The sequence below is a fragment of the Paenibacillus sp. JT31N7 genome (assembly GCF_059692095.1).
This window is the reverse complement of record NZ_JCAUAT010000004.1, coordinates 1-115343: the sequence shown is the minus strand read 5'-3', so window position 1 is coordinate 115343 and position 115343 is coordinate 1. Positions and strand designations below refer to the sequence as shown.

Below are 115343 nucleotides of genomic sequence, written 5' to 3'. Positions count from 1 at the left end.
CAGAACGGCATAACGAACAATGACGGGTTAATAAATCCGGCACTTAAGATAATGACCAGCCAGAATGTACGTATCGCAAAAACGATCCAATCGTACCAGAACCACTTTTTTATGATGGACAACACCGATTATATGCACCTGCTTTTATTTATTGTGGGAATCCATTCCAAGAATAATTCAAGTTTATCATGCCTCATGATTTCCCGCTTCGTCAAGAAAAGGACAGTTTGAACGGCCGGACGAGCACGTCACATCGTACAGCTGACAGTTTGTCATAGGAAACATGTGACACGCTAAGTACGATGTCATCAAAAATCGAGCGGTTTTGCTGCTATCCGATTTTACAACACTCCGGGTAAGGTGAAAACGTGAACCGACACAATATCCAAATAACAGGAGCGATGCGAGATGAAATCATTTACTATTCAAAAGGGAATTGCCTTAACTTTGTCAGCGATAGTGGCAGGGACGTTAATCTTCCCTAGTTATGGAAGTGCCCGCACGGCGAGTCAGACGCCCGTCCAGCAAGCTATCGATAAAGCCGCCAATACGAAGGACATTCCCGGCGTTATTGTTACCGTAAAGAAGGGTGACGCAAGCTGGTCGTATGCCGCCGGCGAAGCCAATATCGAGAAGAATCACAAAGTGGATGCCGATTCCGCTTTCCGGATCGGAAGCACAACGAAGACGTTTGTCGCCACGGTTGCCTTGCAGCTTGCCGGCGAGAAGAAAATCAGCCTCGATGATACGGTCGAGAAATGGCTCCCGGGTGTCGTGAAGGGCAATGGGCATGACGGCAATAAAGTGACGATTCGCCAATTGCTTAATCATACGAGCGGAATTCCGGACTATTTGGATGGATCGCTCAAGGATAGTTTACTTGCGAACCCGAATCAAAATTTCACAGCCGAACAATTAATAGCCCGCTCTTTAGCGATGGATCCGGTAACCGGCTTCCAATATTCGAACACGAACACAGCCCTTGTGGGGCTCATTATCAAGAAGGTCACCGGAGATACGTATGCCGAGCAGATCAAGAAACGAATTCTTGAGCCGCTTAAGCTTAACGAAACATTTTTGCCTGGCAGCTCCGCAGATATCCCGAAAAAAAATGCCCGGGGCTACCTGAACACCGGAGACAAATTAGTCGATATTACTTGGCTTAATCCGTCTTTCACCAATGCCGCCGGGGAAATGATCTCGACCGGAGAAGATTTAACGACATTTTTCCGTGCCTTATTGAGTGGAAAGCTGCTGACACCGGAGATGCAGAAAGAAATGCTGACCACCGTCGACAGCCCGCTTGGGAATTACGGACTTGGCGTACATGAAACTAAGCTGTCCAATGGCGTCAGCGTATGGGGACATGGCGGCGGCATTCCCGGATTTACCAATTTTGCAGGCGGAACAGCGGACGGTCAACATGTCATCTCGATCAATTTCAATGTGCTTGGCGGTGCGGAAACACATATAAACGATATTTTGACACCTGAATTCGCGGTAGAAACCAAGCAAGACCTGACGGAGAAAGAGAAGAAAAAAAAGCATCGGGATGAAGTTAAACTTGTCATGGATCAAGTGGTAACCAACAAGAACATTCCGAGTGTAGCGGCAGGCGGAATTAAGGATGGAGAACGCTGGTCCCACGCCAAAGGTACAGCCAGCTTGGAGATACCGCGCCCCGTCCGGCCCGACTTTTCATTCCGCATCGGAAGTATCACGAAGACGTTCACCGCTGCGGTCGTCCTGCAGTTGGCCGAAGAGCAGCAATTAAACTTAGATGACTCGGTCGAAAAATGGCTGCCGGGTGTCGTACAAGGCAACGGGTATGACGGCAATAAAATTGCGATTCGTCAGTTGTTGAATCATACGAGCGGGCTTGCGAACTACACCGATTTGGATATGCGGGACATTGTCCTGCCTCAAAATCCATTCCGCTACTACAGCGTCGATGAACTCATAAGCAAGTCACTTGCAAAGCCGCCTGTATTTGCGCCAGGAGAGGGCTGGAGCTATTCCAATATTAATAGCGTGCTGGCCGGTCAAATTATCAAGAAGGTAACCGGGGATACGTATGCGGAGCAGATCAGAAAACGGTTCATCGAACCGCTTGGACTGAAGGGGACATTCGTTACCGAAGCCAATCCCAATATTCCTGGCGATCATGCCAGGGGATATAACATGGACAGGTCGGGCCATTTGTATGATATGACAGATGTGAATCAATCTTGGGCAAATGCGGCCGGAGATATGGTTTCGACAATCGACGATCTGACCACCTTTTTCAGTGCCCTTTTAGGCGGAAAACTCCTTAATCAAGAGATGATGGACCAGATGCTCACAACAGTAGACAGCCCTATCGGTAAAGTCGGACTGGGCGTATATGAAGAGAAAACACCGGACGGGCAATCTTATTGGGGACATGCCGGAGGCACTTTCGGGTTTGAGTCGAGAGCCGGCGGCCCTCTAGGCGGGGAACACATTTTGGTAACGGTTATCAACGCGGTAGGTCCGGAAGTTATCACGGGTAGAGACAAAATATTCAACAAGGAATTTGGCCGTTAATTTACAATCCGGCATCGTACCCTTTGTTCGTGGGCGATGCCGGCTTTTTGCGTCTGAGCTTACAGCTTATCAAATTCCACTCCATATTTATCGAAGATGGCCTTGTACTTATTTTCGAATAGGGTCCATCGATTTTCTGCCCCGTATTTCCCCTGCAAAGCCTTCAAATACTGTTTAGCCGCTGCTGCGTCGTTGGATTGCAACAACAAATGAAAGCTCTCTTCGCCCAGATGCAGAAACGGACCCGAAATATAATAATCCACAATGGATCTGGCACTGGTCATCGTATCGAAGAAATGAATAACTTCTTCCAATCCGATTAGCAGCGTTTTTCTCAAATCATCCATATTCGTATCGGGAGTGATTGCGAAACGATCCGGAGCGGCCCGGGCAATTTCCCCGATTCTTGCTCTGAAGTGACACTCCGCTTCCTGAGGTGCCGTCAAAATCTCTTTCGATTGGATCTGCGCTAACTCCGCCGCATAAATGCCGCAGTTCACATAAAACATAACATTGTCCGCCGAATTTCCAGAGGATTTTTGGAAATTAAATAGGTAGATGAGGCCCTCTGTTGTTTTACTGAAAGTCAAACTCTTCTTTGCGAAGCCATGCTTAGTAAGGAACGGCTTTACATCCTGCTTAATCAGATCTTTAAAGAGCTGCTGCAACATAATCCCTCCCAGGTAAAATTGCTATTAACCTAGCGCCATTATCAAATGTTCATTCGTGGGCTTTATCCTCTATTCCTATACCCGGATTAATTTTTATTTTCTATATTTTCCTCATCTTATCACATAAAAATCATGGGCAGTAATCAGGTGCCTTTTGATTTCGCTCTGTAGATGTTACGCAGAACCGTATGCTAAGTAAGTGTAAACGGGGATACTGCGGGCGGAATAATCAATCACCAAATCTTCGCTAAATTTGATTGACGTTTTATGTTGACTTCGTATTTCCCGGCGCAGGTGCGCCTCTATCCTTGCGCCTAATTCATGAATACTAAACGGTTTTTGAATATAATCGTCTCCTCCCGCACGAAAACCCGATATTTTATCCGTATCCTCCACACGGGCGGTTAAACCATTGAATCATTTCCCCCCGGTACCCATCCTCCCCGAAATAGGATAAGGATAAAATTTCGCTCTATTTGTGATACGGTTCAGCTTAACGAGTCTATCGGCGAAAATATTTATTTAAGAAAAACCGGAGGCGTTGCCTCCGGTCCTCTTCAGGTTGTACATATATCCGAGCGTAATATTGCCGCCCGCGAAATGAAGATCGTCCGTTACCCGCGATGGTTGTCCGGAGCGAGCTGCTTCTCCAAGAGCAGCTCCGCAGCCTTCCGGAAATACTCCGGATCAAACTCGGACCTATCCAAGTAGCTCTTCATGACGAACCCGTCATACAACATTCTCAGCTGCGCAGTCAGCTCTTCGGGCTGTCGTGCCCCGCCTTCCCTTGCAAGCTCTAGAACCCGGGACCAGAAACTCCTCTGAATGCCCAGCAATTTGACGTGGGCGGGATGATCCGGATCCGGGAATTCGACCGCCGCGTTCAAGAACGGACACCCCCGGTAATCCGGCATCCCCATCTGTTCGGTCACATCGCGAATGAGGGTGTCGAGCTGTTCCTTAGGGGAATTCGGATACAGCTGCCTCAGTTTTTCCAGTTTCTCTACTTTTAGTTCATCCCTAGATTCGAGATAAGCAACCGCCAGATCATCTTTCGTCGCGAAACTTCGATAAAAGCTTGCCTTGGCAACGCCGGACTCCTTGATGATCCGATCGATGCCGACCGCCCGTATTCCCTCCATGTAAAACAATTCGGAGGCGACCCGCAGTATACGATCTCTAGCCGATTCTTTTTGCATATTCGACCCCCGTCTCTAAAGGTTTGGAAAAAAGTGTGTTGACATGAGACAGATCTGTCTGTATTATTTTCATCGTAAAGAGACAGACCTGTCTACTCCATTATATGAAATCCTCTCGCCTCCTGTCAATCGAGCGAGTAGTGAGAAAGGGGAACTTTCTATGCCCAATACACTTTCGGACGCTTCCGCCCAGGTGGTGCGGACTCGCGACCCCGTCTCCAAAGGAGACGGACGCAGATCGCGTCTGATGCTGCCAGCTCTGCTTTTGCCTGTATTTATGGCAGTGGCGAACGTGTTCATCGTGAACGTAGCCACGCCTTCAATACAGAAAGGGCTCGGGGCCAGCTTCGCCGATGTACAATTCATGCTTACCGGGTATACTCTTACGTTCGCCGTTCTGCTGATTATCGGCGCCCGGCTGGGCGATCGGTTTGGGCGCCGGAGAATGCTGTTCATCGGAGTGGCCCTATTCACGATCGCTTCTCTGATATGCGGCTTATCTGCCCACGTCACTATGCTCATTGCGTCGCGCGTTGTGCAAGGCGTCGGCGCCGCTCTGTTTATGCCGCAGATCTTATCCCTCATTCAAGCCAATTATCCTCCGGAACGCCGGGGTGCGATCTTCGGCATGTATGGAGCGACCCAGGGAATCGCGGCGACGGCTGGGCAGATAATCGGCGGGCTGCTTCTCCGCATGAATTTGTGGGATCTGGATTGGAGAGCGGTGTTCCTGATCAGCGTCCTGCTCGGGGCTCTCATATTGGCCCTGATTCCGTTTATTCCGGAATCCGGCTCGCCTGATCGCGCCCGATTGGATTGGATTGGAGCCGCACTCGCCGCGGCCGGCTTGCTGATGCTCGTCTATCCGCTCGTGCAGGGACAGCGTCAAGGATGGCCCGCCAGCCTCGTCGTCAGTTTGCTCTTGTCGGCCCCTGTCTTGGTTTTGTTCGCCTGGTACGAATGGCGACTGTTGCGCCGCGGCCAACTCCCATTTATGAATGTCGATCTCTTTAGACATAAGGTGTTCACGTCCGGTATTCTCGTCGTGCTGCTGTTGATGTCGACGCAGGGTGCCTTCTTCCTTGTCGCCGCCTACATGCTTCAGCTTGGACTTCATTTCTCGGCTCTGCAAGCGGGTCTTGTCATCGGGTCGATGGGAATGGGCTATTTTCTCGCATCGCTGTTCTCTTCCCGAGTCGCCGCGAAGCTTGGAGCCCATGTGCTGACCGTCGGTTCCATCTTGACGACAGCAGGTTACCTGCTGCTCAGCTGGGCGGTCCGGACGACCGGGATTTCATCCGATATCGGCGTGTGGATCCCGGCTCTAGCTGTGCTCGGCATCGGTCAAGGCTTAGTCGCCGCGCCACTGACGAATATCGTTTTGGCGAAAATCCGCACAACGGACATCGGCTCCGCATCCGGTGTCATGACAACCAGCATACAGATCGCCTCTACGATCGGAATCGCCCTGATCGGCATCGTTTGGCTTAGCGCTCTTGAAGCCCATACCGGCTCGGTATCCGCCTATCCCGACGCGTTTAACATTTGCCTAAATGTGCTGGCCGCCGTCACTGTGCTCATCCTGCCGCTGGCATTGATGCTGGCGGGGCGAAACGGAGCCCGTCGATCGTGAAAGAAATGAAGCCCTCCGCGCAACGTGGCCACTGAAGAGCTTGCTTTATCCTGCCATCCGTTGCTAATGGAGATTACAAAAAAAGACATCCGCTTTGAGTTTCAGAGCGGATGTTCTTTTGTTTTTGGGCATTTATCGTCCTGTGTATAGTAGAGTGCCACATCTCATTTTCGAACCATCAATATGGCCGATTCCACATGTCTTGGGTGCAGATTGTTAGGAGTTTCAGTTAAATGCTTAAAAGCGAAATTGTGACTTTACTCTTACTAGATTTTTCTGAAAACATAGATAAACCCTCATAAATTTTAAGGCACACTCTTTTATTATACATATTTGGAAATATAATGTATATTATTTTTAGATAGGATTAGAAGGGTGCGATCTATGTAAACCATTCTCAATACTCTGGGGGATTATCATGAGGATTATAAAAAGAACTATTCTACTAGTAATTAGCTTATTATTTTTATTCATAGGGTCTATTATTGTCTTTATGAATTTGAGAGTTGAAAAATTAGAAAATGAAGTGCGACGTTATCTAACTTCCAAAGGATACGAAGAACATCAAATCCAAAAAAATGATGGCAAGATATCAATTCAGCCTGTATATCAAGTTGTAGTTATATTTACTGATGAACCGAATGTAACTTACTACTATGGGTCAAAAAAGTATTATTCCATTCTTCCTTCAAAAGGAGAAGATAAAGTATTCCAATTAAGTGTTACTCGTTTCATTGATCAAAACTACGAGTATAAGCACATCGAGCCTAATGTTAAGGAACAACTTCCAATGAACTAGTGGGGATGGTTTTAACTTAGAGCTGGTCGTTGAGAATATTAAGCATTTAGTTTCACTTTGGTTCGTTGTCCTCTTTGTTCTTCTTTAAAACCTTCTTCTTTCGCCATACTAATGTATCTTTCGTCTAAACCGTTTGGTTCCGTTTCGCCTCCCATGGGGCTACACCCACCACCGAACGAAAGGATTTTTCCCCGTTTCGTCATACAAGTTAAATTCAAATTAAACGGGGAGGGAACAATAATGAAAAAAAAATTAACTGTTATTGCGATCACTGCAGGTATTATCGGAAGCAGTCTTTTAACCTCCGGAATAGCTTTCGGGGACGTAGACCCCATCAAAAATCTGAATAACTTAAAGTCAGCATTTGAATCAAATAAAAAGAAATTAAAAGAGATGCCGAATCAAACACCAGAAGAAATTGAGGCTACCGTTAAAGCTGGTAAAGAACTCAAGGATTTAGGCAAGGAAGTAGCAAAAAAAGAGCAAATTGCTGATCCCGATGGTGAAGCTAAATTTGCAAATCAACTTAAAAGTTATATCGCTGGTATGAAGGATTCGGTAAGTGAACTAAAACACATGGCGGAAGAGACAAAAGATAGTAAGTATCTGAAGAAAGCTGAAGAGCTTGAGAAAAAAATTGCTAGGTATGAAAAAGAACAACAAGCTTATCTAAAAAAAGAAGGAAAAACAGTGAAAGATTTACGTAAAGAATTAGATATTCCAGCGTATTAAACCAGGAGATTTAAAATAACAAAACAATAAATATCACGTAGTTGGGCTCATTATTAGACTGAAATAGCGGGAGGTTTTTTGCGTAAAGCAGACCGCCTCTCCCGTTGGTACACGATATGGACTTTGAATTATCGGGATCGAAATACACCTTTATTTATCACAGGAACTCTATTGAATTCGACATAATTAATTCTAAAAAATCTTCAAGAGTATTGGCCACTTTATCAACTTCTTCGAATTCGGGCTCATATCCACGTACAATAGCACCTTTATCATGGGTTAAATCAATCGCATAGAAGGAATATCCACCGTCAACTGACATAACTATTGGCAAGTAATTATCCCACCAAGCAGTTATTTCTGATTTCCAAATATCGTCGTTCACTGCTGCTTCTAAACTAAGCAATTCATATTCATTCCATTTAAACGCACTATCCGAGCTATTATTGAACTCATCCTCACAAATAAACCAAGTCTTCTCATTTGGTGTCATACATTTTTCAACCACACTTAAAAAATCCAAATATTCATTTGGGATTTTTTTAAATCTAGCTATAATGCTGCTATCTAAATTTAATTGAAACCCGGATTTTTCGGTTATATCCCAACCGTTTTCATTAGCCCAAATAATAAATTCGCCAATTTTTTTATTCATATTCATCACCTTCATATTCATCACCTTCATAATCGTTTTCTAACCACTGCTGTTTAACTACCCTGACTCTAAGAAGTCTTATACCTATTCCACAAGTCCAACCCATTCTCCTAGGTGAGCGAGGAAAATAAGCACATGGTGCTTCGGAACAAGGATGTCTTCTCACCCGAAGAAGTCGAATTTGCAATTCTGGAACCTGACGGTAAACTCAGTGTGTTGAGAAAAGAAGAACTACTGCCCGCAACAAAAAAAGATATAAAAGCAACTCTTGCGCCTGTTCAAAAAATTCCGACTGAGCTTATTGTTGATGGCAAAATCGCAGAAAAAAATCTTATAAAAATGGATGTCTGGTACTCATGCTTACACAGTCACGGCAGAAAACCGCACTGCAAATACAAGAGTAGATGTTGTAGGGCCAATCTCATTTAGCGGGCTGGCTGTTAAAACCAGAAACTAATCTGCGGTTCCCCACGCTGTCTGTAACGGCTCGTTATACGGCCATCCTTGGCGGGATGGCCTTTTGTAAATCAAGACTTGTCTCCTTCAGAATAATAAAGAAGCCGCGATTTACGCGGCACTTAATGAAATAAAGTTTAAAACGTGTTATATATATTTTCACATTCTTTCGCGGTCGGTTCATAAAAACAGTGCTTCTTCCATCGTCCTGCGAGCGGCTGATTATACCAAGTTGGCGGACAGGGCCCGGGATTTTCGAACGTTCCTGGACGGAAATACCACAGGGAGAATTTACCTGGCCAATTCCGCTCCCCATTCACAGCCCGTCGCGCCAGACGGCGTTCCCTGTCCCTTGCTTTTTGATAGTACAGACCATGTTGCAAGGCTTCGAACGCATGCGCCTGGTTGATCATTTGGGGAATGGTCCGGATTCCTTTAAAATCGGAGCAATTCGCTCTTACTCGGTTAATGCCAACATTTCCGACAAGGAGCATGCCCTGTTCGCCTTCGGTCTCAGCTTCGGCTCGAAGCAACCTTGCCAACATATTAATATCCTGGTCCCTGGCTTTTACGACTGCCATTGGATCACCTCTTTAGATTTCTAGACTCATCATATTGCAGGTGAAGCAGATGTGTTACTCTGGCAGGCAATTTAATAAAATGAACAAGCGCTATTTCACATAATGGCCGCTTTTTCGTCTGGGTTAAGAATCTACCTTTGGCAGCTAGATCCATCCAAATTCAACGATTACAGGTGTGATATAATAGGCTCTAACGGATGAATTTAGAGAATAGGTGTGTGGACCGATGGAAATAAAGCCGGAACCTCCAGCCAAAGCAAAACAACCGCTATACCTTACCGTATACAATGAACTTTTCAATAAAATCATGAGTGGTGTGTTCCCCTCCAATAGTCAATTGCCTACCGAACCTGAACTTGCCAAAATGTTCGACGTAAGCAGAATGACGTTAAGACAAGCATTAGCTCTATTGCAGGATGACGGGCTGGTAAAGAGTATTCATGGTAAAGGAAACTTTGTTACCCAATCTCGAATGGTGCAGAGAAATGACGGGCTGGATAAAATCGGAAATCCTATTTATAAGTGCCATACAGAGGCCATTGACCATGTCGACATCCAGTTCAGACTGGACTTGGAGAGTGACTACACCAAAGAGGTCCTGAAAAGGAAAGCCACGGCTGTGGTAGCCGTTGAGCGTTGGTATATGAGTAAAGGACAGGCGGTGGCTTTCGGATTTACCTTTATGGCAATTGAAGCCGTAACAGAATTGAACCTGGACCTCCAAAATGAAGAGCAGCTGTTGGACATGCTTGAGAATAAGGTATATGAGTTGGCTAACTCTGCAACGGTGGAGGTCAAACATTCTACGGTGATGAATACCTCCTCTCAAAAATTCGAACTTGATGCCGGCGAGGGGTGTGACTTGCTGCTGGAAAGTCTATATGTAAATGAACAGTATCCTATTGTATACAATAAATATTATATTCCTAAAGAATTTAGCCGGATTGTGATCAACGCTTCGAAAAAATAGGACGTATTATAATTGCAGGGCAGTGGTTTCTCCATTAAGGAGTGACCACTGCCCTTTTGCATAGGAGATCGCCTAAAGGGATACAATATGAGAAATTTACCCAGAAAAAATAAGTTGATAAAGGAATGAGATGTGTGGTACTTTATCCGTATACCAATTAGACAACTTATTATACAACTATATCATTTTGTAAAGAAAAGGAGATTTAATATGAGTACATCCCCTAAAGAAACGCCGCATATTCAACCTGGAGGAGCAGAGATCGCCGAGACGATTCTATTGCCGGGCGATCCCTTAAGAGCGAAGTTTATTGCTGAGAACTTTTTGGATAATGTCGTCCAGTTCAATGAAGTCCGCGGTATGCTGGGCTACACGGGAACTTTCAAGGGTAGAAAAATATCCGTGATGGGAACCGGAATGGGAACTCCAAGCATGAGTCTGTATTCATGGGAGCTGATTCATGTATTCGGTGTTAAGAATCTCATTCGAATTGGTTCCGCAGGGGCGATTCAAGATCATTTGAACCTGTATGATATCGTTTTCGCAATGGGTTCTGCAACCGATTCCAATTATGGACACCAGTACAATCTCCCGGGTCACTATTCGATTACGGCATCATTCGAGCTTTTGGAAAAAGCCAAGAAAATAGCGGATGCGCAGGGGCAGAAGGTTCATGTAGGCAATGTGCTCTCCAGTGACATCTTCTATAATGCGGATCCAACGGCGCTGAAGAAATGGAGTGAAATGGGCATTCTATGCGCCGAGATGGAATCTGCCGGCCTATATATGAACGCAGCTCATGCGGGCGTTAACGCACTATGCATCTTGACGATCAGCGATCATATTTTCAGACATGAATCCACGACGCCTGAAGAAAGACAGACAGCCTTCACTAAAATGATGGAAATTGCACTGGAACTTGCTTAATCATTCCATCCAAGAAAGGAATGTGGCTAATGGCTGCAATAACTGAACAAACACCGCAAACTACCCCATCCTTTCAGGCGAAAAGGGCCGTGCCTGTCATTTTGCTCTTTTTCGTTTTTGCCTTGATCGTCGATAACTCATTCAAGCTGGTTTCGGTAGCTATAGCCGATGATCTGGGAATCTCGGCAGCCGCGGTTAGCTGGCAAGCCTCATTGGCGGGACTTGTGATTGGAATCGGCGCTGTCATCTATGCCTCTTTGGCCGACACGATCAGTATCAGAAAGCTGCTGAGTGCAGGGATTATCTTAATCTGCATCGGTTCTGTTATCGGTTTTATTTTTCAGCACTCTTATCTGCTCGTTATTATTGCTCGTATGATCCAGACCGCAGGCCTGGCCGCGGCTGAAACTTTATATGTGATCTATGTAACGAAACACCTGCCCAAAGAGGAGCAGAAGAAGTTCCTGGGACTCAGCACAAGCAGCTATTCGCTTTCTCTTGTTATCGGTTCCATTACGGGGGGTTACGTGTCTACCTATTTAAATTGGTCCACGTTATTCTTAATCCCGCTGCTGTCTTTAATCCTGCTTCCCTTCATTCTTAAATATTTGCCGAAGGAACAATCCCGGAAGAGTCATGTTGATTTTATCGGTCTGCTTCTAATATCCGCCATTGCTACTTCAGTCATGATGTATTTAACGGATTTCAACTGGATTTTTATTGTGATCTTCGCAGCCGCAGCAGGACTATTTCTTGGCTATATCACCAAGAGTAAGAAGTCGTTCATCGGGATTTCCTTCTTCCAAAATAAACGGTTTGCAGCCGTTCTTGCCATCGCCTTTGTGATTTATTCCGTTCAACTGGGCTACATCTTTATTTTCCCCTTCCTGCTTCAGAAAATGTATAATCTTCAGCTCGATACCATCTCGCTGCTGCTGATACCCGGTTATGTAACGGCAATACTGGTCGGATCTCTGTCCGGAAAAATAGCAAAAGTATTGACCAATAAGCAGGCGGTTTCCATTGCTATGGTCATTATCGTATGCAGCCTGGCTTTGCCCGGCCTTATTGGAGGCTCGGTTATTGTATATGTTCTCTCCATGCTGCTGTTCTCGGGGTCATTCGCATTCATGTACGCACCTATGCTTGATTCATGTATACGCTCCATTCCTGTAGAAAGGTCAGGAACGGCCATTGGATTCTACAACTTGGTGTTGAATGTGGCCGTTTCTATAGGCATCACCTATACCGCGTCTCTAATGGAAGTCGTATCTTTTGGAACGGTATTGTGGATCCTTGCTGGAATTACCTTGTTCGCTCTATTGATGTACGGGCTGCTTGTAGGCCGACTCACTGAGTCCAAATAAGTAAAGATACCCTTAGCTTAAAACGCCCAAAACACTTCCAAAGAGGAAGTGTTTTGGGCGTTTTAAATATCTCCTGCGCTCTTGAAGTCGTTCTCCTTGAAGGAACTATGAAAGGCTATGACGAGGTCATAGCCTTTGAACTCACCTCTTTTTCACGATAAGACTTACCATAATTCTTGCGACGTAACTCGTTCAAATTCATCTAAGTCAAAAATAGCTCTCCTAATAGATCTATAGTCAGTCTCTGGTACCTGAACATGTTCCAATAGGGGCTTCTTTACGTATCGCTTTCGGCGCTTCCAGCGACCTCTCGCCTGACTTTCGCGGTTTCACCCTATTTCTCCATCGCTTCGATCGCATATTTCAACTCGACGTCTTGCCCGTCCATCATGCTTGCTTTGAACGTTTCTTCATTTAGGGGAATCTTGATATCGGGAACCGCGCCCCCCACTCCGGTTTGGTCCGCGTCTCCCTGGACCTTCTTGTTCTGATTGAGCGACCTTCCATCAGGGAACTGGATGACGTAGCCTTCCGGCATCTTGATCTCAATCGGGCTGCTCATGAGTCCGAACGAACCGGCCGTTGAGGTGAACCCTATGATTTTGACATTGGGCATGCCTTTTAGAACAAGAGGCATTCCTTCTCCCGAGCTTCCGGTTCTGCCGTTGACCAAGATGGCCACTGTCCCGTCGAAATAGGGCTCTGCAGGCTCGACCTTGACGACTTCATTCCGGTTCAGTTCAAACTCTCCCGTGTATCTGTTATAATAACTGGCATATTCGTAGTGTTTCATCTCCTTGACGAAGAAACCGGCCAGATTGGCGGCAAGCTGATCGTCCCCGCCGGGATTGTCCCGCAGATCGATGATCAAGCCTTTTACGTGCTTATCCTGGAACATTTTCAATAGGTCCGCCAGGCTTTTTTCAGGTGAGGTGACGTTTGAATTGGGGAGAAAATGCTTGATTTTCACATATCCATAGCCATTTCCAAGAATGTTCCCTTCAATGGGGGAAGCATCCAGATCGGCTTGGGTGAGTTTGGTTTTCGTCCTCTTCAACGTCTCGAATTGATCGTCATAAGCCGTCAGCTTTGTTCGGATAGGCTCGGACTCCCCCCAATTGCGAAATTCGACTTGTACTTCTTTGCCGATGGGCGCACGCACCATAAATCGTCCCTGATTGAACCTCTTCACCTCATCCGTAGCCATGTTGTTCTCACTCCATGTCGTGTGGCCGAAGGCTTCCCTCCCCGTTTTTCCGTCCCAGGCGACGATTTCCGCGCCTAGCTTCATTCCGCTCTTGGCTGCGGGGCTGTTCTCCAAAACCAGACTTACGAGAACTTTGCCGTTATCCAATTGAAAGGTGCTTAGTCCAAAGCCGCCGCCAACTTCCTTTTTAAATACCGTATTCCCATCGTACACATTATCGTTAACGATTTTGATATGTCCGTCCCGCAGAGAAAACAGGTATTCTCTTAGCGTTTTATAATACAAATCGAAGTTTTTGTCTTTCTCGGCCCCTTTGAAGATTGGCTCGTACTTGCTTCGGCGCTCATTCCAGTCGATTTTCTTCCATTCCCCGAACGGATATTCCCGCGACAATCTTTCATTCATGGCGACGAACGCCTTGGAGTAGCTCATGCCGCTAAAATCGCTAACCGGGTTGTACCGCAATACTCCCGCGTTTGCTAACGCAAACACAATGGGAGCAACCCCACATACGCAGATTACGCTCCTAACGATCCTGAATGCTTTCTTCTTCGGAGCCGTCCAGGCTTTAGGCTTTAACAGTCTCCTAATTGTGCATACAAACACGAGCAGCGTCAGCGACTCGATGATCAGAGCCAGAAGGGTCATGTCCCCGGACAGGACACTTGCAATGGCTGCGAGTACACCCGCACTGGGTAAAAAATCAAACCATCTGTAATACTTCTTGATAGGCACCGCGTAAACCGTCAATACGAATAAATTGATGATGCACATGATCAACTCATAAACCGTCAGCCATTTTACCGAATCAATCGTACCGATAACGCTCATTTTCCGTCTCCTCCCATTCATTTTCTCCTAGCAGCCGCCGCTGCGATATATTGAGAAGAGTATGGGAGAAATATGAACGGAGCGTGAACCGGTTTACGCTTTGTCAGGCGGAACGGCAAGCAGATGAACGACGACTTTCGTGCCTTGTCCGACTCTGCTTTCCATATAAACATCGCCTTGGTGAAGAGCGACAATTTTTTTGACGATAGCGAGTCCAAGGCCGTTGCCGCCGCTGCGATTCCGGGACAGGTCCGTCTTGTAAAAACGCTCGAAAACGCGGGCCAGTTGTTCAGGTGCAATACCGATCCCGGAATCGGATAAAGTCACGGTATATCCGTCCATGCGAGTCCTTAATTGAAAATGAATGAGTCCGCCTTCCGGCGTAAACTTGATGCTGTTGCCGAGCAGGTTCGTCCATACTTGATTGAGTTGATCCTTATCGGCCGTTATTACAGCAGCCTGAGGCAGATCCAGATCAATATCCATGTTTTTCTCTGACCATAGAGGTTCACAGTTCACGATAACCTGCCTGATTTGTTCGTCAAGATTAAACGTGGCGTACTCCAATGGATGGTGATTGGAATCGAGGGATGCGAGCTTGAGTAAATTATCGCTGAGCCTGGATAATCGGCCGCTTTCCGCCAAGATGATATCCAGATACTGAATGCGCTCGTCTTCGGCAATTGCATTCATGTCCTTCAGCGCTTTCGCAAAACCGGATATAGACGTTAACGGAGACTGAATCTCGTGCGACACATTCGAGACAAAGTCCTGGCGCATCCGCTCCAACTGCTTAAGATCAACCGCCATCTCGTTAAAGCTCCGAGCCAAATTTCCCAGCTCGTCCTTGCGCTTCACTCCCAGTTCCACATCGAAATCGCCCTTCGCAAGTCGTTTAGTCGCGGCAGTAAGCGTCTTGATCGGTTTTACAACATAGATCGCGGCTATGAGAATGCAGATGCTTCCCGTAACCAGAACAAACAAAAGGATGGTTAGCATCAAGTGAATGAGGGTCGATTCGTTTTTGGATGAGGGCAGCAAAAATAAAGCTTGACGCTCACCGCCGATTTGGAAAGGCAGCCCGATGAACGTCATCTTATCCTTGGAGGAAGATCGGTATATCTCGCCTTCCCTTACTTTCCGAATGGATTCCTGCGAAATCGCAAGATCGTCCGTGCCAGAGTCGTACTTGAAGGACTTCATGGCTCCAGAGCCGGCGTATAGTTGAACGGAGTAGGCGGTCAGCTTCACCATGCTTTCCATGAACTCATCCAAATTTGCCGGCCTCGTCTGTTCGTAGACGCGAATGATCTCCTCGCCCGCGGCCGCCAAATCGTTCTGCCCGATTCGGTCTATTTTTTCCTCGAACAGGGCGAGCCCAGCCAGAACGGAGACAAGCAGGCCTATTCCCATGGCAGTCAAAAACGTTAGCACGACGCGGACGTATAGAGATCTTGTCATTTCTTCACCTCTAGCCGGTATCCGAGACTGCGGACCGTCTCGATGCGGAAATGCCCGGCATCCTCGGCGAAACGTTCCCTAATTCTCTTAATATGGACATCGATGGTTCGGTCGTCGCCTTTGTAATCCATCCCCCAAATTTGCACGATTAGCTGTTCTCTGGTTAATATTTGTCCAGGGTGACAGGCCAGTTTGAACAGAAGCTCAAACTCTTTTAACGGCAAAATGAGCTCTTCGCCTTCTCGGATCACTTTGAAGGCCCGCCGGTCCAACACGATTCCGCCTAATTGAACGATCTGGGAGGCAACGATCCGATAACGCTTTAGCAGCGCTTTGACTCTCATCACAAGCTCCAAGGGATCGAAAGGCTTGGTCACATAATCATCCGTGCCGAGCTGGAAGCCTTTCACCTTTTGCCCCGGTTCTCCTTTGGCTGTTACCATAAGCAGTGGAATCTCCGGATAGAGGCGACGAATCTCCCTGCACAATTCCCATCCGTCCATATGCGGCATCATAATATCGAGAATAACGATATCGGCAGTCGAATTCTCCATGATGGAGAGCGCCTCGATACCGTCTGCCGCCTCGACAGTGTCAAACCCTTCGTTCCGCAAATACAAGGTGATGAGCTTGCGAATATGGGCGTCGTCGTCTGCGACAAGAATTTTGGTCATTTCCTGTTGGTCCCCTTAGAAAATTCACAATGTCGATCTCCGTATTATCAAATCTGTCAGACCAAGGGCCGTAAGGCTCGAAGCGTAAATATGCTGTTACACGGTGCCCTTCTTTGTGGAGTAAACTCACAAAATTAATCCTTAATCACTTGTGTATTCTGTATACTGATTGTCAAATTCACTATCGACTCATTTACATAAGCATTGATAAATACCGTACTTTCCACTTCCATAATCCTCCTCTAGGGGATAATCATATCTCTATAGCACCTTCCTCCAACACCCCTACAGGCCTCAAGGCTTACACCCTGCTTAATCTCGACCATCTTATTAATTCGGAACATAGTAGACGGTCAGAGTTCCCGAAAGCGGATGTTTCTACTCCGCCGCTTCCGCCAACCATACTTGCATAGCCGGAGATTCCGCCCGATTCAAACGTAGGGCGATTTCGGTATTGATCTCATCCGGCGGCATGACTTCGACAAGGACGCATACGGACTCTCGCGGTTGATTCAAGGCAAACAAGCCTTCATCATCGAGCATTTTCATCGCCAGCTCCATGGCCTTCAGCCTCAAATCAAACTCGCGATTCCCTTCGTCATTCTCAAGATCCGCAATGAAAGGACGCTCGATAAATCGTTGTTTAACGTGATCGAAGTTCTCATCCCCGAAACAACAATAGGGCGAATCGGCATAGGACCATTTGATGAGTTCCGCAATCGTCGATCCCGGTGTGTCACTTTCGTCTCCTTGCCTGGCCGATTCCCTCTCCAAAGCTTCCCGCGACCAGGCGGAGATGCTTGGCGTATGTCCCTCGCCAGTAGTATATAGCGTACAGTAATAATAACGTTCGCCATTTTCAAAAAGAGCGCGAAAAGATGTTCTGGCCGCATCGGCGATCTCTATCGCCAGCGTCTCTATTTCTTGCATCGGCTTCATGACAATGGCCCTCCTTTCCGTTAGTCGATCAGCTCAGGCCGTCTTCATCATTTATTCTTATTTAAGAACGCTCGTCAATCAGCCGTTCCAGAAATTCCGCAAACGTTGAAGCATACTCGTCGATCAAATCATTCATGAGATCATAACACATGACCGGAAATTCTCCCTGATTATCTCTAGCAGACGTATCAAAAAAATAAAGCTCGTCGCTATCCGGTACGAACAAGTCCAGTCTGTGGGGAAACCGGCTTACCCACCAATCCTCGGCTTTATTCAGTCTGTGTATATAAAGAAGGTCGCCGTCGTAATACTCTCTGTGTTCCGGAGCAGTGATCGCTAGAATATCCCCGCCACTCAACCGGGCATTACCGTAATGAACCAGCCACCAGCGATAAGATGGGGGCAGGCGGAATCCTAATTCCTCTTCGGCTTCCGCTATCCAGCTCTCTTCCGCACCATGACCAGGAAACCATTTTAAAGCGGAAGTCGTTTTTAGTTTTTCTGCCAAACGCTCATACATGAGTTCGATCCCCTCTCCCTATACATATGGTTTATTGTAAGTTTTGGATGTCTCTCTTGCTTCTACAAATGATATGGCAGCACTTTTCCTAGATCTGCACTCCGCTTTGGATTGAAGCAGCAAAATGCCAATCTGAATAGTAGTTTACCACAATTGGTATAAAATGCTTCGATCATTTGCCTCTTTTATAGGCATTAGCCAATTGGACTAGATACCAGACAGCCACACCCACCAGGGCAGTGAGCAGAAGATTTATGCAGCCGAACACGATCAGCGACTTCGCTTTGCCGGGGCCGATCCGGAAAGCGGCCGCGAGCTGGAAAACGGCGGGTAGTAGAAATGCCAGCCAAGAAACGGTTATAAGCTTTTCTGTTTTGAAGCTCCACCATACCGCCGAACATGATGCAACGAGCAATACCCAGGTACAGATAAACTTTAACGCAAACATTATTTCGGCATTCCTCCATTTTCCTTAATTATACATATGTTCGAGTCAACCGGTCTTCTGCCGTACGATAGTCCGATTTTATTGACGGCTAACCCCAGGGCTACAATCAAGTTATCGGAATATGCCTGAAGGCCGTCGAATTAATCGGCGGCCTGGTTGTGTGATTAACTATTTATGTAACTATTAGTGGCTCAAACTTAAAATCAGGGTTAACTTCACAGGCAGACGAGGCGGAGGGGTAGAGGGATTCTGGAAAAACGAAGTGGTCGCCAAGACTACTCCCTTTTATTGAAAACCCATTTTTAATAAAGATTGTTGTATTTCCTGGTCTGCTCTACTTTTGAAAGTTGCAAACTCCACGGAAGATAAAGAACTTGGAAGTTTCTGATTGATAAAGGAATCAAAATCGATTGCCGTTTTTAAAATGCGAAGCTTGTGCAGCAAAGGCAGTTGCTCCATTCCCGTCAAACGAGTCAAGCCTTTACAATTCCTGATAGATAGCTCCTCCAGTGCCTTCATTTCCCGGTCAAAGCTGATTTCTTGCAGCTTGATTTGATCCTCAATAACAAGTCTCTTCAGCGCTTGAAAGGCCGTAATATTGGTCAGGTCATGAAAGCCGCGCACTCTACTGATCTCAAGGTTCTCGATTGTATTCTCTTCAATTTCCTGAATATGCTCTCGGCCTCCAAGCAAAATGCGAAGGTGCTTCAGCTTCCTCAGCCGGTTAATAAAATGTAACGGCAGTTTGCTGATCGAATGCAGCGCGAGATAATTCAAGTCCTCCAGATAACCTATAGCATCCAGGTTTTTAACCTTGCCCCCTACATGCAACTCTTCCAGATAAGAGAACTCTTTAAAATATTGCAGGTTGAGGATCTTTTTATCCGAGATAACGTTTAAAATTTTTAGAGAGCGCAGCGTATCCATCCCCAGAATTTCCGAATTCTCCAGCTCGTATATATCTAAACTCAAACTGCGCAGGTTATCCAGCTTGGCCAATGCTTCGGTGTTATGTGCCTGGATGAGACTATCGAGGTGCAGCATTTTGACATGGGGAATCCGCAAGAGAGTATGACAATCAAAAGACAGGGAATAGTGGGCGTAGAAACGGACTCCGAAATCCTCATCCCAGCGCGCGCAAAGCTCGTCCACTTCTTCCAATATGGAGCCATAAAACTCCGGGTGAGAGAACTGGACAATGACTTGGTTGCCGCCGCGCAAGTCCTGCTCGATCTGAATCCGGTCCAGCGCAACAGGATTATTGATCAGAATCCTTCTTTTCCATATTTTACGCATTCGTAAACCCTCCTATTTGCCATGGATCACAAGTCCGTATTTACTGAAAATCCACGATTTGCTCAAATCGTGAATTGCATCATGGCTTATACGCACAGAAGGCTTTTGCTCCCTCATAGCATCTGCGTCATGCGCCGAGAAGCGAAGTGGCTTTGTCATTTTTTTAATAAAGCCCGTTATTTCATCGAAAAACGTATAGGTTAACGGCTTATGGTCCCGGATATCCTCATAGATATAATACTTCCCTTTTTCATCTTCCAAATCAATTTGAAAGCCTTTAGGAAATGAAAGCAAGATACACGGCAGTTCATCCTCTGCCCATTGTCCGCCATATGGAAAATGGACACCTTCATTTCTCGCAAAAAATCCGGAGCTTTCCTTATCAGACGTAACAGAAATGGAATAAACAAAGAAGGGGTGATAATCATTCCTTTTTTCCTCTGCCGTAAAATACTGATAAAATGTCTGATACGCCTCATACACCTGATTCTGATCATGCTCTGCCCTGGCATAATTGGTTAGATGAAATTGCGCTTGCTTATGTTCAAAAAGCTTCAAAACGCTTTTAAACTCTTCCGGCCTTATGAAGAATTTAAGTTTATAAAATCCGCTGTTCTTTAATTTGTCCATTTCCGGTTCACCACCCCTCTTCATCATCTCGATCTAAAGCAAGGAAGCGTGCCTATACCGCTCATGTATTTTCAAAATTCATATTTCTCAAATCGTTTTCTGAGAGTTTCTTCGTGCGGTATCCATTCCGAATCACTCCATAAAGACATTCTTACGAGTTCCGACAGCTTATCTACGGCTTGTGCCGGACTGGTCATGCTAATCAAGTCGTCAAAATCCTCATTACGGATATCCAACGCTTTCCGCAAGTAGTCATCATTAAGACGCTCTTCTTTGAGTTGTTCATATTCATCCCTCGTCCACTGCTCACAAAAAATTCTTTCGGCCCCAATGTCTCCATTCTCGAAAAACGACAACTCGAATATTTCCTCATTCATATATGAAGCGGTCATCACTGGCTCATCGATAAGCCGGGATAACGTTTTGCCGATCTCCTTCACCGTACCCCATACAAAATAGTCGTGGAGCACGCTGATCCAGTTCTCGTTGCTTTTGCTTACGTACATGACATCTTTGATCTCTTGAGCCTCATTATTTGACTTGCCTAATACATTGCCATGCGCTTCGCTCAGCTCTCTTAATGCTTTGACAGTCTTCTCAAGGTTTTCCGACTTGATATGCAAATTTGCGAATGATCTTCCCACGTGATGGCCTCCTCTAATCGCTTTCTTACTCAGCGTGATTCTTATTTATATCCTATAGATTGGTTCTATGTATGTCTCTTATTTCCATTATAGTGATCGTTTGTCCTGAGTCTACCTATTTTCACCCGAATTTTGGAAATGACCTTTGCCGGGGTAGAGATATAGCCTTGTCCGTTCAGCACAATCTCCAGCTCTTTCCCTGCGCGCTTCAACCGAACGGTCAACTAGAACGAATCTGCGGATTGTTGATGGAATAGTGATATTCCCGTTGTTCGATCAACCCTACTTTGGGCAGTTATCGACTCGCTGTTTCGATGATCCAGTCGGTCAATTCCTTGATTTGTCTTTTCACGGCGATCGGGTCGCGGTACCAGGATTGGTTCTCCGTCCATAAAAATACCCGATTATTGCGAATCGGCTCTAGCGACCCCCAGATCGGATCAGCCTGCAGCGATTCCAAGCTGGCTTCCGTCGTCAGAATCAAATAATCACCCATGTACTCCGGAAGTTTCTCCAGGGAAAATTTGTGGTAGGATTCCTTCAGCATATATCCGGGAACCGCCGTCGGCGGCTTCAGCCCCATTATTTCATACATCAGCCGGCCGCCCCGCCCCGACTTCGGACCAAAAAGGCTCACGTTTTTATCGTACTCTTGCATAATCGAAAGCGTCTCTCCTTCGGGAACGGCTTGTTGGACTTTCTTCCGAATGTCTGCAATTTCCTTCTCGAATTGTTCGTTCCATCTCTCCGCTTCCTCGCGTCTATCCAGCAAGTCGCCGAAATACAGCATTTCTTCCTGAATGGATGCAAACTGATTGTAAGGAACAGATACCGTAGGTGCGATCTTCTGATATTTTTCGACTATCTCAGGCCGTGGATTATGCGTTATGATTAAATCCGGATTCATCTCCAGCAGCTTCTCGAACGAGTCGCCTACATCCGTCACGACGTTCAGCATTCCCTCGAGATATGGACTCGACATCAAGAACGATTCGGATGCGATCGGCTGGACATCCAGCGCAAGTACGGTGCCGAGATAAGAAATTGCCGCTACGCGCCGAGGATGTGCAGGAACCTCGACATCGCCAAAAGCAGTCGTGACGATCTTGGTCTTCGAAGATGTCGAAGCCTCTGACTCTTGTGGGATCGCGGTTGGAGAAGCGCTGACGGCAACTTGGCTGTGCGTTGCGCCCCCGTTGTTCGCCGGCCCACCGCAAGCCGTTAACATCACGGTTAAGCATAACAGCATCACTGCATAAAAACTTCTGTTTGCTCTAATCATTTTATTCGCCCCATTCTGTTGAGATTGATAATCAATATCACTTACATGAAAAGGATAGCGCAATGATCGGCTTGGAACAACGGACGATTGTGACGTATTTCTTGCATAATCTGAAACGGACTGGCCGTATCTTTTACGATATTGACCCGGCGTCATGCCGGTATACTTTTTGAACATACGGCTGAAATAAATGAGATCGGGATAACCGACATGCGATGCTATTTCCTGTTGCGTTGCCATTGTGCCGGCCAACAGAGCCTTCGCATTTTCCATTCGGAAACGAATGACGTAGTCCAGCGGACTGAGCCCCGTCTGTTCTTTACATTTTCTCGAAATGTATTGTTGGCTATAATTCAATTGCCGCGCAAGCTCCTCAAACGAGATCGGCTGGCGGTAATTCCTGGACAAATACCGAATAACTTGCTCCGATAAGGATAGCTCGCCGGCTCCGAACAGGCGCTCCCTCAGAACAGCATGGACGAAGCGGATAAAATCTCCCTTGGCCGATAGTCGGGTCAATCCGTCGTCAGATTTAAGCCAACCGTCGTGTATCGTTTGCAGCAGCTCGAGCATGCCCAGCGGCTCGCCAGGCGAGAACCCCCAGCTTTCCAGAAACGGGCCGGGTTCCTGCATCATCATATGAAATTCGCGCGAGGCCGAAGCGGGGAGAGACGCTTTGTAGAGTACGATATATACGTTCAGCGCTCCTTGGCTCCGAACCGTCACCTGAGAGCCTTTGCCGGCGTGCAGTACATAAAAACGGTCGCACAGCCACACCTCATCGTTAACCCACAACTCACCTTGTCCTTGGAAAGCGAATAAAAACGCGCTGGCCGGCAATCGGTATTGATTCAAATCGTCGTCGATTCCGGCCTGCTTTAGCCGCACGTCCAGCACGCGCACCATCACCTGATTCCATATTTGTATAAGTCTCGGAACGTCCATAGCTGATTCGCAAGCTCCCTCTAAATTATCTAAAAGATAATCATTCTCAATTGAATCATGTTTCTAAACACAATAACGAATACGGCTGGCGCTGTCAACAAGGTGTTGCCGAATGAAGACAAGGATGCGAATAGCGAGGCATACGGCTGTTTTGCCGTAGTCTGGTTCAAAAACAAAAGACGCTTGTCCCGCAAACATATGTGTGGAAGTCAAGCGTCTATTAATGAATCGTGATGGCCCTTTCTTTGCTCTCTCAACTATCGTAATCATTAGCGTAATACTTAATTCTAAATCCAATCAGCAAAAACCATTCTTTAACATGGTGTGGACCGAATCGCGGATGGGGCACAGCATTTTCAACTGTTTTGCTCATTAAATGAAACAAAGCTCAATTCAATCAATCCACTTTCATAAAATATACACAGAAAGCCACCGTAGTAATCGGCGGCTTTATATCGATGATTCAACTATCGTTCCTCGTTAGCGTAATCTATTTATCCACTGCATCATTTCTGTGCGTTTCCACTGAATGATTCGTACCGTATAACTCATTTAAATGCTCGACATGAGCTACTCCCCAATCGTTTAGCGCCTGCAAAATGGTTGCCATACCTCTACCGTATTCTGTGATGGAGTATTCCACCTTGGGGGGAATTTGGCGATAGATCTCACGATGAACAATATCGTGATACTCCAATTCCCGTAATTGTTGGGTCAGCATTTTTTTGGTTATATCCGGTATCGCTTTTTGAAGTTCGCTAAATCTCATGGTTCCGTTTGAAAAAAGGCGAAGCAGAATAACCGGCTTCCATTTCCCAACAAGGATCTCCAACGCCGTCTCGAATTTACAAAAGGTAGACATGAATATACCCTCCACTTCTCTATTCGCCCTAGGTTTCTTTTTGTATACTACGTTTATTTTAAGTAACTACTTCCTAAAGCAACTTCTATAGCTTATTATGCACCTAGAGCTCAATAGACACAAGAGGAGGCGACTGAAGAAATAACCGTATGGATTATCGTTAGTTAGGTTGGGATATCAATAGATGAAAGTGATAAGGAGTTGGCGTAATTCATGAATGTCGTTTTATGGATCGTACAAGGGATATTAGCATTAGGATTTATTTATTCCGGTTGGTTGAAGGCGTTTCAGTATGAAGCAGCAAAAGCGTCTTGGACATGGGTGAGTGATGTTCCAAAAGCTCTCGTTTTCTTTATTGGTTTAGCGGAATTGCTTGGAGTAATAGGTTTAATTTTGCCTCAAGCCACTAAAATCGTCCCTGTTTTGACGCCGACTGCCGCGGCCGGACTTGCTGCAATCGTTCTTTTCGGTGCCTTATTCCATATTATGCGCGGCGAATATAGGCAAATTGTCGTGAACATCATTTTCTTAGCGTTTGCCCTATTTGTTGCGATTGGCCGTTTAAAGTGGATGCAGTCGTAACTCGATAAATGCGGACTTATTGACCTTAAATCAACCGCATTTTACGCCCCCTATCATAACGGCCTCTCCGTCAACTAACCATAAAGCGTCAGGTTTTATCATCTTTTTCGAAAATTGATTTAAGCAATCCATCCATCACTCAGGATATGGTTACATATTCTACCACATCTACTCAACTAATTTTTGTGATAACTATAAAATCAGGACCAAGACCGCTTTATTTTGTTCTAAATCTACATTGTAAATGTGCTAAGTAAAGACGGCCATACCGAGATTCTTTCACGGCAGGACGGACATACGGTTTCCCCCGCTAAATAACGCAGATGCCTAGCCAATGTTCGCTCTCCAATCGCTGCCGCCCGGTCCGCTAGTGCGCGTACTTCTTCATCTGCAAATGACGCTGCCGGAACGATTAGTTGTGATTCCTGGCCAGTGTGAAAAACGGGATCATGTTCATAGGCTTGAAGAATTCCGGCATGATCTTCATTAGGCCATATGTACACATCTTCCTCGCAGGCCGGACACACGGCCACATACTCATCACCGTTGCTAAACGTCATCAACATGTTGGCAGGGATATATGAGCCCCGATAAGCAGCATCCGCAACAAGAATGTAACGCTTCTCTATCTCATCTACGGAATGTTGGGCTGTATAGGCGAATACTTCCTTTGTAAGCACCCTGAGCTTGCCAACTGCCTCTACATATTCACGATACAATTCCGTACACACGGAGCTGCCTACATCCTCAGCTAGTTCAGCCCAAGATGCTGGGAATGGCGCCTCATCTCGCCCATCGCGGCTTGCCTCGATGATACCGCAATTGATAAACAGTTCTTTACGCACTTCCGCATCCGATGTGGAGCATGCTAGCTGCGCCAAAAACGGCATCGCCGCGTAGGTACCCGTATATATCGTATTTTGATGGAACAAAAACTCCTGAAAGAGTTCGTCAAAAACCTCCTGGCTATATTCCTGCATTAGCTGCTGCAATAACACAGGTACGTTGTCTGCAGAACTGTACGGTCCTGTCAGCTTTCCCCATACATTGCTATTCCACTTAAGCAAGCTTTCCCTCCGTTCCTAATCGCCAACTTCCCTTTCAATTAGGGAAAATAGTTTATTAAACGCACTGTCGAAAAAGAAAGAGAATTCCATTAATTCTTCCATGTTACCTGCCATCCATATGACTGAAGTTTAAAGTATTTTTTAAACTCAGCAACTACGGATTTTGCATTTTCCTCGGATGCTGCATGAAATATAGTTAAGCCGACTATATTACAGTCTGAAATTTCCTCCAACCCTTTAAGTCTTGATGCATCTACTCCAATCTGCTTTAGATTCATACAATTTTTGAATATTGTTAAATCTCCAACCGGATAAGTGAATTGCTTTAATTTCTTCAATTCTCTTATAACCTCTATATGTGATTCATCTATTGCGCAGCTATCCGTCTCAAAAAACGTTATATTCTTTAAACCTTTTAAGAATGATAAATGTGGTATTGTCACTTGTTTGAGCTCTAGTTTTATTAACTTGCTAAGGTTTGAAATATAAAGCAGGTCGCCAACCTCCATTTCTTCTAAACTTAGTTCCTTCAAATTTTTGATAGTTCCTATTAATCCGCTATCAATTGAGTTCATTCTACATAATCTTAAACTCTTTAATTTCTTTATATCTTTCAGTTTATGTATATCTTTTAATGGAAGTCCTATTAATGTTACCTGCCTTAACCCATCTAAAGAAACTAAGTACTCCAAATCAGACTCTTTAAAAGCTTCTGATCCTATCACAAGTTCTGCTAAAGAAGGCAACCGTTTAAGTACATCGAAATTAGTAATCTCATCCGCATGAATAATAAGTTCTTTAAGATTAACCATATGGGTTAAAATATCCAAAGATATTGCTCCGTATTTTTTAGCTTGATCGGCTCTAATGAATACCATTCTCTTTTTTGCCAATGTTTCTGAAGATACAAAACCACTCTCAACATCGTCTTTAAAATACTCTTCCCAAAATCCGCTTACAGGGATAAGGCTGTTCTCTTCGATATCCATTTTAGTCAAAGCCAAAATATCATCCAACAAACTTCCACTTTCACGGGATAATAGGATTACATCATCTTCTTCACTAATACCAATACTACTATTTCTGAGGCTCGAATCGATAAATTCAAAGAAATGTCCCAAACTTTCCGCAATAACATATGAAAAATCAGAATTGTGATCTATCGTTATAATTTGCCCATAAATCCCCTTTTCTCCGGGGTCTAAATCAATTGCCAAATATGAGCCTCCACCATCTTCAGCAAAAGGAATCCAGCCTTCTCTGTAGTTCCCATCTTTTATTACATCTGGCTTGCTGGATATAATATCGTAAGCTGATTCCAAAAGGGACTTCCAGTTGCTTACTATCGATTCAATGTTCATCCAACCAAGCCCAGCCATAACGCCAAAAATCTGCTCTCCTTCTCCATTAAAATTCATGTATAACTTTCTGAAATCTTCTGGAAATTTGCAGTTCATCATGCTCTCAAAAAGGTTTATTTCTGATTCCTCAACTGCTGGATTCAGTAAATCCTCAACGTTTGGTATATACGATTTTAATGTCTCAATAAAAAAACACTCGTCTTTTTCATTAAATAATGACATATATTAGCCCCCATTCTACAGAGTCATAATAGTATTGTTATTTAGCAATATCGTATCATGAATTTGTAAATATTGTTGTTTTAAGTCATATAAAAACCCCTAAGAGTCCTCTTAGGGGTTAATTTTATCTCTATATAAATTTCATTCACAACTAAACCAGGGGTTGTAGTTTAAAGCAACTTAATCAGCTCTTCTAGCTCATCAACCAATACTTTTGCAAGTTCAAAATCAGTATCTTTTAAAGCCAATTCTATTTTCATTTCAACTGATTTTTTATTTTGTTCAGCTTCTAAATAGTCTCTATCAAAATGACTCGCATAAATCATCTTTCTAAATTTTCGCATACTCATTTTTCTAATCGTCTTATCGTCAATGATTAAAACATAATCCATCCCATTTACAACAGAATAGAAATCATGAGAAATCATGAGAATCGCACCTTTATAGTCTTCAATAGCTTTCTCCAGTGCTATCTGTGTATAGGTGTCTAAATGGCTTGTCGGTTCATCAAGAAGCAATACGTTTGCTTTACTGGCAGAAACTTTAGCCAATTGAAGCATATTTTTTTCTCCACCAGATAAAGATTCTATCTTTTGATTAACGATTTCTCCTTCAAAGCCATAGTTTGAAATATACGATCTAATCTCATCATACGTTTCAAACCCCGCATCGATGAATTCTTCTAGTATTGTATTAGAATCCTTTAGCACTTCACCTTGATTCTGAGATAAATAAGCCACTTTAACATCCGCATTTATTTCAATTGAATCATGATTATTTGTAAAGATATCTCGGAGTAAAGTCGTCTTCCCGGTACCGTTTGAACCAATAATGGCTACTTTATCAGTAGATTTTATCTCAAAGTTAACATTGTCTAAAAGCAACTCATCAAAGCCAACACTATAATTATTGACATTTACAACAATGGTGTCTTCAATCTCATTTTCAATACCGAAACTAATATTCGGTTGTTTAATATCAACAAATGGCGCTTTAATTCTACGCGCTTCCAATCTTTCTTGAAACCTAACTCTAGCTTTTAACGCTCTCCCTCTAGATGCTTCTGAATTATACGTTGCGATAGCTCTAAGATTATCAATAATGTTATCGTATCTCTCAATTTCTTCTTGTTCAGCGACTGCGATTTCTTGCAACTCAATTTTTGTCTGAAGTAATGAGAAATTATACTCAATATACCGCCCATCAAACTCTTGGATCTCCATGTTTTCAAGGTGTAGAATTTTGTTGAAACAATGATTCAATAGATATCGGTTGTGCGTAACAACTAACAGCATTCCTTTGTGAGAATTAATAAGATTTTTAAGCGCATTTAGGTTTTCAAAATCTAAAAATACATCGGGTTCGTCCATAATCATTAAGTCTGGACTACTAAGCATTTCCTTCATCACTTGAATAAGTTTGAATTCCCCACCACTCAGGTCGGATACCCTAAGATCCTTTAGCTTCATGAGGTTGGCTAGATTTAATTTCTTATTAATGTTGCTTTCAAAATCAGCCCCACCGATTGAATCAAATGCGTCTAAAGCTAATTGATACTTTTCTAATAACGACTCAATATCCGATGATGTTTCCATTTCCGTACAAATCGATGTTATTTCATTTTGTATCTTAATAAACTCTTCCCCTATATATTCAAAAACTGTTGTTTTTTTAGTTTTGTCTAGTTGTGAGAATTGACTTACATGCCCAATTTTGCAAGTCGGGTCTATTTCTAACTTGCCCTCGAACAGATATCTTTCTGGATCCATCAGTATATCTATCAATGTACTTTTCCCACTGCCACTTGTTCCTATAAAAGCGCAATGTTGTGCCTCTTCAAGCGTAAATGAAATGTTTGTATATAGTTCTTTTTGCGGAAATGAGAAGGATAAGTTATCAACTTTTATCATAGTGTTACCTTTCTTTATAACTAAAATAGTGACTATTATTAGATGTATTGCAAAACATAGATTTTGAGTTTACCGTTGTTAGAGTAACACTGTTTACAATCAACTTCAATCCATTTGTATCCCATCCCTTGGGGGTCAAAGTTCCATGCTACCTCCTCAACTGTCCTCATAAAGCGCCGGAATGAACTCGACTTTGATCTCTGCCGGTTGTAAATGTACCTTATTCATCTTATCTCGCTCCTTGATCAAATAATGATAAGGCGTGCATACCTCCTTACGAATAGCCAACGGAATAGGTCGGCGAGCTTTTTGGCAGGCTGCAGAGGTGAGCTGAAAAGCCTTGTTGAATGCTCGTGTAAACGCCTTTTGTGATGATACGGTTCACCGTATCAACTATCAAGCGAAACTCAAGGGCTTCAATGCGACAAAAATACCCCCTCGATATACAAGGAGGCAATCAATTATATTGTTCATAGAGTTGGCGACACTCCTCAGAAGGCTAAGTCGAGTTCTTGGAGCAGCAATTTCGTATAATGCTCATAATAGTTTTGGAGGGACTGTCGATCTCCCATTTCACCGAATATATTCAGGAGCAGAAGAATTGACTCTTCTTCAAATTCATTGCGGGAAATCATTCTTTTCGCAATATGTGCTGCTTCTCTTAAGCGCTTCTTCTCCAGCAACCAAATATCGGGTTTGTTTATTTTTTCATCCCCCCGTATGATTTAGGAACTTACAAATTCAAAAAGTAACTTAATTTGAACATATTGAGGGGAAAAGAAATGTTATCTTGGGATATGGCTTTGAAGCAATGGAAGCGCTGGTGGCTATACGCACTAAGGGCTGGAGGAAATCAAGATGCGTGAGGCAGCGCGTGAACAGGCTATTACGACGGCCATCCTTGAGTTCATCCCAGAGGATCAGCACGATGCTGTGATTAAGGGGATGGAAACAGTTACGCGGGGATATTACGAATCCATTGGACTTGGTGAAGCCTATGCGCAGCAAGTGGCAATAGAGGCAATGAATTAACATTCGTGACGTGAAGGAGAACGCCTGTGATAGACGTTCTCCTTTAATTTGACACAAAGAATATATCCGCATATTAAGGCCAAAACCACTCCATCTCAGGAGTGACTGTTATTTAAACCTTTATTTCGCTTAAATCAAGTATGTATCTGATTTTCAACTGATGGTATGGATTGTCATTTGACAAATTAAACAAACATTTTTTTTGAAGTTTTTCTCCTTTCTTATTGGTAATTTCCACATCATATATCAAATCAAATTCAGATATTTTCCTATCAAATGTAAGCTTAAAAAAGTCAGCACCTCCTTGATTATAGTTAGATATAGTTGGATTTAACATTGTTTTGTTCATAATTTCTGTTTTCAACTGGCTTTCATTCTGCACGTTTTTCATACCTAATGCTTCTAAGTTAGAATTCTTATTCAAAATAAAATAGTCATTATACTCCTGCTTACTATCAATGCGAATAAATTTATAACTTGTTACATTTAAGTAATCCCTAACATGGGCAAATTTGTAACCGCTAGTATCCTCTACGTTTTGAATAGCTTTAATGTATTTTTCGACTACCTTTTGTGGATTATTTCCATTTTTTTGATCGTTCTTATTTTCACCTTGTTTATCATAAATAATTCTGTCACCCAGATAAAATAATTTATTGATTTCAAAGGTATGGAGCTCATTGTTAACTTCATCGGGGAAAGTGTTCAGAAACACAATATCTGGCATAAACCTATACATAAGTCTATTTAGTTCGCCCTTTTTATTCGAATCAATTGACCTTAAAAAATTCTTAAATCCATCTTCCTCCTCTGTTCCACTTTCGTTAAAAATCATTGTTTCACGCTGTGGGTCTTTTTTTATATACCCAAGATTATCTAGATAATTAAAATACATTTGTGAGAATTCAGAGCTAGAACTAAGTTGAAAGTGCGAGAACATATCGTTTTCTTTCTTATCGCTAAATAACTGAATAAATGTAACTCCAATTACTACTAGCAGTAGTATTAATCCGACAATGAAATAAACCTTTTTTTTCATAGTTAACTTCTTTCTTTCAAGACTTTGCATTATTCAACCTCCGGAATATCTCCATGCTTTTATAAAAGAATGGAAATTTGACTCATAACTACTTCATATGCCTTCAACATTGAGCTTTTGCCAGCATTGTTTGGCCGACTAAAACTGCAATTTCGTCCAAATCTATTGTTACAGGGTTGCTGCCTATACAACGATAGTTCTTAATAATCTTTCTTCTAAGTTTTGGACGACGTGCTTGAAACTATGAAAACGGGTCTTCAGTAACCTCTTGAGCCTTTATCTTAGGTAGCATTCACATCACTCCAATTGTTAAATTTTACTTATTTAATAGTATTATAGCACCACTTAAAGTGTCGTTCTACATGTTAATAGGACTATATGTCTAGACCAAACAAAACGCGTGTCCCAATACTAGGAAGCACGTCAAGGACATCAAGTCGCCCTCAATAAGAAACTTAGACCGCTCTTAAAGCTCGTCTAATTCATCAGCAACTGACTCCTAATTGTATAAACAGAAACAATGAAAATGTCTCGAAGTCCTTAAGGAGCCTGTAGCAATCGTCCATACTCCCAAAAATCATATTTGAATCATGATCGAAATTCATAACCACGGCAAATATTTTTTCGAACTGCTTATCTATCTCCGCAGTTCCGTAATGGTGTGTTAGTAAATTCCTCACTTCTAACCATTCAATTACCCTTTTATAATCAGTACTCTTGCTTATTTTTAATCTAAAAAGTGCATCAAGATAGTTGGCGACATTTCTAACCCCGTTCCCATGCACATCTTTATGTTTGAATAAAGGCCATCCTTTGTGGATGGCCTTCCTTTGATTTACTTTGTTTTCTTTCATTTTCGTTAGTGCAATACATTCACTCGAGTAAAAACTATTTTTTCTTCACCGGAATCCAAATCTCCCCAGTAAGATACCCTGTCGTTCCATAATACATTTCGAAGCTAGGGCCTTCAACCTGTTCGTACTCCGATGTCGGAAACCATTCGGAATAAATACGTCCCCATAACTTTATTAAATCACATTGCGGTTCTGGGAAAACCGCCCACGTTAATGCTGGAACAGAAAGTTTTGTAAATCTCTCCGGAATTTCAAGCCCTTTTGGCAAAAAATAACTCACCATGTATTTAAAAGATGTTCCAGTATGATCATATAAGGCGGCGTGCAAGATGGTGTTACTAAAGCGTCCCAGTAATCCATTCATCCCTTCAACACTGCCATCCACATCACATTGTTGACGGAATTGAGCAACTTCAGCATATACTTTTTGGGGATCGGAATTGACCAGACCATAAGCTCCGAACATCTCAAAAGGACCTTTTGATTCGATGCGATAATTCATTTCGACATCTCCTTTTATTGAAATATGAAAGGACATTCGAGGATAGGCTTTTAGAGAAGCACCTTTATCCCGCGCAGATATCGGTATTATCCCATGAAGATTCTTAAACGCCCGTGCAAACGCTTCTGGCGAATCATATCCATATTTCATAGCCACATCAATAACCTTTGCGTCCGTTGTCTGCAGTTCAAATGCTGCCAATGTCAACCGTCGACGTCGAATGTACTCAGATAACGTCACTCCAGTAATAAACGGAAACATTCGTTGAAAATGATATGTGGAGCAATAGGCCCTCTGCGCTATTTCATCATATGAGATATTGTCCGCTAGATTTGTTTCGATATATTCCAAGGCGCTATTCATCCTGTCCAACCAATCCATCGTTTTCCCTCCTTTCTAGATGAATTTTATGGCAGATACAAAATAATTACCTTGCATTTTCTGCACGAAAAAGTCAGTATGTCGAGGATCTCCTGAGGATCGATCCCAACAAATCCGAGTATTTGTAACATTTAGCTATGTTACCCGATTGCCGGACAGGCTTCTGTACTTGCCACTACCAAAATTTTTCGCCGTCACTTATGGTGTTCTTCGAACTGTCTATAGCGGCTCGTTTAAGGCCATCCATTTCGGATGTCGTGGACTTTTCATTTTGATTTACCTTCGTAACTCTCCCTCTTTAAAGATGGGGGTTAACCGACCATTCGCGAGCAGAGGTATCCGGTGTAAGACGGCAGCCTGTTTTAAATTCCATACTCCTAAATCAACTGATGTTTCTATGTAACCTACTATCTGATCAAAAGTAAAAACATTAAGTTTTTGATGTACAACTTCCTTTTCGTAATCCATATCTCCCCATACATAAGGAATAAATTTTTCGACATCTTGGGACATAACCTCTTGTAAATCAATGATGGTAGGAATGTAATACAGCGTCTTTCTCAGCTCATCTCTAAAACCGTAGTGTTCCAATAATTTTCCGTTTAGTAATCTGAAATCATTATGGTATAAACCATGTAATTCTTTATCTGCATCCATTCTATTTTTCAACCAAGCAAGATAAAAACCTTTCATCCATATTTCATCAGCAATTAAATGTGTATAGTATCCCAGTATATAATGATTATCTGTATGTGAACTATACTTATTTAAAAATCCTTTGTAGTCAACACTTCTAGAATAGTCCTGATGTTCACCTATAAAGAAATGTGATTCATTTTTAGTTGAAACGGCATCTGGAGCAATGCTTCCGAGTAAAAACGGCGTTCGATCTTCCATCGACAGACGCTCTGCAATTATATTAGCAATAATCACGTGCATTATTCTTGAACCCATATCACGGTCCTCCCCTTCTTCAAAGAATAAAAGAATATGTCGTAAGGTATACAATAAAAAATTTCGCCATCACTTATGATAAGGTTCAGCTTAACGGGTCTATCGGCGAAAATTACGAAAGGAGCTGTCGCGGCCAGCTCCTTAGTTGATGTTCTTATGGATTTTTATTTTCATGATCTGCACGACAGGCTGACGATTCGGTGCCAAGGCACTTCGAAAAGTCGGCCTTTTTATTGATTTACCTAATTGAGTTAACCGGCACGATACTATAATCCCCAAACCTCATCCTGTCAAGAGATAATGTGCGAATGAGCGACATAGCGGGGGTCCCCCCCAATGGTTTCGAAATACGAATGAATTTCCGAGAATGAAGAGCAATTTCGCTTTTTCCAATTCATCCGGTGTCACGTAAAATATTCTTCAGATCGATGAGGAATAAGGAAAGGAGATCTGCATGAACAGCGTGGACAAAATCAGATTTTTGCTCTTTTACGGCGAAGCGCCCGAGGCAACTTGTTACGGGTATCTGGAGCGGAATCGGGATGGCAATATGATCGCGCTCTACAATAGTTGCGGCGAGGAAATCGACATGTTTGGCGGACATGAATTTGTCAGGGTACGGGTGCTTGGCAAATTCGATGATGAAGACCGCGATAATTTTTACTCCTTGTTAGAAAGTAATGGTGTAGGATAACCTGCACGACAGACAGGTGAAGATTCGGTGTCACGACACTACGTGGAACGCAATGAATATTCTCTGGAGGTAGAAGATGAACAAACGGGTTCAAGAGGCAAGCGGAATGAAGAGAGGGGCGATGTTAGCCGCCCTGCTCATCGGTGCATTTATTGCGTTTCTTAACGAAAATTTACTTACCAATACATTTCCTGGATTAATGCGTGAGTTCAACGTTGCTGCTTCAACCATACAATGGTTATCGACCGGTTATATGCTGATGATCGGCATACTGGTGCCGGTGACCGCATTGCTACAGCATTGGTTCACGACTCGCCGGATGTTTATGTCCGCGATGGCGTTATTTTTAGCAGGTACCTGCTTGTGTGCAGTATCCCCTGGATTCGAAGTCTTGCTGATAGGCAGGGTTGTTCAGGCTTGCGGGACAGGATTATTGATTCCGTTGATGATGAATACGATTCTTGCCCTCTATCCTCCGGAACGCAGGGGGGCTGCCATGGGTCTCATGGGGCTTGTCATCATGATAGCCCCTGTCATCGGGCCAGCTTTGTCGGGGTTGGTTATCGATACCTTACACTGGCGGTGGCTGTTCTACATGGTGATTCCTGTCGCATTGTTTTCGATTATTTATGCATTCATTTACTTAAAGAATGTTACAGAAATAACCAAACCAAGGGTCGATCTTTTATCCATTGTTACGTCAACCGTCGGGTTTGGTTGTGTCACCTACGGTTTCAGCCAGACTGGTGTCTGGGCTGGTCCTGGGAGTTACAGTTTGATTGCCATAGGCGGCCTCTTCTTACTCTTGCTTATTTGGCGGCAGCTCAAGATTAAAGAGCCTTTGATTGATCTTTCCGTATTCCGGTATCCCGCTTTTTCTTTGGTAGCGGTATTGATAGTAGTGCTGATGATGGTTCTATTCGCCACCACGACATTGCTGCCGATCTATATGCAGGATGTGATGCAGTTGACAGCATTCGCGACAGGTCTACTTCTGATGCCAGGCTGCATTTTAAACGCAATGATGCTGCCTATGACGGGAAAATTATTCGATAAATTCGGGCCGAGATTCGTCATAATGCCCGGACTGGTCATGATCGCCCTATCGCTGTGGCTGTTTGCCGGTATCGACAGCGATACAACCCAAGGCTCCGTTCTGTCCAATCATGTCCTCTTATTCTTAGGCATATCGTTTGTCGTCATGCCGGCTCAGACGGCAGGAATGAATCAACTTCCGCGTCACCTGATCCCCCATGGCACGGCCATATACAATACGCTCCAACAGATTGCTGGGGGAATTGGCATCGCTTTGTTCGTCGGCATCATGTCGTCCGGAGCCAATCGTTATCTTCGCCATTCGCTCGATCCCACAGCGTTTCAAGATAAAACACAAAGTATCGTTGCCGGTTTGCAAACGGTTTTTTGGATTGAATTTATTCTCGCCATACTTGTTTTGGTGCTGGGTTGGTTTATAAATGGCCGTCTTTGCGCCGATTTTTCTCAAAAGAATGAACCCAAAAACTTGTTGCCTTAGGTCCAGATACACTTATTTCGCCATTATTTATGATAAGGCTCAGCTTAACGTGACTATCGGCGAAAAATGAAAAGAGGAGCCTGTCGCGGCGTGACAGCTCCTAGCGAATTCAAATGGGTTGACCTAAAACAATATTTTCCATATAAAATACGATGTCATTAAAGTACAGTAATCCCACTATTAAAAATGACTCTCAGATAGTCACCCTCAAAGTGAAACTCAACACTCAAAGTCAAATCATTGGGTTCGCCATCTGTCGTCAATGCATATTCGTAAGCAATTCCGCTTCCATCGTTAAAGTAATAGAAGGATTCTTGTTGATAAACACTGCCATCTTTATAAACAGGCCTAAAGGTACATTCTACATCAAACCTATCGATCTGCCCCAACTCATTATCTTCCTTAAAACTCTCGATGACCTCTTTTAATAGCTCAACGTCCCAATCCTGCATATCATCAACTTTTTGAGCAATTTCCTCATATCGTCCATCTGCGATGGAGTCAACAATCTCTTTTGCAAACGCCCGAATGATATCTTTCTCTTTACCGAATACCCGTTTAAGCATAACACGTGCTCCCTTATCTCCAGAATAGTCTACCTTATGAAGATCGTCCCTTAAATGCTTTACCGATGCGAGGGCTGGCAAACTTCTATTTAGTAGGTGGTACTTTCAATCTTAAAATCTAAATTGATGTCAAATTCCGCTGGCCCCTTCCTTTCTGTCTTTTGCAAAACAAACTCAAATGTGGGTTCATAATATGAATCCTGCAACGTTTCTCCACCCAATACTTCTATGCTGTACCAGCCGTTTTCAATTTCAATCATCGGCTTTTGGTATTGCCGGTAATGATTAAGTAAAGCGTTGACTCTTTCGTTAGTGAATTGTTCTAGTATTCGCCAAGTAAACAGCATCAGTATGTTGTTTTCAACTTTAAGCGAATAGCCACCACGTCTAAATTGTAAATGGCTATCTGACCTCAACAACTCCGGTGTATCGCCAGAAAGATTAAATATAATTGTATAGGGATAGTTTTCAATCCCTGCGATTGGAAGTACGATACCATCAAGCACGGCATGATCGCCGCTTTCGTTTGTTGTAAACTCCATGGCTAAGTTGTCCGAAAGATGATTGGACTGTTTCCAGCTCTCCAGCAGCAAAATATCCCCGAGAATGAAATAGTCTATCAGATCATTCAGCACTTCTGTAAATTTGTAGATCATTTAAAGCTCCTTTTTCTTCTTTAGTTAGGAATAAGAGTACTAATATTGTGGCATTTGCCAACCCGTTTCCTCATCCCAAATGGCATCTGTATCATCTAGATGAACATGCCAATCCCCATTAGAAATACTTCTTCTAATATACGTCAAACAGGTCAACCAATAATACAGCGCATTCAATATCACTTCAAAATCATCTGAAGAGGGTAGCTTTGTCGAACCTGCAAAGATCACGGTTGGTTCATCCTGATCATAGTCGTAAACACAAAATGTTTCTCCAATATCCTTCATTTCATAACCCGCATTGTATTTATCAATGATGGCTGTTATCTCTTGCTCCTCACTGTGGGTAAGGTTATGATTTCTCATACAAGTGTAATAAACAGAAACCCCCATGCTACATTTCCCCTCTTTTTTCAGTATATTGGAACTACCGTTCCCGTTTACCCTTAATCCGATGCCCACTTTTTGATCCCGTACCATTCTACTTACATTTCATTACTAATGCCTAACACTTCATCATTCTTCGTCAGCGTATGCTCAACCGGATGTATTCGGCTTGGTCTTCGATGCTGTACAATCGGAAGCTCAACTACTTCGTATTCGAGTTCGGTGTAAACGGCTTTCATCGCGTCAATGGTTCGGCGGGCTATTTTCAGGTCCTATTTTCGTTCGGCATCATTTCGATAAATGTCCGGCCATAGCAGAGCTCTGCGAAGAGCATTCTGTCTTTCCAATGTAGAGCGGCTGGTTGGTGATGACGAGCAGTGCTGTATGCGGTACATTATATCATGGAAGGTGTATAATAATCCCATATTATGGTCTTACAAACATGAGGGACATTCACGAGTTTCGACAAATGTGAGTGCCAGGCTGCATCTAATTTTCCTGCCAATATCCCTTACCAGACTGAGGGCAAATGCTCCGAGCTACAGATCCAATCAATTCCATCAACAGGGGCTTATTTAGTCCTGCAGAAATTCTAGCAATTGACATAACAAAATCACCGTCAATTTTTTCTTGTGTTTTTTGTTTTGAACTATAAAACTGAAAACATGGATGGGATTGTTTGCCTGAAGTCAAAGACTGTGCCGAGCGAGCGCATTCATTTATCCAATCAATAGAACAGGAGAGATCACGTTGCAGCTCCCAGATTCCACTTATTCCGCAATTAGGGCTCTATGCAAACAAGGCGATGATTTAGTGAAGACAGGCGATTTTGACGCCGCCAAGCAAAGTTATATGGCCGCCCTTCGCTTATTGCCTGAAAATCATCAAGAATGGGAGGCCGCTACCTGGATATATGCAGCTATTGGAGATGTCCACTATCATATGAGGAATTACGATAAGGCCTTCAAGTGCTTTTTTAATGCCGTGCAGTGTCCGAAGGGGTTGGGGAATCCGTATATTCATCTTCGGCTGGGGCAGTTATATTACGAACAGGAAAACTTCGAAAAGGCAGCTGACGAGTTAACCCGGGCTTACATGGGTGCCGGTATTGAAATTTTTATGGAAGACGACCCCAAGTATCTTGAGTTTTTGGAGACAAACATAGAGATATGAAAATTCAGGTTAGTTTCACCTATCATTAAAATCTGTTGTTATCTCTGTTGCTGCTCGATAACAGAGGCATTTAAAATTACCGTTATAAACGAAACAAACCCGGCCTTTAGAAAGGTCCGGGTTTGGAAGAAGTTTTCTCTAAGCTGCTTTAAACAATTGTTGCTATGTACCCTGTATTCTTACCTTTTTCAACCGCTTCGACATAGCCATCGAAATAATAGGGAATATCATCTTCTTTACCATTCCGAATTCTGCCTCTAACTTTATCGAAGGCAAATATAGAAATTGAATATTCAGGCTCTCCAGTAACTAACACGGGTTGGTCTCTTTCTTGTACCCAAATGTACCGTCCCCCATAATTCCTTCTCGCCACTTCGAAAATGTAACATCCAGCCATAGAAGAAACAGAATCCAATGTATTATCATCGATTCCATACTCACATAATTCTTCTAGCAATTCGTCAAGTTCTCTTAGACTTTGCACACTATAATCAAAATTTCCTTTATCAGAAAAATTATTTACGAAACTCTCTGCTGTAGTAATAATGTCATGTTCTAATTTACTTTTCATAATGCTCACCCCCTTGAATAGTGGGCTTACAGTTAGAAGTATTCACCCTTTAACTTTTACTATCCTGCCAGTTAGCTGAATGCAAAAACCTGGACATGCGGCAGCAGCTTCCTCAAGAGAATTGCCAAAAGCCCGCTACAGGGCGTTCTATCTCGGTCGCCCCAATTATAGCGAAGATATATAGGGATCCAAAACCAAAAGGATAACTGTAATTGTCATGAATCAACGTTTCGGGGTAACCATCTTCATCTACTTGAAATAAAAAGGAAAATGACTCCTCCCCCAGCTTCGCAAAATAATAGTCTTCATTTTGAATAAGTCTCGGGTTTCCTCCTACTTTGATCAAAAAAGACTGATCCATCGATTTCTCGTCATTGCTTAATGTCCCATTCGAAATGATGTGTTTTATAAGGCCTGGATTAGTGAACATCTCTTTGGTGCTCTCAGTTGAAATGGGGTGTTCAATCACCTTGATCGAGCAATTAGGATATAGATTATTTTCCAAATACTCCTCATAGTCTTCAGGAATGAAGATCGAAATCATGCTCTCCGGTTTAAAGGGATGGACGAGGGTCAAGTAAAAAACATATTTCTGGTTACCTTCATGGATGAGGTCATCTTGATCATCAAAAAAATCGGGTGCATTTCCACCGATCCAGCCTGTCCCCTGATCTTTCCGCAGGTCAGAATCGGCATAGTAAAGAATACTATCCGTTCGCTCAACTAAAACGTTTATTTTATTGTCCAAAGGCATTCTACAACTCTCCTTCAAGATACTTAACGAGGTACCTCTTAGGCCGCCAGGTCCTAGACTACTTATTCCCTCTTCTTGTAAGATAGCTGTCCCGCCTATTAAACAGGAAATCTCGATATCATCTATATCCACCATCTTATCCTTCTCTTTATCATAGTACTCCCCAAATAAAAATAAAGATTCTTGTTTCCTGCTCAATAAGTAGGGGATGATTTTTTCACAAAATTCTGTAACACTTTTAAACATACTCTCCGTTGCAATCCCCGATTCATCGATAACCAATAATTCTTTATGTTCAACAAGAGCAGGGTTGCGATTTAAATGGTACAGATGAAAGGAAGTCCCCTTGCGATACTCTTTATAAATTGGAACTTCTATGTTATCGATAAAATCTCCATCTGTATAATTCAAGCTAAACTTTACGGTCATTTCTATTCTCCTTTATGCGACATTTCCGATGGTGATTGCCTAAAATATAATGTTAAGGCCACCCTGCAGCAGGATAGCCTTAACTTGTGCCTAGCGTATATTTTGTTAAAGCGTCAACACTTCCCCTTAACCGCTCTTCCAAAGTCAAGCGCAGCTCATCAGGAATGCGTTCAAACTCGACCCCTTTCCCCAAAAACAAAAGCCAATCCGCATAATACTCCAGCGCCTCAATATCGGTCACATCCAGTTGAGCATTGAAAATCCCACTCGACTGGAACATCCCTGTAAAGGACAAAATAATCCCCGGCGGGTGCAAGCGCTTAAAGCGCTGAATCCCGGTCGCATCGAGCTTTACAATCAGATTGGACTCACGTGCGCCAAGCCGTTTTTTGTTTAAAATCTCTTGCTTAGGCCGCCTCATCTTCTCCTCAGAAATGGCCGAGTCCCGCAGCATCTCAACAGGCAAATAACGAAACTCATCGGTATCAAGATCATAAACCTCGACCAGCCAATGAGCGTTTGAATTAAAAATATGAATCAAAAAAACGTCCATTAACTGTGGCCACCCGGGACTCGGCTCATAAGTCAAACGCAAGTGCTTATCCCGCGCAGCAAGCGAAATCAACTGGTTCAACTCCGCAGGCGCCGCATCATCAAGTTCCAATAGATTCGGATTAGCAGGATTTGTATTTTCAAAAAGCAAGATATTATTAAGCTCGATCAACTCGTCGTGCTGGGTTTGCGAAGCGATGCCAATGAGTTTTTCAGTGATGGAACGGCGATTTTGCAAATAGGGCAGCTGCGAATTTTTCGAAGCGATAAAGCTGATAAATATCGCTTTCAGCTCTTCTGGCGTGAAACGGACGGCGGACAGATACTGATTTTGCAGGACATTGTATCCACCCCCGCGTCCAAGCTCGGTCGTCAGCGGAAAACCCATCGCCTGTATCTCGTTAATGTCGCGGATCGCCGTCGCGCGGGAAATCTTGAACTCACGCTGAATCTCTGCAATCGTGAAATGCGCGCGGTTATTGATGAAGCGCATGATCAGGTTCACTCGTTCTATCTTTTTCATGATTTTATTGTATCAGAAATGTAGCATTCATACTGATTTTGATGCTGATTTTGCATTACTTTTTGATATCGGATAAAAGGTTTCATTTTTTGATACATTTAGCGAATAGTATCAATCTTGTAAGATATGACCCTAAAGGAGAGATCAAAATGTCTAACTACTCCATCCAAACAATCTCGGAAAACTACAAAATGACTGCTTTCGGTGTTTCACTTGAGGACTACAACGACTGGGCGGGTAATGCCGCCAAAACTGCGGCGAAAAAAGCTGAAATCACTGAAAACGGCAAGCTTGCCAAACTTCTCGCGCTCGCTGACGGACAGGAATATCAAATCAACTACGTTATCGACGGCAAAGCCTGGCGCGGCTTCGGCGTGAAGGGTGCATACGACATGGAAGACACGGTCGTCCTCGACTTCCTCGCTGGGGATCACCTCGTAGTGCCTGGCACAGGCTCTGACCAAGACCGCCTTGCTGACGAAATAACAGGCAAAGTTTTCGGTGGCCTGCTGCAAGAAATCACGGACTACAAATACGTTGGTCCAGGTAACTCGACATTCGTCAAAGCAATTGAAGACGGTAAATTCTACGGGGAAATGTGGCTTCGTGTAAAAAAAGTAGTAGACTAATCTCAGTCAAAGGAGGTCTCTCATGGCAAATTACACCGTTGAACACAAAAAATCATTTACATTGACCGCTTATGGTTTCTCACTTCAATCGAATTTTCAAGACGCTCCAGCTCTGCAAAAGGAAAAAGCAGAGTTTTGGGCAGAACTCAAGGCCGACGGACGTTTTGATAAGCTCAAGGCGGCCGCAAAAGATAATCGCGAATGGTCCGTCAACGAGGTTTATCAAGGCAGACCGTGGAATTATTTCGCGGTAGAAGCCGGCAAATCGGTGGCTGACGCAACACGCATCATCGAATTTCCGGAAAGCGAGTACATAGTGCTCGCAGGAATCGGCGAAAAGGAAACTTTGTTTGATCAATTGACTTACCGCGCTTTTGGCGAAGTCTTGGCACAAATCACTGACTATGCTTACATCGGCGGTCCAAATGCGACTTATCGCAAAGAAAACGGTAACGGCACTTTCTATGGCGAATTTTGGGTTCCCGTGGTTAAAAAATAGTAGGATGGCAAGTGTATACCACCTATTTCTCGAAGATACCTCCTTTGTAAGCCAGAAGGCTGCCCTGAACGGGGCGGCCTATTTACTGTAGATGCAACATTGATATGATTCAGCTTAACAGGTCTATCGGCAAACTCAGACAAATATTTGACATATCAGTACAAAATAATTATTATGTTTTTATTAGAGAGCAGGAAGGGGGGCAATGAAGTGAGGAAAAGCGGAAGACCACGAGAATTTAAGGATACCGCAGTGATCGATTCGGCCATGGAATTATTCTGGGAAACCGGCTACGAGGCTTGCTCGACAGAAGATTTGTGTAAACAAACCGGTCTTGGAAGAGGAAGCTTATACAATGCATACGGAAGTAAGCATGAGCTTTATGAACAAGCCCTCTTGCATTACCATGAAATCGGCATCCAAGCCCAGACTGAGATTCTCCAGGGACAGGGGCCTATAAAAGACCGCTTTCGTGCTTTGTTGGATTGGGCCATCCAAGAGGACTTTGCAAACGAAAATCGAAGAGGCTGCTTATTGATCAATGCCGCAATGGAGCGTGCGCAAAGAGATCCGGTGGTCGAACGCCTATTCAAACGACATGTCGATTTGCTGGAGCAGGCTCTGCAGCAGGCTATTGAGACGGGGCAGATGTCGGGAGAGATCCCGCGGACACATCAGGCTTCGGATTTAGTCCACCTCTTTCTAGGCAATTATTATGGACTCCGGGTACTCAATGCCGCTCAGAATCGTGAAAGGGCCGTTCAAATGGCCAAAGCAACGTTGGAAATCGTATTTTAGCGTTGCGCTTTTTTTACGGCTTATTTTGTACTGATTAATAAAAAATTAAAGACGTCTAAGCAGATCACCTTAGAAGCATTATCACGTCTCATTTTGTACTAATCATTACAATTTATTAAGAAATGGGGGTAATTGCTATGCCGTTTGCTATTTATGTACTGGGGATGATGATCTTCTCCATGACCACTGCAGAATTCACGGTAGCCGGAATTATGCCTTCGTTATCGAAGGAATTTGACGTATCCATTGCTTCCGTCGGCTACCTTATAACCGCTTATGCTGCAGGGATGATTGTGGGGGGGCCCTTGTTAGCGATTGGCTTGTCCAAAGTGTCGAAGAAGAGGGCCTTCTTGTTGATTTCCGCCATATTCCTGCTCGGTCAGATTCTTGGCGCTTCAGCCATCAGTTATGAGGTGATGATGGTTGCCCGGATCATGACTGGGGTTTCCTCCGCTGCCTGCTTCGGCATTTCGCTGGGTATTTGCTTTGACTTAGTCAGTCCTCAGTACCGCGGTCGTGCCGCTTCCATCGTCCTTGGCGGTCTAATGGTTGCTACCGCGCTCGGCTTGCCCGCGGCGATGCTATTCAACCAATATTTCGGATGGCGGTCCAGTTTCTGGGCGGTTGTCGTACTAGTTTTGCTGTCCGGAATGTTGGGCATGAAAGCGATCCCCACCGCATCCCATTCGGAGTCCGTTAGTTTGCGCAGTGAACTGGCGAGTTTCAAAAATCCGAATCTATGGGCTGCCTTTGCGACCAGCCTTCTCATTATCGGGGCGACGTTTGCCGCATTCAGTTATTTTACACCTATCCTTACCGACCTCTCCGGCTTTGACACCGCTATGGTTCCGCTTATATTAGGAATATACGGCATAGCCACCATCGCAGGAAACCTTGTTACCGGCAGAACTGCCGATCGATATATGATGCCAACCCTAACCATAGGATTGATGCTCTTAACTGCAGCGCTGATGATATTTGGACTCTATCCACGCAGTCCGTACATTTCAGTCATCGCCGTCATTATGATCGGCCTAACGGGGGTGACCCTGAATCCCGCCATGTCGACCCGCATCACCCGCGTTGCAGGGACCGGCACGCTTGTTACGACCGTTCACGGATCGATTATTAGCCTCGGCGTCGTCGTCGGATCCTTCATCGGAGGACTGACAATCGACAGCGGATACGGGCTCCACTCTCCGTTATGGGTCGGTTTTATTCTGGCGATCCTGGGCTTGATTTCATTGCTTCCCTACTTAAAGAGAGCTAAAACGTCAGCCATCATGATGAAGAGCAAGGTTGAGAGGTATCGAGAGAACCATTCTCCCTTATAGACTTTGTTCGGTCACTCCCGTCACCGGATCGAAGGTCAGCATTTTCGTCCCTATCTTATCGATGAAGAAGCGATCATGACTGACCGTAATGACGGCGCCGGGAAAATGGATTAGAGCTTGCTCCATGACCTGAATACTCATGAGATCCAGATGGTTGGTAGGCTCGTCCAAGATGATAACCGCCGCACCCGATAGAAGACACTTAGCCAGCGCCACCCGAGCCTTCTGTCCGCCGGACAGATTGCCGATTTCCTTGCTCAGATCCGCCTCCGAGAATTGCAGCATCGATAGAAATTTGGCCACCTTTTTGCGCGGGGCGTCCAGCCCCAATCCATACGTATTCACCGCGTGGCTAACGGTATCCTTGGGATCAAGCTCCTCCCACATCCGGTTGAAGTAGGCGTAGCTAACGCCCTTCTCCCAGATAACCTCTCCCGACTCCGGCTTCTCCGCCCCGGCAAGCGTCTTGATGAGCGTGGACTTCCCGCTTCCGTTCGGCCCCGCGATGACCAAGCGATCTTCCTTCTGAATATCGAAGCTAACGTTCTCGAAGATCTGCCTGCCCTCGTAGGTCTGTCCGATCTTCTTCACTTCGCATAGCTTATCCGGGAAACGCAGCCTCTCGTAAATATCGGTAATCAGTACGTTAACGGGATGCGGCTCGATCCGCTTCTTGTTATCCGCCAGCTTCCGTGAGAGACGGTCCTTGGAAGCGGATTTCCTGCTCGCGCGGTCGTCGATCGCCTCAGACTCCATGAGCAGCAGCTCTTCCTCCCATTCGAACTGACGGTCCAGCTCCTTCTTGCGCATCTTCTTCTTACGGACGTAATCGGTGTAGTTGCCTTCGTATTCCTGAAAATGAAAATTCTCGATCTCGATCGTACGCGTGACGACCTTATCGATGAATTGCCGGTCATGCGACACCAGAATCATGGCTCCCTTGAACCGGTACAGCCACTGCTCCAGCCATGCAATGCCTTCCATATCCAAGTAATTCGTAGGCTCGTCGAGCAGAACGACATCGGGCAGCTCGATTAGTAACTTCGCGAGCGCCGCACGGTTACGCCATCCACCGGACAACTCATCGATCGGCTGATTGCGAGATCTGTCGTTGAACCCTAGCTTCGTGAGCACTGTGTTAATCTCGACGGACACATTCCAGCCATCGAGATGATCCATTTGCTCGAATAACTCCGCCTGCCTCGCTAGCAGCCTCTCCATTTCGTTATTGTCTGTAACCAAACCCAGCTTATCTCCTACCTCTAGTAGCTCTCGTTCGATAAGGGCAACCTGCTCGAAGCACATTTCCAGTTCTTGCTGAACAGACAGGCTTCCGCTCAATTCCGAAAATTGAGAGAAATATCCGATTTTCAACTGAGGATTTATTTCTACTCTGCCGGAAGTCGGCTCCTCTTTGCCCATAATGAGCTTAAATACCGTCGACTTGCCGGCACCGTTTCGTCCGATCAGGCCGATACGTTCCCCTTGCATAACTCGAAAATAAATATCGCGAAAGATCATGGACCCTTCATACTTCTTCGTGACGTTCTCCAAACGTATTACGCTCATGGCTATCACCCTTACTTTAGCAAGATGTCGAAAATATTAAAGTTTTTATTCTACTGGCGGCAGCGAAGTTCGCAGCAGGGTCTCCATGTCGGCAATCGGTACGGCCAAGCCGGCCTCTATCATTTGGTCTTGATGCTCGACATCGGCAGTGGCGAATACAACGGCGATGGCTTTGCCACGCTTGTTAATGACGGGAGAGCCGCTATTGCCGTTATAGACCGGCGCATCAAGGGCCATGACCGGCGTCTGACGGCCTTGGATCGGGACCAAGCCGATAATAGCCCCTTTGATGGCGATTTGCGTGAGATGAAGCGGATTGCCAATCACGTAGATTTGTTCATCAGGCTCCCACTGTTTGTTGTCTCGCTCGACTTCAATAAACGGCAGCCGTTGATCCCCGATGTCCGCCTTCAGTATGGCGATATCCAGATCGGGATCGCTGCCCGACAGCTCCGCTTTATAACTCTGACTTTGCCCCGGGAATTTCACTATAATATAGCCGTTATCTTCGATGACGTGGTAGTTGGTCACAATATAGCCGCCGTTAATGTGAAATCCGGTGCCCTTGCCGTTGTCCGTGCTGACTGTAACAACCGCTTCTTTATAGCTTTGGATTTCAGTTTGGCTGGATAATTCCCTCGACCCGAACAAGAGCGGGAGCGTCTTCATGTTGTAGATTTGCGGCCAGAAGGCCAATATATTTCCGACTAGACCGGCAACGAGCAGGAATATGACCGTATTTCTGATCCACTTCCGTCGGTTGGCCGATGAACCCCCGTCGTCGTCCTCCTCTTCCGACTCAAAGTCCCACTCCTCGTCTGCATATGGGTGGTCATTCTCATGTTCTTGCTTCTCTTCGGAATGAGAAAGAGAGTTCTCTTTGTTTCGACTCGGATTATTTTCCATGCGCATCCCTCCGTATTCGCCGTAATCTTGTCCCGTTATTGTATCATCAAACTGCCTATAATTGGGGGAAGATGGCGGCAACGTCCTGCGTCGCATTGAATACATTATTAGTCCAGTTGGGAATTCAAACAAACCACTTCCGGGAATGGAGTGGTTTGTTTGGGTTACATCATTGATATTTTTCCACTATCATCATGTTTTATTGCTAACTGACCTCACTTCGAGGGTTGTCATTTAAAGCCTTTTAATCAGCTCTTCCAGCTCCTCTACCAATCCTTTTGCAAGTTCAAAATTAGTATCTTTTAAAGCCAATTCTATTTTCATTTCAACTGACTTTTTGTTTTGTTCCGCTTCTAAATAGTCTTTATCAAAATGACTAGCATAAATCATCTGTCTAAATTTTCGCATACTCATTTTTCTAATCGTCTTATCTTCAATGATTAATACATAATCCATACCATTTACAACAGAATAGAAATCATGAGATATCATGAGAATCGCACCTTTATAATCTTCAATGGCTTTCTCCAGTGCTAGTTGTGTATAGGTGTCTAAATGGCTTGTAGGTTCATCAAGAAGCAATACGTTTGCCTTACTGGCAGAAACTTTGGCCAATTGGAGTATGTTTTTTTCTCCACCAGATAAAGATCCTATCTTCTGATTAACGATTTCTCCTTCAAAGCCATAGTGAGAGATATACGATCTAACCTCATCATAAGTACTAAACCCAGCCTCAATGAATTCTTCTAGTATTGTATTAGAATCCTTTAACACCTCGCCTTGAAACTGAGATAGATAAGTCACTTTTGCATCCGCATTTATTTCAATGGAATCATGATTTTTTTTAAAGATATCTCGGAGTAAAGTCGTTTTTCCGGTACCGTTTGGACCGATAATAGCTACTTTATCCGTAGATTTTATCTCAAAGCTAACCTTGTCTAACAGCAGCTCATCAAAAGCAACACTATAATTACTGACCTTTACAACAATGGTGTCTTCAATCTCATGATCAATATCAAAACTAATATTCGGCTGCTTAATATCAACAAATGGCGCTTTAATTCTACGCGCTTCCAATCTCTCTTGAAATCTAACTCTAGCTTTTAACGCCCTCCCTCTGGATGCTTCTGAATTAATAGTTGCGATAGCTCTAAGATTATCAATAATGTTATCGTATCTCTCAATTTCTTCTTGTTCAGCGACTGCGATTTCTTGCAACTCAATTTTTGTCTGAAGTAATGAGAAATTATACTCAATATATCGCCCATCGAACTCTTGGATCTCCATGTTTTCAAGGTGTATAATTTTGTTGAAACAATGATTGAGTAGATATCGGTTGTGCGTAACAACTAGCAGCATTCCTTTGTGAGAGTTAATAAGTTTTTTAAGAGCATTTAGATTTTCGAAGTCTAAAAACACATCCGGTTCGTCCATAATCATTAAGTCGGGACGATTAAGCATTTCCTTCATCACTTGAATAAGTTTGAATTCCCCGCCGCTCAGGTCGGCTACCTTACTATCTCTTCGCTTCATAAGGTTTGCTACATTTAGCTGCTTATGAATGTTGCTTTCAAAATCATCCCCACCGATAGCATCCATTGCGTCTAAAGCGAATTGATACTTTTCCAGTAACGGCTCTATATCTGTTGAGGTTTCCATTTCCGTACAAATCGATTGAATTTCATTTTGAAGCTTTATAAATGGTTCTCCTATATATTCAAAAACGGTTGTTTCTTTCGTGTTGTCTAGTTCTGAGAACTGACTTACGTATCCAATTGTACAATCGGGGTCCATCTCTAATTTACCATCGAAAAGATATCTTTCCGGGTCCATCAGTATATCTATCAATGTGCTTTTCCCACTGCCGCTTGTTCCGATAAAAGCGCAATGTTGTGCTTCTTCTAACGTAAATGAAATGTTGTCAAATAGTTCTTTTTGCGGAAACGAGAAGGATAAGTTATCGACTTTTATCATAGTATTACCTTTCTTTATCACTAAAATAGTGGGTATTGGATGTATTGCAAACCATGTATTTTGAATTTACCGCTGTATTTACCGCTGTTAGAGTAACACTGTTTACAGCCAACTTCAATCCCATTGTATCCCTTGTGGTCCTTATCGGATTAGCTGTCATTGCGGCGGGTGGCCGTTTTTAAGCCGACGTTAATCGGGTCTTAGATCAATGGTCTTTGGGCTGTATGCCATCTTTACCATTTATCGTTATAATGAAGGGAGGATTTACGAGCGGCCAAAGCTCAAGAAAGGAATGTCCGGCATTATGACGATAACCGAGTCAAATCGACTGAGCGAGCTGAGCATTGAAGAGTGTCAGGGCCTGATCGCAGGCTACGCCGAGGAAGCGGCGAGCAACCCGTTTCAAATAAACTACGGTAACGAAGTGCGCTCCAAAGTGCGTCTCTTTCTGTCCGAATTGACACCCGAGGAGGCCTGGCTGCTCGAGCTGAACATCGGGCTGTTTTTGCTTCGCAAGCAATCGACCGACCGCCACTCGGGCTACTTCGCCCAGGTGGCGGCATCCGAGACGATAGATACGATTGAGGCTCACCTCAATAGCGGCTTGCCGCCGGAGATCGCGGTCAAGCATCAAGGGCGACTGCTGGAGACGGCCGTTTACATCCGCGAAACGGTAAAGGCGAATGCGTGGTTCCCTCCAGTCTATTTGGATATCTATGTGGAGCTGTGGTTGATTCTGGTATCGTCCGATGCGGACAGCCCTCGCCTCTTTAAGGAGGAGCTGTCCCATTTGGCCGATGGATTCGGCAAGGAAAATAAGCTCTTCCCGCTTGTCGCCCGCGCTTGGATTCACTTCTGGCTTCAAGAGGATCAAGCTGCTTGGCGGCTGCTCGAAGCAGCGGAGCGGCATCGGCTAAATCCCGGGCATGTGTTCCGCTTTCTGCGCGTGCTGGAGGAGGCTGGCGAATGGATACGGCTAGAGGCTTGGCTAAGCCATTGCGCCACCGAGCGGGTCGGTCGCAGCCCCGGCAGCCTGGATACATACGGACGCTACTGGGAAGCCGTCGTCGGACATTTGCCGGAGGCCGAGAGGAACATGTGGAGCGCGATTACGAGCCTGCTTCCCTACTCCAGCAGCCTGTACGAGGAGAGCCTGATGCGCTTCGGCCGTTGGCGTCAGTGGGTTGATTATCAGCTTAGCCTCGGAAGCGATCCGCTCGACTTCCGGGCGAAGGATCTGCAGCCCATCGAGAAGGAGGCCCCGGAGGCGCTGCTGCCGTTCTACCACCAAGGCACAGAGAAATACGTGTTGTTAAGAACCCGCCACGGCTACAAGCGAGCGGTGAAGCTGCTCAAACGGCTGGCCAAGCTGTACAAGAAGCTAAAGCGTGAGCAGCGGTGGGACGTGTACATAGAGACATTCGTGAGCCGGCATAGCCGGCTGCGGGCCCTCCAGGAAGAACTGCGGAAAGGAAAGCTGATTCCATGACGACGACGATCGATAATCTGGATACCATCGCGGTTCGAATGATGTTGACGTCGCATGGCGACGCGTTGTTCTTCGCGGACCCGGATTCGCTGCGGGAGTGGACCGGGCTTCAGCTGAAGCATCGCCTGTTCGCCTGGCACGAGCCGTCCTTCTATGGCACCGAGCTGGAGCTCGTCAAGGTCGGGGAGCTCGAAGCCATTGTGCTGCCCGCCGAAGAGGTCATCCCCTTCTTTGCATCTGGACCTCTACTGGCGCATATGGAGTGGAAGTGGGAAGACGATGCCGCGCGCTTGGCCGAATTGGCGCCAATGCTGGCCGAATGCCTGGAGAAGCGGCTGTACGCGCCCGATCTTGCGGCTTACCGCAGCGGCTCGCTGCGCTGGAGCTGGGATGCGGCGGCGGTCGGTGCGACCTTCGGACAGGCGCGTCGCGACGAACTGGACCTGAAGAGCGGCAGTTGGAGCGATGAGGCGCGCGACGGGCTGAAGGCGGCCTTCTCGGCGGCCGTCATGAGCCGCTTCTACGGAACGGAGCCGGACGAGGCGGATCTGCGCCGCGAATTCCCGGCCCTGTTCGCGCGCGAGAACGCGGCGGCCGCGACGGCGGGACTGGACGACGAGAGCTGGCTCGTGCAGATTGGCTGGAAAGCGGATGTCGCGCCGTTCCGCCCCTTGCTGCAACTATTGGAGCCATGGGAGGGCGACGAGCACTCCCGCTGGCGGCTGCGGTTCGTGCTGCAGGACAAGAGCGATCCGGCTAAGCTCCGCAGAGTACGGCTCGGCGACGACGGCTCGGCGGTCGGCAAGTGGCCTGACGCATGGGCGGAGGCTATCCGCAGCCGCTCGGACGGTTGGCTGCAACGGCTGCGAGCCAGCCTTCCGCACGATCGGCTGTCGCGGGGCGAGGACGTGCTCGGCAAGCCGCTTGACGACGAGGCGGCCTGGCGGTTTCTGAACGAGGACAGCCGCCGGCTGCTCGAAGCCGGCTGGCAGGTGCTGCTGCCCGCATGGTGGGAAGCCGCCAGCCGCAAGAAACCGCGGCTGCGCGCGGCGGTGCAGTCGGAGGACGAGTCCAAAGAACGTGGCGGCATCAAGTCTTTATTCGGGCTGGAAGCGATTCTGAGCTTCAACTGGCGCATCTCTATTGGCGGCGCCGACCTGAACGAGGAGGAGTTCGACGAGCTGCTCGCGCGAGGGGAGCGTCTCGTGAAGTTCCGGGACCGCTGGATCGTGCTCGACCCGGCGCTGATTGCCCAGATCCGCCGCATGATGGAAGGCATGGACAAGAGCCAGGGATTGAGCTTCCAAGATGTACTGCAATTGCATTTGCTCTCGCAGGCCGAGACGGACGTCGGCGCGGATGGCGGAGCCACAGATGCCGGCGCGGAGACATTCGGGACCAATGCTGCTCGCGTTGAGCTCGATGTCGAGCTGAACGCGCATTTGACCGAGCTATTCGCCAAGATTAATCAGCAGAGCGAATGGCCGCGGCTCGATCCGCCGGCCGGTCTGCGTGCCGAGCTGCGCAGCTACCAGCAGGACGGATTCACCTGGCTGGCTTTTCTCCGCCGCTTCGGGCTCGGGGCCTGTCTCGCGGACGACATGGGCCTCGGCAAGACGGTCCAGTTGATTGCCTACCTGCTCTACGCCAAGGAACAGGCGGACGAGGGGATGGGACTCCCTTCGCTTATCGTCTGCCCCACGTCGGTGCTCGGCAACTGGCAGAAGGAGATCTCCCGCTTTGCCCCGTCGCTGCGAGTGGCCATGCATTACGGCTCCGGGCGTAAGAACGGCGACGCGTTCCGGAACGAGGCCCGCAGCGTTGACGTCATACTGACCTCCTTCGCTACCGCCTCGCTCGACCAGGAGACGCTCGCCCGATTCCAATGGGGCGCTGTCTGTTTGGACGAGGCCCAGAACATTAAGAATGCCGGGACCAGGCAGGCCGCGGCGGTCAAGAGCTTTCCCGCGCTCCATCGCATCGCGCTCACCGGGACGCCGATCGAGAACCGGTTGGCGGAGCTATGGTCCATCTATGATTTTATCGTGCCCACCTATCTCGGGGCTGCCAAGTCGTTCCAGGAACGGTTCGCCTCTCCGATTGAGCGTGAGCAGGACGGGCGTCGCACGGCTGAACTAAAGCGGCTAGTGAAACCGTTCATGCTGCGACGCAAGAAGAAGGATCCCGCCATCCAGCTCGACCTGCCGGACAAAAACGAGATGAAGACGTATGTTCCACTGACCTCCGAGCAGGCTGCCCTGTACGACAATTGCGTTAAGGAGCTGCTAGAGAAGCTGAAGAAGCTCGACGGCATCCAGCGCAAAGGCGCTATTCTCGGGGCACTGACGCGGCTCAAGCAGGCTTGCGACCATCCAGCTCTACTGGATGAGGATATGGGAACGGAGCTGGAGGATGGCCCTCTACATACGGAGGCGATCGTCGCCCGCTCCTCCAAGCTGGAGAGGCTGCTGGCCATGGTCAAGGAGCTGCGCGAGGCGGACGAGCGCTGCCTCATCTTCACGCAATACATCGGCATGGGCAAGATGATACAGGATGTGCTGCAGCGGGAGCTGGACGAACCCGTGCTATACCTGAACGGCAGCACGCCGAAGGCGCAGCGGGACCGGATGGTCGAACGGTTCCAATCCCGCGACCTTCCGCCGTCCGAGCAGCCGAACGTGTTCATCCTCTCCCTCAAGGCGGGAGGCGTCGGGCTTAACTTGACCGCGGCGAACCACGTCTTCCACTTCGACCGCTGGTGGAACCCGGCCGTCGAGAACCAGGCGACCGACCGCGCCTACCGGATGGGCCAGACGCGCGACGTGCAGGTGCATAAATTCATCTCGCTCGGCACGCTCGAGGAGCGCATCGACGAGATGCTGGTGAACAAGCAGCAGCTAAGCGACAACGTCATCTCCAGCTCGGAGGGCTGGATTACCGAGCTGTCGACGGATGCGCTGCGGGAGTTGTTCTCGCTGCGGCGGGACTAGTCTCGCGATTAAGCGGGATTTGGCAACCTAGCATGGGTTCCTTACTTTCCTCCCTGAGAAATTCTTTAATCATCTCAAAGTATCGAAAACCACATGATAATTGCGACAGACGAAAACCTTGTTACGGTTGAAACTTTTGAAATTGCCCTCCAAGCAAGAAGGATCCGGAAGCTTACTTTCAGATCCTTTGCCCAGGGGTAACTAATTATTATTTCGTTTGTTAACTTCAATCGCAATGAACTCCGGAAAATATATCCATATATCCATTTTGTATATTTCTTTCAGAGTCGGTACTCAGGTCACTAACCAACAATCCCAATTTTTCATCGTCACTTATGATAAGGTTCACCGTACTGACGCCAAGCACAAAATTTATTTTGACAATAAGATATACATTAGCATATAAAACAAAGCCACTCTTTACAATGGAGTGGTTTTTATGTATGGTTTCCTTTCATTTCATCTGTTGCTTCCCTTAATTGATTTGTACCCTTCGTCAGTCCAAGGAAACTCCCTAATAGCAACAACATCAAAATTAAACTCATGTAATAAATCCGCCGCGGTGCATAATCCCCAGCCTTTTACTCGATCTAAGGACTTCGTCTAACGAGCACGAGGTCTGCTTTTCTAAGACGCTCTCTCTTTCTCGTCGTTGACTGAAAAGATATGAAGTGGTCGATTCGGTGGAATATCGACCTCAAGGGAAATATTCAGCTTCCTTGCGGCTATATGCAAATTTTGCAACAGCGTGAACCATTCTGCGTCCGAGCATGAATAATTTTTAGTTTTGATGGTAAAGTTCCTGCCATCCTGCTGCCAGAATATGATCTTTCTGCCTCCGACATTTTCCAAACTTGCATGGCAATCTACGACGATTTTCCTGATTTGGTCTGCGGGCAGTTGATTTCTTTCGGAGAAAATAATTCGGTTTTGCTCAAAATCTACGACGATCCGTTGGGTCTTTATTGTACTGTAAGTAAGTGTTAATCGAGTCGCGGGGGATATGGAATAATCTGTACTTGCTTGTAACTGCGCCGTTGCTTCAAGTGCCTCCAATTTCCGATTATTCAGCTGTTCATTTCTTTGCAACAACCGATCCTCCACTTTATAATGGCCCTCGATAGATCTAATAGGCAGTTTGATGACCTGCTCGGGCGTATAAAGAATGTATTCTTGCAGCCAGAAAAAACTAAAGCGTGCGATTCTGAATTTTTGCTCGACCCCGATCAGTTCCTCGAATGCCACATCGTAGCGACGGCCCCATTTCGAGAATTGAATCCGATCATGCGACATTACGATGGAATACGGTGGCCGCAAGTAGCCGGATAGCGCTGTTCCGCTTATGAATAAAAAAATGCCCAGACACACAGCTGAGCCATTGATCGCCAGCATTTTCAGATCTTCCGACAGAAAGGACAACCATCCCATGAGGGGAAACTTGACCGAAAGGATCAGAACCGAAAATATTCCAACTAAAAGAAGGGACACAAAAAGCGATACCACTGCAGCAAATCCAAGAGATTTAAACAACGATTCCCGCCTCAGTATTTCAGTTGGCGCTTTGTTCTCTTGCCCCCATTGCTTCTGTTTACACTGATGTTTCGTGTTTATTTGTTTATTCATAGTTAAACTATAACACCCTCCTCTAGCAAAACTGTAGATCCGGGGCTTAGTAGTAATCGAGCTTTTCTTGTATTGTAAAATAGTGACAAAATGTTTTATAAACCTCATATACCTGAAAGGATCACCTTTGTCGAATCACCCCCGAAAATAAAGGAGAAGACGAAATATGGGAATCATGGCCTGTTTCTTATCATTAAACGATGCTTTAGCGGATGAAGTTGCCCAGTTAGACAATGCCCGTATCGTCGAGAAGGTCGAGGAACTTATGGGAAAACAACGCTGTCCAGTATATGAGATGGATAAATTATGGGACGGATTGCATTGTCTGCTAACCGAAAACTCTGCCTCACAGCCGATCGAGGATCACCCATTAAGCGAGGCTATTGTAGGAGTCCACGTGCTGGATACGGAAGAATTCGTAAGTGCCATTGGTTCGGATGAACTTTCCCGCATTCTCGAAGCCCTTCATTCTGTGGATAGGACCGTCTTGAAGCAACATTTCAACCCTGCCGATTTTAGATCAAAACAGATTTACCCGGATATTTGGGTGGACGATGAAGCTGAGGAACGTTTCGCAGAGCTCATAACGGAACTCAACCAATTAACCCATTTTTATGAACAAAGCCTTGCCCAAAGTCATGATATATTGATCAGCATTTATTGAAACTGCTGCATGCCGCGGCGCATAGCTGCCAACCTTTCAATACCCGATCCAGGGGCTATGATCAAGCCTACATAACATGCACGGAAGGCCGCCGAAAAAATCTGTGGCCTGATTGATTTCAAATTTTCACTTTGTCGGTTACGCTCCGCTCTGTTCCGCGGTCGCAGATACTATCAAGTTCTATCATAAAAAATCAGCTAACGGTTCATTAGGATTTTCCTTTCAGGGCATCTTCATTTAACTTCAGAAAGAGCCAGATTTAGCAGCTTACCTAAGCCTCCATCAATTTTTTCGGGGTCACTTATAGCACTGTTACCTCGATTAACCTAATCGCCCGATTTCCAGCAGAGTAACATAGAACTCACCCTCAACGAGGAGACCGAGAAGCATTTTTTAAGCGTAGCCCCCTCCGTTGAACTGAGGGGCCTTCCTTTATCCGACCGGAAAAGCTCTAGAACTTGAGCGTTCTCTAGAATGTCCCTTCTAGTCTGGTACACTCACGAGGAATGGCCTCGTCGCAATGTCTTGCTTAATCTGATTCATGCGTCCTATTGTGGACTTTAAATGCTTCTCTTCTTGCTTATCGTAGTAGAAGATATTTCTTTCGGCATTAACAATGTGAAACCTAGAATATCTCCTATGCAAAAGTGGATGTAGTAACCCACTTGAACTCGGCATTAGACTGGGTACAAAAATACTCCTATCCTTTTGGCAAAGAATAAGTAAGAGATTAGGATTTAGCGCAATCGAATATTCCTCAAAATAAGGTGGCTCTGGCCATTCACCTTCTTTCATTTGTTTAGCCTTCTGCAAATGGTAAATGCGAGCCAACGGGTTGTCGCTAGTGTATAGTTTTATAGGAGAGAAACAAAGAAACCAGTCGAAATTGGTAAGAAAAAAATCCCCAAGTCTTTCTATAGCTCCTGTTTGAATATATTGGTAAAAGTAAAACGAATCCATCTCGCCTAAACTCTGCTTAAGATCAATGCCCATGCTTTGAGCAATTGCCTCATTGAAATTCTCCAATATTATTTCCGACTTGTTCCGCCAAGAGGGGGTTCGAATTGCTTGCAAAGCTATAAACTCACTAACCATCCGCTTCTCTTCATCCAAAATAAGTTGATCGACCTGTTCCTCATCATATTCAATCAATTGGCCTTGTCTCTCAGAAATATTTCTGAAAAGGGTTGCCCATTCCCCTTCTAAGGAACTAAACAGTTGTTCTAGCTCTTGAGGATTGTAATTTCCAGGTACAGTAATCCCCTTTTCTTTAAGTTGTTCTGGGGTAACGTCATAATACTTGTGCTTCTTAGCGATACTAGCTACATTTGTCCTGTCGTATACCCTTCGAATCTTGTCAAAGTGCTTAATAAAGTAATTGTCACCTTTAACCTCTGAAGCAAATTGTCTAAGGTAAAACTGTGGAACATAGTGCTGCCTTTTTACCATATTTGTCATGTCTAACCATCCCCTCTATAAATTTCGCCGTCACTTATGATAAGGTTCAGCTTAACAAAGCTATCGGTAACGACGTCTGCTGACAGAATCGCGGCTCTTTTATTTAAAGAGTTTCAAACATAAAGATCAGTTAAGCCTTGGAAAAATCCAGTGCATGTTTAAGAAAATAAAGGCACTGTTGTATGCAAAGCTAACAGTATTAGGGTAGATTATGTAGAACAAGAAATTAAAGCCGTGTTCAGTGGTTGCTGGAATAATCCTCAGCTTATAGATGAGTTGGCTGCATCTAATTAACGAAAAACGAACGGTCGATAAAAAGCCGTTGGAGCAAGAGCTACAACGGTATGAAAAGGAAATAGTTTATCTTGACCCTGAAAAGGACAGTATTACATGCTATACGAGGAAGACGTATTGAAGCCAACGGGGAATTTAAGGCAAAAATGATTAACTATTAAGCAACGGACAATGGCTTTTAAATCGCTTCACAGCTCAGCTATAAGAAGCAACTTAATTTGACAATATGGCTCCTATATCGGCGGAGATGGCTAGAGGGCTGTTAGTATCCTTAAGCACAATCTTTGGTAATATAGATCATGAAAAGCTTAAAAAGATTAAACATGCGCTTTTAAACCCAAGTTACGGTGACATAAGATAGGAAGATAAGTCGAATTGAGTTGAATTCGAATAGAACTGTATGTTTATTTTTAAACAAATAAATAAAGTGTGTTGAAAAACAACTCCTTCATTTATTCTCCTTAATACTAATTAAAGAATAAGATACTCTTTCTTCACTTGTAGCGGGGTTTATTTCCAAAGTCTCCTCTAATTCAACAACAACATTGTATGTCGGAACTTTAAAAAATACTCCTCGATCTACTTGATCTAATAGCTCATCTGATAGAGTGCCCTTATATCGCTCACCTTCAGTTGATACAAATTCAAAGCTAGAACGCTTATTTCTTTTATCAATTTGCACACCAACCAAATGTAAGTCCCCAGTCAGCTTAACGATTTGAACTGAATCTTCGCTCTCTAATTCCATAATATCTATCGCTTTTCGTATTTGTTCAATAGATAAGCTCTCAGTCCTTTTGCCCTTAAATGGAGACCCCCATTCTGCCTTAAAAGAAATATTAGCATGATCAAGAGCCTGTAAAAAGAATCGGTATCTTGCAATAGACCTGCCCTGAAGCATAGATAACTCAGCTTGAAGAATTTCTTTATTTGATCCAGCTGCTATCAAATTCATAAATATATCTAATGCTTCATGTATTTGCGTAGGAATTAAGCTGCTATATTTTGTTTCAAGACGTATTCCAACAGACGCAGCGAAGTTTCCAGCATAGTACATAGTGACTTCGTCCTTAGTTGATTTTCGAATCCTCCCTCTTGCGCCAGCATCTTTATGTGCTAGAGCCTCCAGCATACCTTGAGAACGTAGTAGTATAGACCCTAAATTATTAATTTCCATGTATTGGGAATGACTACCATCATTTAAGTATAACAAAAATATGTCTCTAAAGATTTGATTAGCTTCTTTTTCTGTATCTATATCCACTACTGGAAGCCTTCTGTCAGGCAAGTTTAACTTAACATTCTCATCAGGCAGATCTCTCTCATTTAACTCATTACAATACCTTATAAACGCTGCTCCTTTTGAATTATCATAAGGAGTTGTAATTTCCCATATCCACCCATTTTCAGCATATAACAAAGAATCACGCAATGTTAACTTACCAGTTCTTACAAATTCAATTCTTAGTTCAGTTGAAGGGACACAAAACCATTTTTCCATAGCATCATCATCTTCTATAAGATGAACAACATATTTTGAGCTTGTCTCATCTTCACATGAGAAAATAAAAGGTCTATCATAAAATAGAAGATATTCTATAATCTTTAAAGTTCCTAGAGGTGTAACAAAGGGCTCCATATAGTTTCTCCCCCGTTATACTACGCTAAAATGATTCATTACCTCTTTATCTTTAAACACCCAATATGTTAAATGCGTCGGTCTTTCTTGAGTGGGAGTTGACTTGACCATGCCATATTCAGGGTTAGTTACACCGGTAGCTATCTTTTTCTTAGGTAGGTTATTTCTTTTGAAATAGATGGTTCCTGCTAATACTTCATTCTGCTGAATTGCATCTTCGTAATTTTCAAATACAGACAGCCCACATGCTTGGCATAGATCAGTTCTTATTTTTCTACCCTGAACTGCTAAGGATTCGAAATCAGTTGCCGTCGGAGGATCATTATCTACCAAACGAAAAACAACTATCGACTTTATCTCTGCATCAATTGGACAGCCTTCTGGAAAGTGCTCGGGCCACATTCTATTATCCTCCAGATAGGTAAAATATTAAACATTATAATTTCAATATTTTACCACAACCGAGATCCCAGGCATAGTATATTAGACCTATTTATTTTTTATGCTTCAAAAAAAATTGTCATCACTTATGATAAGGCTCACCATAACACCTATAGAGCGAAACGAAGGACACCCCATCGGGTGTCCTCTTCATATTTAATGTAACAGTATTTAAAATGGAACTCTCACTACAATCACAATCGTTCGACCAAACGAGCAGTATTAGGGTCATATACTACATTAATAATTGAACCATCCTGAATACGACTCACTGCTTCATCGATTACATTTAGAGGCACGAGAAACCATTCTTTCGGATGTACAGGGCGTCCAAAGCGGTCGTTAATCGTAATGTTAAGCTGAGCAGGAGCGAAAATCCGGTGGAATATTCCTTCCAACTTCATCCGATTTATGCTAGCTAGCTTATAGCTCGCTACGACTTCCACATTTGCCAACAGGTAAGTAGCATCATGTGCTGCACTGGCGATACGGGTTTCAACTTTACTGCTGGTTACGCCAATCTTATGAATGAGCTCACGGTGTTCTGCGACAAAAGGATGATCGGAGAAGCTTCGCAGTACATAGATGGTTCCACTCTGGGTGTCATTCTCTTCCCAGTTTGCGCTAAACAGCCCTCCACCAATCGGATCGGTTAATCGACGTCCAGCCTCATCTTTGTACAACGCACGTTGCAAGGATCTGAGGAGAAGATTGCTCTCTGTACCATTAGAGTAGATGACCCTAAGTCGTGCATCAGTATGACCATTAGGGGCCTTAAATTCATCCCCTATCTCAGCTACGTAGGCAAGTTGCCCCCCTAAGATAAAGAAGTTCCCCTTGTTAATACTCGCATCCTTACCAAATGGACGTGTCTCTCGATCCCCGGTTTTAAGTTCGTTCTCAATCTGCTCAAACAGAGGTTTGAAACGAGCAAAATCTTCACATTTCTCTCGATTCGCAATTTCCTCAGCAGCTCGTTTTTCAACTTGAGAGCGAACATGGCGTAATTCTGTAATATCTGAAGTAGCGAGCATTCCTTCAAGTTCAGCAAGCAATTCATCATCATCCAAGGTAATTACCGGATCGATTTGTTTAGTCTCTTTCTCACTTAGCAAGCCTTGGCTATCTAGGGGAGCAAGTAAGGTTCTGCAATCCTCCTGTGCGCGCAGTCGATCAAGCCGCACGGCATACAGTCTTTCGAAAATTTCATTCTCTTCTCCATGTTGTGGGGTACGACCATGCTTTTTCACAAATTGCTGGATCTCTTCAAACCCGGCGATGATGCGCTCTTCACGCGGCGTGTAAGAGCGTGTCTTTGCTACTTCATACTCTACACCAAGTTCTCGGAGAAGATCGTCATCAGAAAGGTTAGTCACCTACACTCCACCTCCGGTGCCTTGAGCGGCCTTCTGTTGTGCTGAATAACGTTGTAACGCTACAACTCCTTCGGCCATTCGCTTTTCCCACGGATCTTGTGAATTTATATCTGGCAGCCGCCCACGCTCTTTTTTGAATTGAACAGCCCGTTCAGTCAAAGCTCTGGCCTCTTCATAAGGTATACTTACACGCTTTGCGGCGATGACAGCCGCAACTTGCTTCAGACTATCCTCACTTAATGCCTTGGATAGAATTGCATATGCTTCGCTGAATGGATTAATACGATCGATGAGATCAATGTCCAGTTCCCGAACATCCATTACGAATTTACGAACTCCATCGATCAGTGCAGTGTTGGCAACTGGCTCATCACTTCTCTCAGTGCCCTTCGTCACAGTCTGCTTTGCTTGTTGTGTTAAGTTAAGGGCTGCAATAGCGTGCTGACGAATCGCTTCCTGATCCTCCGTGTCAAGCTCTGGATACTTCTCTTTGATAATTTTACCCATACGAACCTGCGTCAGCTCTTCTGGTATCTCTACGTCAAACAAGCCTCGCTCAATTGTATTTTTATCCTGAACAAATGTAGCAATGACTTCATTTAGGTCTTCACGGCATATACGAACAGCTTCCTCGCTCTTCGGCTCGAAGAGACCTTTGATTTCAATTTGCACTTGCCCTGTCTCATGATTAAAGCCTACATTACACTTTTCGGGATCATAGCCCTCATCCCCGTAATCGAATCCTTCAACCGGACCGCTTTCTGCATTCTTCGATCTGAACTCGAAGCGAGGTGAAAGGACCTGCTCCATAAGTAGACTGGCAGCAATGGCTTTCAGAGTATCATTTACTGCCTCAGTTACTGCCTCCTCAGAAGCATCCGGCTCGGCAATCAGATTCGTAAATCGAGCACGTGTTTTACCCGGAGCGTCACGGGTGGCTCTGCCAATGATCTGCACAATTTCAGTAAGACTCGCTCGATAACCGACTGTTAGCGCATGTTCACACCATATCCAGTCAAAACCTTCCTTCGCCATACCAAGAGCGATGATGATGTCCACATGATCGCGATTATTCTTATGAGCAGGATCTTTCAATGCGGTAGATACCCGATCACGTTTAGTCGGATCGTCATCTACCAGATCGGCAATTTTAAGGATTTTACCTTTTGATGACTTAACTAACTGAAAGCCAGTTACAGGGTCTGTGCCTTGCCATTCCCCCAACTCTTCAATGATGTGCTCAACTTCTCTGTTCTTGTCCTTTGTACTCTCGCGAGAGTTAACATTCGGGATGTGGATAATTGTTTTCTCAGACGAGTCTAGCACTTTAAGAATGTCATCTGTGTATGAATCAGAGTAGAAGTAATAACCGATGTCGAGTTGTTTCAGGTATTCATAGCCATTAAGCTGCTCATAATACGTATAAGTGACCGTATCGAACTTTGATTCGTCTTTTGGAGCTAGAACAGCCTCAGCATCTCCACGGAAATAGGAACCCGTCATTGCGACAATATGCACTCGATCCCGAGCGATAAATTGACCAAGATGCAAACCCAGTTTGTTGTCCGGGTTCGCAGAGACGTGATGGAACTCATCCACCGCAATCAGCCGATTATCAAACGCTTCTATTCCATAAGCATCAACGGCAAATCGGAAGGTAGCATGTGTACAGACCAAGACTTTATCGTCACTCTCAAGGAACGCACAAACCGATTTAACTTTGCCCCCATTGTCCGAGCCAGGGGCATTACATAGGTTCCATTTTGGCTCTACGACCCAATCGAACCAAAAACCATACTGGCTCAGTGGCTCGTTGCTAAAGCTAGAGCCGATAGACTTTTCGGGTACAACAATGATGGCCTGCTTGAGCCCCTGATTTTGGAGCTTATCAAGGGCAATAAACATTAGCGCCCGACTTTTACCCGATGCTGGTGGAGATTTGATGAGCAAATACTGTTCCCCACGACGCTCATATGCTCGTTCCTGCATAGCACGCATTCCCAATTCGTTAGACTTCGTTGAGCTCCCATTTTTTGCGTAAGATAAGGAAATAGTGGGCATCGAATTATTACCCTTAATCACGCTTCTTCCCCCTTCTTACTCTTCTCGATAAAATCAGTGTTTTTATCCATTTTAGTATAAAGTTCAAATAGCTTTTCTAAGCGTTCAGTGTCATTGCGAAAACGACGACCGATATAGATACGCTCCAACACTTCATCATTACGATCATGAGCCTCTCTTAGATTAGTAGGCATACTCTCAGAGTTATAAAGGTCAGCGATTGTCGCAGGGAAATGTACTTCACGAGCCAAAAGAATGTCTTCAGCGCAGCGCGTTAAATCGGCCTTATTCTTCTCTGTTAAAGCTGGTACCGGATAAGTATTCCAACCAATTGTATTCGAGTAACGGAAATCTGTTTTTAGCTTCCCACAGACAGTAGCAATCCATACCAAGTGAAGACGTGACGCTATTAAGGCCATATTCCATAGAGGAGCATCATACAATGCAAAAGCAAGGTTACTTACTATAGTTTCTGCACTTGCAAGTCCTACTGGAAGATACTCACGTCTCTCTGAAGAAACACTAGGAACAATAATTGAATAGTCAGCAGCCCGCCCCTGGATTTGTCTAAACCTGTGAGGTTTTTCAGCATAAGCTCGTGTAGACGCTGCAGAACTAGCGACTCGCATTGTATGGACAGCAGCTAATCGTTCAGTAACAAAAGTTGATTGAGTTGCCTGATCAACGTCGCCGTCCTCTATCCAGATGCATCTTCTGATCCCACCTCTCACAAATTCTTGGGAGCCGACAAAATTAAAAATAAATTTATCTAAGAATGGCTCACGTTTTATAGCTTCATTAGCCTCGGACACTGAAAGAATTAAGTGGCCTCCGTCAGAAGGCTTATTCCCCCACACCATAGGAGCTCTAGCTATCGGACTTTGTGAGGCTGCTCTTACTATCACGTTACGGCCTGCTACCAAATAGGCATTGATGTATTCGGTTTCCCTGACCATTGAGCTTCCATTGTCACTGACTGAAAACAACTGTCTGACCTTAGTAGGATGATTAGAGATCCCTATAATTGCTACTGTCACACCTGCATTATGACTTGCTAGATTCGCCCATTTGAATGAAGTATGCGCGAAAGCAATCTCATGCCCAGTTTCAAAGATCAACGGCCATAGAATTGGAACTTGTTCACCTTGGCAGATTGAGTTAGTAGATACGAAAGCAGCAACAGAATTGGTCTGAGTACCATAATCAGCAGCCTTTATAAACCAACCAGAGACGTAATCAAGTGATTTCCAGATTTTTGTACGCCCTTCAAAAAGGGCCTGTAAATCGGCTTTTTGGTCCACTGATTGCCAAGTGAACCCAAGATAAGGTGGATTGCTACAGATATATGTTTCACCACCCTCATTTTCGAAATTGATCTCCGCTTGATCAATTGGCTTGTTAAAAAGATCATCAGCGTAGAATTTCACGTCTTTTCCAGTTGGTGGACAAATACTTAGCCAATCTAGGCGCAAAGCATTTCCACAAGTAATCCAATTGTCAGAGGAGAGCGGCAAAAAATCGGCAAGGGCGAGTATTGGTCCACGATATAGCACATTACATTGATATTCAGCGATAATAAGGGCAAGACGAGCAATCTCAGCCGAAAAGCCCTTTATTTCAATGCCACGAAAGTTGGTTAAAGGTATCTCGCTCTCACGCCCCATTTCGCCACGTCTCTCGTTGATCGTATTCTCAATTTCTCGCATCTGCTTATAGGCAATGACAAGAAAGTTACCTGAACCACAGGCCGGATCAAAAACTCTAATTTTTGACAATCTCTTTCTTAAATTGAGTAACATTCGAGGATTTTCGCCTGCTATTCCGAGCTGTGTTCGTAAGTCATCTAGAAACAACGGATTAAGCACTTTAAGAATATTAGGCACACTTGTATAATGCATCCCAAGTGCACCGCGTTCCTCATCTTCTGCTACCGCCTGAATCATAGATCCAAAAATATCAGGATTAATTTTAGTCCAGTCCAAGTTGCCAATATGCAAAAGATAAGAACGAGCAATTTTACTAAACTTCGGAACAGAAATACTACCTGAAAAAAGTCCACCATTCACGTAAGGGAACGCATCAGCCCAGCGTGATAATTTTGCTTCTATACGATCAGAATTTTCTGTATTCATTGCCCGAAAGAGTTCTCTAATTATTTCATGTGTATTCGAAGCATCATGCGTACTCATCTGTTCCACGGTATCAGTGAACAAACGGGCTCTGCTAAAAATCCCGGTATCTTCAGCAAAGAAACAAAAGATAAGCCTTGCCATAAAGTGATTCATCTCGTGACGTTGTTCATTCGTTCCCCACTCTGGATTTTCTTTTAACAGTTCTAAATAAAGCCGATTCAATCGACTAGTGGCCCGAATGTCGAAAGAGCTATCGCGTACTTGCTTTACTGTTGTAATCCCAGCAAGTGGCAAGAAAAATCCAAAGTGATTCGGGAAGTCCTGATAATTACAAGCGACAACCTCGCCAGACTCCAGATCCTCTGCCTCAAAAGATAACCCATCAGTGGCGAGAATGTAGCGCGCTTTTGCTTTTGTCGTTGCACGACTCTCCTTAAGAGTAAAAAGAATTTTTGTCACTTCGCCAGACTGAGCTGTCGCAATGTGAATATTATTTGTCTGAAGGACACCGCCTATGTCCGACTTGTTCGATTCACCGGAACGCAGACGGCTAATTGTCGTCTCCTTGCTACCAAACGCCCGAAGGAATGAGAAGGGAAACTCATCTTTATCAAAAGGTTGAATTGCTAGTTCAGAAACAGCTGCTTCAATTTCTACCGGGTTCATGCCATTCTTCCTCCAATTTAATTCTAAATCCGAAATGAAGCCGTAGCGAGATCACTACGGCCATAGTAAAGTCATTTGGAAAGTTATAACATAAAAAGACAAACCGTCTTTACTTTAGTTTAGAATCTCTTTGCATTTCAGTCCTACGTACACTAAGCAAGTTCTCGCCTAATTATAGCATACGATTTAAATGAGGACGGAATTCAAATTACCCGGCGGTACCTATGCATAAAGTCTATAAATCTATTAATCTAATGATCTACATTCTTTTTAATGCTAACTACAGGGGCACTTTGATTTTGATCTATCAATATACCTTTATCTAAACCAAGCAACTTCTCAATTTCATCACCATTTAAGCTAATACTTTTATTAGAAAGCTGGCAGACAATCTTTTCTCCAGTCATAACCTGATTGATAATTAGTACATCAATTGCTTTTTTCATTAATGTAGGCTTTGAAATTTGAATAGTATCATCTAGGTTTTTTTTGTTCTCCATCCCCTTTTTGATATCTGCTTCATTAGGTTTTGGTACTGATTGTTGTTTATCACCTTTAACTGATACGCACGAACAATCATTGCGGGTATAGAGACCCTCCACTTTTTCTTTAATTCTACATAGTAATCTAGTTTGTTTGAATAAATTAAGTCTCTGGTAAAAGCATCTTTAGATAGTAGAAATGCCGCTGCAAAATGATTAGCTTCCTTTTCAACTTGCCTAAATTCTTCTCTAGATAAAGATTCATATCATGGGTCCAATCGTGAAGTATAATGTGTCCAAGTTCATGAGCAGCATCAAATTGTCTTCTTGTTGCAGATTTTTTGTCCTCTCCGAGAACTACAAAATAATAATCATGTCCTTCAACTTGTTGACATCGCCTTGAATTTGAACTATAAATGTTACCTTTATTTAAGTTGCCACTGAATTTTTTCGGCATCATAATTAGTAACATCTATAGGTGTCGTTATGTCACGTTCGTCCGTCACGCTTCCATCTGGATTCCAGTGGAAATAGTAGTTTGCGAAATGACCATTATATAATTTTGTACTCAAGTGTTGCTGTATTTCATTAGTATTAAAAATCAGTCCTTTATAGGAATCCCCGTTTTCAACTAAGTATATATGATAATCAAATTGAGTAATATGCTGGTCATCCTCCTTATGCCACGAGCAGCATTGTTTTTGCGGATTGTAGCTTGCATCATGATAGTCTCTAGATAAACCTACCTTTACTTTTACAATTCGTTTATCTGCCAGTTCTACTTCCATAGTGCTGTAACGTACTTTAACAACTTTTGATCCTTTATTGTTCTTCACAATATTGCTCATTACGTAACCTACTGCTTTCTTTCTGTTCATACGCTTCTTCGTATTAGAATCATCCATGTCTTTAGACATAAACTGATCCTCCTCCTCATTTTTATGGTTAAATTCTTCTCTTTCGTCATCTTCGCTATTCTTCGATAGTCGGAGATTTTCTAATGTATTGTAAACGCGACTGACATCTTCGAAAGATGCCTCTGTGATAAAAAGCGTGGATGATACATCGTCTGTAGCTAAAAGTGTTCGGGCTACCAATTGGTCGATCTGTGAAGCACTATCATTTTTAGTATTCCAGTCCTTGTATACACTCGCCAACTTCATTATTTGCATTTTCCTATCTCCCTTCAGGTCTTTAAAATGGGTTTCTTTTCTTGATATCATCATACATCACATAAATCAAATAAACAACATAAGAATAACAATTATATCACAATTTAATCTTGCTTATTTTAAAAACGCAAATTAGCTAACAAAAATACGCCCTGTCTACTGATTTTCAGAATCAGCAAACAAAGGCGCAAATTTAGATTAATCTTAACATCACTACATGTGTATACCATTTACAGTGTCCACGCCATAATGGGGGCCACACTAAAATTTCGCCCTACTTGTGGTATGGTTCCCCCCGGTTTATCTTAAACGCCCGATAAACCTGCTCCACCAGCACCAGCCGCATCAACTGGTGCGGCAAGGTCATGCGCCCGAACGACAGCTTCGCGTCGGCGCGGCGCAGCACCTCGCTCGACAGCCCGAGCGAGCCGCCGATAACGAAGGCCACCTGGCTGCGCCCATAGGTGGCCAACTTATCGAGCGAGCCCGCCAGCTGCTCGCTCGTCCACATCTCGCCGTCGATGGCCAGCGCTACGACGTAAGCGTCCGGGGCGAGCTTGGCCAGCAGCCGCTCGCCCTCTTTGGCCCGCACCTGCTGCTCCTCCGCAGGGCTCATGCTCTCCGGTGCCTTCTCGTCAGGCACCTCCACCAACTGCACCTTGGCATACGGGCCAAGGCGCTTGACGTACTCGTCAATCCCATTGACGAGGTATTTCTCTTTCAGTTTGCCGACAGAGGCAATCGTGATGTGCATGGCGAAGTCGCTCCTTTTTTTACCGGTCATAGGCTTAATCTTCCCTTACTGTACCCCAAATCCCACCCGAATCCAACCGGTCCCGTCCCGGAAAACACCCTCTCGGCCAATTCCCGTATTTTCACGCCGCCCGATCCGAAAAAAACACACTTGACGTTTCCCCCCAAGCAGGTATGATGCCAGTAGGGGGTAATTTCCAGCAGGGCTCCTGCCGCGGAAAAACCCTCTTGGAGTGCGGTTTGCAGCCACCAAACAGATAAAAAAGAGCTGCATTTTCGAAAGTCTGCCCGATAAGCCTTATAATGAAGATAGAGATGCTGACCATTGAGGCAAGGAGATCGACCATACCGACGCAGAGGTGAACTAGAATTGACCTATTTCATGGGAATTGACATTGGAACGACGAGCACCAAGACCATCATCACGAACGAAAAGGGAACCCTCCTCGGAGCCGGCGAAGCCGGATATCCGCTGGCCGTACCGCAGCCTTCCTGGGCGGAGCAGGATTCGGACCTGATGTTCGAAGCTGTGCTTCAATCCATCAAGGAAGCGATTCAGCGCGCAGGCATCGACGGCAAGCAGCTCGAAGCGATCGGCTTCAGCACGGCGATGCACAGCGTCATTCCGGTGGATGCCGACGGACGTCCCCTGATGAACAGCATCATTTGGGCGGATAACCGCAGTGTAGCCCAAGTGCAGCGCCTGAAAGACGAGAATCTGAGCAGCATGCTTTATCATAAAACCGGCATCCCGATTCATCCGATGACCCCTCTTCCGAAAATCATGTGGCTGAAAGAAGAGCGTCCGGATATTTTCGAAAAAGCCGTTAAATACATATCGATCAAGGAATATGTTCTCTACAAATTTTTCGGCCGTTACGTGGTCGATCACTCGGTCGCAGGCGGTACCTGCCTCTTCAACCTGAACACCATGAGCTGGGACCCGGACGCTCTGCGCATCGCCGGTATCCGCGAGGATCAGCTCAGCGAGCTCGTTCCGACCACCCACATTATGCGCGGCATGAACCAACAATTCGCCGACCTGCTCGGCCTCGATCCCGAGGTGGCTTTCGTTGTCGGCGCGGCCGACGGAGCGCTTGCCAACCTCGGCGTCGGTGCGGTCGAGCCCGGCGTTGTCGCGCTCACGATCGGGACAAGCGGTGCCGTCCGCACCGTCGTGCCCAAGCCGCTTACCGATTCCAAGGAGCGCACGTTCTGCTACGCGCTCACGGAGAATCACTGGGTCATCGGCGGGGCTACGAGCAACGGCGGCCTCATGCTCCGCTGGTTCCGCGACGAATTCTCTTGGCCGGAGGTCGAGGAAGCGCGCCGTACGGGCCGCGACCCGTACGACGTCATGATCGCGGCGGCCAAAGAAGTCGCACCGGGCTCCGAAGGCCTGCTCTTCCTGCCGTTCCTGTCCGGCGAAAGAGCGCCGTACTGGAACGCGGACGCGCGCGGCAGCTTCTTCGGCATCGGCCTGCATCACAAGCGGCCGCATTTCATCCGCGCCGTGCTCGAAGGCATCCTGTTCGCCGTCTACGGCATCGGCATCGCGCTGCGCGACCTGGCCGGTCCGGCGACGGAAATCCGGGCGTCCGGCGGCTTCGCCCGCTCTCCGGAATGGCGCCAGATCATGTCCGATATGTTCGGCTACCCGGTTCACATACCGAAAAGCCACGAAAGCTCCAGCTTCGGCGCCGTCGTGCTCGCTATGTACGCCGTAGGCGCGCTGGAGCGTCTGGAAGACGTGAACAAGCTCATCCCGATTACCGAGCGCCAAGAGCCGAACATCGAGATTTCGCCTACCTACATCGAGCTCTACTATCTCTATGACCGCGTCTACCGCAAGCTGGAGCAGGAGTTCTCGATTATCGCGGAGTACCAGCGCCGCACGACCGCCAAGTAAGCCATTATTCTAACGGCTTTCAAAATAACTTAAAGAGACCGTCAGGACAAACTTCTTTGTCTTTACGGTCTCTTAGTTTATCAATCGGGCTTTTTTATTAAAACCTTCCACTTGCTATCCGCCTTTACAACCGTAATCCTGCTTTCCTCCTGACTAACCCCCTTCATGATAAGAACTCGCATTTCATACTTGCCGGGTTCCGACAAGACAGCGTCTTTTATTTCAAAGTCCCTGATATCACTTGTCCAAATGTAATTTTTAAAGTCTGACCCCTCCTCAGGAGTAAGCGGTACATCATAGACCACGTTCTCTTCAACCGCCTCCGCATTATGTTTAATAACCGCCGTCAAATACCGATTTGCGCTTCGTTTAGCCTCCGTGGAATCATCCTGCTTAAAAAATAAAATTCCCATCCCAAAAAGGACGAAAATAAAAAACGCAGTAGAAGGAACCATTATTGTTTTATAAGTTTCCAAGAAAGGTTTCAACCCAACACTCCTTTAACAAGAAATATTTCCCATATTCTATATTAGTGGAAGCCGAAGGTTTTCTCAAATTACATCGCTTTATTGTAGACTTCCCCCATACCAAAAAGGCCTCTGCACCAAGCTCGCTTCCAGCGAACCTTGTGCAGAGGCCTCTTTTTCAACTCGTCAAACGACCAGATACTTCGGCATTTCCTTGCAGTGCTCGCAATGAGCGGGAGGTTCCCACTCGGCGAACTTCACTTTGCCCAAATCCACGATGTCCGGTGCGTCCTCGTATTCGTCCACGAATACGTCAATGGCCAGCTCCAGGTGCTCTTTACAGACGGAATACATAGCTCGGCCCCTTCTTCCCTTAATTCTCTCCCGCTTCGGCAAGCGTCATCTCGGTCTTCTGCTTCTTTCCTTCGCGGTAATACGCAACTTCAATTTTATCCCCTATCTTGCTTTCGTTATACAAAAATTTGCGGAGCTGAACGGTCGTCTCGATCTTCTTCCCGTTGATCGCCACGATCACGTCCTCGCTTTTGAGGCCCGCGCTCTTGGCCGGTCCCGACGCTTCGATGACGATCAAGCCGCTTTTCACATCGGCGGGCAGCTTAAGCTCTTCCGTCCCTTGGAACAGCTGCAGCTCCTGGGTCGATACGCCCATCAGCGGGCGGATGACTTTGTGATGGTCGATCAGCGAACGGATCACGGGTTCCGCATCCTTGATCGGGATGGCGAAGCCTAAGCCTTCCACGCCCATGTCGGAGATTTTCAGCGAGTTGATGCCGACGACCTGACCGTCCAGGTTAACGAGCGCGCCGCCGCTGTTGCCTTGGTTAATGGAGGCGTCCGTCTGGATCAGCTCCATCTCCCAATCGTACTGGCCGTCCATGGCGAACGAGATCGGGATGGATCTTTTGGGCGACGAGACGATGCCCTTGGTGACGGTCGGCGAGAAGCCGAGCCCCAGCGGATTGCCCAGCGCGATGACGGTTTCTCCGGCCTTCAGGCTGGCGGAGTCGCCGAATTCCGCGATGGACGTCAAGTTCGACGCGTCTGTCTCCAGCACGGCCAGATCCGTGATCTGGTCTTTGCCGAGAAGTTCGGCTTTTTTCTTCTCGCCGGACGCCGTATAGAGTTCAAACTGCTTGCCGCCGTCCACCACGTGGTAGTTCGTAACGATTCTTACCTTCGAGCCGTTCTTCTCAAACACGATGCCGGACCCGATGCCCGTCTGCTTGAGTTCGTTCTTGTCGTTCGGCTGCAGATTGACGATACTGACGACGGCCAGCTTTACCCGCTCCGCGGCCTGAACGACAGCATTGTTGTAGGAGTCCTCCATCTGCTTGACGGACATGGCAGCCGGCTTCGCGCTGCCGGTCCCGGCCAGCGCCTGCACGAGCAGGACGACGGCCAGCATGACAGCGGCTCCCGCTCCCCCAGCCAGCCACACCGTGCGGCTGCGTAGGTCTGGAAGCCCTCTCAGGCCCGCTAACGGGCGATTCCCCGAGGCGAAAGGCTTTCCCCTCGACCAGCCCTCCTCCTCCTGCTTCCGCCGATCCTTGCGCTGTTTCGTAGAATAGAAATCGTCATCGAACAAACTCACGCGATCACACCTCTCGCTCTATCGGCGGATTATTGTAAATGTTGTACTTCATTTCGGGAAAATACGGAAAGCAGGAATGTTTCCGGACCAAACCGCCTACAATAATAGTAAAAGATTTTATAAGAATGCTAGACCAAGGACGGCCCACTAACCCGTAAAGGAGCTACCCCTCCATGAACAACCGTATCCGCACCCACTTGGATGAAGTCCAGCTTATCGGCAAGCTCGCCGATCTCAAAGAGGACCATTACCGCAACTCGCTCATTCTTACCGCCCTCATCGACGTTCTGATCGACAAAGGCGTACTGACCACGCAGGAGCTTCAAAACCGGATGGACAAGCTCGACAGCAGCTTCAGTCCGTACCCAGCTCCTCCCATTTCGTAGGACGATCAAAATACGTGTCCATCAGCCGGATATTGCGCTCCTTGAGGGAAATGCCCCGGTCTTCTAATACACTATTCAGCGTAAGCCTGGCTAAATCCATCAGGTTATGATTTTGGCTCAAATGCGCCATGTACACGGCTCTTGTTCGGGCCGTCATAATATCCAGCAGCGCTTCTCCGGCCGCTTCGTTGGACAAGTGGCCGAGATCGCTCAGAATCCGGCGTTTGATGTTCCACGGGTAACGCCCCATCCGCAGCATCTCGATGTCGTGATTCGCTTCCAGAATAATGGCGTCCGAGTCCCCGATGACATCCTTGACCTTCGTGCTCATGTAGCCCAGGTCCGTCGCCATGGCGAGCTTTTGGCCTCCGCAGTGAAAGCAGTACCCGACCGGCTCCGCAGCATCATGGGAAATGCCGTAGGACTCGACTCGGATGTTCCCGAAGTATTCTTCCGTGCCTGTCTCCATAATCCGGCGGTTCGGCTCCGTTATCGTCCCGATGTGTTTATCAAGCGCTTCCCAAGTCTTCGTATTGGCATAGACGGGAAGATTATATTTCCGCGCTAGGGCCCCGAGGCCCTTGATATGATCGGAATGCTCGTGAGTCACCAGAATCGCGTTGATCTGATCCCCGCCGACCTCCCGCTCCTTCATGAGCTGTTCGACTCTCCGGGCGCTGAGTCCCGCGTCTACCAGCAGCTTCGTTTCCCCGTTGCAGATGACGGTCGCATTGCCCGTCGATCCGCTGGAGAGCACCGTAAATCGTAAACCCATAAGCTTTAACTCCTCTATCGTAAAATCCCGTCCAGGGGCAGGATTACTTTTTAGTATCCGCAGCTGCATCTTCCGTCGAGGCCGACTGCATTTCGACCGCCCCGTTAAAAGCATGCACATAATAAATATCGCCGTTGTTAATCGTAACACGCCAGTTCGGCACCATATACTGCGTCTGAGAATCAAACAGCTGTCCATGATAGCCGAGCCTTACATCCGTAATCACCGAACCGTCGAGCAGAAACTTCTCAACCAGACTGCGCACCGCAATATAGGCCGGAATGACCTTCTGCTCCTTGTCCTCTCCACCTGATTCTACTTCAACATACGCCTGCCGGTAACTGGTAATTTGTGCATCGGTTTCATAGAGCTTTAATTGAACATCGAACATCGGATAATCGTTGTACATCTGGTTCAGCACGTACATCCCTTTCTTGCTGAGTATCGGGTCGTGCTTGTACGCGTCCAGTTTCGGAATATCCGTTTTCGGCAAATCGTCCTTCGGAGAAATCCGGTTCAGGAGGCTGGCGATTTTGAACGGGTACTGGAGCTTGAGTGTGACGTTAGGCTGGTAAGATTCCACGAATTTAAACGTGATTTCCTTGAGCTTCGGCGCTTCTTTGGGCAGCTCGTGGCTGAGTTGAATGCTTTTTCCCTTCAAAAGCTTGTTCGTCTCTTCCAGCACGCCGGTCATATCCGTCGCCAGCTCGGTCTGTTTCGCTTTTCCCGTCCATACGAGATACCCCAGCACCACATTCAGAAAGAAAAACGAAAGAATCAGAATGGTTTTGGCTCTTCCCCAGTTCAACTGCGCAGCCTCCTTCCCGTAAAATATAGTAGATACCCGCGTAAACGCCTCATCTGCTTGATTTGATTCTGGAGCTCCTACAAGCTCCTCGTAAAACTCAGCGGAAAAACTCGTAAGTCCCGTCTTTGAATTCAATCGCCCACACGGGGGACAGATTGACGGTTTTGACGCCCAGCGTCGGCCGGTAAGCCGGAAACACGTTCACGATGTTGTAGCGCCTCGGATGATTCGTAATCTTGGCATTCAGCGCTTCTCCGCCGATCAGCTCGCTTTTCTGCTGGTTGATGATTTTCAAATCGGAATAAACGACGGAGCGCTCGTAGTTGGAGACGACTCCTTTTTGCAGCGTAATATGAATGGCCCCGTAGCCTTCCTTCTGTTCGGTCAGAATCGGAAATGCATCGTATACCTGCCGGAACACAAACATCTGATTCGAAAAAGCATGCTGCTGCTGCGGTTTGCTGATCGAATAAGTCCCGTTCCAGCCGCCGTGCTGGTTAATGAACTGGACCCCCGCATCGAGGTTTTCCTTGATGCTGTTCTTACTGTCGGTTACCGCGAGCGGATCGGTATATTTCATCCACTTCTTTTCCTGGTTGATCTGCAGCCCCCGCTTCGCGTCCGTGTAAATCTGCGAGCCGTCCCGGTCCTTGAGGTTCCTCGTCAGGGAAGGATCTGCGAAAAGGCTGCTTTTCAGCTGCTCCGTGGGAAATTCCTTATAGCCGAAGTCATAAGAAGCCGCCGGAATGGGATTAACCGGCAAATAAAACTCTCCACCGGACGACGCCACATAGGGAGGATTCGTTCCGGCAATCGCCGTAAAGTTTTCTACGTCCTTCGCCGTAAAATCGGCCCCGAGCACTTCGAAAGCCGTGTTCGCTGAATCCGTGAACAGGTACGTCTCGGCGGATTTTTTATCGCTGCTGGCGAAGATCCAAATCCGGGTAATCAGCTCCGTGTCGTCCGGGATATCCCCCTTGATCTGAAACGTATTCTGCAGCACGCTCAGCGGAAGACCGTCGCGGAAGCGGACTTCGACGCCTTCCTGTTTCTCGCGGATCTCGTCCCAGTTCGTCCGCTCCTGGTTCAAAGTGACTTTGCGGAAGCGTTCCAATTTGCGCTGCTTGACGCTTTCGAAAATGGCCGAGTACGACGTGGAATCCGGATAAAGGACCGTATGCTGCTGATTGCCGAAATGCAGCACAATCTGATCCGGGAACAGCAGATCTTCCAGCTTCGCTTTCGTTCCTTCCAATTCACTGGAAATATATTCGGAAGGAGGCAGCGGCTCGTAGTTCGGTGTGCTGTACGCCAGCAGATAGCTGAGCAGCAGGCTCAGCAGAATCAGTACGGTCAGCGTGACCGACTTCAGCTTCTCTATCATGACGCGTTCTCCTCCTCCGGCAGGACCGGCAGCATAAAGGTGACTTTCGTGCCGGTCCCCGGCTCGGACTCCAGGGACATGGCGCCGCCATGGGCTTTTACTATTTCCCGGGCAATCGAGAGCCCGAGGCCGGTGCCGCCCATGTTGCGGGAACGCGCCTTATCGACCCGGTAGAACCGGTCGAAAATGCGCGGCTGATCCTTCTTCGGAATCCCGATGCCCGTATCCTGCACCGAGATTTCGAGCTGATCCCCCTCCGCCATCCGGGTATAGATGGTGATGGCCCCCTCGTCCGGCGTATATTTAATCGCGTTGGAGACCAGGTTGTCCAGCACCTGGTCGATCTTGTCGCGATCCAACGCCACCGGACGGATTCCCGGCTCCGCCACGATGCGGATCCGGATGCTCTTCTGCCGCAGCTGGAAGGAGAAGCGGTCCGCTACCTCCTCCAGCATATCGGCGATATCGGTCTGCTCCTTCGTGAGCAGCGCCTGCTTCGAATCCAGGCGCGACAAGTGGAGCAGATCCGTCACGAGCCGGATCATCCGCTCGGTCTCGTTGCGCGTCACGCTCAGGAAGCGCGGAGCAAGCTGCTTGTCTTCCATCGCGCCGTCCTCCAGCGCCTCGAGGTAGCTCTTGATCGTCGTCAGCGGCGTCCGCAGCTCGTGAGACACGTTCGCCACGAATTCCCGGCGCGACTGCTCGAGCTTCTCCTGCTCCGTGACGTCCTGGAGCACCGCAATCGCTCCGGTTACGCCGTCTCCCCTGCGGTGAATAGTCGTGAACGTCACACGCACGGTCTGCACGTCCTCGTCATCCGGCAGAGGCACATCGATCAGCGTCGTGTTGCGCTCGCCGTGCACGTACTGGTCGATTTCCTCGCGGGTGAGGCCGAGCAGCTCCGAAATGTGCCGCTGTGCGGAGTGTTCCTCCTTCACCTGGAGAATCTGCATCGCCCGGCGGTTCATGAGGATGATCTGCCCCGCTTCGTCGGTGGCGACCACCCCGTCGTTCATATTCGTCAGAATCGAGGCCAGCTTCTCCTTCTCTTCCTCATTGATGAAGATGGCTTCCTTAAGCCGGTTCATCATGAAGTTGAACGTATGGCCGAGCTGGCTGATCTCGTCTTTGCCGTAGACTTTCACGCTCTGGTCGAAATTCCCCTCGGCGGCGGCCGTCGCCTGCTGGGTGATCTCCTTGATCGGCTTCGTGATCGTCCCGGACAGAATGACGCCCAGCCCAGCCGTAAAAGCAAGCGCGATCAGCGTCGCCACGATGAGAATCCGGTTGATGCTGGACATCGTTTTGTACAGATCCTCCATCGAGGAAACGATATATACCGCGCCCAGCACCCGGACGCCGCTGCCTATCGGCTTGGCCGTCGCGAACTTGCGCGTATTGTCCACGTCCGTGAACATCCGGTCGTTATCCCGGATTCCCTGAAGGGCGCGGGTCACTTCCGTTTTCGTCGTTTTCTGATTCACAATCTGTTTATTGGCTTCCAGCGACGTGCTGAGCACAACCCCGCCGGCATCGATAATCTGTATTTCCGTATTTCCCGGCGCAAACAGGCTGTTGACGAAGTAAGTCAGCTCTTCCGACAAGTTCTTCGTATCGCTGTTTCTTGGCTCGTTCAAGTATTGGGTTTCCACAAGCCCCGCAATCAGCGTCGCCTGACTGTTGATGGAATCGCGGAATTCATTTTTATAATGGCTGTCGAGCGTCTGATAGAAATAAGCCGCGATCAGCTGCATGGCGATCAGGATCAGCAGGACGTAAATAATAATCAGCTTCGCCTGGATGGATTGGAAAAAACGGATCACCTTCATCTTAGAAGCCTCCGTTTTTCGTTCCCCGCATCATGTAACCGAGCCCTCTCCGGGTCACGATATACTCCGGTTTGCTCGGATCGGCCTCCAGCTTTTCGCGCAGACGCCGTATCGTGACGTCCACCGTCCGGACATCGCCGTAATAGTCATAGCCCCATACGGCCTGGAGCAGATGCTCGCGCGTCATCACCTTGCCGGGGTGCTTCGCCATATAGTGGATCAGCTCGAACTCCCGGTGGGTCAAATCCAGCGGCTCGCCGTCCCGGTAGACGACATACATGTCGCTGTCGATAAAGAGCCCGTGAAGCCGGATTCCGTTCGCTTCCTCAGGTTCGGGCTCGGATTGTCCCGCAGGAGCGGACTTGCTCTGGCGGCGCAGATGCGCCTTGACGCGGGCAAGCAGCTCCCGGTTGCCGAAGGGCTTCGTCACATAGTCGTCCGCCCCCATCTCCAGACCCAGCACTTTATCCAGCTCCGTGTCCTTGGCCGTCAGCATAATGATAGGCGTATTCAGCTTGGCGCGGATCTCCCGGCACACGTCCATCCCGTCTTTTACCGGCAGCATCAGATCGAGGAGAATAAGATCCGGCCGCTCCGAAAAAGCCAGCTCTACCGCCTCGCCCCCGTCATAGGCGCAGACGACCTGGTAGCCCTCTTTTTCCAAATTAAATTTCAATATATCTGCAATCGGTTGTTCGTCGTCGACCACGAGTATTTTGCCATTTGTGCCGAACATGTTTCTCTCATCACCTGTCCTTCACCTAGAAAACCATACCCTTTTATTGTAACATACCTGTACGCAAAAAGAGACATGACCCCCCCGCCCGGGAGGCCACATCTCTCTTAAAAAACTTGAGTCTATAAATAAGCGTTTCGCATGATTTACTGGTTCAGATATTTCAGCGGATTTTCCAGGCTGCCGCCTTTGTGGACTTCGAAATGAAGATGAACGCCGGTCGAGTCGCCCGTGCTTCCCATGATCCCGATTTTCTCTCCTTTTTCCACGATAGTACCGGGAGTGGTTTCCACCTTGCTCATGTGGGCGTACATCGTTTCGTACCCGTTCATATGATCGATAAGAACATAATTGCCGTAATCCGATTTATAACCCGCCGAGACCACTTTCCCGTTGTCCGCCGCCATGATCGTGTGATTGCCTACAATGTCGATCCCTTTGTGCATCTTACCCCACCGTGTACCGAATGTAGAGGTAATGGATTGAGAAAGAACCGGCCATGCGAACGTCCCCGTGCCTTCCCCTTTTACAACCTTGGTGCCTTTTCTGATTTTCTCCGTTACCGGCTGCTCGACGATGTCTTCCCCGACGATTTTCTCGTCCGCCAGCTGGCCGTTGATCTTCGTCAGCTCATACGTGACCTGCTTCAATCCGTTCTTGCCCGGAGAGATCGTCTCCACAATGCCTTCTTTCATCGTCGGATCGGTCTCGACTTCCGTCTCGAAGTGGACTTCCTGGTTCTCCACCATCTTCTCGACCGTCTTGACGGACAGAGCCGGCTGGATAACCGTAAGGTCCAGCACATCGCCTTCGCGGATCATATCGTCATGAATCCAGGGATTCTTGTCGTAAATCACCTGCTTCGGAATGTTCAGCTTCTGGGCGATACAGCCCACGCAATCCCCGGGTAACACCGTATACTTCGTCGGCTGTACGCCGCCCGTCTTGATCTTGGCGATCAGCTCCTCGGGCTTTATCACATCCTGAGGCCGGATGTCGACGGCTTCCTCCGTTTTGACCTGCTGGACGAATTCGACCTTCTCGACCGTAGCCGGAGCAGCAGGCGGAGCACCGTCCGCCGAGAGAACGGCGACCTTGCTTTCCTTTTCCTTCTGCTCGAAAGGCTTCTTGATCTCAGCCAGCACACGGTCCGCCGTGGCCTGATCTTTGACGATCGCGTACGTTTTGCCTTCGATAACCAGTTCTACACCGGATGCGACCGGCTTCAGCTTATCGTCAAGCAGCGCGAGCACCTTCTGATCGTCCGTTTTTTTCATAAAAGCTTTCTCCGGTTGGGGTTCTTCGATGTCGGGTAATGCCATATGTACATCCGGATACTGCTTTTCCAGTTTTTCTTCACGCTCTTGTTTGTACTCCTGCAAAACTTCCTTCGAACTGATATAACCGAGTGTCTCCTGACCGACTTTGACCGGGTAAATATCCGCGAGATTCGCTTTGACATACTGCTGACCGCTAACGGTTAAAAATCCGACTATTGCAATGGAACTGACGCTATATAGGAAGAACCATTTGCCCCGCCCTGCCGGACTTGCCGCAAGTTGGGTGGAAGGTTCCGCTTTATTCCCGGTCAAGCTTTGCCACTGAGCCCGGCTTCGATTCCACAACTTCCTGGCCCAATCTACTGCTTTAAAACCCTTCATATCCTTCTCCTTATCCGTTTGTTTCTTCACGTGGCAAGAGAATGATAGGCCCAGCCAATCGTCTCCAACTCTACCAACGCATAAAACTTCCCTAATAAATTTACCATACCTTCTCTTGCGTTTTCAAGAAAACGGAGGGTTTCCACTATTAGGAACGGCCTGGAAGAAGCTCAAAAATCAGGCGTGTAAGGGTTCAAAAGAGCTGAATCAGCTCCCATATTTTTTCAAAATTCCCGAAATCTGTTCATATTCGGTCGGATTCAGGTACTTTTTAAGCTTGCTGTCCACCTCCTTCAGCTCCTCGGCAGTAATGCCGTCCTCCACCATGCTGGATAGCTTCTGAACTTCTTCCGCGGGCAGCTTCGCAACAAGAATGGAGAAGATTTTCTGCTTGTCGCCGCTCGACAGAGCGTCCTTCTTCTTGGAAAAGTCATCCGTCGACATGACGACGTCCCGCTTCTGCCCATCCTTCGGATCGGGGGTTGCCTGCCCCTCCTTCAGCTCGCCCATTACGGCGACGGCGTCCGGCATTCCGCTCGGTTCCGGCGAGGAAACGCCTCCCTGTACCGGAGAGGAGGAGGGTGACGGCGTCCCTGAGCCGTCCAGACTGCCCGTCACGGGCTTTTCAGCTCCTCCGGGAGCTGCGGACGGGGTCGGACTCGGGCTCGGACTGGGCTTCGACGAGGAGGCTGCAATGCGCTCTACCCTCTCGTTGACCGATCCTCCCTTGCCTATCGCCCCGATACCGAACTGCTCGCCCAGTTTCCCGGTGATCTGCGAAAAGGAAAGCTTATTCCCTATCGGAGGCAGCTGAAACTGCTTGAGCACTTCATCTACCATTGTCGTCACAATCACATACGTCGTAAAGATGGACAAAAAAGACATCACAACCGCACCGGCCGTCCACCTGCCCAACCGTCCCAACCATTTCATTCGTTCGTCCACCGCCTTGAACCTTCTCGTTTATACTGGCTTCTCTATAAGCCCAGTATTGACGGTTTAGACCCGGATCAACCCCGCTATTTCCCAAAAAAACCGGAGAAACTCCAGCTGCAGCTCCAAGCGCGGTATGGCGTCGCATAACGGTGGTCGCCCGGCCCCTGCCGATTATTCCTTCCGGACCATAAAAAAAGACCCCCGCGCCGCCGGAGGCAAGTCCGGTTGCGGGAGGTCTTGGGGACGATGATTAAGAGATCGTCCTCTGAATACGATCTTTTAAGAACAGATTAAGCGTAAACCGGGCGGACCAGGTTCGTCTGCTCACGGTTGCGGCCGACGGAGAAGATGGCAAGCGGAATACCGGTCAGCTGGGAAACGCGCTCCAGGTAATGACGCGCATTTTCCGGCAGGTCGCTGAGCGATTTCGCGTTGGAGACATCTTCGCTCCAGCCCGGAAGCTCTTCGTATACCGCTTCGCACTCGGAAAGCATGTTGAGGCTCGCCGGATAGTGCTCGATGATCTCGCCTTTATATTTGTAGCCCGTGCAAATTTTAACGGTCTCCAGACCTGTCAGCACGTCGATGGAGTTCAGGGACAGGCCGGTGATGCCGCTCACGCGACGGGCGTGACGGACCACGACGCTGTCGAACCAGCCGACGCGGCGCGGACGTCCGGTAACGGTACCGTATTCGTGGCCCGTTTCGCGGATTTGGTCGCCGATGGCATCATTCAGCTCCGTCGGGAAAGGACCGTCGCCGACGCGGGTCGTGTAGGCTTTCGCTACGCCGATGATCTGATTGATCTTCGTCGGGCCTACGCCGGAACCGATACATACGCCGCCGGCCGTCGGATTGGACGACGTCACGAACGGGTACGTGCCTTGGTCGATGTCGAGCATAACGCCCTGCGCGCCTTCGAACAGAACGCGCTTGCCGGCGTCAATCGCATCGTTCAAGACAACGGACGTGTCCGTGACGAAGATGCGGATCTGCTCGGCGTAACCGAGGTATTCTTTCAGAATCGCGTCCGCATCCAGACCGTCGCGTCCGTACACCTGCTTCAGCAGCGTGTTCTTGTCTTCGACGATATGGCGGAGCTTGCGCTCGAACTCTTGCGCGTCCATCAGGTCCGCGATACGGATGCCGTTGCGCGCCGCTTTATCCATGTAGCAAGGGCCGATGCCTTTGCGGGTCGTGCCGATTTTGTTGGCGCCTTTGCGGTCTTCTTCCAGCTCGTCCAGAAGCAGATGATAAGGCATAATCACATGGGCGCGGTCGCTGATTTTCAGGTTGTCTACCGAGAATCCGTTGTCGCGAATATATTGAAGTTCGTCTACCAGAGCAGCGGGATTGATGACCATGCCGTTTCCGATGACACACATTTTATCGTGATTGAAAATACCGGACGGTATCATCGTCAGCTTGTACTTCTTGCCTCCGATCAGAATGGTGTGGCCGGCATTGTTGCCGCCTTGGTAGCGGGCGACCACTTCCGCGGACTCCGCCAAATAGTCCGTGATTTTCCCTTTCCCTTCGTCTCCCCATTGGGTTCCGACTACAACCACTGTTGACATTCTGTATTACCTCCGTTAGGCGAATTGCATCGCCACTCATTTTGCTTACTTCTTTTAAACACCACTTTAGTGTAGCAGACCGCATGAAGCAAAGTCAATAAAACGCGAACAATCATACTATCTCTAGTATGATTGTTCGGATATTCCAGTCAACCTGTCTGCATCTCCTGATGGGCGCGATCCATGTTGACGAATTTATTAAAGTTTTTGAGAAACGCCAGTTCTACCGTGCCGACCGGGCCGTTACGCTGCTTGGCGATAATGATCTCGATAATGTTCTTTTTCTCGGATTCCTTGTCGTAGTAATCGTCCCGGTACAGGAACGCCACGATGTCGGCATCCTGCTCGATCGAACCGGATTCCCGAAGGTCGGACATCATCGGACGCTTGTCCTGACGCTGCTCCACACCCCGGCTGAGCTGAGAGAGCGCGATGACCGGCACGTTCAGCTCACGCGCGATCTGCTTGAGCGTACGGGAGATCTCGGAGACCTCCTGCTGACGGTTGTCTCCCTTGCCCCTGCCCTGGATAAGCTGCAGGTAATCGATCAGGATCATGCCGAGCCCCTTCTCCTGCTTGAGACGGCGGCACTTCGCCCGGATGTCTGCTACCGTGACGGAAGGCGAATCGTCGATATAGATGTCCGCTTCCGATAGCGAACCGATCGCCATCGTCAGCTTCTCCCAGTCGTCGCCTTCGAGGAATCCGGATCTGAGCCGGGTGGCGTCGACGTTGGCTTCCGCGCAGATCATACGCTGCACAAGCTGCGCGGCGCCCATCTCGAGCGAGAAGATCGCGACGGTTTCCTTCGCCCTGACGCCGACGTTCTGTGCGATGTTAAGGGCGAATGCCGTCTTACCGACGGAAGGACGGGCCGCCACGATGATCAAATCGGAGCGCTGGAAGCCCGACGTCATTTTATCCAGATCGTTGAAGCCCGATGGAATCCCGGTGGAACCGCCTTTATGGGAATAAAGAAACTCCACCCGTTCGAAGACTTCCATCAGAACGTCCCGGATGGAGATGAAGCCGTTGGAAGCCCGGCGCTGCGAGATTTCGAGAATGCGGGCTTCCGCATCGTTGAGCATCATACCCACATCGTCGGCGCTCGCGTAGCCGTCCGATACGATCTGCGACGCAGTCCGGATGAGTCTCCGGAGCAGCGATTTCTCTTCTACGATTTGCCCGTAGTAGTCGATATTCGCTGCCGTCGGCACGGCGTTGGCCAGCTCCGACAAATAGGCGACGCCGCCGATTTCCTCCAGCTGCTGCTTGTTCTGCAGCCGGGCGGTCAGGGTCACGAGATCGACCGGCTCGTCTTCCTCCGCCAGCTCGATCATCGCTTCGAAGATGTGCTGATGGGCCGGACGGTAGAAATCATCCGGGCTCATCCGCTCCATCGCCGTGATCAGCGAGTCGCTGTCCAGCAGGATGGCGCCAAGAACGGCCTGTTCGGCTTCTATATTTTGCGGTAGAACACGTCCCATGAACATTTCATCGTTCATGAACCTTCACCTGTTCTTTTGTTAGTTTCTATCCTGTCCAAACTTAGAAGGAATAATAACACCGTCTATTCTTCCGATACTTGTACGCTGATCGTAGCCGTTACTTCCGTATGCAGCTTGACGGGCACTTTCGTCACGCCCAGGGAGCGGATAGGATCGTTCAGCAAAATTTTGCGCTTGTCGATCTTATAGCCGGCTTTCTCCAGCTGCTCCGCGATCTGCTTGCTAGTAATAGCTCCGAACAAACGGCCGCCTTCGCCGGCTTTCGTTTTGATGGTCACCGTCGTTTCGTTCAGCTTGCCTGCCAGAACTTCCGCGTCTTCTTTCTCCTGATCCTTGCGCTTCTGTTCGGCTTTCTTCTGCTGGTCAACCTGCTTAACCGCTCCGTTCGTACCTGCTGCGGCAAATCCGCGGGGGATCAGGAAGTTCGTTGCGTAACCTTCCGATACCTCTTTGATTTCCCCTTTTTTGCCTTGCCCTTTAACGTCCTTCAGAAATACGACTTTCATTCGAAAAGCCCCTCCTCTTCCTCTATCTCTTGCAATATTTGTTTCAGCTTTGCCGCCGCTTCCAGCGGAGTCAGCTCAAGCTGGGTCGCTGCGTTCGTCAGGTGGCCGCCGCCGCCCATCCGTTCCATCACGATCTGAACGTTCATCGCGCCGAGCGAGCGCGCGCTGATGCCGGTTAAACCGTCCGGCCGTTCACAGATGACGAAGGAGGCGAAAACGCCGGTCATATTTAATAAGGTATCAGCCACCTGGGCAATCATCAACTGAGAATATTTGTGATTCTGTTCACCGACCGCCAGAGCAATGTGATCATACATCATTTCCGTATATCTCATAATCTCGGCTTTCTCGATATAAGCTTGAAGATCTTCCTTCAGCATCTTCTGAATGAGAGTCGGGTCCGCCCCGTTCCGTCTCAGGAAAGAAGCCGCTTCGAACGTACGGGAGCCCGTACGGAGACTGAACTGCTTCGTGTCGACCACGATCCCGGCGAGCAGCACGGTGGCCTCCAGCGCATCCAGCGACATCTTCTCGTTGAAGTACTGGAGCAATTCCGTGACAAGCTCGCAGGTCGAGGATGCATACGGCTCCATGTACACGAGCACCGCATCGTGGAAAAATTCTTCGCTGCGGCGGTGGTGATCCACTACCATGACACGGTGTGTCAGGTTGAACAGCTTCGGCTCGGCGACCATCGAAGCCCGGTGCGTATCCAGCACGACGGCCAGCGTCCGCTGCGTCGTGATCTGCATCGCCTGCGCCGGTGTGATAAACCACCGGTTCAGCTTCTCGTCCTCTTCGATCATCGCCATCAGCTTCTCGATCGAAGGATTGATGCCTTCCAGCACGATGTAGCCTTCCTTGTTGCTGATCTGCACGGCCTTCAGCAGGCCGATCGCCGCGCCGATGGAGTCCATATCCGGAAAGCGGTGTCCCATGATGATGACCTTGTCGCTTTCCTTGATCAGATCCCTCAGCGCATGCGAGATCACGCGGGCACGCACGCGTGTGCGCTTCTCTACGGCGTTGGTACGCCCGCCATAGAACGAGATGCGCTGGCCCGCCTTGACGGTCACCTGGTCGCCTCCGCGGCCCAGAGACATGTCCAGGCTCGTCTGAGCGACCCGGCCGAGCTCCTCGAGCTCCTCAATGCCGGAGGCGATCCCCACGCTGACCGTGAGCGGCAGCTTGTATTCCATCGTGAGATCGCGCACTTCATCGAGGATGTCGAAGCGGTTCTGCTCCAGCTCGCGCAGCGCCTTCTGATTCATCAGAATCAGAAAACGGTCGGATGAGGTCCGGCGCAGATAGACTCCGTACCGGTGGGCCCACTCCGTGATTTCACCGGTTACCCGGGCGAGCATGATGCTCCGCGTCTGATCGTCCATTCCCTGGGTGACCTCATCCAGGTTATCCATCAGGACGATGCCGATCGCGATTTTTTCATCGTCATGCTTCTGAACGAGCCGGACGTAATCCGTCACATCGCGGATATACAGAAGACGCTCGTCGGGACGGTGCCAGAGTTTGTACACCTGGCCGTCCTGCTCGATTTCATACGTCTCTTCCTTTTCCTTCTCCTTGCCCGGCTTCCAGCTTGGAAACACTTCCCCTAGGGAATCCCCGATAACGGAGTCCTTTTTGGCGAGCTTGGCGACGAACGGATTATGCCATTCGATTTCTTTTTCTTCATTATATAGAATCATGCCGATCGGCAGCTCCGATATCACATCGCCGGCGGATTTTTTAACCCGGTGCGTGATGGTGCCCAGATAAGCATTCAAATCGTGACGAAAAGCGCTCTCCGCCTTCCACGAGAAGTAAATCACGAGTCCCGAGGCAAGCAAAGCAGCGATACCCAATACCCATTCATACAGAAACAGTACGATCGTTAAAGCGCCAAGCAGCGCAAACGTCCATACCATATGTTGTCCATGCCATCGTTTCGACAAGAATTTCGGCATTTATTCTCCCCTGACCCTTATCTAGATTTGAAGAGCCTTTCCCGCAACGGAAAAGCCACATCGAACACGCCGAGTAAACTGTAGAGCACAAGCAAAAACGGCATAAACACGATCAGAAGAATCGTGCCGACCACCGGCAGCAGTTTACCCCAACCTTTATAATGGGCCACGAACGCAAGAAACGAAATTGCTTGGATGGCGAACGCGAACATAAGCAGCGGCAGCAGATTGATAAGCAGAGCCGACATCAGCGAATTGGTCGCCGATACGAACAGCATATCCGCCGCGAACGCGATGAGGTAAATCCAGACGAAAGCTTTCGGAAGTTTCCACTCTCTTACAGGCGGCATACCGGGGATGTCCTCTCCCATGCGATTAAGCAGACGGCGTCCGATCAGATGAGTAACTCCGACGAAGTAGAGCGAGAACAGAATCATATCCAGCGGAATGATTTGTACGAGCACATCCACATACCACTGCATGTCGCCCTGGGTCGGCAGCATTCCCTTTACGGCAGGCTGCATGTTGTTCAAATAATCCAGCATGACCGTTTTGAATTTCTTGATGAAGTTCAAGTTGAACAGGGACCCGATAACGAGCGTAAGCAGCATTTCCGCCAGAAAAGTAAGCGTACCGTACGTGATAACCAGATGTGCGGGGGCCTTCTTCTTATAAAGCGTACCGATTACAATGACCGGCGGCAGCAGGAATAGCGAAATGGCCAAGACGACGAATCCCGTCCACCCCAGCAATAAATTGACAACCAGGAGTATTCCCAGATAAAAAGCCGTAAACCGTTTGGCGTCCAGCTTCACGAACAGAATTAAGACCGGAATCATTAGAAAACTGGCCGTAATCACTAAATAGGACGTCATAAAAGATAACAGAAAGAGTATATACAGCAGACCCCATCCGATGAACTGCAAGTTTTTCTTTGTCAACGCGTTCACCTCTTACGAAGATGATCTTCCAGTGTCGAGATATCTCCATACCAATCCTCGAACTGGTGACCTTCTTCTCTATGCTTTTTCATTTTATCCATGATTGTTTCATCTAAACTTCGAAAAGAGACTCCAAGCCGGCGGCCAAGTATATATACGCTGGAAATCAGACTGGCAGGGCCATCTATAATTTTAGCTTGTTTGCCCTCCCATATCCCTTTCAACAAATGCGCTACCTGATCGACAACCTCGGTTTTGAGCCATTCAATGACCTTGACCCGCTTCGCGAGATCAACCTCTCTTTCCCGATTGGACAATGCCCGCTCCTCTCCTTATCCCTTACAAGCTTTATACACGATTATACCACAAAACAGCTTAAGCTGTGTTTCCTGAACTTGGCGCTTCCCGCGCTCCGGGCACGTTAAATTTCAGTCAGGTTTGCTCTCCCTGAGGATTCGGTCTCCTTTAGTACCCGGTTTGGAGATAACTAGAAACTCCGCGGCATCATGCGAACGGTTATGAATACAATGCGGGGTTCCCGCTCGGAATGCTAGCCCTTCCTGAGGCCCTAGCTCATGCCACTCGCCATCCGTCTCCCCATACGTAATGCTCGGCGTTTCGTTTGCTGATTTTCAGATCTGCCACTCCCCCGTTTTGTAGATAACTTTCTTCCGTTTTCTATCCACATGTGTATAACTTTCCGGCCGGATTTAGTCACCGTGTTTTCCACATGTCCCCAAGTCCTACCTCCATTCTATAAAAGTTCCTGTGGACTGTCTAACTTCAGCGGTTATCCACAGTTCTTCCCCTCTCTCGGAACATAAAAAAAACCGGAGATTTCTCTCCGGCCTCCTGCTTTTTTTTGTTTAGCAATTCTTGCTGTGCCGATACGCCCAGCTCTGCTTTTGTCTTTTTTCCAATAAAAAAGACAGCCGGCAGAACCGGCTGTCTTCTTCTCTATACAAACTACTCCGTAGTGTATGGAAGCAAAGCAATTGTGCGCGAGCGCTTGATTGCTGTTGTCAGCATACGCTGATACTTCGCGGAAGTACCTGTTACACGACGAGGCAAGATTTTACCTCTTTCGGAGATAAATTTCTTAAGGGTCTCGATATCTTTGTAATCGATATGAGTGATCTTGTTTGCTGTGAAGTAGCAAACTTTACGGCGCTTACCGCCTTTACCGCGGCGTGGAGTGAACTTACGCTCCGAACGCTCCGGACGATCACCGCCTTCCGAACGTTGCGGACGGCTGCTTGTTTGTTGTTCGCTCATTTGAGTCAGTCCTTTCTACTTAGAATGGCAAATCATCATCGGATATGTCGATCGGTTTCCCGTCATCGAGGAAAGGATCCTGCTGTTGATCCCGCGTATTCCGGCCGCTGCCGCTGCTGCTTCCGCCGCCGCCGCCATATCCACCGCCCCCGCCTGAACCGCCGGAGTAAGAACCCTCTTCACGGTTAGCGGAATTAGCAGATTCCAGGAAGCGCACGTTGTCGGCAATGACTTCGGTGACGTAAACTTTACGTCCCTCGTTATTGTCGTACGAGCGTACCTGCATGCGTCCTTCCACAGCCGCCAAACGGCCTTTGCGAAGATAGTTGGCGCAAGTTTCCGCAAGCTGTCTCCACGTTACGACAGGTATGAAATCGGCTTCCCGTTCCTTCGATTGCGAACTTACGAACGGCCGATCCACCGCCAGTGTAAATTGGGTTACGGCCACACCCGCAGGTGTGTAACGCAGCTCAGGATCTCTTGTCAGTCTGCCGATAAGAATTACACGGTTTAACAACGTTCATCCCTCCGATGCTTCCTTACTTAACACGCTGATTAAGCTACGTCTTTAACGATCAGGTAGCGAATGATTTCGTCGGAAATCTTCATTACACGATCAAGCTCTGCTACAACAGCAGGTTCTGCGTTGAAATGTACGAGTACATAGTGTCCGTCACGGAACTTGTTGATCTCATACGCAAGGCGACGTTTACCCATCAGGTCGTGCTTCGTAATTTCGCCACCACCGTTGGTGATAATGCCTTGGAACTTCTCTACAGTAGATTGAACTTGTTCTTGCTCAATGTCTGTACGAATGATATACATCACTTCGTATTTGCGCATGCTTGTCACCTCCTTTTGGACTAAGCGGCTCCCAATTCTGATCGGGAGCAAGGAGCGAGAATTAGTTGAATTACAAAACTCGCACCTAAATACTATAGCAGATTGCTTTCTCCATTACAAGTCATAACCTGTCCCAACCGCCGGAACTGCCAATGTCTGCTTACTGACGCGCTAGTTGTACGGCACATGCTTTCCCTCACCGGGGACATACTAAACGTAATTAAAACCTGGGGGTGATCAGAATGGGTGAAAAAACACAATTCGTGCCGGGCGATACGGCACCTAACGAAGGCCGTTACATTGAAATCGGCGAGAATGCCTTTCATATGGGGATCAACAACCCGGAAATCGTTCACTTGAAAAAAGGTGAATCGTTTCCCGACACCAAAAATCACAACCGCAAATGGAAGCGGCTGTATCACTGAAAAGGGGCTCTGCCTTTATGAAGAAATCCTTTACCCTCTACGCGACGGTTTTCGGCCTTTTACTCTGTCTGATTCATTATTTCGGGCATGACCGGGACTCGCTGTATCTGCTCTTTTACTCCCTCAGCGTGCCCGCCTGGTTTGCTCCCATGTTCACGAATGTGTACGAGATCTCCATGGGTAAAATGTTCGTGATCTACGTGCTCACAGTAGCTTCCTGGGCACTCATCGGGTACATCATTGACCGCTTTTCCGTTGTGCGGAAAGAACGGCAGGGACGTACCGGCGGAGCAGCCTGAAAGCAAGTGAAGTCCGCCGCTTCGCAGAACGGACCTTGGGCCTGCTTCGGCAAGCCACCGATGCAAGCCAGAACCGCAATGACATGCAAAAACCTCCTGCTTCATAACGAAGCGGGAGGTTATCATAGGTAAAGTTATGGCGGAAAGAGTGGGATTCGAACCCACGCACGGCTTGCGCCGCCTAGCTGATTTCGAGTCAGCCCCCTTGGGCCTCTTGGGTACCTTTCCGTATCGAGAACATTTTTTATTGTAGCACAAGCTGTGGTTAGTCTGCAAGAGGCAAATTCGGCAAGAAAAAAAGGAGCGTCAAGACCCTGACACTCCGTTTTCCGAGGCTTCCGCTCCCCTGTCAGCCGAGGACCTGAGCACCTTCTTCAGTTTGCTTTCGAACTTGGCGCGCGGCACCAGCACGCTGTGTTTGCAGCCTACGCATTTGATCCGGATGTCCATGCCCATGCGAATAATTTCCATTTCATTCGTTCCGCAGGGATGCTGTTTTTTCATCTGCACGATATCCCCGAGTTCGTACTGCTTCTTCTCCATAGGCTACACGGCTCCCCTTTCCCCTTTGAAATAGGTCACGGTTTTCGGACACGGAATCTCGATTCCGTGCGCATCCAGCTGCTTTTTCACTTCCGCGAACATTTTACGCTGCACATCCACCTGCATATTCGGTTTGCACTCCGCTGTAATCCGCAGGACAATCTCCGACTGTCCCATAGACTGGACACCGAGCACCTTCGGCTCGCTTACGATGTTATCGTTGCCTTCCGCCATGCGGTCTACCGTGCTCTGCAGAACCCCAATCGTCTTATCGATATCGGATTCATAAGCAATCGAAATATCGACGATCGCCAGCGAATTGTTGATCGAATAGTTCGTGACTTGTTTAATGTTTCCGTTCGGAATAAAGTGAACTTCCCCCGTCCAGCTGCGGAGCCGGGTTACCCGGATGCCGATTTGCTCCACGGTTCCCCGAAACGTATCGACTTGAATAACGTCCCCTACGGCAAATTGATCCTCGAAAATAATGAAGAAACCCGTTATGACGTCCTTCACCAAACTTTGGGCTCCGAAACCGATCGCAAGCCCGAGAACGCCCGCTCCGGCGAGAATAGGTCCCAGATTAATGCCTACTTGAGCCAGAATAAGCAGAATCGTTATAAAGTTGACCACATAAGAGATGATATTGTGAATAAGCTTGCCGATTGTAGCCGTGCGTCTCGGATCGAACTTGAGAGGACTCCTCTCCCTCGTTTCCATCATCCTGTTTACGAGCTTATCGGCCACTTTGATGATAAGACGCGAGAGTACATAGATAACGATAATTTCTACGATCGTTGCTCCGTACTTGATCAACTGCTGGGAATCCAGCAAATATTTTTTGATATCGTCCACGAAATGGGTCACCGTTTCTTCAGGATTTTGCAGTCCCGTAATGGCAGCCAGTCTGTTCCCCATGTTAGTCATTTTTCCACCGCCCTTACTTTTCCATCCTAACATATTCGGATTCTTTTTTGAAATAAATGCCTCTGATTTCGACCTGTTCCGTCTCAATGATCCGCTGCACTTCCGTATAGTCTTCTGCCGGAAATTGAATGGAAAGCGCACAGCCCGCCGTTACGCCTTTAGGGGTCGGGCACAGGTCGATTTCGATATCCGCGTATTCCAGCAGCATTTCGGCCCGCAGCGCCTGCTGGGTAGAGTCGAATGCAATGAGCAGCCATTCCCCCATTCTTCTTCCCTCTCTTCACTCTAGTTTTCTTCTCTATCGACTACGTATATTTTCCCGGCTTTCTCCGTATACTAGTAAAAACTTCTAAGCGCCCGCTAAAGCCTGCCGAAGGCCGCTTTACCACGATAAGAAGACAAACCCGGAGGGATCCTCAATGAAACCATTCGGCTTTTCCGCGAAACCGGCTGCCGACCAGCCCGCTTCTATTAAAATTTCTCATTCGGACAGCAGTACGCCCGCAGAACTATCCGCTTACTTTTCCGAGATTCTAAAAAAGCTGCCCTCCTATCAACCTATTGTGATCGTTTGTGTCGGTACGGACCGTTCCACAGGCGATTCACTAGGCCCCCTGGTTGGCAGCAATTTAAAGAGACGAAGCGGCGCTTCCTATTCCCTGTACGGAACCTTGGATGAGCCGGTACACGCCATGAATTTGGCCGATACGATTGCGGCTATTGAGGCGGCCCACCGCCAACCCTTTATCGTGGCGATCGACGCTTGTCTCGGTCAAGTATCCAGCGTCGGCTCTATCCAAGTCGGGCATGGCCCGCTTAAGCCGGGAGCAGGCGTAAATAAGGAACTTCCGTCGGTTGGCGATATTCATGTTACCGGAATTGTAAACGTCGGCGGTTTTATGGAGTATTTCGTGCTTCAAAATACCCGCCTCAATCTGGTTATGAATATGGCCGATGTTATCGCCGGCTCCCTCCATCACGCCCTTTACTCCGTCCGGCAGTCTTCCCCTACTTCTGCGCTAACGTCAGACTGATCGCTTCTTTCTCCTCGGGAGAAAGCGAGTATGGAGAACCGCCTTTCTCAACCGGTTTGGCATAGATGTATGTATCTTCCCTGCTGTGAATGCCGGTGATGAGAATCCCATCTTCATATTCGTCCAGAATAGCCACCGTGAAGCTCATAAGGCTTCCCGTGTCCGAGAAGGCGTTATAGCGGTGAATGCCGACTTTGGACTTCATCCGCTTCATAGATTGGCTGATCCGGTTCAGCCGGTCCGCCGTATCTCCCTGTAGAATGATCTGGTCCTCAATCTGCTGCTGCATGTGAACAAGCAGTTGTTCAATGTTGACCTCTCCGGCTCCGTTCATGACTTTCTTATATTGTTTGCGAAGCTTGCCCAGTTTGATCCACAACGCAAGCATTCCGATTAACAGCAACAAGACAAGCAAACAAAGAACCGATAAAATCGGTTCAACCGGCAGCCCGATGTTGTTCTCACCCATGTCCTTCTTCCCCTCTGCTTCTTGTCTCCCTGTTTCTTGTTCATTCCAGCCGGCTGCGTTCCTGCTTATAAAATAACGGAGTCCGCTATTTCTTTGACCGCTTCGATTAAAGTATCCACTTCTTCATCTGTCGTAAAATAGCTGACGCTTGCCCGAACGGCACCGGTTTTTGCTGTGCCTGCGGTTTCATGCGCAAGCGGCGTGCAGTGATATCCGGCTCTGACCGCGATGCCATAATGTTGATCGAGGATAAACGAGACCTCGGATGCATCCATTTGCTCCAGGACGAAGGACACGATACCCGTCCGTTCTTCGCCGAATCCGGGACCGAGAAGCCGTAGATGCGGTACATCCCGAAGTGCTTCCATGATCCGCTGAGTTTGTCTCCACTCCTTCGCGTGGATGTTTTCCACACCCGTCTGCAGGACAAACTTCAAGCCTTCGCTTAACCCGGCTAATCCCGGGGTATTTGGCGTACCCGCTTCATACCTGTCCGGTCTTACAGCAGGCTGGTCGACCGCTTCCGATTGGCTGCCTGTTCCACCGTGCATGAGAGGCTCCAGATCGAGCCGGGGATGGATATACAGCCCTCCCGTCCCTTGAGGCCCCAGGAGGCCTTTATGGCCCGGAAATGCCAGCATGTCGATTCCCATCTGCTCCACTTGAATAGGAAGGATTCCAGCCGTCTGAGCGGCATCTACGAGCAGGGATACTCCCTTCTCTCTGCAGAGCTGCCCAATATCAGCGACAGGCAGGATGCTTCCGAGTAAATTGGAGCTATGGTTGATAACGACAAGCGAAGTGTGGCTTTGAATGTTTTCCTTTAAGGCGTCTATGTTTATTCTCCCGAATTCATCGGTTTCCAGATAGGTGACCTGAACGTTTTTGGTGCGCCTCAAATATTCGAGGGGCCTTCGGACGGAGTTATGCTCTACCGCTGTACAGATAACATGCTCTCCCTCTTTCACATGGCCTTTGATAGCCAAGTTGAGAGCTTCCGTTGTGTTGGAACCGAATGCGAGATCATTAGGATTTTTAAAACCAAACAGCTTCGCTGCGTACTTGCGCGCTTCGAATACAACCCGGCTTGCCTGTACAGCCATCGCATGACTGCCTCTGCCGGGATTAGCTCCACACTCATTGATGCAGCGCAGCACGGACTCTCCGACCTGCGGCGGTTTTGGCCACGAGGAAGCGGCATTATCGAAATATAAAAACGGCTTCGTCACCGCCGGTTCCTCCTCACAAAGATAGCATACCTTCTCTCGCTTTCTTTTCGAACAGAAAGCCAAAGATTTGTATGCTATGTATCGTTTAGTTAGATAACAATCAGGAAATTTGTCCTTGCAGCATTTCCAGCAATCTTTCCAAATCATCTTTGGAGTAATACATCAGTTCGATCCGTCCTTTATAATTTTGATGCTTGATCCGGACCGTCGTACGATAATGATCTTGAAGCTGCTCTTCCGCCTGATGAAGATACGGATCTTTTTTCTTATCTTTCACCTTCGGCTTTTCCTTGTCTTCGGAAGCGAGCTCTTCACGCCGCTTAATTTCTTCCTCCAACTGGCGAACGCTCCATTGACCGTTCATACAAGCATCTGTCAGTTCTTTCTTCACCTTGTCATCCTTAACCCCTACAATTGCACGGGCATGCCCCATAGAAAGTGTTCCACGTGAAACATATTGTTTGATGGATTCAGGCAAATGAAGAAGACGAAGGAAGTTTGCGATATGAGAACGGCTCTTGCCAACTTTTACGGACAATTCTTCTTGCGTTAATGAAAATTGATCGATTATCGCTTGATAAGCAATTGCAATTTCCATGGCATTTAAATCTTCACGCTGAACGTTTTCGATCAACGCGATTTCCATAACCTGTTGATCGGTAAGCTTTTTCACAACAGCCGGAATAGTCTTTAAACCGCTTACCTGAGAAGCCCGGAATCTTCTCTCCCCGGCAATAATTTCGTATCCTTTTAAAACCGTACGCACAATGATAGGCTGAATAACGCCATGTTCCTTGATGGAAGAAGCCAGTTCTTGAATACCGTCTTCATTGAAATGTTTACGAGGCTGGTATGGATTCGCCCGCAGCTGGTTCAAAGGAATTTCAATGACCTTGTCCTCTTCCCCGATTTCCAGTTCCGGAATAAGCGCTCCGAGACCTTTACCTAGTCGTTTGCTCAAGACTAATCACTTCCTTTGCAAGCTCTAAGTATACTTCCGCACCTTTAGACCGCGGGTCATACGTAATAATGGATTGTCCATGGCTCGGCGCTTCGCTAAGTCGGACATTACGCGGTATAATCGTTTGATACACTTTTTGTTGAAAATATTTCTTCACTTCTTCAATGACCTGAATACCTAGGTTTGTACGGGCGTCAAACATCGTCAGGAGAACGCCTTCAATTTGCAGCGATGTGTTTAAATGCTTTTGCACGAGTCTGACTGTATTCAACAGCTGGCTTAATCCCTCCAGCGCGTAATACTCACACTGGATCGGAATGATCACGGAGTCGGATGCCGTCAGAGAGTTAATCGTCAAAATCCCTAATGACGGAGGACAATCGATGAGGATATAATCGTACAGGTGCTCGACAAGCTGAAGCGATTTCTTCAATCGAACTTCACGCGATATCGTTGGCACCAATTCAATTTCGGCGCCTGCTAATTGGATAGTAGCCGGAATAATGTTTAAATTTGGAATTTTAGTAGCAACTGTAGCGTCTTTCGGGTGAATATCATTAATCAGGACGTCATAAATACAGTATTCTACATCTGCTTTATTTACCCCAATCCCACTCGTCGTATTGCCTTGAGGGTCGATGTCCACCAGCAGTACCCTTTTGCCGAGCGAAGCCAAACAAGCACCCAAATTAACAGATGTCGTTGTCTTCCCTACGCCGCCTTTTTGATTCGTTATCGCGATTGTCTTGGACAATTCATTCACCCCACTACCTTAAAACCTCTCATTAAAAAATTAACAAAGAGAATACTACTATATTACCATAATCAAGAGAGCGAAACTAATAAAAATGCAGGTTCCGACAACAAAATGAAATAATTTGGCGAATTGCTCGGCTATAGTTTCAATTCGGTTTCCAAGTGTCCATCCAACCAGAGTCAAACAGCACCTTCCAGCTTAGAAAGCAGGAGTAAATGACCAACAAACCTATGACGTATCTCGCACCCAAAAAGTTTGCATGCTTCCTGACAATTTGCTTTTAAATTTTAAAAATGCTTTTAGTAATAAAAGTACCTTTCCTCCTTTCTCTTTAACCCGTTTAAACTTGCTACATGCTCATCTTCCTTAAACAAAAAAACCTCCTGTTACAAAATCAGCTTCCTTTACGAAAGACTGTTTTTGTCATACAGGAGGATTATGCTTTAATCCTTCATTTATTTAGCCGAATGCTGCTTAGGAATTTTAATGATGATTTCGTAGTGATCTTCGTGATCCTGCTCAGCCGTATTAATATTGAGACCCGAACTGGCCACCATTTCAACGGATTGTCTGATGGTATTTAGCGCCAGACGTACATCTTTGGAAAAAGAAACCCGTTTGCTTTTCTTAATCTGGGTAGCTTCTTTCAAAAATTGAATGCGTGTTTCCGTCTGCTTCACATTCAGCTCTTTAGCGATAACCTCTTCAAGAATTTTAACCTGAAGCTCTTCTTGGTCCAAAGAAAGCAGTGCACGCGCATGCCTTTCCGTGATCTTCCGCTCAATAAGTGCCATCTTAACAGGTTCGCTCAAATTCAGCAGACGAATCTTGTTGGCGATAGTCGATTGGCTTTTGCCCAGACGCTGTGCCAGACTTTCTTGTGTGAGATCATGCATCTCTATAAGCTGCTGATAAGCAACCGCTTCTTCAATCGCCGTCAAACCTTCACGCTGCAAGTTTTCGATTAAAGCAATAGAAGCAGCTTGAGAATCGTTGAATTCCCGCACAATAGCAGGAATGGTTTCCATACCGAGCTTTTTGACCGCTCTTAATCGGCGTTCCCCTGCTATTAACTCAAAAGTATTATTACGTACCCTTACAACGATAGGCTGAATAACGCCATGTGTACGAATCGTTTGGCAAAGTTCATCAATGCGATCATCATCAAAAATCGTTCTTGGCTGGTACGGACTCGGATTGATGTTTTGTACGGGAATGTTTTTAACTTCATCCATATTGCTTCGCTCCGTAAAACCAAAAAGTTTTGATAGCTGCTCTTTCATGAATATAATACCACCCAACTCTTCCCCGATATTTTACAGGAAGGAGAAAGCAAAGCCTCGGCATTCTACCAACCCGTTTATCTGAAACCAAAGAATTAAAGAAGGGTCGCAGACTCCCCTGTCACGACAATTCTATCCATAGATCTTTAAATTGCGTAAAAATCCCCTATATAAGATATTCGTCAGCCGCCCATCTTTTTCCTGCCAATAAAGGTAAGAATTCATGAAATTCCTGGTAATGATGTTCCACGTGAAACATCCTATTTCACTAGAGGCTGCTTTAACGGCAATCCAGCTTTACGAGGGTATTTACCGGGTGTAGGTGCTGTTTTCTGGATTTGGATAAAATGACGCACGGACTTCTCGACTGGCAGTTCCAAACGATCTACCTGTTTAAGCTGACCTTTGAGCAAGTTTATGCTGAAAGCTGCCTCTTTCATCTCTTCTTCTGCGTCCGCAGCCTTCATCGCAACAAACAGTCCCCCTACCTTCACAAAAGGCAGACAAAATTCATTCAGCACGCTGAGTCTTGCAACTGCCCGCGCCGTAACCAGGTCATACTGGTCACGGTGCTGCTGCAGCCGGGCCGCATCTTCCGCACGGGCATGGACACACGCTACGTCCGTCAAGCCGAGCTCTTTTACAAGCTCATTCAGAAAAACAATCCGTTTGTTCAATGAATCGACAATCGTAACTTTTAAATGCGGAAAAGCAATTTTCAGAGGGATGCTGGGAAAACCGGCTCCAGAGCCGATATCCGCCAGGGTCTCTACTTTTTCCATATCCACATAAAAGGCAAGCGAAAGCGAATCATAGAAGTGCTTCAAATAAACCTGGTCGCGCTCTGTAATCGCGGTTAGATTAATTTTTTCGTTCCACTCCACAAGCAAGCGGTAATACGTCTCGAACTGCTGGAGTTGTTCATCGGAGAAAGACAGCTGATGAGGCTGCAAATGACTAACAAACTGCTCTTGTATTAAATCGGCCATAAATTCCTCTATCCCCTTGCAGCGATAACTTGGTTATAATGCTCCAGGTACACGAGCAGAATGGAGATATCCGCCGGTGTTACGCCAGAGATTCGGCTCGCCTGCCCGATAGATACGGGACGAATTTTTGCGAGCTTCTGCTTCGCTTCCGTTGCAATTCCGTGAATATCTTCATAGATGATATCGTCCGGAATTTTTTTCTTTTCCATCTTTTTAAGCCGTTCTACCTGCGCCAGCTGTTTTTCGATATACCCCGCATATTTCACTTGAATTTCTGCCTGTTCTTTTACCTCATTGGAAAGTTCTCCCGGCAGCGGAATCATTCCCTCAATGTGAGAGTAATTGATCTCTGGGCGTTTCAGAAGGGTAAGAAGATCTACTGCATTATTCAGCAGAACAGTCCCCGCTTCTTCCAGAATAGCCTGGACGTGAGGTTCCGGACGAACCTTTGTCGTTTTAAGACGATGAAGTTCCTGTTCGATCTGTTCCTTCTTCTTCTGGAAACGCTGGTAACGCTCCTCCGGAATTAGCCCGATTTTATGACCGATCGGAGTAAGCCGAAGGTCGGCGTTATCGTGACGGAGCAGCAGACGGTACTCGGCACGCGAAGTGAGCAAGCGGTAAGGCTCCGGCGTCCCCTTGGTCACCAGGTCATCGATCAGCACGCCGATGTATCCTTCGGAACGGTCAAGAATGACCGGGTCCTTCCCCTGTACCTTGCAGGCCGCATTAATACCAGCCATGATTCCTTGAGCTGCCGCTTCTTCATAGCCCGATGTACCGTTGATCTGACCTGCTGTAAACAACCCGTCAACCAGTTTGGTTTCAAGGGTCGGTTTCAGTTGTGTCGGAACAACCGCATCGTATTCGATGGCGTAGCCGGTACGCATCATTTCAACCTTTTCCAGACCCGTAATCGAACGCAAAATTTTAAGCTGTACATCTTCCGGCATGCTTGTCGACAGTCCTTGCACATAGTATTCGGACGTATTACGGCCTTCCGGCTCAAGGAAGATCTGGTGCTTCGGCTTATCGGCAAAACGTACGATTTTATCCTCGATAGACGGACAATAACGGGGCCCCGTTCCTTCAATGGCTCCCGAAAACATAGGTGCACGGTGCAGATTGTCGTTAATTATCTCGTGAGTATTCTCAGTAGTATAAGTCAGCCAGCAAGGCAGTTGATCTTGAGTGCCCTCTTTCGTTTCGTAGGAGAAAAATCTTGGATTTTCGTCCCCCGGTTGAATTTCCGTTTTGGAAAAATCAATGGAGTCCTTATGCACACGCGGCGGAGTTCCCGTTTTGAAACGGACGAGCTCCAGACCCAAATCGCGCAGAGATTGGGACAATCGGACGGAAGGCTGCTGGTTGTTCGGACCGCTTTCGTACATCAGCTCCCCCATAATGACCTTCCCGCGCAGATAAGTACCCGTCGTCAGAACGACGGCTTTTCCGTGATATTCGGCCCCTGTCTTCGTAACCACTCCTTTGCAGACGCCATCTTCTACAATCAGCTCTTCCACCATCCCCTGACGTAACGTCAGGTTTGGAGTACTTTCAATCGTTTCTTTCATCATGTGCTGGTAAAGAAATTTGTCCGCCTGAGCACGCAGTGCGTGAACGGCCGGCCCTTTTCCTGTATTCAGCATCCGCATCTGAATGTACGTTTTGTCGATATTACGTCCCATTTCGCCGCCAAGCGCGTCGATTTCCCGGACAACGTGCCCTTTTGCGGGTCCTCCGATAGAGGGATTGCAAGGCATAAAAGCAACCATATCCAGGTTGATTGTCAGCAGAAGCGTTTCGCAGCCCATTCTGGCTGCCGCCAACGCCGATTCGACACCCGCATGGCCCGCTCCGATGACGATAACTTCGTAGTTTCCGGCTGAGTAGCCCATCTTTATACCTCCTATACCATCTTATTTCCCAAGACAGAACTGTGAAAAAATTTGATCAAGCAACGATTCGGCAACCGAATCTCCTATAATTTCACCGAGATGCTCCCACGCAGCCCGGATATCAATCTGAATCATATCGATTGGCACATAGGCCTCGTTGGCTTCCATTGCCTCGCGAAGCGAGCCTTTAGCCTGCTTCAGCAGTCCTATATGCCGGACATTGCTGACATAGGTTAAATCCGTGGATTCCAAACTGCCTTCGAAGAAAATAGCCGAGATTGCCTTTTCCAACTCCGTGAGGCCGCTTCCTTCCAGAAGGGATAGAGAAACCACTCGCCCTTGCGGGAACTTGCCTTCGATCTCATCTTTATCTATTTGTAAGGGAAGATCCGTTTTATTCAAAATCACAATGGTTTGACGCTGCCGCAGTTCTTCTATCATGGCCAGTTCTTCGGGCAGCAGAGGTTCGCTGCTGTTTAACACCAAGAGAATCAAATCCGCTTCGGACAAGGCCGTCTTGGATCGCTCTACTCCGATTTGCTCTACAAGGTCCGACGTTTCCCGGATTCCTGCCGTATCAAGAAGCTTCAACGGAATACCGCCCACATTGACGTATTCCTCAATTACATCCCGGGTTGTCCCCGGAATATCCGTGACGATAGCACGGTTCTCCTGCGCCAGCGTATTGAGCAGCGAGGACTTTCCGACGTTCGGCTTGCCGATAATCGCCGTCACAATTCCCTCACGCAAAATCTTCCCGTGCTCGGCCGTTCTTAACAGCTCATCGATACGGGAACTTACCTGAATGCAGCGTTCGCGTATAAACGCATTGGTCATTTCCTCGACATCATGCTCCGGATAATCGATGTTCACTTCAATATGAGCCATCAGTTCAACCAACTGGTAGCGCAGTTCGCCTATCGCTTTGGACAAATTGCCGTCCACCTGCTTCAGCGCGATTTGAAAAGCCCGGTCCGATTTGGACCGGATCAGGTCGATGACCGCTTCCGCCTGGGTCAGGTCGATCCGCCCGTTCAGAAAAGCACGTTTGGTGAATTCACCGGGCTCGGCAACGCGTATTCCCTGCTCCAGTAGGAGGTCCATCACCCGTTTCACGGACACAATTCCACCGTGACAGTTGATTTCCACGACATCTTCCGTCGTAAAAGAACGCGGTGCGCGCATGACGCTGACGAGAACTTCCTCTATTTTATCACCCGAAGAAGGATGAATGATATGCCCATAATGAATGGTGTGTGTCTGAGCCTCGGACAATTTCACTTTAGACCGGAATAACGGCTCCACCAGCGTGACGGCTTCGTCGCCGCTGACTCTCACAACCGCGATACCGCCTTCCCCGAGTGGAGTGGCAATGGCGGCAATTGTATCTGAAATCATAAATAAACACCCCGTAAGCGGAGCGGTAACCGCTCAAATTATGAAAAAAGCAATGACGCCTAGAAAATACAGGGTCATTGCAGACAGTTATCTTAACGTAATTACAACGCGACGATTCGGCTCGTCGCCTTTGCTGTATGTTTTTACCGACGGATGCGATTGAAGCTCGGCATGAATGATTTTGCGCTCCTGAGCGTTCATCGGCTCCAAGATCAATTCCTTCCGGGAACGGACGACGCGGCCCGCAAGCCGGTGTGCCAGTTCCTGCAAGGTCTGCTTCCGTCTGTCTCTAAACTGCTCGGCATCGAGCAGGATGCGGACATGCGCATTCGAGAACCGATTTGCGACGATATTGACCAAATATTGAAGCGCGTCCAAAGTTTGTCCTCTTTTACCGATCAATATTCCGAGTTCGGATCCGCTTAAGTTAAACAAATGGCCTTCTTTCGTTTGCTTCTGGTCAATGGAGATAGCCAGCCCCATCGTATCGAACAGCTCTTTCAGAAAAGCAATGGCTTCTTCGATCGGATCCGGGATCTTCTCGAGCTCCACCTTCGCTTCCTTCGTGCCGATCAATCCGAGAAAACCTTTGGACGGCTGTTCCAGGACGGTGACATGCACCCGGTCTTGCGTAGTGCTTAACTGCACAAGACCGGCCTTTATTGCATCATCAATCGTTTTTCCCGTCGCAATCACTTTTTTCATGCAGCCTGTCCACCTTTTGTTTTAGGAGATCGACCGTACAAGAAATAGGTCTGAACGATGGTGAAGACGTTGCTGTAAATCCAGTACAGCGGCAAAGCGGATGCGAAGCTCATCGACATCACGAAGATCATCACCGGGAAAATAAACATGATGCTCTGCATCTGTTTGTTCATCGGGTTCTGAGCCGACATCACTTTCTGCTGAATGAACGTTGTAGCCGCCGCTAAGATCGGCAGCACATAGAACGGATCGGGCTTACCGAGTTCCATCCATAAGAATTGATGAGAAAAAATGTGCGGATTCCGCACGATCGCTTGATAAAGCGCCAACAGGATCGGCATCTGAATCAAAATCGGGAAACATCCGGCAAGCGGATTGACACCATGCTTCTGGAAAAGCTTCATTGTCTCTTCTTGCTGCTTTTGCGGGTTATCTTTAAACTTCTCGCGGAGTTTAGCCATTTCCGGCTGTACTTCCTGCATACGCTTGGAGCTCTTGTACTGCTTCAGCGTCAACGGCAGAACGATCAGGCGGATAATGATGGTTACGATCAGGATAGAGATGCCGTACGAATTGCCAATGGAATTGGCAAAGAAGTCGAGCAGATCAGACAGAGGAATAATGAAGTATTTAGTGAAAAATCCTGCTGTCGCGGGATCCAATGGAGGATACGAGGTAGGCGACGTGCCGCAACCCGTTAGCACGAACAACAGCAAAAGAAGCGGTGCATATTTGTAGGTTCGACGAATCAATTGAGGTCCTCCCAGTTTTCTATTCCACCATAAACTATACCATAGTTTAATCCGGCAAGGAAATAATTGCTTGGAAATTAAAGCATGTCCAAATCGAGCCGGGATCAGCTGTTTTTTCGCAGCAGCCCCGCCCGTTTGAAAACATGGTAGATGCTCTTCTCCATCTCGTGGAAATCCATTTCGGCGGCCGGCTTTCTCACGATGACAATATAATCGTAGCCACCGGGAAACCGCTCCTCATTCAGCCGGATAATTTCCTTTAAAACACGGCGCAGCCGGTTACGGATGACGGCGTTTCCAATCTTTTTACTAGCCGAGATCCCCAGCCGGAAATGTTCATTCTCACGACGAGGCATATAATATAGAACAAACTGGTGGTTCGCTGCCGACTTTCCGTAGCGGTACACCTTTTGAAAATCTTCTCTTTTTGCAAGCCTAATCTTTTTTTCCACAAGCAAGCACTCCAAACAAACCGCTTCTTTGACCGCCCATTCCTTAGTTTTCACCGGCAACGGGCGGTTTAATCGGTCGAAACCCTCACAACCCTATAAAAATCCAGAAAAAAAGACCACATCAAGTGGCCTGGCAATTAAGCACTCAGTACTTTTCTACCTTTTTGACGGCGTGCTTGCAGCACTTTACGGCCGTTTTTCGTGCTCATTCTTTTACGGAAACCGTGGTTCTTCTTCCGTGTTCTTGTGTTCGGGTTAAACGTTGGACGCATCTATTTGCACCTCCCTGAGGATCTATCTAATCCCAAAAATGTCTTTTTCAATTAAAGCATAAAGAGAGGCTATAAGTCAAGGTCGAAGCTCGGCCGGAATAACCTGTGCACAAACTTTTCAGGCCCTTGTGCAGAACTTGTCGAAAGCAAACAAATTATCAACAATATCTAGTGGTGTTAATATTAACTTTACACAAGGGGTTGAATATGTGGATAAATTAAAACATTGCGTTGATAATCCCTCTCTCATTTGCTAATATAGTATTGTTTCTGTTGTGGATATTCTCCTGACACCCTTCGTTTATCAACAGCCTGTGGATAACATTGTGAACAATTTTCCCTCTATTCGAGTAAGTCTCTTCTGCATAACCTGACTCGTGTGGATAAGAATCGACAAGATTTTGTGGTAATTGACATGAAGCAAGGCGACATGGCGTTTTCCGCAAGTCTTTTTTATGTTTAAAGGAGTGAACTGTTGTGGATAGCCATACGACCGACTCATGGCAGCAAGTCCTGTCTATCATACAAAAAAAATTAAGCAAGCCGAGTTTCGATACTTGGCTCAAATCCACAAGAGCTACCGTCTTTACGGATACGACTGTCGTCATCAGCGCACCGAACAATTTTGCGAAAGAATGGCTGGAAAGCCGCTACGCGAAAATGATCGGTACCACGATCTATGAATTTCTCGGCAAACAAGTCGAGGTTAAATTCATTAACGAGTCCGATGAGAAATCACCCGTTGCGGTACAAACCCCGCCCCCAGAAATTCCGAAGGAGCCTGCAGCTCCCGTTCAAGAAGAAACTTTTCATCATATGATGAACTCGCGGTATACGTTCGATACGTTCGTTATCGGCGCCGGCAACCGGTTCGCCCATGCGGCTTCTCTTGCCGTTGCGGAAGCTCCGGCCAAAGCGTACAATCCGCTTTTTCTGTACGGAGGCGTAGGACTGGGTAAAACCCACTTGATGCATGCAATCGGGCATTATGTGCTTGAACATAACCCGCGGGCGCGCGTTCTCTACATCTCGTCCGAGAAATTTACGAACGAATTCATCAATGCGATTCGGGACAACCGCGGGGAAGGATTCCGCAACAAATACAGAAGCATTGATGTGCTTCTTATAGACGATATTCAATTTCTTGCGGGAAAAGAACAGACGCAGGAAGAATTTTTCCACACATTCAACGCTCTTCATGAAGAAGGCAAGCAGATTATCATTTCCAGCGACCGGCCTCCCAAAGAGATCCCGACGCTCGAAGACCGTCTGCGTTCGCGCTTTGAATGGGGTCTCATTACGGATATTCAACCTCCCGACCTGGAGACTCGTATTGCCATTCTCCGCAAGAAAGCCAAGGCCGAGAATCTGGAAATTCCGAATGAAGCGATGGTGTATATCGCCAACCAGATCGATACAAACATCCGGGAACTCGAGGGTGCATTGATTAGGGTTGTCGCCTATTCTTCCTTGAGCAACCAGGATATTACGACTCATCTGGCTGCGGAAGCGCTGAAAGATATTATCCCTTCAAGCCGGCCGCGGGTCATTACGATGCAGGATATCCAGCAGAAAGTCGGAGAGTTTTACGGGTTGAAAATGGAGGACTTCAAAGCGCGGAAACGGACCAAAGCCGTTGCCTTTCCGAGGCAGGTTGCCATGTATTTATCGCGGGAAATGACCGATTTCTCTCTTCCCAAGATTGGCGAAGCGTTCGGCGGACGCGATCACACGACAGTCATCCATGCGCACGAAAAAATTAGCGAGGCCCTGAAGACAGATCAGGAACTTTTCAAAATCATTCATAGCCTGACGGAAAAAATCAAAAATCCGTCCTCTTAATAACTACAAGCCTATGCACAAACTATGCACATGTGGATAGGCTTGTTTTTTGCGGCTTTTGCCCACATATCCACATATCCAGTGCCTCTACTACTATTACTAATAAAAAAAAGGTATTATATAAGGGTATGCAGTCCGGCTAAGAATTTAGAACCACAGGAGTGAAAACATGAAATTAACGATATTGAAAGATTATCTTAATGAATCCATTCAGCACGTCTCCAAGGCAATCTCCAGTAAAACGACTATTCCGATTTTGACCGGAATCAAAATAGACGCGACTTCAGAGGGTGTGACACTGACTGCCAGTGACACCGACATTTCCATCCAAAGCTTTATGCCGACCGAAACTGCTGAGCTGAAAGTAATTGAGCTCTTTCAACCGGGAAGCGTTGTGCTCCCCGCTAAATTTTTCATGGAAATGATCCGCAAGCTCCCTTCCCAAACAATCGAGATCGAAGTAAAGGACCATTTTCAAACGACGATTCGTTCGGGATCTTCCGAAGTACAAATTATGGGTCTCGACCCTGAAGAATATCCGCTTCTGCCCCAAATCGAAGAAAGCCGTACCATCCGGATTCCAAGCGATCTGCTCAAAACGATGATCAAGCAGACGTCTTTTTCCGTTTCGACGAATGAAACTACGCCTATTCTGACCGGTGTACTCTGGCAGATTACGGACAATAAGCTGAAATTTATCGCGTGCGACCGCCACAGACTGGCTTCCCGTGAAATTAACCTCGATCTGGAGCCGGGACAAAAATTCCATCCGATCGTTATTTCCGGACGTACGCTTAACGAGCTGAGCAAAATTTTGCCGGATCAGAATTCCTTGATCGACATCGTTATTGCGGACAGCCAAGTACTGTTCAAAATGAACTCGATTTTGTTCTATACGCGCATCCTGGACGGAACTTATCCGGATACATCCAAGCTTATTCCGCAATCGTTCCAGACAGAACTCGTTGTCGGCACCAAAGAACTGGCCGATGCGATCGACCGTGCCTACCTTCTCTCCAGAGAAGATAAGACGAATATCGTTAAACTCGTGATGAAAGAAGATGAAACCATCGAGGTTTCTTCAAGTTCGTCCGAATTGGGCAAAGTAACGGAACAGCTGCAGCTTCAGAAAATCAACGGGGATCTGCTGCGGATCTCGTTTAATTCCAAATATATGCTCGATGCGCTTAAAGTCATGGATAGCGACCATATTCACATCGGATTTACCGGCGCTATGCAGCCGATTATTATTCGTCCGGAAGAACAGCAAAATATTTTGCAGCTTATTCTCCCGTACCGCACAACAAACTAAGCCAACCGGCAATTAAATCAGCAAACGGAGGAGACTCGATGAAAGAGGTCACCATTCGTACGGAATATATAACCTTGGGTCAATTCTTAAAACTCGCGGATTGCATCCAAACCGGGGGACAGGCCAAATCCTTTCTTCAGGAAGCCCATATCGAAGTAAACGGAGAAATCGAAAACCGCCGCGGGCGGAAGCTTTACTCCGGAGACAAAGTTGCCGTAGAAGGCTGCGGGGAATTCGTCGTGTCCCGGGAATAGGCCCGAGGAAGCACAGGAGGAACGCCATTGTTTGTCAAACGGCTGTTGTTGGATCATTATCGGAATTATCCACATGTGGAAATCTCGACGGATCGGAATGTTAACATCTTTGTAGGTCCCAATGCGCAGGGAAAGACCAACTTGCTGGAATCCATTTATGTGCTTGCACTGACCAAGTCTCATCGTACCCATCAGGATAAGGAATTGATTCAATGGCAGGAGGACCATGCCAGACTTTTCGGCGAGGTGGAACGAAAATACGGAATGAGTACGCTCGAGCTTGCAATATCGGGCAAAGGCAAGAAAGCGAAAGTAAACGGGCTTGAGCAAAAAAAGCTGAGCCAGTACGTCGGGGCGCTCAATGTAGTGATGTTCGCTCCCGAAGACCTGGAAATCGTTAAGGGAAGCCCCGGCATCCGCCGGAGGTTTCTCGATATGGAAATCGGGCAGGTTTACCCCAGCTACCTCTACGACCTCACTCAGTACCAGAAGGTGCTTGTGCAGCGCAATAATTTGCTGAAGCAGTCCTACCCCCCTTCCGCGGCCAATAGCTCCATGCTTGATGTGTGGAATGAACAGCTTGCGGCCTTTGGTGTTAAAATTATGAAAAAGCGTCAAAGCTTTATAAAGAAACTCCAAAGCTGGGCGGAGCAGATTCATCGGGGGATTACCGACGGCAAGGAAATGCTCCGGGTGGAGTATGCTCCTTCCTTTGCGGACGGGCACTTTGAAGATGAATCTGTTTTATTGGACCGATTTATGATAAAGTTATCACAGATAAAAGAACAGGAAATGCGAAGAGGCGTCTCATTGATCGGTCCGCACCGGGACGACCTTCTTTTCTACATTAACGACAAAGACGTACAAACGTACGCATCCCAGGGGCAGCAGAGAACGACTGCTCTTTCTTTAAAGTTGGCCGAAATCGAACTTATCCGGGAGGAGGTCGGCGAGTACCCTGTTTTACTCCTCGACGATGTTCTTTCCGAACTTGACGAATATAGACAGACCCAACTCATCCAGACGTTCCAGAAGAAAGTGCAAACGTTTATTACAACGACCGGACTCGAAAGCGTCCATTTGGACCAGTTAGACCATGCGGCCGTTTTTCATGTTTCGAGCGGCAGCGTCATCGACAGGAGTTGAGAGATTGTGTTTATCCATTTAGGCGGCGAAAAGATTATTCGTTCCTCGGAACTCATCGCGATTTTCGATCTGTCGATCGAGAAGTCTTCAAAGATTTCCAAGCAGTTTATTGCGGAGGCTACTCGCAGCAAGAAGATCGAGATCATTGGCGAAGAGGAATGCAAATCGCTTGTCGTGACGCAAGGCAAAGTGTATTATTCCCCAATCTCCTCGATGACTTTGAAGAAACGCGCAAATCAGCTGTTGACGAACTGAGCGATTTGACTATGTAAAAGCAGGTGAAGGGTGTATGACTTTGAACCAAAATTCGTATGATGAGAATCAGATTCAGGTACTGGAAGGGCTGGAAGCCGTTCGTAAAAGACCGGGCATGTATATCGGCTCGACCAGCAGCCGCGGCCTTCACCATCTGGTGTGGGAAGTTGTCGATAACTCCATCGACGAAGCGCTGGCCGGTTATTGTACCCGTATCGACGTCATCGTTCATAAAGACAACCGGATTACCGTAATTGACAACGGACGCGGAATTCCCGTAGGTGAACATGCGAAGATGAAGCGTCCCGCGCTTGAAGTGGTTCTCACCGTGCTCCATGCAGGCGGCAAATTCGGCGGAGACGATTCGGGCTATAAAGTTTCCGGCGGACTTCACGGCGTAGGTATTTCCGTTGTTAACGCACTGTCCTCGCATCTTCTCGTACGAGTCAAGCTGCACGGTAAAATCCATGAGCAAGAATATCGCCAGGGTAAACCGCAATACGATCTTCGGATTATAGGCGAAACGGAAGAGACCGGAACAACGGTTACGTTTACGCCCGATCCGGAGATTTTTACGGAGACGACCGAATATGAGTACGAGATTCTGCAATCCAGAATCCGTGAGCTGGCGTTTTTGAATAAAGGGATCGAAATCAATCTGACCGACGAACGCACGGGTATTTCCGAAAGCTTTATGTACGAGGGAGGAATTAAATCCTTCGTCGAGCATGTGAACCGGAATAAAGAAGCTCTTCATCAACCTCCGATTTATGTCGAAGGCAGCAAGGACAATATCCAGGTTGAAGTGGCTATTCAGTACAACGACAGCTATACGGAGAACATCTATTCGTTTGCAAATAACATCAATACACACGAAGGCGGTACTCACGAGTCCGGCTTCAAAAGCGCATTGACGCGGATTCTGAATGACTACGCGCGCAAAACGAATGCGATCAAAGAAAGCGGTTCTAACCTGTCCGGTGACGACGTGCGTGAGGGATTGGCCGCCATTATCTCGGTCAAGATACCCGAGCCGCAGTTTGAAGGACAGACCAAGACGAAGCTCGGTAACAGCGAAGTGCGCGGGATCGTCGATTCTCTGTTTGCCGAGAAGCTTCTCGAGTTCCTGGATGAAAATCCGGCGATCGCGAAGAAGATCGTGGAGAAAGGCCTCCAGGCCTCCCGTGCGCGCGAAGCGGCCCGCAAAGCAAGGGAACTTACCCGCCGCAAGAGCGTACTGGAAGTAAGCTCCCTTCCGGGTAAGCTGGCCGACTGCTCGTCCAAGGATGCGTCCATCAGCGAGCTGTACATCGTGGAAGGGGACTCCGCCGGCGGGTCGGCCAAACAGGGCCGTGACCGTCACTTCCAGGCCATTCTGCCGATCCGGGGTAAAATTTTGAACGTTGAGAAAGCCCGTCTGGACAAAATTTTATCGAACCTCGAAATCCGTGCCATTATTACGGCGATGGGTACCGGTATCAGCGACGATTTCGATATTACCAAAGCCCGCTACCACAAGCTGATCATTATGACGGATGCGGACGTCGACGGAGCCCATATCCGTACCTTGCTGCTTACGTATTTCTATCGTTATATGCGCAAGCTGATCGAAGTGGGGTATGTCTATATCGCGCAGCCGCCCCTTTACAAGCTGGAACGCGGCAAAGTGGCCCGCTATGCTTATAGCGACAAGCAGCGGGATGAGATCATGAAAGAGTTTGGCGAAGGAGCCAAAGTCAACGTTCAGCGTTACAAAGGCCTTGGGGAAATGGATGCGGTGCAATTGTGGGATACAACCATGGATCCGGAGACCCGCACCCTGCTGCAAGTCACCATCCAGGATGCGATGGATGCCGATTCTATTTTCGATACGCTGATGGGAGATAACGTGGAACCTAGACGTAATTTCATTCATCAGCACGCTAAGTATGTCAAGAACTTGGATATTTAAGGCTTCAAGAGATAGAGGGCTGGATTTATTCCAGTCTAGGATGCACGTTTCAGGAGGATAAATCATGACCGAAGAAATGCGTTCGCAAGTCGTTGAGGTTGATATTAGTTCGGAAATGCGCACCTCATTTTTAGATTACGCCATGAGTATCATCGTCAGCCGTGCGCTTCCCGACGTCCGGGACGGCCTCAAACCGGTTCACCGGCGTATTTTGTACGCGATGTCCGAGCTGGGCATGTATTCAGATAAACCGCACAAAAAGTCAGCCAGAATCGTCGGCGAAGTAATCGGTAAGTACCATCCTCACGGGGATTCTCCCGTGTATGAAACGATGGTCCGGATGGCACAGGATTTCTCGCTGCGTTACATGCTCATTGACGGGCACGGAAACTTCGGTTCCGTCGATGGCGACATGGCGGCAGCTATGCGTTACACGGAGGCACGCCTCTCCAAGATCGCTATGGAGATGCTGCGTGATATCAATAAAGAGACCATTGACTACATTCCGAACTATGACGGAGAGGAACAGGAGCCGGTCGTACTGCCGGCACGGTTCCCCAACCTTCTTGTTAACGGGTCTTCTGGGATTGCCGTAGGTATGGCCACCAATATTCCGCCGCATAACCTTGGAGAGGTTATCGACGGGATTCAGCAAATGATCGAGAATCCGGATATAACCCCATTGGAATTGATGCAATCAATCAAGGGGCCGGACTTCCCGACAGGTGCGTATATACTCGGCCGCGAGGGAATTCGGCAGGCGTATGCCACTGGCAGAGGCTCCGTCACCATGAGAGCGAAAGCCGACATTGAAGAAGTGAACAATAAAGCGCGGATTATCGTGCATGAAATTCCTTATCAAGTAAACAAAGCCCGTTTGATTGAGAAGATCGCCGAACTCGTACGCGACAAGAAAATCGATGGGATTACAGACTTGCGTGATGAATCGGACCGTAACGGTATGCGCATCGTTATGGAGCTGCGCCGAGATGTAAATCCTAACGTGGTCCTCAATAATTTGTACAAGCATACAGCTTTGCAGTCTAATTTCGGTATTATTATGCTGGCCCTCGTAAATGGTGAACCTCGTGTTCTGAACCTGAGGGAGATGATTTATTATTACCTGGAGCACCAGAAAATCATCATCCGCAGACGTACGGAATATGATCTGCGTAAAGCCGAAGCCCGTGCTCATATTCTCGAGGGTTTGCGAATCGCGCTCGATAATCTGGATGAAGTCATTGCCCTGATCCGTTCTTCCCGTACAACCGATGCGGCGCGTGAAGGGTTGATGACAACCTTCAGCCTTTCTCACGATCAGGCGCAAGCCATTTTGGATATGCGTCTGCAGCGCCTTACAGGCCTGGAGCGGGAGAAGATTGAGCAAGAATACGCGGAACTTCTTCAAAAGATCGCGGAATTAAAAGCTATTCTTGCAGATGAGCAGCTTATTCTTGCTATCATCAGTGACGAACTCAATGAAATTAAACAAAACTTTGGTGATGAAAGACGCAGTGAAATTACCAAAGGCGAAGACAGCATCGAAGACGAAGATTTGATTCCTCAAGAAGATGTTGTCATTACTATTACCCACACGGGCTATATTAAACGCCTTCCGGTAAACACGTACCGCAGCCAGAAACGCGGAGGCCGCGGAATCGTAGGTATGGATACGAAGACGGATGACTTTGTAAATCATCTTTTCGTAACCAACACGCACCACTACCTTCTCTTCTTTACGGACAGGGGGAAAGTGTACAAGCTTAAGGCCTACGAGATTCCGGATCTTAGCCGGACTGCGCGCGGAACCCCGATTATCAATCTGATTCAGATTGAACAGGGAGAAACCGTAAGTGCCGTTATCCCGGTTCAGGAATTCAGTCCGGACAACTACTTGTTCTTTGCCACCAAGCAGGGGATTGTGAAAAAAACTCCGCTGGATGATTACATCAATATCCGCAAAGGCGGCTTGATCGCAATCAACCTCCGCGACGATGACTCGCTTGTCGGCGTTAAACTGACGGATGGCAAACGCCACATCATCATGGGGACACATGGCGGCATGTCCATTCGATTCCCGGAAGACGATGTCAGATCCATGGGCCGTTCGGCCACGGGCGTCAAAGGCATTCAAATCGGTTCGGAAGATACCGTTATCGATATGGACGTGGTTGACGAAGACGCGAGTGTCCTGATTGTGACCTCCAAAGGTTTCGGCAAACGGACGCCGATAGCGGAATACCGCGTGCAATCACGTGGCGGTAAGGGGATCAAAACGCTCAACGTTACCACCAAGAACGGTGCGGTAGTAGGTCTTAAAGTCGTGAACAACGAAGAAGACCTGATGATCATTACCGCGAGCGGAACGCTTATCCGTACAAGCATCTCGGGCATCTCTGAAATGGGACGTAACACGCAAGGGGTTCGTCTAATCAACATCCGCGAGGATGATGAGGTCGCGACTGTCACTCATGTGGCCAAGAGCGAGGAGAGCCAGGACGATGAGTTCAACGAAGAAGATCAGGAACAACTAACGTCGGAACAAACCGATGTACAGTTGGAAAATCCTGAAGAGGATACTGAAATTTAATAATCAGATTCGGAGGTGGGGACTTACATCCCCATCTTTTTTGTTTTACAATAAAATTGACAAACTTAGGTAAAGCGGAGGAAAATACCTTGCGGACAGTCTCTGTCTCACAAATTAAAGCCGGCGATAAGCTTCTAGAGGCTGTAAACAGCCGTTTCGGCAATGCACTATTTTATAAGGGCAGAATCCTGACAGAGAGAGATACGGAGATTCTGAAGGCCTTCCTGATCTCTACCGTAACCATTGATAACAAGACAAGCAATTCGGTCCAGGAGTCGGCCGGTTCGGTTGCTACAGCGGATATAGATGCGAAGCAAACCTCGTCCTTTGATCTTTCTTATGACCAAATGCTGCATCTGCTTAAGAAAGCGTTCGGTCTTGTGCTGGGCAACTCTGCCCTGCCGGTGCTGGAGATGCGTAATGAGCTTCACAAGCTGATCGAGCATATAGAAGGATATCAGGTCCTTACGTTTACCCCGCGGCAGTTTCAACTGCAGGATTTCGTCTATCACAACAGCATCATGGTTTCTCTGACATCTTTTCTTTTGGCAAAATGGCACGGACTCCCTCAGAAGGATTGGATGCAGATAGCCCTGGCCGGACTCCTGCATGACATCGGCAATGCCAAAATCGATCAGGCTCTTCTCGTTAAACCGAATAAGTTAACACCTGTAGAGCTTGAGGAAATGCGCAAGCATACCTTGTACGGTTACAATGTGCTAAAACCGATAGCAGCCCTTAACGAGGGAGTTAAGCTTTGTTCTCTGCAGCATCATGAGCGAGAGGACGCCTCCGGATATCCGCTTGGTCTTAAAAGCGACCAGATCCACATCTATTCCAAGGTGGTTGCTGTAGCCGATATCTTTCATGCCATGACAAGCGCTCGTTATCATCAGGAAGCCACGTCCCCTTATCTGGTTCTGGAGCAGCTGAGTAAAGATGCTTTCGGCAAAGTCGATCCGACCATCGTCAACACGTTCATCAATAAAGTAACCTCGTTTCATATCGGGACCGTTGTAAAATTAAACGATAACCGTGTGGGTGAAATTGTTTTCTCGGATAGATCCTATCCGACACGCCCTTGGGTTAACATTAATGGAACAATCATTAACCTTACCTTGGAAAGAAACCTGTATATTCAAGAGGTCATTGAAGCGCGTTAAGGACAAATAGTTTATGAAAAATATCTTCCCTAAGGGAAGATATTTTTTGTTGACATCATACCAGACAGATGGTATATTAATGTTCCGCCTTACGAAAGAAGCGACAAATTAAAAGCCTGAAAAAATTCATCGAAAAAAAAGCTTGCAATCAACTAGGTGGATGTGGTATATTAATTAAGTCGCCGCTAGAACTAAGCGGATAACAACAGGGCTGATAAAGCCGAGATTGTCCTTTGAAAACTGAACAACGAGTGATTGAAGCGTCTCGAGAAATCGAGACATTAATGAGAAGAAATTCTCGTCAGCAACGAATTTTTGAGCTTAATCAGCTTGA

At 47.1% G+C, this 115343-nt stretch carries 108 protein-coding genes, 1 tRNA gene and 3 pseudogenes (1 of these 112 running past the window's edge); 34 read left to right on the top strand and 78 right to left on the bottom strand.

The features are described from left to right. Nucleotides 1–125, bottom strand: partial view of a response regulator gene (locus AC58P5_RS19185; RefSeq protein ID WP_497389316.1) — the 5' portion only. 1669 nt of this gene lie to the left of the window's left edge; only the first 125 of its 1794 coding nucleotides appear in the window; the start codon lies at nucleotides 123–125; its stop codon lies off the left edge, out of view. 283 nt (nucleotides 126–408) lie between these two features. Between AC58P5_RS19185 and AC58P5_RS19180 the strand changes: the two genes are divergently transcribed. Beyond that, entirely contained in the window at nucleotides 409–2565 is a 2157-nt protein-coding gene (locus AC58P5_RS19180) for a serine hydrolase domain-containing protein (protein ID WP_497389314.1), read from the top strand. Between the two features lie 59 nt (nucleotides 2566–2624). On the opposite strand, the gene AC58P5_RS19175 is transcribed toward AC58P5_RS19180, so the two are convergent. Then, nucleotides 2625–3236, bottom strand: coding sequence for a DUF4304 domain-containing protein (locus tag AC58P5_RS19175; RefSeq protein WP_497389312.1), 612 nt, complete (start codon nucleotides 3234–3236; stop codon nucleotides 2625–2627). Between the two features lie 614 nt (nucleotides 3237–3850). After that, complete coding sequence (locus AC58P5_RS19170; protein ID WP_497389310.1) at nucleotides 3851–4435, bottom strand: TetR/AcrR family transcriptional regulator; 585 nt, start codon at nucleotides 4433–4435, stop codon at nucleotides 3851–3853. A 160-nt stretch (nucleotides 4436–4595) separates the two neighbouring features. Here AC58P5_RS19170 and AC58P5_RS19165 point away from each other — a divergent pair, with 160 nt between their 5' ends. The 3 genes from AC58P5_RS19165 (at nucleotide 4596) to AC58P5_RS19155 (ending at nucleotide 7599) form a co-directional block, all read left to right on the top strand. Further along, nucleotides 4596–6068, top strand: coding sequence for an MFS transporter (locus tag AC58P5_RS19165; protein ID WP_497389308.1), 1473 nt, complete (start codon nucleotides 4596–4598; stop codon nucleotides 6066–6068). Nucleotides 6069–6486: 418 nt separating this feature from the next. Further along, nucleotides 6487–6867: a DUF3139 domain-containing protein gene (locus AC58P5_RS19160; RefSeq protein ID WP_497389306.1), complete on the top strand. Its 381-nt coding sequence runs from the start codon at nucleotides 6487–6489 to the stop codon at nucleotides 6865–6867. A 240-nt stretch (nucleotides 6868–7107) separates the two neighbouring features. Beyond that, nucleotides 7108–7599, top strand: coding sequence for a hypothetical protein (locus AC58P5_RS19155; protein WP_497389304.1), 492 nt, complete (start codon nucleotides 7108–7110; stop codon nucleotides 7597–7599). Nucleotides 7600–7756: 157 nt separating this feature from the next. On the opposite strand, the gene AC58P5_RS19150 is transcribed toward AC58P5_RS19155, so the two are convergent. After that, the gene (locus tag AC58P5_RS19150) at nucleotides 7757–8254 is read right to left on the bottom strand and encodes an SMI1/KNR4 family protein (RefSeq protein ID WP_497389302.1); all 498 of its coding nucleotides are present in this window, start codon (nucleotides 8252–8254) and stop codon (nucleotides 7757–7759) included. A 135-nt stretch (nucleotides 8255–8389) separates the two neighbouring features. On the opposite strand from AC58P5_RS19150, the pseudogene AC58P5_RS19145 reads away from it, so the two are divergent. Continuing rightward, a pseudogene (locus AC58P5_RS19145) lies at nucleotides 8390–8578 on the top strand (YetF domain-containing protein); the annotation flags it as partial. Nucleotides 8579–8600: 22 nt separating this feature from the next. After that, nucleotides 8601–8711, top strand: a pseudogene (locus AC58P5_RS19140) (exosporium protein C); the annotation flags it as partial. A gap of 136 nt (nucleotides 8712–8847) precedes the next feature. On the opposite strand, the gene AC58P5_RS19135 reads toward AC58P5_RS19140, so the two are convergent. Then, entirely contained in the window at nucleotides 8848–9291 is a 444-nt protein-coding gene (locus AC58P5_RS19135; RefSeq protein WP_497389300.1) for a cell wall hydrolase, read from the bottom strand. A gap of 226 nt (nucleotides 9292–9517) precedes the next feature. Between AC58P5_RS19135 and AC58P5_RS19130 the strand changes: the two genes are divergently transcribed. From AC58P5_RS19130 to AC58P5_RS19120, 3 genes are all read left to right on the top strand, one after another. Next, nucleotides 9518–10261: a GntR family transcriptional regulator gene (locus tag AC58P5_RS19130; RefSeq protein WP_497389298.1), complete on the top strand. Its 744-nt coding sequence runs from the start codon at nucleotides 9518–9520 to the stop codon at nucleotides 10259–10261. A gap of 210 nt (nucleotides 10262–10471) precedes the next feature. Then, the gene (deoD, locus tag AC58P5_RS19125; RefSeq protein ID WP_497389296.1) at nucleotides 10472–11188 is read left to right on the top strand and encodes a purine-nucleoside phosphorylase; all 717 of its coding nucleotides are present in this window, start codon (nucleotides 10472–10474) and stop codon (nucleotides 11186–11188) included. Between the two features lie 29 nt (nucleotides 11189–11217). Next, entirely contained in the window at nucleotides 11218–12555 is a 1338-nt protein-coding gene (locus AC58P5_RS19120) for an MFS transporter (RefSeq protein WP_497389294.1), read from the top strand. A gap of 334 nt (nucleotides 12556–12889) precedes the next feature. On the opposite strand, the gene AC58P5_RS19115 is transcribed toward AC58P5_RS19120, so the two are convergent. The 11 genes from AC58P5_RS19115 to AC58P5_RS19065 form a co-directional block, all read right to left on the bottom strand. Then, nucleotides 12890–14593 carry a S41 family peptidase gene (locus AC58P5_RS19115; RefSeq protein ID WP_497389292.1) on the bottom strand — a complete coding sequence of 568 codons (1704 nt, stop codon included), beginning with the start codon at nucleotides 14591–14593 and terminating at the stop codon, nucleotides 12890–12892. A 93-nt stretch (nucleotides 14594–14686) separates the two neighbouring features. Beyond that, nucleotides 14687–16054, bottom strand: coding sequence for a HAMP domain-containing sensor histidine kinase (locus tag AC58P5_RS19110; protein WP_497389290.1), 1368 nt, complete (start codon nucleotides 16052–16054; stop codon nucleotides 14687–14689). Continuing rightward, a complete protein-coding gene (locus AC58P5_RS19105) occupies nucleotides 16051–16728 on the bottom strand; it encodes a response regulator transcription factor (RefSeq protein ID WP_497389288.1) in 678 nt (225 codons plus the stop codon). The genes AC58P5_RS19110 and AC58P5_RS19105 overlap by 4 nt, the downstream gene beginning before the upstream one ends. 378 nt (nucleotides 16729–17106) lie before the next feature. Then, complete coding sequence (locus AC58P5_RS19100) at nucleotides 17107–17667, bottom strand: DUF4303 domain-containing protein (RefSeq protein ID WP_497389286.1); 561 nt, start codon at nucleotides 17665–17667, stop codon at nucleotides 17107–17109. A gap of 61 nt (nucleotides 17668–17728) precedes the next feature. Further along, complete coding sequence (locus tag AC58P5_RS19095; RefSeq protein WP_497389284.1) at nucleotides 17729–18187, bottom strand: SMI1/KNR4 family protein; 459 nt, start codon at nucleotides 18185–18187, stop codon at nucleotides 17729–17731. 172 nt (nucleotides 18188–18359) lie between these two features. Beyond that, nucleotides 18360–18635 carry a hypothetical protein gene (locus tag AC58P5_RS19090; protein ID WP_497389282.1) on the bottom strand — a complete coding sequence of 92 codons (276 nt, stop codon included), beginning with the start codon at nucleotides 18633–18635 and terminating at the stop codon, nucleotides 18360–18362. Nucleotides 18636–18920: 285 nt separating this feature from the next. Continuing rightward, on the bottom strand, nucleotides 18921–19931 hold the full coding sequence (locus AC58P5_RS19085) for a leucine-rich repeat domain-containing protein (RefSeq protein ID WP_497389280.1): 1011 nt from the start codon (nucleotides 19929–19931) through the stop codon (nucleotides 18921–18923). Between the two features lie 12 nt (nucleotides 19932–19943). After that, entirely contained in the window at nucleotides 19944–20561 is a 618-nt protein-coding gene (locus AC58P5_RS19080; RefSeq protein ID WP_497389278.1) for a hypothetical protein, read from the bottom strand. Nucleotides 20562–20632: 71 nt separating this feature from the next. Continuing rightward, a complete protein-coding gene (locus AC58P5_RS19075) occupies nucleotides 20633–21205 on the bottom strand; it encodes a hypothetical protein (RefSeq protein ID WP_497389276.1) in 573 nt (190 codons plus the stop codon). A 295-nt stretch (nucleotides 21206–21500) separates the two neighbouring features. After that, nucleotides 21501–23393 (bottom strand): AraC family transcriptional regulator, encoded by a 1893-nt coding sequence (locus AC58P5_RS19070; protein WP_497389274.1) that lies wholly within the window; start codon nucleotides 23391–23393, stop codon nucleotides 21501–21503. Between the two features lie 529 nt (nucleotides 23394–23922). Further along, nucleotides 23923–24294, bottom strand: a complete 372-nt coding sequence (locus AC58P5_RS19065; protein ID WP_497389272.1) for a winged helix-turn-helix transcriptional regulator — start codon at nucleotides 24292–24294, stop codon at nucleotides 23923–23925. Nucleotides 24295–24507: 213 nt separating this feature from the next. On the opposite strand from AC58P5_RS19065, the gene AC58P5_RS19060 reads away from it, so the two are divergent. Next, nucleotides 24508–24876 carry a DoxX family protein gene (locus AC58P5_RS19060; protein WP_497389270.1) on the top strand — a complete coding sequence of 123 codons (369 nt, stop codon included), beginning with the start codon at nucleotides 24508–24510 and terminating at the stop codon, nucleotides 24874–24876. A gap of 233 nt (nucleotides 24877–25109) precedes the next feature. On the opposite strand, the gene AC58P5_RS19055 is transcribed toward AC58P5_RS19060, so the two are convergent. From AC58P5_RS19055 to AC58P5_RS19045, 3 genes are all read right to left on the bottom strand, one after another. Further along, complete coding sequence (locus AC58P5_RS19055; RefSeq protein WP_497389268.1) at nucleotides 25110–25943, bottom strand: hypothetical protein; 834 nt, start codon at nucleotides 25941–25943, stop codon at nucleotides 25110–25112. An 89-nt stretch (nucleotides 25944–26032) separates the two neighbouring features. Continuing rightward, on the bottom strand, nucleotides 26033–27526 hold the full coding sequence (locus tag AC58P5_RS19050; RefSeq protein ID WP_497389266.1) for an SMI1/KNR4 family protein: 1494 nt from the start codon (nucleotides 27524–27526) through the stop codon (nucleotides 26033–26035). Nucleotides 27527–27696: 170 nt separating this feature from the next. Next, nucleotides 27697–29436 (bottom strand): ABC-F family ATP-binding cassette domain-containing protein, encoded by a 1740-nt coding sequence (locus AC58P5_RS19045; protein WP_497389264.1) that lies wholly within the window; start codon nucleotides 29434–29436, stop codon nucleotides 27697–27699. 858 nt (nucleotides 29437–30294) lie between these two features. On the opposite strand from AC58P5_RS19045, the gene AC58P5_RS19040 reads away from it, so the two are divergent. Continuing rightward, the gene (locus AC58P5_RS19040) at nucleotides 30295–30468 is read left to right on the top strand and encodes a hypothetical protein (protein ID WP_497389262.1); all 174 of its coding nucleotides are present in this window, start codon (nucleotides 30295–30297) and stop codon (nucleotides 30466–30468) included. 112 nt (nucleotides 30469–30580) lie between these two features. Here AC58P5_RS19040 and AC58P5_RS19035 read toward each other — a convergent pair whose 3' ends face one another. The 3 genes from AC58P5_RS19035 to AC58P5_RS19025 form a co-directional block, all read right to left on the bottom strand. After that, nucleotides 30581–31537: a hypothetical protein gene (locus AC58P5_RS19035; protein ID WP_497389260.1), complete on the bottom strand. Its 957-nt coding sequence runs from the start codon at nucleotides 31535–31537 to the stop codon at nucleotides 30581–30583. 858 nt (nucleotides 31538–32395) lie between these two features. Beyond that, on the bottom strand, nucleotides 32396–33244 hold the full coding sequence (locus AC58P5_RS19030) for an AraC family transcriptional regulator (protein WP_497389258.1): 849 nt from the start codon (nucleotides 33242–33244) through the stop codon (nucleotides 32396–32398). Between the two features lie 276 nt (nucleotides 33245–33520). After that, entirely contained in the window at nucleotides 33521–34198 is a 678-nt protein-coding gene (locus tag AC58P5_RS19025; RefSeq protein ID WP_497389256.1) for a zinc dependent phospholipase C family protein, read from the bottom strand. Between the two features lie 454 nt (nucleotides 34199–34652). On the opposite strand from AC58P5_RS19025, the gene AC58P5_RS19020 reads away from it, so the two are divergent. Then, a complete protein-coding gene (locus AC58P5_RS19020) occupies nucleotides 34653–34892 on the top strand; it encodes a hypothetical protein (RefSeq protein WP_497389254.1) in 240 nt (79 codons plus the stop codon). A 76-nt stretch (nucleotides 34893–34968) separates the two neighbouring features. Further along, on the top strand, nucleotides 34969–36426 hold the full coding sequence (locus tag AC58P5_RS19015) for an MDR family MFS transporter (RefSeq protein WP_497389252.1): 1458 nt from the start codon (nucleotides 34969–34971) through the stop codon (nucleotides 36424–36426). 158 nt (nucleotides 36427–36584) lie between these two features. Here the strand turns inward: AC58P5_RS19015 and AC58P5_RS19010 are convergent, their stop codons facing one another. The 3 genes from AC58P5_RS19010 to AC58P5_RS19000 all read right to left on the bottom strand — a co-directional run bounded on the left by AC58P5_RS19010 (nucleotide 36585) and on the right by AC58P5_RS19000 (nucleotide 38041). Continuing rightward, nucleotides 36585–36992, bottom strand: coding sequence for a DUF7668 domain-containing protein (locus AC58P5_RS19010; protein ID WP_497389250.1), 408 nt, complete (start codon nucleotides 36990–36992; stop codon nucleotides 36585–36587). An 89-nt stretch (nucleotides 36993–37081) separates the two neighbouring features. Next, nucleotides 37082–37648, bottom strand: coding sequence for a hypothetical protein (locus tag AC58P5_RS19005; RefSeq protein WP_497389248.1), 567 nt, complete (start codon nucleotides 37646–37648; stop codon nucleotides 37082–37084). A gap of 39 nt (nucleotides 37649–37687) precedes the next feature. After that, on the bottom strand, nucleotides 37688–38041 hold the full coding sequence (locus AC58P5_RS19000) for a hypothetical protein (protein ID WP_497389247.1): 354 nt from the start codon (nucleotides 38039–38041) through the stop codon (nucleotides 37688–37690). A gap of 744 nt (nucleotides 38042–38785) precedes the next feature. Between AC58P5_RS19000 and AC58P5_RS18995 the strand changes: the two genes are divergently transcribed. Further along, nucleotides 38786–39208 (top strand): tetratricopeptide repeat protein, encoded by a 423-nt coding sequence (locus tag AC58P5_RS18995; protein WP_497389245.1) that lies wholly within the window; start codon nucleotides 38786–38788, stop codon nucleotides 39206–39208. Between the two features lie 148 nt (nucleotides 39209–39356). Here the strand turns inward: AC58P5_RS18995 and AC58P5_RS18990 are convergent, their stop codons facing one another. From AC58P5_RS18990 to AC58P5_RS18980, 3 genes are all read right to left on the bottom strand, one after another. After that, nucleotides 39357–39779 carry a hypothetical protein gene (locus AC58P5_RS18990; RefSeq protein WP_497389243.1) on the bottom strand — a complete coding sequence of 141 codons (423 nt, stop codon included), beginning with the start codon at nucleotides 39777–39779 and terminating at the stop codon, nucleotides 39357–39359. A 112-nt stretch (nucleotides 39780–39891) separates the two neighbouring features. Then, entirely contained in the window at nucleotides 39892–40533 is a 642-nt protein-coding gene (locus AC58P5_RS18985; protein ID WP_497389790.1) for a hypothetical protein, read from the bottom strand. A 508-nt stretch (nucleotides 40534–41041) separates the two neighbouring features. Further along, the gene (locus tag AC58P5_RS18980) at nucleotides 41042–42019 is read right to left on the bottom strand and encodes a helix-turn-helix transcriptional regulator (protein ID WP_497389241.1); all 978 of its coding nucleotides are present in this window, start codon (nucleotides 42017–42019) and stop codon (nucleotides 41042–41044) included. Between the two features lie 167 nt (nucleotides 42020–42186). Between AC58P5_RS18980 and AC58P5_RS18975 the strand changes: the two genes are divergently transcribed. From AC58P5_RS18975 to AC58P5_RS18960, 4 genes are all read left to right on the top strand, one after another. Beyond that, entirely contained in the window at nucleotides 42187–42666 is a 480-nt protein-coding gene (locus AC58P5_RS18975; RefSeq protein ID WP_497389239.1) for a hypothetical protein, read from the top strand. A gap of 22 nt (nucleotides 42667–42688) precedes the next feature. After that, complete coding sequence (locus AC58P5_RS18970; RefSeq protein WP_497389237.1) at nucleotides 42689–43165, top strand: GyrI-like domain-containing protein; 477 nt, start codon at nucleotides 42689–42691, stop codon at nucleotides 43163–43165. Nucleotides 43166–43375: 210 nt separating this feature from the next. Beyond that, nucleotides 43376–43963 carry a TetR/AcrR family transcriptional regulator gene (locus AC58P5_RS18965; RefSeq protein WP_497389235.1) on the top strand — a complete coding sequence of 196 codons (588 nt, stop codon included), beginning with the start codon at nucleotides 43376–43378 and terminating at the stop codon, nucleotides 43961–43963. A gap of 137 nt (nucleotides 43964–44100) precedes the next feature. Further along, the gene (locus tag AC58P5_RS18960) at nucleotides 44101–45297 is read left to right on the top strand and encodes an MFS transporter (protein ID WP_497389233.1); all 1197 of its coding nucleotides are present in this window, start codon (nucleotides 44101–44103) and stop codon (nucleotides 45295–45297) included. Here AC58P5_RS18960 and AC58P5_RS18955 read toward each other — a convergent pair. The 3 genes from AC58P5_RS18955 to AC58P5_RS18945 all read right to left on the bottom strand — a co-directional run bounded on the left by AC58P5_RS18955 (nucleotide 45292) and on the right by AC58P5_RS18945 (nucleotide 49746). Beyond that, on the bottom strand, nucleotides 45292–46866 hold the full coding sequence (locus AC58P5_RS18955; RefSeq protein WP_497389231.1) for an ABC-F family ATP-binding cassette domain-containing protein: 1575 nt from the start codon (nucleotides 46864–46866) through the stop codon (nucleotides 45292–45294). The two genes, AC58P5_RS18960 and AC58P5_RS18955, sit on opposite strands and share 6 nt — an antisense overlap. A gap of 45 nt (nucleotides 46867–46911) precedes the next feature. Then, entirely contained in the window at nucleotides 46912–47772 is an 861-nt protein-coding gene (locus tag AC58P5_RS18950; RefSeq protein WP_497389229.1) for a S1 family peptidase, read from the bottom strand. Nucleotides 47773–48006: 234 nt separating this feature from the next. Then, nucleotides 48007–49746, bottom strand: coding sequence for an ABC-F family ATP-binding cassette domain-containing protein (locus tag AC58P5_RS18945; RefSeq protein ID WP_497389227.1), 1740 nt, complete (start codon nucleotides 49744–49746; stop codon nucleotides 48007–48009). A 304-nt stretch (nucleotides 49747–50050) separates the two neighbouring features. Here AC58P5_RS18945 and AC58P5_RS18940 point away from each other — a divergent pair, with 304 nt between their 5' ends. Both AC58P5_RS18940 and AC58P5_RS18935 read left to right on the top strand, forming a co-directional pair. Beyond that, on the top strand, nucleotides 50051–51235 hold the full coding sequence (locus AC58P5_RS18940; protein WP_497389225.1) for a hypothetical protein: 1185 nt from the start codon (nucleotides 50051–50053) through the stop codon (nucleotides 51233–51235). Continuing rightward, a complete protein-coding gene (locus tag AC58P5_RS18935; RefSeq protein ID WP_497389223.1) occupies nucleotides 51232–54225 on the top strand; it encodes a DEAD/DEAH box helicase in 2994 nt (997 codons plus the stop codon). The genes AC58P5_RS18940 and AC58P5_RS18935 overlap by 4 nt, the downstream gene beginning before the upstream one ends. A 627-nt stretch (nucleotides 54226–54852) precedes the next feature. Here the strand turns inward: AC58P5_RS18935 and AC58P5_RS18930 are convergent. Continuing rightward, on the bottom strand, nucleotides 54853–55848 hold the full coding sequence (locus AC58P5_RS18930) for a hypothetical protein (protein ID WP_497389221.1): 996 nt from the start codon (nucleotides 55846–55848) through the stop codon (nucleotides 54853–54855). 166 nt (nucleotides 55849–56014) lie between these two features. Between AC58P5_RS18930 and AC58P5_RS18925 the strand changes: the two genes are divergently transcribed. Then, nucleotides 56015–56512 carry a YfbM family protein gene (locus tag AC58P5_RS18925; RefSeq protein ID WP_497389219.1) on the top strand — a complete coding sequence of 166 codons (498 nt, stop codon included), beginning with the start codon at nucleotides 56015–56017 and terminating at the stop codon, nucleotides 56510–56512. Nucleotides 56513–56995: 483 nt separating this feature from the next. Here AC58P5_RS18925 and AC58P5_RS18920 read toward each other — a convergent pair whose 3' ends face one another. The 10 genes and pseudogenes from AC58P5_RS18920 to rlmH all read right to left on the bottom strand — a co-directional run bounded on the left by AC58P5_RS18920 (nucleotide 56996) and on the right by rlmH (nucleotide 68987). After that, nucleotides 56996–57970, bottom strand: coding sequence for a DUF4238 domain-containing protein (locus tag AC58P5_RS18920; RefSeq protein ID WP_497389217.1), 975 nt, complete (start codon nucleotides 57968–57970; stop codon nucleotides 56996–56998). Between the two features lie 742 nt (nucleotides 57971–58712). Then, a complete protein-coding gene (locus AC58P5_RS18915; RefSeq protein ID WP_497389215.1) occupies nucleotides 58713–59903 on the bottom strand; it encodes a DUF6575 domain-containing protein in 1191 nt (396 codons plus the stop codon). 15 nt (nucleotides 59904–59918) lie between these two features. Next, on the bottom strand, nucleotides 59919–60305 hold the full coding sequence (locus tag AC58P5_RS18910) for a hypothetical protein (protein WP_497389213.1): 387 nt from the start codon (nucleotides 60303–60305) through the stop codon (nucleotides 59919–59921). A gap of 233 nt (nucleotides 60306–60538) precedes the next feature. Further along, on the bottom strand, nucleotides 60539–61720 hold the full coding sequence (locus AC58P5_RS18905) for a GIY-YIG nuclease family protein (protein ID WP_497389211.1): 1182 nt from the start codon (nucleotides 61718–61720) through the stop codon (nucleotides 60539–60541). Then, entirely contained in the window at nucleotides 61721–63802 is a 2082-nt protein-coding gene (locus AC58P5_RS18900) for a DEAD/DEAH box helicase (RefSeq protein ID WP_497389209.1), read from the bottom strand. Continuing rightward, nucleotides 63799–66579, bottom strand: a complete 2781-nt coding sequence (locus AC58P5_RS18895; protein ID WP_497389207.1) for a class I SAM-dependent DNA methyltransferase — start codon at nucleotides 66577–66579, stop codon at nucleotides 63799–63801. Before AC58P5_RS18895 ends, AC58P5_RS18900 begins: the two co-directional genes overlap by 4 nt. A gap of 251 nt (nucleotides 66580–66830) precedes the next feature. Beyond that, nucleotides 66831–67181 carry a hypothetical protein gene (locus AC58P5_RS18890; RefSeq protein ID WP_497389205.1) on the bottom strand — a complete coding sequence of 117 codons (351 nt, stop codon included), beginning with the start codon at nucleotides 67179–67181 and terminating at the stop codon, nucleotides 66831–66833. Nucleotides 67182–67380: 199 nt separating this feature from the next. Next, nucleotides 67381–67518, bottom strand: a pseudogene (locus AC58P5_RS18885) (hypothetical protein); the annotation flags it as partial. Further along, a complete protein-coding gene (locus AC58P5_RS18880) occupies nucleotides 67487–68233 on the bottom strand; it encodes a hypothetical protein (protein ID WP_497389203.1) in 747 nt (248 codons plus the stop codon). The pseudogene AC58P5_RS18885 and the gene AC58P5_RS18880, both read right to left, overlap by 32 nt. 274 nt (nucleotides 68234–68507) lie before the next feature. After that, nucleotides 68508–68987, bottom strand: coding sequence for a 23S rRNA (pseudouridine(1915)-N(3))-methyltransferase RlmH (gene rlmH / locus AC58P5_RS18875; protein ID WP_009673450.1), 480 nt, complete (start codon nucleotides 68985–68987; stop codon nucleotides 68508–68510). A 381-nt stretch (nucleotides 68988–69368) separates the two neighbouring features. On the opposite strand from rlmH, the gene AC58P5_RS18870 reads away from it, so the two are divergent. Beyond that, a complete protein-coding gene (locus tag AC58P5_RS18870) occupies nucleotides 69369–70895 on the top strand; it encodes a gluconokinase (RefSeq protein ID WP_497389788.1) in 1527 nt (508 codons plus the stop codon). A gap of 80 nt (nucleotides 70896–70975) precedes the next feature. Here the strand turns inward: AC58P5_RS18870 and AC58P5_RS18865 are convergent, their stop codons facing one another. From AC58P5_RS18865 to AC58P5_RS18855, 3 genes are all read right to left on the bottom strand, one after another. Continuing rightward, nucleotides 70976–71383 (bottom strand): hypothetical protein, encoded by a 408-nt coding sequence (locus AC58P5_RS18865; RefSeq protein ID WP_497389201.1) that lies wholly within the window; start codon nucleotides 71381–71383, stop codon nucleotides 70976–70978. A gap of 165 nt (nucleotides 71384–71548) precedes the next feature. Beyond that, nucleotides 71549–71716: a CxxH/CxxC protein gene (locus AC58P5_RS18860; protein ID WP_497389199.1), complete on the bottom strand. Its 168-nt coding sequence runs from the start codon at nucleotides 71714–71716 to the stop codon at nucleotides 71549–71551. Between the two features lie 19 nt (nucleotides 71717–71735). After that, nucleotides 71736–72974 (bottom strand): S1C family serine protease, encoded by a 1239-nt coding sequence (locus AC58P5_RS18855; protein ID WP_497389197.1) that lies wholly within the window; start codon nucleotides 72972–72974, stop codon nucleotides 71736–71738. A 173-nt stretch (nucleotides 72975–73147) separates the two neighbouring features. On the opposite strand from AC58P5_RS18855, the gene AC58P5_RS18850 reads away from it, so the two are divergent. After that, nucleotides 73148–73360 carry a hypothetical protein gene (locus tag AC58P5_RS18850; RefSeq protein ID WP_103995373.1) on the top strand — a complete coding sequence of 71 codons (213 nt, stop codon included), beginning with the start codon at nucleotides 73148–73150 and terminating at the stop codon, nucleotides 73358–73360. On the opposite strand, the gene AC58P5_RS18845 is transcribed toward AC58P5_RS18850, so the two are convergent. The 17 genes from AC58P5_RS18845 to rpsF all read right to left on the bottom strand — a co-directional run bounded on the left by AC58P5_RS18845 (nucleotide 73329) and on the right by rpsF (nucleotide 90103). Beyond that, nucleotides 73329–74135, bottom strand: a complete 807-nt coding sequence (locus AC58P5_RS18845) for an MBL fold metallo-hydrolase (RefSeq protein WP_497389195.1) — start codon at nucleotides 74133–74135, stop codon at nucleotides 73329–73331. The two genes, AC58P5_RS18850 and AC58P5_RS18845, sit on opposite strands and share 32 nt — an antisense overlap. 43 nt (nucleotides 74136–74178) lie before the next feature. Next, the gene (gene yycI / locus AC58P5_RS18840) at nucleotides 74179–74943 is read right to left on the bottom strand and encodes a two-component system regulatory protein YycI (RefSeq protein WP_497389193.1); all 765 of its coding nucleotides are present in this window, start codon (nucleotides 74941–74943) and stop codon (nucleotides 74179–74181) included. A 97-nt stretch (nucleotides 74944–75040) separates the two neighbouring features. Beyond that, nucleotides 75041–76327 (bottom strand): YycH family regulatory protein, encoded by a 1287-nt coding sequence (locus AC58P5_RS18835; protein ID WP_497389191.1) that lies wholly within the window; start codon nucleotides 76325–76327, stop codon nucleotides 75041–75043. After that, on the bottom strand, nucleotides 76324–78156 hold the full coding sequence (gene walK / locus AC58P5_RS18830; protein ID WP_497389189.1) for a cell wall metabolism sensor histidine kinase WalK: 1833 nt from the start codon (nucleotides 78154–78156) through the stop codon (nucleotides 76324–76326). The genes AC58P5_RS18835 and walK overlap by 4 nt, the downstream gene beginning before the upstream one ends. Nucleotide 78157: 1 nt before the next feature. Further along, nucleotides 78158–78892: a response regulator YycF gene (gene yycF, locus AC58P5_RS18825; protein WP_497389187.1), complete on the bottom strand. Its 735-nt coding sequence runs from the start codon at nucleotides 78890–78892 to the stop codon at nucleotides 78158–78160. 146 nt (nucleotides 78893–79038) lie between these two features. After that, nucleotides 79039–80553 carry a LysM peptidoglycan-binding domain-containing M23 family metallopeptidase gene (locus tag AC58P5_RS18820; RefSeq protein ID WP_497389185.1) on the bottom strand — a complete coding sequence of 505 codons (1515 nt, stop codon included), beginning with the start codon at nucleotides 80551–80553 and terminating at the stop codon, nucleotides 79039–79041. Between the two features lie 207 nt (nucleotides 80554–80760). Then, nucleotides 80761–81486 (bottom strand): hypothetical protein, encoded by a 726-nt coding sequence (locus tag AC58P5_RS18815; protein WP_497389184.1) that lies wholly within the window; start codon nucleotides 81484–81486, stop codon nucleotides 80761–80763. A gap of 293 nt (nucleotides 81487–81779) precedes the next feature. After that, the gene (locus tag AC58P5_RS18810; RefSeq protein WP_497389182.1) at nucleotides 81780–83066 is read right to left on the bottom strand and encodes an adenylosuccinate synthase; all 1287 of its coding nucleotides are present in this window, start codon (nucleotides 83064–83066) and stop codon (nucleotides 81780–81782) included. Nucleotides 83067–83215: 149 nt separating this feature from the next. After that, nucleotides 83216–84571, bottom strand: a complete 1356-nt coding sequence (gene dnaB / locus AC58P5_RS18805; protein WP_497389180.1) for a replicative DNA helicase — start codon at nucleotides 84569–84571, stop codon at nucleotides 83216–83218. Nucleotides 84572–84636: 65 nt separating this feature from the next. Then, on the bottom strand, nucleotides 84637–85080 hold the full coding sequence (gene rplI / locus AC58P5_RS18800; protein ID WP_497389178.1) for a 50S ribosomal protein L9: 444 nt from the start codon (nucleotides 85078–85080) through the stop codon (nucleotides 84637–84639). Further along, a complete protein-coding gene (locus AC58P5_RS18795; RefSeq protein WP_497389176.1) occupies nucleotides 85077–87044 on the bottom strand; it encodes a DHH family phosphoesterase in 1968 nt (655 codons plus the stop codon). The genes rplI and AC58P5_RS18795 overlap by 4 nt, the downstream gene beginning before the upstream one ends. Before the next feature lie 17 nt (nucleotides 87045–87061). Further along, on the bottom strand, nucleotides 87062–87994 hold the full coding sequence (locus AC58P5_RS18790) for a DUF2232 domain-containing protein (RefSeq protein WP_497389174.1): 933 nt from the start codon (nucleotides 87992–87994) through the stop codon (nucleotides 87062–87064). Next, entirely contained in the window at nucleotides 87991–88302 is a 312-nt protein-coding gene (locus AC58P5_RS18785) for a MazG-like family protein (RefSeq protein ID WP_497389172.1), read from the bottom strand. The genes AC58P5_RS18790 and AC58P5_RS18785 overlap by 4 nt, the downstream gene beginning before the upstream one ends. Before the next feature lie 111 nt (nucleotides 88303–88413). Further along, a complete protein-coding gene (locus tag AC58P5_RS18780; protein WP_497389786.1) occupies nucleotides 88414–88593 on the bottom strand; it encodes a cupin domain-containing protein in 180 nt (59 codons plus the stop codon). Between the two features lie 358 nt (nucleotides 88594–88951). Continuing rightward, a complete protein-coding gene (gene rpsR / locus AC58P5_RS18775) occupies nucleotides 88952–89260 on the bottom strand; it encodes a 30S ribosomal protein S18 (RefSeq protein ID WP_082211313.1) in 309 nt (102 codons plus the stop codon). A gap of 19 nt (nucleotides 89261–89279) precedes the next feature. Next, entirely contained in the window at nucleotides 89280–89777 is a 498-nt protein-coding gene (gene ssb / locus AC58P5_RS18770; RefSeq protein WP_497389170.1) for a single-stranded DNA-binding protein, read from the bottom strand. Nucleotides 89778–89815: 38 nt separating this feature from the next. Then, on the bottom strand, nucleotides 89816–90103 hold the full coding sequence (gene rpsF, locus AC58P5_RS18765; RefSeq protein ID WP_009673440.1) for a 30S ribosomal protein S6: 288 nt from the start codon (nucleotides 90101–90103) through the stop codon (nucleotides 89816–89818). Between the two features lie 242 nt (nucleotides 90104–90345). Between rpsF and AC58P5_RS18760 the strand changes: the two genes are divergently transcribed. Next, nucleotides 90346–90528, top strand: a complete 183-nt coding sequence (locus AC58P5_RS18760; RefSeq protein WP_497389168.1) for a YjzC family protein — start codon at nucleotides 90346–90348, stop codon at nucleotides 90526–90528. A 17-nt stretch (nucleotides 90529–90545) separates the two neighbouring features. Beyond that, on the top strand, nucleotides 90546–90827 hold the full coding sequence (locus AC58P5_RS18755; protein WP_497389166.1) for a hypothetical protein: 282 nt from the start codon (nucleotides 90546–90548) through the stop codon (nucleotides 90825–90827). A gap of 137 nt (nucleotides 90828–90964) precedes the next feature. Here the strand turns inward: AC58P5_RS18755 and AC58P5_RS18750 are convergent. From AC58P5_RS18750 to AC58P5_RS18735, 4 genes are all read right to left on the bottom strand, one after another. Then, nucleotides 90965–91055 (bottom strand) — tRNA-Ser (locus AC58P5_RS18750). A 78-nt stretch (nucleotides 91056–91133) separates the two neighbouring features. Further along, entirely contained in the window at nucleotides 91134–91370 is a 237-nt protein-coding gene (locus tag AC58P5_RS18745) for a DUF951 domain-containing protein (protein WP_497389164.1), read from the bottom strand. A gap of 3 nt (nucleotides 91371–91373) precedes the next feature. Further along, complete coding sequence (locus tag AC58P5_RS18740) at nucleotides 91374–92297, bottom strand: mechanosensitive ion channel family protein (protein WP_497389162.1); 924 nt, start codon at nucleotides 92295–92297, stop codon at nucleotides 91374–91376. A 13-nt stretch (nucleotides 92298–92310) separates the two neighbouring features. Continuing rightward, nucleotides 92311–92562 (bottom strand): putative Se/S carrier protein, encoded by a 252-nt coding sequence (locus tag AC58P5_RS18735; protein ID WP_218230717.1) that lies wholly within the window; start codon nucleotides 92560–92562, stop codon nucleotides 92311–92313. Nucleotides 92563–92716: 154 nt separating this feature from the next. Here AC58P5_RS18735 and yyaC point away from each other — a divergent pair, with 154 nt between their 5' ends. Beyond that, a complete protein-coding gene (gene yyaC, locus AC58P5_RS18730; protein ID WP_497389160.1) occupies nucleotides 92717–93331 on the top strand; it encodes a spore protease YyaC in 615 nt (204 codons plus the stop codon). Here the strand turns inward: yyaC and AC58P5_RS18725 are convergent. The 12 genes from AC58P5_RS18725 to rpmH form a co-directional block, all read right to left on the bottom strand. Beyond that, complete coding sequence (locus tag AC58P5_RS18725; protein ID WP_497389159.1) at nucleotides 93306–93800, bottom strand: DUF4446 family protein; 495 nt, start codon at nucleotides 93798–93800, stop codon at nucleotides 93306–93308. The genes yyaC and AC58P5_RS18725 overlap by 26 nt on opposite strands. A 65-nt stretch (nucleotides 93801–93865) precedes the next feature. Next, nucleotides 93866–95029 (bottom strand): aminotransferase class V-fold PLP-dependent enzyme, encoded by a 1164-nt coding sequence (locus tag AC58P5_RS18720; protein ID WP_497389157.1) that lies wholly within the window; start codon nucleotides 95027–95029, stop codon nucleotides 93866–93868. A gap of 100 nt (nucleotides 95030–95129) precedes the next feature. Continuing rightward, nucleotides 95130–95990, bottom strand: a complete 861-nt coding sequence (locus tag AC58P5_RS18715; protein WP_497389155.1) for a ParB/RepB/Spo0J family partition protein — start codon at nucleotides 95988–95990, stop codon at nucleotides 95130–95132. Further along, nucleotides 95971–96744 carry a ParA family protein gene (locus AC58P5_RS18710; RefSeq protein WP_497389153.1) on the bottom strand — a complete coding sequence of 258 codons (774 nt, stop codon included), beginning with the start codon at nucleotides 96742–96744 and terminating at the stop codon, nucleotides 95971–95973. Before AC58P5_RS18710 ends, AC58P5_RS18715 begins: the two co-directional genes overlap by 20 nt. A gap of 458 nt (nucleotides 96745–97202) precedes the next feature. Further along, nucleotides 97203–98030: a nucleoid occlusion protein gene (gene noc, locus AC58P5_RS18705; protein ID WP_497389151.1), complete on the bottom strand. Its 828-nt coding sequence runs from the start codon at nucleotides 98028–98030 to the stop codon at nucleotides 97203–97205. A gap of 260 nt (nucleotides 98031–98290) precedes the next feature. Continuing rightward, the gene (rsmG, locus tag AC58P5_RS18700) at nucleotides 98291–99019 is read right to left on the bottom strand and encodes a 16S rRNA (guanine(527)-N(7))-methyltransferase RsmG (protein ID WP_497389149.1); all 729 of its coding nucleotides are present in this window, start codon (nucleotides 99017–99019) and stop codon (nucleotides 98291–98293) included. Between the two features lie 8 nt (nucleotides 99020–99027). Further along, nucleotides 99028–100917, bottom strand: a complete 1890-nt coding sequence (gene mnmG / locus AC58P5_RS18695) for a tRNA uridine-5-carboxymethylaminomethyl(34) synthesis enzyme MnmG (protein ID WP_497389147.1) — start codon at nucleotides 100915–100917, stop codon at nucleotides 99028–99030. Nucleotides 100918–100938: 21 nt separating this feature from the next. Beyond that, nucleotides 100939–102315, bottom strand: a complete 1377-nt coding sequence (gene mnmE, locus AC58P5_RS18690) for a tRNA uridine-5-carboxymethylaminomethyl(34) synthesis GTPase MnmE (RefSeq protein WP_497389145.1) — start codon at nucleotides 102313–102315, stop codon at nucleotides 100939–100941. Nucleotides 102316–102402: 87 nt separating this feature from the next. After that, complete coding sequence (jag, locus tag AC58P5_RS18685) at nucleotides 102403–103020, bottom strand: RNA-binding cell elongation regulator Jag/EloR (protein WP_009673436.1); 618 nt, start codon at nucleotides 103018–103020, stop codon at nucleotides 102403–102405. Beyond that, complete coding sequence (locus tag AC58P5_RS18680) at nucleotides 103017–103772, bottom strand: YidC/Oxa1 family membrane protein insertase (RefSeq protein ID WP_016423739.1); 756 nt, start codon at nucleotides 103770–103772, stop codon at nucleotides 103017–103019. The genes jag and AC58P5_RS18680 overlap by 4 nt, the downstream gene beginning before the upstream one ends. A gap of 104 nt (nucleotides 103773–103876) precedes the next feature. Further along, the gene (rnpA, locus tag AC58P5_RS18675; protein WP_497389142.1) at nucleotides 103877–104224 is read right to left on the bottom strand and encodes a ribonuclease P protein component; all 348 of its coding nucleotides are present in this window, start codon (nucleotides 104222–104224) and stop codon (nucleotides 103877–103879) included. A 137-nt stretch (nucleotides 104225–104361) separates the two neighbouring features. Then, nucleotides 104362–104496: a 50S ribosomal protein L34 gene (gene rpmH / locus AC58P5_RS18670; protein WP_009673467.1), complete on the bottom strand. Its 135-nt coding sequence runs from the start codon at nucleotides 104494–104496 to the stop codon at nucleotides 104362–104364. 477 nt (nucleotides 104497–104973) lie between these two features. Between rpmH and dnaA the strand changes: the two genes are divergently transcribed. The 8 genes from dnaA to AC58P5_RS18630 all read left to right on the top strand — a co-directional run bounded on the left by dnaA (nucleotide 104974) and on the right by AC58P5_RS18630 (nucleotide 115009). After that, nucleotides 104974–106338, top strand: a complete 1365-nt coding sequence (gene dnaA, locus AC58P5_RS18665) for a chromosomal replication initiator protein DnaA (RefSeq protein ID WP_103995343.1) — start codon at nucleotides 104974–104976, stop codon at nucleotides 106336–106338. 169 nt (nucleotides 106339–106507) lie between these two features. Further along, entirely contained in the window at nucleotides 106508–107650 is a 1143-nt protein-coding gene (gene dnaN, locus AC58P5_RS18660; protein WP_497389140.1) for a DNA polymerase III subunit beta, read from the top strand. Between the two features lie 38 nt (nucleotides 107651–107688). After that, on the top strand, nucleotides 107689–107904 hold the full coding sequence (yaaA, locus tag AC58P5_RS18655; RefSeq protein WP_009673395.1) for a S4 domain-containing protein YaaA: 216 nt from the start codon (nucleotides 107689–107691) through the stop codon (nucleotides 107902–107904). A gap of 27 nt (nucleotides 107905–107931) precedes the next feature. Then, complete coding sequence (gene recF, locus AC58P5_RS18650) at nucleotides 107932–109050, top strand: DNA replication/repair protein RecF (RefSeq protein ID WP_497389138.1); 1119 nt, start codon at nucleotides 107932–107934, stop codon at nucleotides 109048–109050. A 6-nt stretch (nucleotides 109051–109056) separates the two neighbouring features. Next, nucleotides 109057–109305, top strand: a complete 249-nt coding sequence (remB, locus tag AC58P5_RS18645; RefSeq protein WP_042235705.1) for an extracellular matrix regulator RemB — start codon at nucleotides 109057–109059, stop codon at nucleotides 109303–109305. Between the two features lie 34 nt (nucleotides 109306–109339). After that, complete coding sequence (gyrB, locus tag AC58P5_RS18640) at nucleotides 109340–111256, top strand: DNA topoisomerase (ATP-hydrolyzing) subunit B (protein WP_497389136.1); 1917 nt, start codon at nucleotides 109340–109342, stop codon at nucleotides 111254–111256. Between the two features lie 64 nt (nucleotides 111257–111320). Then, nucleotides 111321–113846 carry a DNA gyrase subunit A gene (gene gyrA / locus AC58P5_RS18635; RefSeq protein WP_497389134.1) on the top strand — a complete coding sequence of 842 codons (2526 nt, stop codon included), beginning with the start codon at nucleotides 111321–111323 and terminating at the stop codon, nucleotides 113844–113846. Between the two features lie 89 nt (nucleotides 113847–113935). Beyond that, nucleotides 113936–115009: an HD-GYP domain-containing protein gene (locus AC58P5_RS18630; RefSeq protein ID WP_497389132.1), complete on the top strand. Its 1074-nt coding sequence runs from the start codon at nucleotides 113936–113938 to the stop codon at nucleotides 115007–115009. Nucleotides 115010–115343: the final 334 nt, after the last annotated feature.

Coding starts and splice junctions, on each gene's coding strand:
- gyrA (WP_497389134.1), top strand. CDS start 111,321: ATGACCGAAGAAATGCGTTCGCAAGTCGTTGAGGTTGATATTAGTTCG.
- AC58P5_RS19130 (WP_497389298.1), top strand. CDS start 9,518: ATGGAAATAAAGCCGGAACCTCCAGCCAAAGCAAAACAACCGCTATAC.
- AC58P5_RS18945 (WP_497389227.1), bottom strand. CDS start 49,746: ATGATAAAAGTCGATAACTTATCCTTCTCGTTTCCGCAAAAAGAACTA.
- AC58P5_RS19135 (WP_497389300.1), bottom strand. CDS start 9,291: ATGGCAGTCGTAAAAGCCAGGGACCAGGATATTAATATGTTGGCAAGG.
- AC58P5_RS19030 (WP_497389258.1), bottom strand. CDS start 33,244: ATGGATTGGTTGGACAGGATGAATAGCGCCTTGGAATATATCGAAACA.
- AC58P5_RS18845 (WP_497389195.1), bottom strand. CDS start 74,135: ATGGGTTTACGATTTACGGTGCTCTCCAGCGGATCGACGGGCAATGCG.
- AC58P5_RS18810 (WP_497389182.1), bottom strand. CDS start 83,066: ATGTCAACAGTGGTTGTAGTCGGAACCCAATGGGGAGACGAAGGGAAA.
- rsmG (WP_497389149.1), bottom strand. CDS start 99,019: ATGGCCGATTTAATACAAGAGCAGTTTGTTAGTCATTTGCAGCCTCAT.
- AC58P5_RS18925 (WP_497389219.1), top strand. CDS start 56,015: ATGGGAATCATGGCCTGTTTCTTATCATTAAACGATGCTTTAGCGGAT.
- AC58P5_RS18955 (WP_497389231.1), bottom strand. CDS start 46,866: ATGAGCGTAATACGTTTGGAGAACGTCACGAAGAAGTATGAAGGGTCC.
- AC58P5_RS19105 (WP_497389288.1), bottom strand. CDS start 16,728: ATGACCAAAATTCTTGTCGCAGACGACGACGCCCATATTCGCAAGCTC.
- deoD (WP_497389296.1), top strand. CDS start 10,472: ATGAGTACATCCCCTAAAGAAACGCCGCATATTCAACCTGGAGGAGCA.
- AC58P5_RS19165 (WP_497389308.1), top strand. CDS start 4,596: ATGCCCAATACACTTTCGGACGCTTCCGCCCAGGTGGTGCGGACTCGC.
- AC58P5_RS18745 (WP_497389164.1), bottom strand. CDS start 91,370: ATGGAGAAGAAGCAGTACGAACTCGGGGATATCGTGCAGATGAAAAAA.
- AC58P5_RS19005 (WP_497389248.1), bottom strand. CDS start 37,648: ATGATCTACAAATTTACAGAAGTGCTGAATGATCTGATAGACTATTTC.
- AC58P5_RS19090 (WP_497389282.1), bottom strand. CDS start 18,635: ATGTTTGCGTTAAAGTTTATCTGTACCTGGGTATTGCTCGTTGCATCA.
- AC58P5_RS19160 (WP_497389306.1), top strand. CDS start 6,487: ATGAGGATTATAAAAAGAACTATTCTACTAGTAATTAGCTTATTATTT.
- AC58P5_RS19095 (WP_497389284.1), bottom strand. CDS start 18,187: ATGTATGAGCGTTTGGCAGAAAAACTAAAAACGACTTCCGCTTTAAAA.
- AC58P5_RS18975 (WP_497389239.1), top strand. CDS start 42,187: ATGTCTAACTACTCCATCCAAACAATCTCGGAAAACTACAAAATGACT.
- AC58P5_RS19060 (WP_497389270.1), top strand. CDS start 24,508: ATGAATGTCGTTTTATGGATCGTACAAGGGATATTAGCATTAGGATTT.
- AC58P5_RS19180 (WP_497389314.1), top strand. CDS start 409: ATGAAATCATTTACTATTCAAAAGGGAATTGCCTTAACTTTGTCAGCG.
- AC58P5_RS19020 (WP_497389254.1), top strand. CDS start 34,653: ATGAACAGCGTGGACAAAATCAGATTTTTGCTCTTTTACGGCGAAGCG.
- rpsF (WP_009673440.1), bottom strand. CDS start 90,103: ATGCGCAAATACGAAGTGATGTATATCATTCGTACAGACATTGAGCAA.
- yycF (WP_497389187.1), bottom strand. CDS start 78,892: ATGTTCGGCACAAATGGCAAAATACTCGTGGTCGACGACGAACAACCG.
- AC58P5_RS18940 (WP_497389225.1), top strand. CDS start 50,051: ATGACGATAACCGAGTCAAATCGACTGAGCGAGCTGAGCATTGAAGAG.
- yaaA (WP_009673395.1), top strand. CDS start 107,689: ATGAAAGAGGTCACCATTCGTACGGAATATATAACCTTGGGTCAATTC.
- AC58P5_RS18930 (WP_497389221.1), bottom strand. CDS start 55,848: ATGAATAAACAAATAAACACGAAACATCAGTGTAAACAGAAGCAATGG.
- AC58P5_RS18915 (WP_497389215.1), bottom strand. CDS start 59,903: ATGGAGCCCTTTGTTACACCTCTAGGAACTTTAAAGATTATAGAATAT.
- AC58P5_RS19080 (WP_497389278.1), bottom strand. CDS start 20,561: ATGGACAAATTAAAGAACAGCGGATTTTATAAACTTAAATTCTTCATA.
- AC58P5_RS18755 (WP_497389166.1), top strand. CDS start 90,546: ATGAAGAAATCCTTTACCCTCTACGCGACGGTTTTCGGCCTTTTACTC.
- AC58P5_RS18990 (WP_497389243.1), bottom strand. CDS start 39,779: ATGAAAAGTAAATTAGAACATGACATTATTACTACAGCAGAGAGTTTC.
- AC58P5_RS18740 (WP_497389162.1), bottom strand. CDS start 92,297: ATGACTAACATGGGGAACAGACTGGCTGCCATTACGGGACTGCAAAAT.
- AC58P5_RS18985 (WP_497389790.1), bottom strand. CDS start 40,533: ATGCCTTTGGACAATAAAATAAACGTTTTAGTTGAGCGAACGGATAGT.
- AC58P5_RS19115 (WP_497389292.1), bottom strand. CDS start 14,593: ATGAGCGTTATCGGTACGATTGATTCGGTAAAATGGCTGACGGTTTAT.
- AC58P5_RS19070 (WP_497389274.1), bottom strand. CDS start 23,393: ATGGTGCGCGTGCTGGACGTGCGGCTAAAGCAGGCCGGAATCGACGAC.
- rpmH (WP_009673467.1), bottom strand. CDS start 104,496: ATGCGTCCAACGTTTAACCCGAACACAAGAACACGGAAGAAGAACCAC.
- AC58P5_RS18950 (WP_497389229.1), bottom strand. CDS start 47,772: ATGGAAAATAATCCGAGTCGAAACAAAGAGAACTCTCTTTCTCATTCC.
- rlmH (WP_009673450.1), bottom strand. CDS start 68,987: ATGCACATCACGATTGCCTCTGTCGGCAAACTGAAAGAGAAATACCTC.
- AC58P5_RS19045 (WP_497389264.1), bottom strand. CDS start 29,436: ATGATAAAAGTTGATAACTTATCCTTCTCATTTCCGCAAAAAGAACTA.
- AC58P5_RS19000 (WP_497389247.1), bottom strand. CDS start 38,041: ATGGGGGTTTCTGTTTATTACACTTGTATGAGAAATCATAACCTTACC.
- AC58P5_RS18760 (WP_497389168.1), top strand. CDS start 90,346: ATGGGTGAAAAAACACAATTCGTGCCGGGCGATACGGCACCTAACGAA.
- gyrB (WP_497389136.1), top strand. CDS start 109,340: ATGACTTTGAACCAAAATTCGTATGATGAGAATCAGATTCAGGTACTG.
- AC58P5_RS19170 (WP_497389310.1), bottom strand. CDS start 4,435: ATGCAAAAAGAATCGGCTAGAGATCGTATACTGCGGGTCGCCTCCGAA.
- AC58P5_RS19100 (WP_497389286.1), bottom strand. CDS start 17,667: ATGAAGCCGATGCAAGAAATAGAGACGCTGGCGATAGAGATCGCCGAT.
- AC58P5_RS19120 (WP_497389294.1), top strand. CDS start 11,218: ATGGCTGCAATAACTGAACAAACACCGCAAACTACCCCATCCTTTCAG.
- AC58P5_RS18725 (WP_497389159.1), bottom strand. CDS start 93,800: ATGGGTGAGAACAACATCGGGCTGCCGGTTGAACCGATTTTATCGGTT.
- AC58P5_RS19065 (WP_497389272.1), bottom strand. CDS start 24,294: ATGTCTACCTTTTGTAAATTCGAGACGGCGTTGGAGATCCTTGTTGGG.
- AC58P5_RS18920 (WP_497389217.1), bottom strand. CDS start 57,970: ATGACAAATATGGTAAAAAGGCAGCACTATGTTCCACAGTTTTACCTT.
- yyaC (WP_497389160.1), top strand. CDS start 92,717: ATGAAACCATTCGGCTTTTCCGCGAAACCGGCTGCCGACCAGCCCGCT.
- AC58P5_RS18935 (WP_497389223.1), top strand. CDS start 51,232: ATGACGACGACGATCGATAATCTGGATACCATCGCGGTTCGAATGATG.
- AC58P5_RS19015 (WP_497389252.1), top strand. CDS start 34,969: ATGAACAAACGGGTTCAAGAGGCAAGCGGAATGAAGAGAGGGGCGATG.
- AC58P5_RS18735 (WP_218230717.1), bottom strand. CDS start 92,562: ATGGGGGAATGGCTGCTCATTGCATTCGACTCTACCCAGCAGGCGCTG.
- AC58P5_RS19085 (WP_497389280.1), bottom strand. CDS start 19,931: ATGCGTAAAATATGGAAAAGAAGGATTCTGATCAATAATCCTGTTGCG.
- AC58P5_RS18960 (WP_497389233.1), top strand. CDS start 44,101: ATGCCGTTTGCTATTTATGTACTGGGGATGATGATCTTCTCCATGACC.
- AC58P5_RS19010 (WP_497389250.1), bottom strand. CDS start 36,992: ATGCTTAAACGGGTATTCGGTAAAGAGAAAGATATCATTCGGGCGTTT.
- noc (WP_497389151.1), bottom strand. CDS start 98,030: ATGAAAGAGCAGCTATCAAAACTTTTTGGTTTTACGGAGCGAAGCAAT.
- AC58P5_RS19175 (WP_497389312.1), bottom strand. CDS start 3,236: ATGTTGCAGCAGCTCTTTAAAGATCTGATTAAGCAGGATGTAAAGCCG.
- AC58P5_RS18895 (WP_497389207.1), bottom strand. CDS start 66,579: ATGAACCCGGTAGAAATTGAAGCAGCTGTTTCTGAACTAGCAATTCAA.
- AC58P5_RS19035 (WP_497389260.1), bottom strand. CDS start 31,537: ATGCAAAGTCTTGAAAGAAAGAAGTTAACTATGAAAAAAAAGGTTTAT.
- AC58P5_RS18970 (WP_497389237.1), top strand. CDS start 42,689: ATGGCAAATTACACCGTTGAACACAAAAAATCATTTACATTGACCGCT.
- mnmG (WP_497389147.1), bottom strand. CDS start 100,917: ATGGGCTACTCAGCCGGAAACTACGAAGTTATCGTCATCGGAGCGGGC.
- AC58P5_RS19040 (WP_497389262.1), top strand. CDS start 30,295: ATGCGTGAGGCAGCGCGTGAACAGGCTATTACGACGGCCATCCTTGAG.
- AC58P5_RS18850 (WP_103995373.1), top strand. CDS start 73,148: ATGAACAACCGTATCCGCACCCACTTGGATGAAGTCCAGCTTATCGGC.
- dnaN (WP_497389140.1), top strand. CDS start 106,508: ATGAAATTAACGATATTGAAAGATTATCTTAATGAATCCATTCAGCAC.
- AC58P5_RS18795 (WP_497389176.1), bottom strand. CDS start 87,044: ATGCCGAAATTCTTGTCGAAACGATGGCATGGACAACATATGGTATGG.
- jag (WP_009673436.1), bottom strand. CDS start 103,020: ATGAAAAAAGTGATTGCGACGGGAAAAACGATTGATGATGCAATAAAG.
- AC58P5_RS18820 (WP_497389185.1), bottom strand. CDS start 80,553: ATGAAGGGTTTTAAAGCAGTAGATTGGGCCAGGAAGTTGTGGAATCGA.
- walK (WP_497389189.1), bottom strand. CDS start 78,156: ATGAAGGTGATCCGTTTTTTCCAATCCATCCAGGCGAAGCTGATTATT.
- AC58P5_RS18815 (WP_497389184.1), bottom strand. CDS start 81,486: ATGAAATGGTTGGGACGGTTGGGCAGGTGGACGGCCGGTGCGGTTGTG.
- AC58P5_RS18880 (WP_497389203.1), bottom strand. CDS start 68,233: ATGCAAATAATGAAGTTGGCGAGTGTATACAAGGACTGGAATACTAAA.
- rpsR (WP_082211313.1), bottom strand. CDS start 89,260: ATGAGCGAACAACAAACAAGCAGCCGTCCGCAACGTTCGGAAGGCGGT.
- dnaB (WP_497389180.1), bottom strand. CDS start 84,571: ATGAACGATGAAATGTTCATGGGACGTGTTCTACCGCAAAATATAGAA.
- rplI (WP_497389178.1), bottom strand. CDS start 85,080: ATGAAAGTCGTATTTCTGAAGGACGTTAAAGGGCAAGGCAAAAAAGGG.
- AC58P5_RS18835 (WP_497389191.1), bottom strand. CDS start 76,327: ATGATAGAGAAGCTGAAGTCGGTCACGCTGACCGTACTGATTCTGCTG.
- AC58P5_RS18860 (WP_497389199.1), bottom strand. CDS start 71,716: ATGTATTCCGTCTGTAAAGAGCACCTGGAGCTGGCCATTGACGTATTC.
- AC58P5_RS19025 (WP_497389256.1), bottom strand. CDS start 34,198: ATGGGTTCAAGAATAATGCACGTGATTATTGCTAATATAATTGCAGAG.
- mnmE (WP_497389145.1), bottom strand. CDS start 102,315: ATGATTTCAGATACAATTGCCGCCATTGCCACTCCACTCGGGGAAGGC.
- AC58P5_RS19155 (WP_497389304.1), top strand. CDS start 7,108: ATGAAAAAAAAATTAACTGTTATTGCGATCACTGCAGGTATTATCGGA.
- AC58P5_RS19110 (WP_497389290.1), bottom strand. CDS start 16,054: ATGACAAGATCTCTATACGTCCGCGTCGTGCTAACGTTTTTGACTGCC.
- AC58P5_RS19050 (WP_497389266.1), bottom strand. CDS start 27,526: ATGTCATTATTTAATGAAAAAGACGAGTGTTTTTTTATTGAGACATTA.
- AC58P5_RS18910 (WP_497389213.1), bottom strand. CDS start 60,305: ATGTGGCCCGAGCACTTTCCAGAAGGCTGTCCAATTGATGCAGAGATA.
- AC58P5_RS18870 (WP_497389788.1), top strand. CDS start 69,369: ATGGGAATTGACATTGGAACGACGAGCACCAAGACCATCATCACGAAC.
- AC58P5_RS19150 (WP_497389302.1), bottom strand. CDS start 8,254: ATGAATAAAAAAATTGGCGAATTTATTATTTGGGCTAATGAAAACGGT.